Source organism: Sporobacter termitidis DSM 10068 (assembly GCF_900130065.1).
In the GTDB taxonomy this organism is placed as follows: domain Bacteria; phylum Bacillota; class Clostridia; order Oscillospirales; family Oscillospiraceae; genus Sporobacter; species Sporobacter termitidis.
Genome location: NZ_FQXV01000011.1, coordinates 1 through 115343, shown reverse-complemented (window position 1 = coordinate 115343; position 115343 = coordinate 1). Strand labels below are relative to the sequence as shown.

Annotated in this window: 109 protein-coding genes, 1 tRNA gene, 1 pseudogene and 1 riboswitch; of the genes and pseudogenes, 65 read left to right on the top strand and 46 right to left on the bottom strand. The window is 58.2% G+C overall.

The genetic code is table 11. From position 1 onward, the window contains the following. The first annotated feature begins 423 nt into the window (after positions 1–423). Together BUB60_RS14650 and BUB60_RS14645 are read left to right on the top strand one after the other, a co-directional pair. Positions 424–1110 (top strand): SanA/YdcF family protein, encoded by a 687-nt coding sequence (locus BUB60_RS14650; protein ID WP_073080532.1) that lies wholly within the window; start codon positions 424–426, stop codon positions 1108–1110. Positions 1111–1314: 204 nt separating this feature from the next. Beyond that, positions 1315–2976: a putative bifunctional diguanylate cyclase/phosphodiesterase gene (locus BUB60_RS14645; RefSeq protein WP_073080530.1), complete on the top strand. Its 1662-nt coding sequence runs from the start codon at positions 1315–1317 to the stop codon at positions 2974–2976. A 57-nt stretch (positions 2977–3033) separates the two neighbouring features. Here the strand turns inward: BUB60_RS14645 and BUB60_RS14640 are convergent, their stop codons facing one another. From BUB60_RS14640 to BUB60_RS14625, 4 genes are read right to left on the bottom strand one after another with little or no spacing between them, the layout of a single operon-like run. Beyond that, positions 3034–3918 carry an RluA family pseudouridine synthase gene (locus BUB60_RS14640; protein ID WP_242941217.1) on the bottom strand — a complete coding sequence of 295 codons (885 nt, stop codon included), beginning with the start codon at positions 3916–3918 and terminating at the stop codon, positions 3034–3036. A gap of 23 nt (positions 3919–3941) precedes the next feature. After that, positions 3942–4466, bottom strand: a complete 525-nt coding sequence (locus BUB60_RS14635; RefSeq protein WP_073080651.1) for a DUF421 domain-containing protein — start codon at positions 4464–4466, stop codon at positions 3942–3944. A gap of 44 nt (positions 4467–4510) precedes the next feature. Then, complete coding sequence (locus BUB60_RS14630; RefSeq protein WP_073080525.1) at positions 4511–5029, bottom strand: M48 family metallopeptidase; 519 nt, start codon at positions 5027–5029, stop codon at positions 4511–4513. A gap of 8 nt (positions 5030–5037) precedes the next feature. Then, the gene (locus tag BUB60_RS14625) at positions 5038–5271 is read right to left on the bottom strand and encodes a DUF1653 domain-containing protein (protein WP_073080522.1); all 234 of its coding nucleotides are present in this window, start codon (positions 5269–5271) and stop codon (positions 5038–5040) included. Positions 5272–5448: 177 nt separating this feature from the next. Between BUB60_RS14625 and ybaK the strand changes: the two genes are divergently transcribed. The 4 genes from ybaK to BUB60_RS14605 all read left to right on the top strand — a co-directional run bounded on the left by ybaK (position 5449) and on the right by BUB60_RS14605 (position 8258). After that, a complete protein-coding gene (gene ybaK / locus BUB60_RS14620) occupies positions 5449–5937 on the top strand; it encodes a Cys-tRNA(Pro) deacylase (protein ID WP_073080519.1) in 489 nt (162 codons plus the stop codon). 38 nt (positions 5938–5975) lie between these two features. Next, the gene (locus tag BUB60_RS14615) at positions 5976–6731 is read left to right on the top strand and encodes a YlmH/Sll1252 family protein (protein ID WP_073080517.1); all 756 of its coding nucleotides are present in this window, start codon (positions 5976–5978) and stop codon (positions 6729–6731) included. A 33-nt stretch (positions 6732–6764) separates the two neighbouring features. Next, entirely contained in the window at positions 6765–7442 is a 678-nt protein-coding gene (locus BUB60_RS14610) for a DinB family protein (protein ID WP_073080515.1), read from the top strand. A 129-nt stretch (positions 7443–7571) separates the two neighbouring features. Continuing rightward, positions 7572–8258 carry an HD domain-containing protein gene (locus tag BUB60_RS14605; protein WP_073080513.1) on the top strand — a complete coding sequence of 229 codons (687 nt, stop codon included), beginning with the start codon at positions 7572–7574 and terminating at the stop codon, positions 8256–8258. A 64-nt stretch (positions 8259–8322) separates the two neighbouring features. Here the strand turns inward: BUB60_RS14605 and BUB60_RS14600 are convergent, their stop codons facing one another. The 3 genes from BUB60_RS14600 to BUB60_RS14590 are packed head-to-tail and all read right to left on the bottom strand — an operon-like array spanning position 8323 to position 11477. After that, positions 8323–9501, bottom strand: a complete 1179-nt coding sequence (locus BUB60_RS14600) for an electron transfer flavoprotein subunit alpha (protein ID WP_073080511.1) — start codon at positions 9499–9501, stop codon at positions 8323–8325. Between the two features lie 19 nt (positions 9502–9520). After that, positions 9521–10312: an electron transfer flavoprotein subunit beta gene (etfB, locus tag BUB60_RS14595; RefSeq protein WP_073080509.1), complete on the bottom strand. Its 792-nt coding sequence runs from the start codon at positions 10310–10312 to the stop codon at positions 9521–9523. A 22-nt stretch (positions 10313–10334) separates the two neighbouring features. Next, complete coding sequence (locus tag BUB60_RS14590; protein ID WP_073080508.1) at positions 10335–11477, bottom strand: acyl-CoA dehydrogenase family protein; 1143 nt, start codon at positions 11475–11477, stop codon at positions 10335–10337. 297 nt (positions 11478–11774) lie between these two features. On the opposite strand from BUB60_RS14590, the gene BUB60_RS14585 reads away from it, so the two are divergent. Further along, positions 11775–12551, top strand: coding sequence for a helix-turn-helix transcriptional regulator (locus BUB60_RS14585; protein WP_073080507.1), 777 nt, complete (start codon positions 11775–11777; stop codon positions 12549–12551). A 365-nt stretch (positions 12552–12916) separates the two neighbouring features. Next, positions 12917–13768: a formate/nitrite transporter family protein gene (locus BUB60_RS14580; protein ID WP_073080506.1), complete on the top strand. Its 852-nt coding sequence runs from the start codon at positions 12917–12919 to the stop codon at positions 13766–13768. Positions 13769–14055: 287 nt separating this feature from the next. Here BUB60_RS14580 and crcB read toward each other — a convergent pair whose 3' ends face one another. The 4 genes from crcB to BUB60_RS14560 form a co-directional block, all read right to left on the bottom strand. Next, complete coding sequence (crcB, locus tag BUB60_RS14575; RefSeq protein ID WP_073080504.1) at positions 14056–14418, bottom strand: fluoride efflux transporter CrcB; 363 nt, start codon at positions 14416–14418, stop codon at positions 14056–14058. Continuing rightward, positions 14415–14864, bottom strand: coding sequence for a fluoride efflux transporter FluC (locus tag BUB60_RS14570; RefSeq protein ID WP_073080501.1), 450 nt, complete (start codon positions 14862–14864; stop codon positions 14415–14417). Before BUB60_RS14570 ends, crcB begins: the two co-directional genes overlap by 4 nt. Before the next feature lie 53 nt (positions 14865–14917). After that, positions 14918–14976: riboswitch (Fluoride riboswitch) on the bottom strand. Between the two features lie 82 nt (positions 14977–15058). Continuing rightward, a complete protein-coding gene (locus BUB60_RS14565) occupies positions 15059–15943 on the bottom strand; it encodes an OmpA/MotB family protein (protein ID WP_073080499.1) in 885 nt (294 codons plus the stop codon). A 25-nt stretch (positions 15944–15968) separates the two neighbouring features. Next, a complete protein-coding gene (locus BUB60_RS14560; RefSeq protein ID WP_073080497.1) occupies positions 15969–16766 on the bottom strand; it encodes a motility protein A in 798 nt (265 codons plus the stop codon). Between the two features lie 260 nt (positions 16767–17026). Between BUB60_RS14560 and BUB60_RS14555 the strand changes: the two genes are divergently transcribed. The 10 genes from BUB60_RS14555 to BUB60_RS14510 all read left to right on the top strand — a co-directional run bounded on the left by BUB60_RS14555 (position 17027) and on the right by BUB60_RS14510 (position 28385). Beyond that, positions 17027–17668, top strand: coding sequence for a GyrI-like domain-containing protein (locus tag BUB60_RS14555; RefSeq protein WP_073080494.1), 642 nt, complete (start codon positions 17027–17029; stop codon positions 17666–17668). A gap of 497 nt (positions 17669–18165) precedes the next feature. Then, positions 18166–19875: an efflux RND transporter periplasmic adaptor subunit gene (locus tag BUB60_RS14550; RefSeq protein ID WP_073080492.1), complete on the top strand. Its 1710-nt coding sequence runs from the start codon at positions 18166–18168 to the stop codon at positions 19873–19875. A gap of 1 nt (position 19876) precedes the next feature. Further along, positions 19877–20584, top strand: a complete 708-nt coding sequence (locus BUB60_RS14545; protein WP_073080491.1) for an ABC transporter ATP-binding protein — start codon at positions 19877–19879, stop codon at positions 20582–20584. Beyond that, positions 20581–21777 (top strand): ABC transporter permease, encoded by a 1197-nt coding sequence (locus BUB60_RS14540; protein WP_073080489.1) that lies wholly within the window; start codon positions 20581–20583, stop codon positions 21775–21777. The genes BUB60_RS14545 and BUB60_RS14540 overlap by 4 nt, the downstream gene beginning before the upstream one ends. A gap of 12 nt (positions 21778–21789) precedes the next feature. Further along, positions 21790–24033, top strand: a complete 2244-nt coding sequence (locus BUB60_RS14535) for an S-layer homology domain-containing protein (protein WP_073080487.1) — start codon at positions 21790–21792, stop codon at positions 24031–24033. A gap of 310 nt (positions 24034–24343) precedes the next feature. After that, positions 24344–24727 (top strand): VOC family protein, encoded by a 384-nt coding sequence (locus BUB60_RS14530; protein WP_073080484.1) that lies wholly within the window; start codon positions 24344–24346, stop codon positions 24725–24727. A gap of 366 nt (positions 24728–25093) precedes the next feature. Next, on the top strand, positions 25094–26086 hold the full coding sequence (locus BUB60_RS14525) for an SDR family NAD(P)-dependent oxidoreductase (RefSeq protein WP_073080482.1): 993 nt from the start codon (positions 25094–25096) through the stop codon (positions 26084–26086). A gap of 157 nt (positions 26087–26243) precedes the next feature. Continuing rightward, a complete protein-coding gene (locus BUB60_RS14520; RefSeq protein ID WP_073080648.1) occupies positions 26244–27089 on the top strand; it encodes a GNAT family N-acetyltransferase in 846 nt (281 codons plus the stop codon). A 35-nt stretch (positions 27090–27124) separates the two neighbouring features. Then, a complete protein-coding gene (locus BUB60_RS14515) occupies positions 27125–27913 on the top strand; it encodes a GNAT family N-acetyltransferase (protein ID WP_073080479.1) in 789 nt (262 codons plus the stop codon). A 160-nt stretch (positions 27914–28073) separates the two neighbouring features. After that, positions 28074–28385: a hypothetical protein gene (locus tag BUB60_RS14510; RefSeq protein ID WP_073080477.1), complete on the top strand. Its 312-nt coding sequence runs from the start codon at positions 28074–28076 to the stop codon at positions 28383–28385. Between the two features lie 52 nt (positions 28386–28437). Here BUB60_RS14510 and BUB60_RS14505 read toward each other — a convergent pair whose 3' ends face one another. The 4 genes from BUB60_RS14505 to BUB60_RS14490 all read right to left on the bottom strand — a co-directional run bounded on the left by BUB60_RS14505 (position 28438) and on the right by BUB60_RS14490 (position 31355). Beyond that, a complete protein-coding gene (locus tag BUB60_RS14505) occupies positions 28438–28743 on the bottom strand; it encodes a hypothetical protein (RefSeq protein ID WP_073080475.1) in 306 nt (101 codons plus the stop codon). Between the two features lie 25 nt (positions 28744–28768). Continuing rightward, the gene (locus tag BUB60_RS14500) at positions 28769–29182 is read right to left on the bottom strand and encodes a TM2 domain-containing protein (protein ID WP_073080472.1); all 414 of its coding nucleotides are present in this window, start codon (positions 29180–29182) and stop codon (positions 28769–28771) included. A gap of 174 nt (positions 29183–29356) precedes the next feature. After that, positions 29357–30922, bottom strand: a complete 1566-nt coding sequence (locus BUB60_RS14495; RefSeq protein WP_073080469.1) for a serine hydrolase domain-containing protein — start codon at positions 30920–30922, stop codon at positions 29357–29359. 118 nt (positions 30923–31040) lie between these two features. Then, the gene (locus tag BUB60_RS14490) at positions 31041–31355 is read right to left on the bottom strand and encodes a demethoxyubiquinone hydroxylase family protein (RefSeq protein WP_073080467.1); all 315 of its coding nucleotides are present in this window, start codon (positions 31353–31355) and stop codon (positions 31041–31043) included. Positions 31356–31691: 336 nt separating this feature from the next. Here BUB60_RS14490 and BUB60_RS14485 point away from each other — a divergent pair, with 336 nt between their 5' ends. The 3 genes from BUB60_RS14485 to BUB60_RS14475 are packed head-to-tail and all read left to right on the top strand — an operon-like array spanning position 31692 to position 35377. Then, complete coding sequence (locus tag BUB60_RS14485) at positions 31692–33467, top strand: HlyD family efflux transporter periplasmic adaptor subunit (protein ID WP_073080464.1); 1776 nt, start codon at positions 31692–31694, stop codon at positions 33465–33467. Then, positions 33464–34183: an ABC transporter ATP-binding protein gene (locus tag BUB60_RS14480; protein ID WP_073080463.1), complete on the top strand. Its 720-nt coding sequence runs from the start codon at positions 33464–33466 to the stop codon at positions 34181–34183. Before BUB60_RS14485 ends, BUB60_RS14480 begins: the two co-directional genes overlap by 4 nt. Then, positions 34184–35377 (top strand): ABC transporter permease, encoded by a 1194-nt coding sequence (locus BUB60_RS14475; protein WP_073080460.1) that lies wholly within the window; start codon positions 34184–34186, stop codon positions 35375–35377. It begins immediately after the preceding gene. A gap of 152 nt (positions 35378–35529) precedes the next feature. Here the strand turns inward: BUB60_RS14475 and BUB60_RS14470 are convergent, their stop codons facing one another. Then, complete coding sequence (locus BUB60_RS14470; RefSeq protein ID WP_073080457.1) at positions 35530–37254, bottom strand: M56 family metallopeptidase; 1725 nt, start codon at positions 37252–37254, stop codon at positions 35530–35532. Further along, positions 37251–37628 (bottom strand): BlaI/MecI/CopY family transcriptional regulator, encoded by a 378-nt coding sequence (locus BUB60_RS14465; protein ID WP_073080454.1) that lies wholly within the window; start codon positions 37626–37628, stop codon positions 37251–37253. The genes BUB60_RS14470 and BUB60_RS14465 overlap by 4 nt, the downstream gene beginning before the upstream one ends. 194 nt (positions 37629–37822) lie before the next feature. Here BUB60_RS14465 and BUB60_RS14460 point away from each other — a divergent pair, with 194 nt between their 5' ends. The 3 genes from BUB60_RS14460 to BUB60_RS14450 all read left to right on the top strand — a co-directional run bounded on the left by BUB60_RS14460 (position 37823) and on the right by BUB60_RS14450 (position 40901). Beyond that, the gene (locus BUB60_RS14460) at positions 37823–38254 is read left to right on the top strand and encodes a Fur family transcriptional regulator (protein ID WP_073080451.1); all 432 of its coding nucleotides are present in this window, start codon (positions 37823–37825) and stop codon (positions 38252–38254) included. Positions 38255–38267: 13 nt separating this feature from the next. Further along, positions 38268–40463: a catalase/peroxidase HPI gene (gene katG / locus BUB60_RS14455; RefSeq protein ID WP_073080449.1), complete on the top strand. Its 2196-nt coding sequence runs from the start codon at positions 38268–38270 to the stop codon at positions 40461–40463. Between the two features lie 114 nt (positions 40464–40577). Further along, on the top strand, positions 40578–40901 hold the full coding sequence (locus BUB60_RS14450; RefSeq protein WP_073080447.1) for a DUF4491 family protein: 324 nt from the start codon (positions 40578–40580) through the stop codon (positions 40899–40901). 81 nt (positions 40902–40982) lie between these two features. Here the strand turns inward: BUB60_RS14450 and BUB60_RS14445 are convergent, their stop codons facing one another. From BUB60_RS14445 to BUB60_RS14435, 3 genes and pseudogenes are all read right to left on the bottom strand, one after another. Continuing rightward, entirely contained in the window at positions 40983–41909 is a 927-nt protein-coding gene (locus BUB60_RS14445) for an AraC family transcriptional regulator (protein ID WP_073080445.1), read from the bottom strand. A gap of 99 nt (positions 41910–42008) precedes the next feature. Beyond that, positions 42009–42119 (bottom strand): annotated as a pseudogene (locus BUB60_RS14440) (LUD domain-containing protein); the annotation flags it as partial. A 5-nt stretch (positions 42120–42124) separates the two neighbouring features. Further along, on the bottom strand, positions 42125–43636 hold the full coding sequence (locus tag BUB60_RS14435) for a hypothetical protein (protein WP_073080442.1): 1512 nt from the start codon (positions 43634–43636) through the stop codon (positions 42125–42127). A 180-nt stretch (positions 43637–43816) separates the two neighbouring features. On the opposite strand from BUB60_RS14435, the gene BUB60_RS14430 reads away from it, so the two are divergent. Both BUB60_RS14430 and BUB60_RS14420 read left to right on the top strand, forming a co-directional pair. Further along, positions 43817–45262 carry an IS1182 family transposase gene (locus BUB60_RS14430; RefSeq protein ID WP_143162370.1) on the top strand — a complete coding sequence of 482 codons (1446 nt, stop codon included), beginning with the start codon at positions 43817–43819 and terminating at the stop codon, positions 45260–45262. A 1025-nt stretch (positions 45263–46287) separates the two neighbouring features. Continuing rightward, positions 46288–46506 carry a helix-turn-helix domain-containing protein gene (locus tag BUB60_RS14420; RefSeq protein WP_073080440.1) on the top strand — a complete coding sequence of 73 codons (219 nt, stop codon included), beginning with the start codon at positions 46288–46290 and terminating at the stop codon, positions 46504–46506. A 400-nt stretch (positions 46507–46906) separates the two neighbouring features. Here the strand turns inward: BUB60_RS14420 and BUB60_RS14415 are convergent, their stop codons facing one another. Both BUB60_RS14415 and BUB60_RS14410 read right to left on the bottom strand, forming a co-directional pair. Further along, positions 46907–47749 carry a S1 family peptidase gene (locus BUB60_RS14415; RefSeq protein WP_207650774.1) on the bottom strand — a complete coding sequence of 281 codons (843 nt, stop codon included), beginning with the start codon at positions 47747–47749 and terminating at the stop codon, positions 46907–46909. A 159-nt stretch (positions 47750–47908) separates the two neighbouring features. Further along, positions 47909–47995: transfer RNA gene (locus BUB60_RS14410), tRNA-Leu, on the bottom strand. A 203-nt stretch (positions 47996–48198) separates the two neighbouring features. On the opposite strand from BUB60_RS14410, the gene BUB60_RS14405 reads away from it, so the two are divergent. Further along, positions 48199–49983: a methyl-accepting chemotaxis protein gene (locus BUB60_RS14405; RefSeq protein WP_073080436.1), complete on the top strand. Its 1785-nt coding sequence runs from the start codon at positions 48199–48201 to the stop codon at positions 49981–49983. A 110-nt stretch (positions 49984–50093) separates the two neighbouring features. On the opposite strand, the gene BUB60_RS14400 is transcribed toward BUB60_RS14405, so the two are convergent. Continuing rightward, positions 50094–51191: an NAD(P)-dependent alcohol dehydrogenase gene (locus BUB60_RS14400; protein WP_073080433.1), complete on the bottom strand. Its 1098-nt coding sequence runs from the start codon at positions 51189–51191 to the stop codon at positions 50094–50096. A 209-nt stretch (positions 51192–51400) separates the two neighbouring features. Here BUB60_RS14400 and BUB60_RS14395 point away from each other — a divergent pair, with 209 nt between their 5' ends. From BUB60_RS14395 to BUB60_RS14340, 12 genes are all read left to right on the top strand, one after another. Next, a complete protein-coding gene (locus tag BUB60_RS14395) occupies positions 51401–52756 on the top strand; it encodes an FG-GAP repeat domain-containing protein (RefSeq protein ID WP_143162369.1) in 1356 nt (451 codons plus the stop codon). Positions 52757–52825: 69 nt separating this feature from the next. Beyond that, entirely contained in the window at positions 52826–53512 is a 687-nt protein-coding gene (locus tag BUB60_RS14390; RefSeq protein WP_073080431.1) for a response regulator transcription factor, read from the top strand. Positions 53513–53772: 260 nt separating this feature from the next. After that, positions 53773–55206 carry a sensor histidine kinase gene (locus BUB60_RS14385; protein ID WP_073080430.1) on the top strand — a complete coding sequence of 478 codons (1434 nt, stop codon included), beginning with the start codon at positions 53773–53775 and terminating at the stop codon, positions 55204–55206. 68 nt (positions 55207–55274) lie between these two features. After that, complete coding sequence (locus BUB60_RS14380; protein ID WP_073080429.1) at positions 55275–56222, top strand: DUF1385 domain-containing protein; 948 nt, start codon at positions 55275–55277, stop codon at positions 56220–56222. Positions 56223–56776: 554 nt separating this feature from the next. Next, complete coding sequence (gene prmC / locus BUB60_RS14375) at positions 56777–57676, top strand: peptide chain release factor N(5)-glutamine methyltransferase (protein WP_341444230.1); 900 nt, start codon at positions 56777–56779, stop codon at positions 57674–57676. Between the two features lie 7 nt (positions 57677–57683). Further along, positions 57684–58784 carry a recombinase RecA gene (recA, locus tag BUB60_RS14370; RefSeq protein ID WP_073080427.1) on the top strand — a complete coding sequence of 367 codons (1101 nt, stop codon included), beginning with the start codon at positions 57684–57686 and terminating at the stop codon, positions 58782–58784. 44 nt (positions 58785–58828) lie between these two features. Continuing rightward, entirely contained in the window at positions 58829–59461 is a 633-nt protein-coding gene (locus tag BUB60_RS14365) for a regulatory protein RecX (protein WP_073080426.1), read from the top strand. Continuing rightward, positions 59451–60767, top strand: a complete 1317-nt coding sequence (rimO, locus tag BUB60_RS14360) for a 30S ribosomal protein S12 methylthiotransferase RimO (protein WP_073080425.1) — start codon at positions 59451–59453, stop codon at positions 60765–60767. The genes BUB60_RS14365 and rimO overlap by 11 nt, the downstream gene beginning before the upstream one ends. Before the next feature lie 22 nt (positions 60768–60789). Next, complete coding sequence (gene pgsA, locus BUB60_RS14355; RefSeq protein WP_073080423.1) at positions 60790–61314, top strand: CDP-diacylglycerol--glycerol-3-phosphate 3-phosphatidyltransferase; 525 nt, start codon at positions 60790–60792, stop codon at positions 61312–61314. Between the two features lie 12 nt (positions 61315–61326). Then, positions 61327–62214: a DUF2156 domain-containing protein gene (locus BUB60_RS14350; RefSeq protein ID WP_073080422.1), complete on the top strand. Its 888-nt coding sequence runs from the start codon at positions 61327–61329 to the stop codon at positions 62212–62214. Between the two features lie 399 nt (positions 62215–62613). Next, a complete protein-coding gene (locus BUB60_RS14345) occupies positions 62614–63651 on the top strand; it encodes a S66 family peptidase (protein ID WP_073080421.1) in 1038 nt (345 codons plus the stop codon). Positions 63652–63780: 129 nt separating this feature from the next. Next, entirely contained in the window at positions 63781–64419 is a 639-nt protein-coding gene (locus tag BUB60_RS14340; protein WP_073080415.1) for a hypothetical protein, read from the top strand. Positions 64420–64481: 62 nt separating this feature from the next. Here the strand turns inward: BUB60_RS14340 and BUB60_RS14335 are convergent, their stop codons facing one another. Beyond that, positions 64482–65780, bottom strand: a complete 1299-nt coding sequence (locus BUB60_RS14335; RefSeq protein ID WP_073080411.1) for a M23 family metallopeptidase — start codon at positions 65778–65780, stop codon at positions 64482–64484. A gap of 193 nt (positions 65781–65973) precedes the next feature. Here BUB60_RS14335 and BUB60_RS14330 point away from each other — a divergent pair, with 193 nt between their 5' ends. From BUB60_RS14330 to scfB, 8 genes are all read left to right on the top strand, one after another. After that, on the top strand, positions 65974–66294 hold the full coding sequence (locus BUB60_RS14330; protein WP_073080408.1) for a PadR family transcriptional regulator: 321 nt from the start codon (positions 65974–65976) through the stop codon (positions 66292–66294). Next, positions 66291–67007 (top strand): HAAS signaling domain-containing protein, encoded by a 717-nt coding sequence (locus tag BUB60_RS14325; RefSeq protein WP_073080406.1) that lies wholly within the window; start codon positions 66291–66293, stop codon positions 67005–67007. The genes BUB60_RS14330 and BUB60_RS14325 overlap by 4 nt, the downstream gene beginning before the upstream one ends. 77 nt (positions 67008–67084) lie before the next feature. Then, a complete protein-coding gene (locus tag BUB60_RS14320) occupies positions 67085–67948 on the top strand; it encodes an SDR family NAD(P)-dependent oxidoreductase (RefSeq protein ID WP_073080403.1) in 864 nt (287 codons plus the stop codon). Beyond that, the gene (locus tag BUB60_RS14315; protein ID WP_084726510.1) at positions 67936–68727 is read left to right on the top strand and encodes an SDR family NAD(P)-dependent oxidoreductase; all 792 of its coding nucleotides are present in this window, start codon (positions 67936–67938) and stop codon (positions 68725–68727) included. The genes BUB60_RS14320 and BUB60_RS14315 overlap by 13 nt, the downstream gene beginning before the upstream one ends. 71 nt (positions 68728–68798) lie before the next feature. Then, positions 68799–69701 carry an AraC family transcriptional regulator gene (locus BUB60_RS14310; RefSeq protein WP_073080401.1) on the top strand — a complete coding sequence of 301 codons (903 nt, stop codon included), beginning with the start codon at positions 68799–68801 and terminating at the stop codon, positions 69699–69701. A 59-nt stretch (positions 69702–69760) separates the two neighbouring features. Next, positions 69761–71203: an aminotransferase class I/II-fold pyridoxal phosphate-dependent enzyme gene (locus BUB60_RS14305; RefSeq protein ID WP_073080399.1), complete on the top strand. Its 1443-nt coding sequence runs from the start codon at positions 69761–69763 to the stop codon at positions 71201–71203. Positions 71204–71383: 180 nt separating this feature from the next. Continuing rightward, entirely contained in the window at positions 71384–71539 is a 156-nt protein-coding gene (gene scfA / locus BUB60_RS14300) for a six-cysteine ranthipeptide SCIFF (protein ID WP_073080396.1), read from the top strand. A gap of 81 nt (positions 71540–71620) precedes the next feature. Beyond that, entirely contained in the window at positions 71621–73018 is a 1398-nt protein-coding gene (gene scfB, locus BUB60_RS14295; protein WP_073080393.1) for a thioether cross-link-forming SCIFF peptide maturase, read from the top strand. A gap of 332 nt (positions 73019–73350) precedes the next feature. Here the strand turns inward: scfB and BUB60_RS14290 are convergent, their stop codons facing one another. Further along, on the bottom strand, positions 73351–74790 hold the full coding sequence (locus tag BUB60_RS14290) for an amino acid permease (RefSeq protein ID WP_073080391.1): 1440 nt from the start codon (positions 74788–74790) through the stop codon (positions 73351–73353). Positions 74791–74893: 103 nt separating this feature from the next. On the opposite strand from BUB60_RS14290, the gene BUB60_RS14285 reads away from it, so the two are divergent. Next, on the top strand, positions 74894–75958 hold the full coding sequence (locus BUB60_RS14285) for a GerMN domain-containing protein (RefSeq protein WP_073080389.1): 1065 nt from the start codon (positions 74894–74896) through the stop codon (positions 75956–75958). Between the two features lie 244 nt (positions 75959–76202). Here BUB60_RS14285 and BUB60_RS14280 read toward each other — a convergent pair whose 3' ends face one another. The 8 genes from BUB60_RS14280 to BUB60_RS14245 all read right to left on the bottom strand — a co-directional run bounded on the left by BUB60_RS14280 (position 76203) and on the right by BUB60_RS14245 (position 84759). Beyond that, positions 76203–77177, bottom strand: a complete 975-nt coding sequence (locus BUB60_RS14280) for a DUF4349 domain-containing protein (protein ID WP_073080386.1) — start codon at positions 77175–77177, stop codon at positions 76203–76205. Positions 77178–77312: 135 nt separating this feature from the next. After that, positions 77313–78056, bottom strand: a complete 744-nt coding sequence (locus BUB60_RS14275; protein ID WP_073080383.1) for an amino acid ABC transporter ATP-binding protein — start codon at positions 78054–78056, stop codon at positions 77313–77315. Further along, the gene (locus BUB60_RS14270; protein ID WP_084726526.1) at positions 78046–78702 is read right to left on the bottom strand and encodes an amino acid ABC transporter permease; all 657 of its coding nucleotides are present in this window, start codon (positions 78700–78702) and stop codon (positions 78046–78048) included. Before BUB60_RS14270 ends, BUB60_RS14275 begins: the two co-directional genes overlap by 11 nt. 154 nt (positions 78703–78856) lie before the next feature. Beyond that, the gene (locus BUB60_RS20675; protein ID WP_073080379.1) at positions 78857–79681 is read right to left on the bottom strand and encodes a transporter substrate-binding domain-containing protein; all 825 of its coding nucleotides are present in this window, start codon (positions 79679–79681) and stop codon (positions 78857–78859) included. 169 nt (positions 79682–79850) lie between these two features. Further along, positions 79851–81134, bottom strand: a complete 1284-nt coding sequence (eno, locus tag BUB60_RS14260) for a phosphopyruvate hydratase (RefSeq protein WP_073080376.1) — start codon at positions 81132–81134, stop codon at positions 79851–79853. Positions 81135–81193: 59 nt separating this feature from the next. Beyond that, positions 81194–82720: a 2,3-bisphosphoglycerate-independent phosphoglycerate mutase gene (gene gpmI / locus BUB60_RS14255; protein WP_073080374.1), complete on the bottom strand. Its 1527-nt coding sequence runs from the start codon at positions 82718–82720 to the stop codon at positions 81194–81196. A gap of 26 nt (positions 82721–82746) precedes the next feature. Next, positions 82747–83526 (bottom strand): triose-phosphate isomerase, encoded by a 780-nt coding sequence (gene tpiA, locus BUB60_RS14250; protein WP_073080371.1) that lies wholly within the window; start codon positions 83524–83526, stop codon positions 82747–82749. 39 nt (positions 83527–83565) lie between these two features. Next, positions 83566–84759 carry a phosphoglycerate kinase gene (locus BUB60_RS14245; RefSeq protein ID WP_073080368.1) on the bottom strand — a complete coding sequence of 398 codons (1194 nt, stop codon included), beginning with the start codon at positions 84757–84759 and terminating at the stop codon, positions 83566–83568. Between the two features lie 349 nt (positions 84760–85108). Here BUB60_RS14245 and BUB60_RS14240 point away from each other — a divergent pair, with 349 nt between their 5' ends. The 5 genes from BUB60_RS14240 to BUB60_RS14220 all read left to right on the top strand — a co-directional run bounded on the left by BUB60_RS14240 (position 85109) and on the right by BUB60_RS14220 (position 91093). Further along, on the top strand, positions 85109–86068 hold the full coding sequence (locus BUB60_RS14240; protein ID WP_073080366.1) for a glycosyltransferase family 2 protein: 960 nt from the start codon (positions 85109–85111) through the stop codon (positions 86066–86068). Positions 86069–86191: 123 nt separating this feature from the next. Beyond that, positions 86192–87055 carry a 16S rRNA (adenine(1518)-N(6)/adenine(1519)-N(6))-dimethyltransferase RsmA gene (rsmA, locus tag BUB60_RS14235; protein ID WP_073080363.1) on the top strand — a complete coding sequence of 288 codons (864 nt, stop codon included), beginning with the start codon at positions 86192–86194 and terminating at the stop codon, positions 87053–87055. After that, positions 87052–87636, top strand: coding sequence for a DNA-3-methyladenine glycosylase (locus BUB60_RS14230; RefSeq protein WP_073080361.1), 585 nt, complete (start codon positions 87052–87054; stop codon positions 87634–87636). Before rsmA ends, BUB60_RS14230 begins: the two co-directional genes overlap by 4 nt. Before the next feature lie 116 nt (positions 87637–87752). Further along, a complete protein-coding gene (locus BUB60_RS19850; RefSeq protein WP_073080359.1) occupies positions 87753–88442 on the top strand; it encodes an Ig-like domain-containing protein in 690 nt (229 codons plus the stop codon). Between the two features lie 161 nt (positions 88443–88603). Then, entirely contained in the window at positions 88604–91093 is a 2490-nt protein-coding gene (locus BUB60_RS14220; RefSeq protein ID WP_073080356.1) for a diguanylate cyclase domain-containing protein, read from the top strand. Here the strand turns inward: BUB60_RS14220 and BUB60_RS14215 are convergent. Both BUB60_RS14215 and BUB60_RS14210 read right to left on the bottom strand, forming a co-directional pair. Next, positions 91086–91607, bottom strand: coding sequence for a spore maturation protein (locus tag BUB60_RS14215; protein ID WP_073080354.1), 522 nt, complete (start codon positions 91605–91607; stop codon positions 91086–91088). The genes BUB60_RS14220 and BUB60_RS14215 overlap by 8 nt on opposite strands. A 1-nt stretch (position 91608) precedes the next feature. Next, a complete protein-coding gene (locus tag BUB60_RS14210; RefSeq protein WP_073080351.1) occupies positions 91609–92190 on the bottom strand; it encodes a spore maturation protein A in 582 nt (193 codons plus the stop codon). Between the two features lie 206 nt (positions 92191–92396). Here BUB60_RS14210 and BUB60_RS14205 point away from each other — a divergent pair, with 206 nt between their 5' ends. Next, a complete protein-coding gene (locus BUB60_RS14205) occupies positions 92397–92642 on the top strand; it encodes an AbrB/MazE/SpoVT family DNA-binding domain-containing protein (protein WP_073080348.1) in 246 nt (81 codons plus the stop codon). A 128-nt stretch (positions 92643–92770) separates the two neighbouring features. Here the strand turns inward: BUB60_RS14205 and rsmI are convergent, their stop codons facing one another. The 3 genes from rsmI to BUB60_RS14190 form a co-directional block, all read right to left on the bottom strand. Next, entirely contained in the window at positions 92771–93601 is an 831-nt protein-coding gene (gene rsmI, locus BUB60_RS14200; protein ID WP_073080345.1) for a 16S rRNA (cytidine(1402)-2'-O)-methyltransferase, read from the bottom strand. Positions 93602–94550: 949 nt separating this feature from the next. Beyond that, the gene (locus BUB60_RS14195; protein WP_073080343.1) at positions 94551–95267 is read right to left on the bottom strand and encodes a tRNA1(Val) (adenine(37)-N6)-methyltransferase; all 717 of its coding nucleotides are present in this window, start codon (positions 95265–95267) and stop codon (positions 94551–94553) included. Between the two features lie 131 nt (positions 95268–95398). After that, positions 95399–95566 carry a DUF362 domain-containing protein gene (locus BUB60_RS14190; protein WP_073080340.1) on the bottom strand — a complete coding sequence of 56 codons (168 nt, stop codon included), beginning with the start codon at positions 95564–95566 and terminating at the stop codon, positions 95399–95401. 195 nt (positions 95567–95761) lie between these two features. Between BUB60_RS14190 and BUB60_RS20205 the strand changes: the two genes are divergently transcribed. The 7 genes from BUB60_RS20205 (at position 95762) to BUB60_RS14160 (ending at position 103641) form a co-directional block, all read left to right on the top strand. Further along, positions 95762–95935, top strand: a complete 174-nt coding sequence (locus BUB60_RS20205; RefSeq protein WP_159435431.1) for a hypothetical protein — start codon at positions 95762–95764, stop codon at positions 95933–95935. Between the two features lie 143 nt (positions 95936–96078). Further along, on the top strand, positions 96079–96528 hold the full coding sequence (locus tag BUB60_RS14185; RefSeq protein WP_073080337.1) for a CtsR family transcriptional regulator: 450 nt from the start codon (positions 96079–96081) through the stop codon (positions 96526–96528). Between the two features lie 42 nt (positions 96529–96570). Next, on the top strand, positions 96571–97032 hold the full coding sequence (locus BUB60_RS14180) for a UvrB/UvrC motif-containing protein (RefSeq protein ID WP_073080335.1): 462 nt from the start codon (positions 96571–96573) through the stop codon (positions 97030–97032). 97 nt (positions 97033–97129) lie between these two features. After that, complete coding sequence (locus BUB60_RS14175; protein ID WP_073080333.1) at positions 97130–99610, top strand: ATP-dependent Clp protease ATP-binding subunit; 2481 nt, start codon at positions 97130–97132, stop codon at positions 99608–99610. A gap of 155 nt (positions 99611–99765) precedes the next feature. After that, positions 99766–101499 (top strand): leucine-rich repeat domain-containing protein, encoded by a 1734-nt coding sequence (locus tag BUB60_RS14170; protein ID WP_073080331.1) that lies wholly within the window; start codon positions 99766–99768, stop codon positions 101497–101499. Positions 101500–101822: 323 nt separating this feature from the next. Further along, positions 101823–102155: a DUF3870 domain-containing protein gene (locus BUB60_RS14165; protein WP_073080329.1), complete on the top strand. Its 333-nt coding sequence runs from the start codon at positions 101823–101825 to the stop codon at positions 102153–102155. Positions 102156–102288: 133 nt separating this feature from the next. Next, complete coding sequence (locus tag BUB60_RS14160; protein WP_073080326.1) at positions 102289–103641, top strand: hypothetical protein; 1353 nt, start codon at positions 102289–102291, stop codon at positions 103639–103641. 49 nt (positions 103642–103690) lie between these two features. Here the strand turns inward: BUB60_RS14160 and spoVAE are convergent, their stop codons facing one another. Together spoVAE and spoVAD are read right to left on the bottom strand one after the other, a co-directional pair. Further along, complete coding sequence (spoVAE, locus tag BUB60_RS14155) at positions 103691–104059, bottom strand: stage V sporulation protein AE (RefSeq protein WP_073080324.1); 369 nt, start codon at positions 104057–104059, stop codon at positions 103691–103693. Between the two features lie 16 nt (positions 104060–104075). Further along, positions 104076–105038 carry a stage V sporulation protein AD gene (gene spoVAD, locus BUB60_RS14150; protein ID WP_242941220.1) on the bottom strand — a complete coding sequence of 321 codons (963 nt, stop codon included), beginning with the start codon at positions 105036–105038 and terminating at the stop codon, positions 104076–104078. Between the two features lie 194 nt (positions 105039–105232). Here spoVAD and galE point away from each other — a divergent pair, with 194 nt between their 5' ends. Beyond that, complete coding sequence (galE, locus tag BUB60_RS14145) at positions 105233–106255, top strand: UDP-glucose 4-epimerase GalE (protein ID WP_073080322.1); 1023 nt, start codon at positions 105233–105235, stop codon at positions 106253–106255. A gap of 216 nt (positions 106256–106471) precedes the next feature. Next, complete coding sequence (locus tag BUB60_RS14140) at positions 106472–107143, top strand: epoxyqueuosine reductase (RefSeq protein ID WP_073080319.1); 672 nt, start codon at positions 106472–106474, stop codon at positions 107141–107143. Positions 107144–107206: 63 nt separating this feature from the next. Here BUB60_RS14140 and BUB60_RS14135 read toward each other — a convergent pair whose 3' ends face one another. From BUB60_RS14135 to glpK, 3 genes are all read right to left on the bottom strand, one after another. Continuing rightward, the gene (locus BUB60_RS14135) at positions 107207–108814 is read right to left on the bottom strand and encodes a type 1 periplasmic-binding domain-containing protein (RefSeq protein ID WP_073080317.1); all 1608 of its coding nucleotides are present in this window, start codon (positions 108812–108814) and stop codon (positions 107207–107209) included. Positions 108815–108955: 141 nt separating this feature from the next. Next, on the bottom strand, positions 108956–109801 hold the full coding sequence (locus tag BUB60_RS14130) for a DegV family protein (protein ID WP_073080315.1): 846 nt from the start codon (positions 109799–109801) through the stop codon (positions 108956–108958). Between the two features lie 134 nt (positions 109802–109935). Next, positions 109936–111420 carry a glycerol kinase GlpK gene (gene glpK, locus BUB60_RS14125; RefSeq protein ID WP_073080313.1) on the bottom strand — a complete coding sequence of 495 codons (1485 nt, stop codon included), beginning with the start codon at positions 111418–111420 and terminating at the stop codon, positions 109936–109938. A gap of 138 nt (positions 111421–111558) precedes the next feature. Between glpK and BUB60_RS14120 the strand changes: the two genes are divergently transcribed. Beyond that, positions 111559–111756, top strand: a complete 198-nt coding sequence (locus tag BUB60_RS14120) for a hypothetical protein (RefSeq protein ID WP_073080310.1) — start codon at positions 111559–111561, stop codon at positions 111754–111756. A gap of 37 nt (positions 111757–111793) precedes the next feature. Next, on the top strand, positions 111794–114193 hold the full coding sequence (secA2, locus tag BUB60_RS14115; protein ID WP_278277519.1) for an accessory Sec system translocase SecA2: 2400 nt from the start codon (positions 111794–111796) through the stop codon (positions 114191–114193). 57 nt (positions 114194–114250) lie between these two features. On the opposite strand, the gene rpmA is transcribed toward secA2, so the two are convergent. The 3 genes from rpmA to BUB60_RS14100 all read right to left on the bottom strand — a co-directional run. Further along, entirely contained in the window at positions 114251–114514 is a 264-nt protein-coding gene (rpmA, locus tag BUB60_RS14110) for a 50S ribosomal protein L27 (protein ID WP_073080296.1), read from the bottom strand. A gap of 41 nt (positions 114515–114555) precedes the next feature. Then, a complete protein-coding gene (gene rplU, locus BUB60_RS14105) occupies positions 114556–114870 on the bottom strand; it encodes a 50S ribosomal protein L21 (protein ID WP_073080294.1) in 315 nt (104 codons plus the stop codon). Positions 114871–115038: 168 nt separating this feature from the next. Continuing rightward, the coding region (locus tag BUB60_RS14100; RefSeq protein WP_143162368.1) for an integrase core domain-containing protein at positions 115039–115343 on the bottom strand (305 nt) is incomplete at its 5' end.

Here is a 115343-nt window from a genome sequence, read left to right as displayed (position 1 = left end):
TCTTTTCAAGACATTGTTTAGTTTGCGAGAAATAATGTCTGTCTGCTTAGCTTCTTGCCTATGGTACGTCAATCACTGCGCGTATCAATATTGGCCATCCGACGTAATTCAACTTAATCATCTCCCAGTGTTCGACTAAACCTTGCTTGATGATATTCATTTTATGACACCCGATCCTCCGTATGGAGAATACTGAAGTGTCCATTCATAGTATGAGCGCCGGCGGCCGGTTTATGCGCGCGCCGGTTCCGGGCAAATCTTGTCAGTTAAGGCCGGATCTGACAATAAAATGATTTGAATAATCGGTGCGGTTATGTTAAAGTTGAGCATAAGAACACGGCAAACAACAGGCGCTTTCGCCCCTGGGAGAAGGCGCCTGGCTTTGATAAAGCGGCGGCGCCGATTTCGCGGAGGCTTAAGGAGATGAAAAACCGTCAAAAACACGCCGGGACCATAAGGACCGTCCTTTCCGCCGTCGTCCTGCTGGCTGTGGCGGGGGCTATTCTGCTGGCCCTGCTGAACAGACAGGTCGTCGACACCGGCGGGCGGTGGATCGTCTCGGAGGACGAGGCGTCAAAGCTCGGCGGCGTGGATTGCATCCTTGTTCTGGGCGCCGCGGTGTACGCCAACAAATACCCCAGCGAGATGCTGGAGGACCGCCTTGCCGAGGGCGTCCGGCTGTACCATCTGGGCGTTTCCGACAGGCTCCTCATGAGTGGGGACAACGGCAAGGTGAGCTATAACGAGGTCAAGGTGATGAAGGACTACGCCGTCCGGTACGGCGTACCGTCGTCCCATATATTCCAGGACCACGCCGGCTTTTCGACATATGAGAGCATGTACCGCGCGCGCGACGTCTTCGTGGCAAAAAAGATCGTTATCGTCACGCAGCGGTATCACCTGTACCGGGCCGTGTATATCGCCCGCGCCCTGGGGCTCGACGCCTACGGCGTGGCCTCCGACCCGAGGCCGTATGCCGGTCAGGCTCTCCGGGAAATGCGGGAGATTCTGGCGCGCCCGAAGGATGTTTTTAACTGTATTTTCAAGCCGCGGCCCACGTATCTGGGGGACGTTATTCCGGTGGGCGGTAACGGCGACATCACCGACTGAGCGCGCGCATCCCGCGCAATCGGACGGCCCTGAAAAACAACGAATTCCCGGTTGCCGCCGGGTGACGGAGCACTCCGCCATCCGGCGGTTTTTTTGTCGCCGTACAAGAAAATCTTTGTAAATTACTAATATTATGGAAATTTATATCGATAAAGAGCTATACGCAATAATGCGCGAATTTTGTCGAAAAGTGAGGATCAGAATTTGCAGAATAAAAAACGCACATTCACGATCATCATCCTTCTGACGGCCGCTTCGGCGGCGCTTTCCGCCTGCGTGATTATACTGCGCGGGGGAGCGCCGGGCGCCGCTGTGACGCTGCTGAGCGCGGCCGCCGCCGGCGCGTGCCTTCTCGCCGCCGACGTCAAAAGCGCAAAATATGTTAGAATCGCCAGGGAAAACCAGGCGCTCTGCCAAGAGCAATACGATATCAACGAGGAACTGGAGAAAAGGCTGGCGGAGCAGCTGGAAGCAATGTCGGCGTTGGCGGACAGGGACGCGGTCACAAGGCTCTATAACAGGAACTATTTTTTCCGCTGCATCGAGGAGGCGGCGCGGTCGCTGGAGGCCGGCGACAAGCTCGCCGTCCTCCAGTTTGACGTGGACAGGTTCAAAACCATCAACGTCAGCTACGGCCACGACGTGGGCGACAAGGCGATCGCCGCGATCGCGGACAGGCTCATGGCGTGGAACACGCACGGCGCGGTGCTCGCGCGCCTCGGCGGCGACGAATTTGCCGTCATGCGCCGCGGCCGTATGAGCCGCGAGGAGCTGGACGCCTGCTGCAGGGAGCTCATCGACATCTGCTCGGCGCCGATTTTTGTGGGAGATCAGGTCCTGTACGTCACCATCAGCGTCGGTGTCGCCGTCTGCCCGGACGACGCCGGAGACGGCGTGACGCTGCTGAAAAATTCCGATATTTCCATGTACAAGGCAAAGACGGAGGGCTTCAATAAATACGTGTTTTACAGCCCGCTTTACAAAGAGAACATCACGCGGAAAAACGAGATCGAGGCGCTCCTGCGCAAAGCTGACTTTTCCAAGGACTTTGAGCTGGTCTTCCAGCCGCAGTTCGAGCTGCCGGGAGAAAGGCTGATCGGCGCCGAGGCGCTCCTGCGCTGGAAAAGCGCGGAGCACGGGTATATCCCGCCGAGCGTTTTCGTGCCGGTGGCCGAGGAGATCGACTTTATCAGCAGAATCGGCAAATGGGTGCTCGTGCAGGCTGTCGAGCAGATCGTTTTGTGGAACAAAACGTATGGTACACAGCTGAAAATGGGCGTCAACATCTCGCCCCGCCAGCTTTCGGAGGACGACTTTTTCATGACGCTGAAAACGCTCATCACCGACAGCCGCGTCAACACGGCCTGGATCGACGCCGAGATCACCGAAAATCTGATGATCGAGGAAAATTCAAAGGTCAAGCCGATTTTCGATCTGCTGGAGGAGCTCAATATCTCCGTGTCGATCGACGATTTCGGCTCGGGGTACTCGTCCCTGGGCTACCTGAACAAATACCGCTTCGACAGGATCAAGATCGACAAATCCCTCGTCGACAATCTGCTCCTGCCGGGCGGCAGCGGCGTCGAGGTCGTCAGGGCCATTATCAGGCTGGCCGAAGCCGTGGGGAAAACAACGATCGCCGAGGGCGTGGAATCCCACGAGCAGCTCCGAATACTCAACAAGCTCGGCTGCCGGCAGGTACAGGGCTTTCTGCTGGGCAAGCCTGTCCGGGCCGAGGACTTTGCCCGGAACTTCATTGAAAGGGACCTGGAAGCCGCGGCGCAAAAAGCGCTGCGGACAGCCGGCCGGTGTCCGCCCGGCGCGGCGCAATACGACCCGCTTACCAGGACGACAACGCTTTGCTGAACAGAAAAGCAGCCTCCATCAACATCGGATGGAGGCTGCTTTTTTATCATGCAAAATTTAAAACAGCGCCAAAAAGTCTTTTGGCGTGTCGCTTTGGAAGACCAGGAGCCTTTCGGAGAAGGGGTGCCGTATCTCCAAAAGGCCGGCGTGCAGGCACAGCCGCCCCAGCGGGTCCGTCCGGGCGCCGTACTTTTTGTCGCCGGCCACGGGATGCCCAAGGTCGCTCATATGGACCCTGATCTGATTTTTGCGACCGGTCCCCAGCGTGATCCCGAGCAGGGAGTACGCCGCTGATTCCCGGATGACCTCATAGCTCGTCACGGCCTCCCGTCCGTCGCCGGGCCGGCTGCCGGAGTAGACAAAGTGTGTTTTCGTCTCCTTCAGCCAGGACGTCACGGTGCCGCTTTTCTCCCGGAAGACGCCTTCCGACACGGCGGTGTAGCCCCGCGTCTGTACCAGCGTGTTCCACTGGTCTTGCAGCGCCAGCTTTATGCGCTCGTTTTTTGCCGCGATCATGACGCCCGAGGTGTCCTTGTCCAGACGGTGGACCACGAAGAGGCGGCTTTTATTGTTCTCCCGCCGGACATGCTCGGTGAGGAGATGGTAGGCCGTCTCCGTCTTCTCCCGGTCCGTGGCAATCGCCAGCAGGCCCGCCGGCTTGTCGATGGCGATCAGCTCCTCGTCCTCGTAGATGATCCGCAGATGCTTGGCGATATCGATATGCCGAGGATCGTCCGGCGGCGCCACAGACACCGTCACGCCCGGCAGCAGCGGGGTATCGTGCTTTGTTGCCGTCTTGCCGCCGACAGACACGGCGCCCCGGGTCAAAAGCGATTTTACGCTGTTTCTGGACATGCCGGTCATCGTCCTCAGCAGGAACTCCAGAAGTCCCGCCGGCTTATCGACGGTGTACTCCTGCGGGCAGTTTTTCGGTGGCTTCAAAATGATCACGTCCTCCGGAGCGGTTACCCCTGATTTTGGGACAGAGACTGGCGCGACTTCCGCTGGCGCCGCGTCCTGGTCTTGTAGTCGTCCGACAGGACGCTGATGTTGCCGTCGATTTCCAGGACGGCAAGGTTGACGTCTTCAACGCGGGACACGCCGTGCTCCCGGAGCGCCTCCATGATCTCGTCCATCGTCAGGCGCGCCCGCGTGACGTTTCTTTTGTTGAGCCTGCCCTCGTAGATGAGCATCAGCGCCTCGCCCTGAAGCAGGCGGCCGATCCTCGGAAAACGGTATAAGACCTGCTTGAAGACGAAATTCGTCACGAACAGGGCGCCGGCGGCCACGAGACCGCCCGCCAGCGTCGTGTTGGGGCCGACCATCGCGTTCTGGACGGCGTTGGAAATGAGCAGGATAAAGACGAGGTCCACCACGGAAAGCTGCGAGAATTCCTTTTTCCCGAAAACGCGGACGGCAATAACGATAAACAGGTAGACCACAACCGAGCTGAACGCGATCTGCACGTAGCCGTTGCTGAAAAAATTCATGATACCCATCCCTTCAGATGCTCCCATCCGGTTATGTACGCATCTCAGCCTTTCAGCAGCTTTTGCCGTGCCTTATGGTCGGGCAGCACCGACGCGATGAGCGCGTGGAACGCCTTGCCGTGATTTTTATGCCGGATGTGGGCCAGCTCGTGGACCACCACGTAGTCGACGGCGGCCTCCGGATAGCGCATGAGGCGCCAGGAGAAGCAGAGGCGGTTTTTCGGGCTGCAGCTGCCGAACCGCTTCTCAGCCCCGGTGATGGTGATGCCTGTGGGGTAAAGCCCCATCAGCGCGGCGTAATGGGCGACCTTCGGCGGGAGCTCCGCTTTGGCGCGCTCTTTATATAGCGCCGCGTCCTGCGCGGTGAGCTCGGGCATGGCCGCGTTGCGCTGGCGCTGGCGTTCCAGATGCGTCGCGATCCACGCCGCGTGCTCCGAGAGCATCTGCTCGATGCGCCGCCCCGGCGTGCGCATCGGCGCCCGGACAAGAATCCGCAGGTCTTTGGTGATCTCCAGCGCCAGGGTCTTGCGCTTTGAATAAATGACGGAATATTCGTATGTCATAGCCGTACTTACGTCACCTTCCCGCCATCGTCTTCGACGTACGTAAAGCGCCGGACGACGGCGCCCTGGTGCGTGACCGCCTGGAGCCACATCGACGCCGGGCGGACCCAGACGCCGCCCTCGCCGTAAAGCGCCCGGTACACCACCATCGGCTCCAGCGTCTCCGAATGGCGCGCCAGATACAGCACCTCGTAGTCGTTGCCCTTGAAGTGGCGCCAGCGGCCCGGCCTGATTTCTTCCATATGCGTTCTGCGGCTGCCGCCGTCCTTTCGATACGTATTATACCGGGATTCCCGGCATTGGAGACAGTGTAGCACAAGGTTGGGCATGAAGTAAAGACGCAGTTCTGCGGCCGCCTTGACCGATGCCGCCCCGGATGATAATATCGAGGAAACGATTAAAAGCCATTGGGAGCGGTTATGGAAAAAACAAACGTCATGCGCATTCTGGACCAGAAGAAGATCCCCTATATACCGCACACGTACGACCCGTCGCTGGTGGACGGGATTTCCGTCGCCCTACAGCTCGGCGAAAGGACCGAACGCGTGTTCAAAACGCTGGTAACAGCTGCAAATACGGGGAATTACTATGTTTTTGTCATCCCGGTCGATAAAAGCCTCGATCTGAAAAAGGCGGCGAAGGCCGTCGGCGTCAAGTCTGTGGCCATGATCAGACAGAAGGAGCTGCTGCCGCTGACGGGCTACATCCACGGCGGGTGCTCGCCGGTGGGAATGAAAAAATTATTCCGGACGGTGATCGACGAAACGGCGGCGCTGTTTGACGCGATCTTTGTCAGCGCGGGGAAGGTCGGATTCCAGGTGGCGCTGGACCCGAAGCTGCTCGCCGGGCTGACCGGCGCGGAATTCGCGGACTTGACGGAGCCGGAACCGGCCGGCGCGGCCATATGACACCACGCAGTTAAAATTTGAAATGAGAGAAGCACAAAATGCAGGACGAAACAGAACTTCTTAAAAAGCGCCTTCTGGAGCTTACGCACCGGGCCTTTTCGCAGCAGCGCTACACCTACTCCGAATTTCTCACGCTTGCCGAGCAGGACGCGCTGCTCGGCATGAAATTCGACGCCGGCGCGGCGCCGCTGACGCTGCTGGGCGGCTATGACGGCGCCGAGCGCCAAATCGCCCGCTTTGGCGACGCGGCGCTGTGCGGCTATGAGGAGGCCCCGCCGTTAAGCTATATCGCCGTCACGCCGCTGTCGCAGAAATTTGCCGACGCGCTGACCCACCGGGATTTCCTTGGCGCGCTGATGGCGCTGGGCGTGCGCCGGAGCGTTCTGGGAGATATCCTCCTCCAGGACAACAGCGCCTGCCTCGTCTGCCTGGAGTCCATCTCCGGCTTTATCGTCGGAGAATTCAGCCAGGTGAAGCGCACCTCGGTCCGCTGCCAGGTCCTTGACGCGCTGCCGGACATCGCCGTCAGGGAGCCGGAGGCCCGCAGCGTCAACGTCGCCTCCCAGCGGCTCGACGCTCTCGTCGCCGCCGTCTACAAGCTGTCCCGGAGCGAAAGCCAGGCGCTCATTGTCCAGGGCAAGGTCCATGTGAACAGCCGCCTGACGGAAAACGCCAGCCACGAGCCCGGCCCCGGCGACATCGTCTCCGTCCGAGGCCTTGGCCGTTTTGTCTATGACGGGGCCGGCAGAGAGACGAAAAAGGGCCGGCTGTTCGTGGACGTGAGAGTCTATTGAAGCTTGCCGGATGCGGCAGGGGAGGGAAAGCACATGCATATCGCGCCGGATTGGAACGAAAGGCAGGCACGGCTGAGAGAGATCATCCGGAAGCCGGAATTTTATAACGAGGCTCAAGCGCTTTTCCTGTCGATGCACCGCGCCGTGCATTTTTCGGCGGACGGCGCGGCGCCGACGTATATGGACACGGTATGGGACGGCCTGGCGCCCGCGGATATCGCCGTAATGCCGACGGCCAAGGACGTCACCATCGCCTGGAATATCTGGCATATCACGCGCATCGAGGATTTAACGGTGAATATCCTGATCGATTGTGCCAATCAGCTTTTGAATCATAGCTGGCTGGCGCGCCTGAACACGGCGGTGACCGACACCGGCAACGCCATGACGGACGACGAGATCGTCGATTTCAGCAGGAATATCGATATGGAGGCTTTAAAGCGGTACAGGCTGGCGGTGGGGGAGAACACCCAAAAGGTGCTTCAGGCCCTGTCCTGTGACGACATGAAACGGAAGGTCCGCCCGGAGGGACTGGAGAAGATCCGCGGAGAAGGCGGCGTGACGGCGCACCCCGATTCGGAATGGCTCTTGGATTTCTGGGGCAGAAAGGACGTCGCCGGCATCATCCTCATGCCGGTCACACGGCACCAGATCGGGCATCTGAACGACAGCGCCGCCCTGAAAAACGCGATCCGCCGTAAAAATGCGTGAGTGCAGTTTGTTTTCGCCGGGCGCCGTCCATAACAATAGGGCGGCCTCAGTCGGCCGGATTGATCGTGAACTTTAAAGCGGGCGGCGCAATAGTATAACTATACATACCCTATTTTCGAGGTGACCGCTATGACCGACGAACAATTCCGGTATATCGAGGATTATATGCTCCTGTGCATGAAGGACAGCGCCCACGACAGGGACCATATCTACCGCGTGCTGTACGTGGCGCTCGATATCGCTTCGTATGAAGAGCATGTCGATTACGACGTGCTGATCGCCGCCTGCCTGCTGCACGACATCGGCAGGGAAGAGCAGTTTTTGGACCCGGCGGTGGATCACGCGCTGGCCGGCGGAGAAAAGGCTTACGACTTTCTCAGGTTCAACGGCTGGGAGGAGGCGCCGGCCCAGCATGTGAAAGCCTGTATCGAGACCCATCGTTACCGCACCGACCGGCTCCCCCAGTCATTGGAGGCGAAGATCGTCTACGACGCCGACAAGATCGACGCCACCGGGACGCTGGGCATCGCCAGGACGATCTCGTACAGAGCCGACAGGGCCGAGCCGCTCTACACCCTCGCCCCGGACGGCACCGTCTCCGACGGCAGCGCCGACAGCGCCCCGTCCTTCCTGCAGGAATACAAATTCAAGCTCGAAAAGCTCTACGGCAAGTTCTACACAAAACGCGCCGCGGCGCTCATGGTACCCCGGCAGAAATCTGCCGCCGACTTCTACCGCAGCATGCTGGCGGAAATCAAATCGTCCTACGACCCGGGAAGAAGCTTGCTGCGGGAGGTTTTGGAGGCTGGCCCATGAATAAGGATATTAAAAAGCAGCCGGTACGGGATTCCGTACCGGCTGTTTTAATGTTGTGTTCGAATCAGCCCAGGGCGTCGAGGATGGCGGGGATGACCTTGTAGAGGTCGCCCACGATGCCGTAGTCGGCGACTTCGAAGATGGGGGCGTTCTCGTTCTTGTTGATGGCGACGATCGTCTTGGAGGTCTGCATGCCGGCCAGGTGCTGGATAGCACCGGAGATGCCGCAGGCGATGTAGAGCTCCGGCTTAACGGTCGTACCTGTCTGTCCGACCTGATGGGAGTGATCGATCCAGCCGGCGTCAACAGCCGCGCGGGAGGAACCGACCACGCCGCCGAGGCGGTCGGCCAGCTGCTTGATGAGCTTGAAGCCTTCGGGATTGCCGAGTCCGGCGCCGCCGGAGACAATGACCTTGGCGTCCGTCAGGGAGACCTTCTCGGTGAGGCCCTTGACGACCTCAAGCACCTTCGCGCGGATATCGCCCTCTTTGAACTCCACGTTCAGCTTGATGAGCTCGCCCTTCTTGCCGGCCTCGCGCTTGGGTTTCTCCATAACGCCGGGACGGACGGTGGACATCTGCGGCCTGTGGTTCGGGCAGAGGATGGTGGCCATGAGGTTGCCGCCGAAGGCCGGACGCGTCTGCATGAGCTTCTTGTCGGTGGGATCGATGTCGAGCTTTGTGCAGTCGGCGGTGAGGCCGGTACCGCAATGCACGGCCAGGCAGGGGCCCAGATCGCGGCCGACATGCGTGGCGCCGAGAAGAACGACCTCGGGCTTGTATTTGACAATCGCCTTGTAGACGACCTTGGTGTAAGGATCGGTGTTGTAGGTCTTCAGCTCGGGATCGTTCGCGTAATAGACCTTGTCGGCGCCGTACTCAAACAGCTCGTCAACAAGATTGTCGACGTTCTCGCCGCACAGGATGGCGCAGAGCTTGCAGCCGATTTCGTTGGCCAGCTTTTTGCCTTCGCCCATCAGCTCGACGGAGACGCCCATGAGCTTGCCTTCGCGCTGCTCGGCGAAGACCCAGACGTCGTGATACTGGGTGACGTCGACGCCCTTCTTGCCTTCCTCCAGTTTTTCAATGGCTCCGAACGGGCAAACGTCAACGCAGGTGCCGCAGTTTGTGCAGGCCGGGCCGATGTCGGCGATCTTCTCCTGCATGGTAATCGCATCAAAGGGACATGCCTTAACGCATTTCTGGCAGCCCTTGCATTTTTCTTCGATAACTTTAACAGCCATTTATCTCACATCCCTTCCCTTATTTAATCACGTGCTTCTCGGTCAGCTTGGCGATGAGCGCCGCCGCCATTTCGGGTACGGTACCCTGAAGCATCTCGCCCTTGCCCTTCGGGGGCGGCGTGAAGCTCTTGAACACCTGCGTCGGGCTGGCCTTCAGGCCGCAGTCCTCGGGGGCAAGGTTCACGTCGACCTCGCTCCAGGTGGCGATGGGCTTCTTATAAGCCTCTTCGATCTGGCCGACCGTCATGTAGCGGGGCTCGTTGAGCTCCTTGATGGCGGTGAGGAGGCAGGGGGTCTTGACCTCGATGACTTCATAGCCGTCTTCAAGCGCTCTTTCGACGACGACGGAGCCCTTTTTGATTTCACGGATCTTCTGAACATATGTCACGGAGGGGATGCCGAGGCGCTGCGCCGTCTGCGGGCCGACCTGGGCGGTGTCGCCGTCGATGGCCTGGCGGCCGGCGAAGATGATGTCATATTTGCCGATCTTGCGGATGCCGGCGGCAATCGTGGTGGAGGTGGCGCAGGTATCCGCTCCGCCGAACGCGCGGCTGGAAAGGAGGTATGCGTCGTCGGCGCCCATGGCAAGGCATTCTCTGAGCATGTAGTTTGCCTGCGGGGGGCCCATGGAGACGATAGTGACCGTCGTATCGGGATATTTGTCCTTGATCTCCAGCGCGGCTTCCAGCGCGTTGGCGTCGTCGGGGTTTAAGATGGAGGGAACGCCGTCACGGATCAGCGTGCCCTTGACGGGGTCGATCTTGACCTCGTTTGTATCCGGAACCTGTTTTGCACAGACAATAATTTTCATAAGACGAACAATCTCCTTTTCCTTACTTCAGCAGGTTGCCGGCGATAACCATCTGCTGGACCTGAGACGTACCTTCGAAGATGGTGAAGACGCGGCAGTCGCGGTAAATACGCTCGACCTTGTACTCCCTGATATAGCCGTAGCCGCCGTGGATCTGAACGGCCTTGGCCGCGATCTCGTTGCAGGTCTCGGTGGCGTAGTACTTGGCCATGGACGCGGCCGTGCCGGCCTCGGGGCTGTTTGTATCCTTCAGCTGGGCGGCTCTGTAAACCAGCTCCTTGGCGGCCTGCAGCTTCGTGGCCATGTCGGCGATCATGAAGCTGATGGCCTGGAAATCGGCGAGACGGCGGCCGAACTGTTTTCTCTCCTTGGCGTACCTGATGGACTCGTCCAGCGCGCCCTGGGCCACGCCGATGGACATGGAGGCCACGCCGATACGGCCGATGTCGAGGGTCTTCATCGCGTTGGAGAAGCCTTTGCCCTCTTCGCCGAGCATATCGTCTTTATGTACGCGGACGTCTTCCATGATGATATCGGAAGTGGGACAGCCGATGATGCCCATCTTGTGCTCGGACTTACCGACGGAAACACCGGGCAGCTTCATGTCCATGATAAAGGCCGAGATGCCTCTGGAGCCCTTCTGGGTGCGGTCCGTCTTGGCGTAGATGATGCACCAGTCGGCCACGGGAGCCGTCGTGATAAAGGTTTTGCGGCCGTTTAAAATCCAATAGTCGCCGTCGCGGACAGCGGTAGACGTCGTGCCGCCGGCGTCGGAACCGGCGTTGGGCTCGGTCAGGCCGAAAGCCATGATTTTTTCACCCGTCGCCACGGGGGTCAGGTACTTTTCAAGCTGCTCGGGCGTGCCGGCCAGCATCAGCGGGCCGCCGCCGAGGGAATTCGGTGCCGAAACCCAGATCGTGGTCACCGCGCTGGCGCGGGCCAGCTCTTCCATGACAAGGACGTAAGACAGCATATCGGAACCTTGTCCGCCGTATTTCAACGGCGTCTTGATACCGAAAAAGCCTGCCTTGCCCAGCTTTTCAAGCAGCTCCTTCGGATATTCGCCTGTTTCTTCGATCTGATCGAGAATGTCTTTCGTCAGCTCTTTCTCAGCGAAGTCGCGGGCCAGTTTCCGAACAAGCTCATGCTTTTCAGAAAAAATCATTATTCTTCCTCCTATTGCTTAAAAAAATATGTAGTTTAAGGCCGAGCCGTTCCCTTTTTTAATGCGAAATATACAGTCGGCACAGGGCTTTTGGCAGCAACTTGAACATATCAATTATAAATGTTCTCTAAAAATATTGTATTATTTTGTTTAATACTTTTTCTTGAATAAGTTCATGTTTTATGCTAAATTGGTGCCATCGGATACATAATTATAAGTATGTTTCACGGCGGCAGGCCGCACTTGCGGCGTGGCGGAAGACGGTGGAGCAGGGGTTACGGCGAAAGGATGTTCTCAATGAGCTCGACACTGTTTGATTATGAATGGCAGTTTCTGCTGCAGATGGTTTCGCGGATCAATTACAGCGAGACCTACACGGAAACCTGTGATACGATACTCCAGCAGATGAGGACGCTCATTCCGTTCCAAACCGGCATCATCTTTCAGGCCGGCAGGGAGAACGGGCGCGTCCTTCTGACCAATCCCGTGTCCACCGAGACGGTGGACGACCGCTCCGATCATGCTTTTTTCACCGAGGGCAACTACCCCCACTGGAACGAGTTCATCATGGCGCCCTACAGCATCGTCTTCCGGCAGTCGGACATCATATCGCCGGCGAAAATGGAGAAGACCAGGGTCTACCGCGAGATATGGCAGCAGAGAAACGTTTACTGGGGCCTTTTCATCTCGATCGTCTATAAGGATTGTCCGCTGGCCGTGATCGGCCTCATGCGCAATAAAAACGACGAGGATTTCTCCGCCCGCGACATCTATATCATGAACACCCTGAAGGACCCCCTGGAGCGCAAGCTCTACAGCCTGCTCGAAGGGAAGCTGCGGCGCGGCGGGAATATGACGCATCCCGAGCGGATCGCCAAAACGGCTTCCCGCTACGGGCTGACAAAGAGGGAGACGGAAATCGTCGCTCTTGTCTGCAGCAGCAAAAGCAGCGAGGACATGTGCCAGCAGCTTTACATCACCCACGCCACCCTGTCGAAGCATCTGTCAAACATATACTCCAAGACGAAGGTGCGCAACAGGACACAGCTTTTCGGGCTGTTCAACGATGCATAAAAAATGCATAAAACCGCATCGCCGGCGCCCATAATGAAAACCGCGCCCGCCCAAAACGCGCGTTTTGTCGTCCCAGGCGATTTTCCGCCGCTATCTATTAATTCTATAGAAAACCAGCGGATATTGCAACGAGCAAATATTTGAATATTCAACGAACTTTTTATACTTTAGCGCGGAGAAATTTGTTAAAAATAAAACAAGGCGCTTGCGTTAAACGATTATCCAAAAATCAGAAAAATTTTATATAAATTCAGCGGGCGCTTGCGCGTCAATCCGTCGGAGCGGTATGATAAATAAAAGCGTTTTACGGCGGTTCGGGTCGGCAGACTGCCGGGCTTTTGTCCGGGCATTTGGGAGGGACGGCAATGAATTCACCCAAGGAAGTCGCACAGAACTACATTGCGCTCGGCGCGGCGAAAACGACGTATTCCATCGGCAGGATGTTCTGGCTCGGCGTTCTGGCGGGCATGTTCATTGCTCTGGCGGGCACCACCTCGACGATTTCGTCGGCCACGCTCACAGGCTCCGCCGCCAGGATCGCCGCCGCCGTCGTCTTCCCCGGAGGGCTGGCCATGGTGCTCATCGCCGGCAGCGAGCTTTTTACCGGCAACACGATGATCCTGATTTCCGTCCTCGAGAAGCAGGCCACCTGGGGCGGCATGCTTAAAAACTGGCTGGTCGTCTATATCGGCAACCTGGCCGGCAGTGTTTTGATCGCGGCGCTCGTCGTCTTCGGGCATACCTTTGCAAAGATCGTACCCGACGGCATGGCCGGCGTGATGGCGATTCATACGGCCGTGGCAAAGGTCAACATGACCTTCCTCGACGCGTTTTACCGCGGTATCCTCTGCAACTTCCTGGTCTGCATCGCCGTGTGGATGTCGCTGGCGGCCAAGGACGCCGGCGGCAAGATCATCGCGCTTTTCTTCCCGATTATGTTCTTTGTTCTCAACGGATGGGAGCACAGCGTGGCCAATATGTACTACATTTCGGCGGGGCTTTTCGCCAGCGGCACCGGGGCCTTTACCGACGCCGTGGCAAAAGCGTTCCCGGGCGACCGGCTCGATACGCTCACCTGGGGCGCTTTCTTTGTCAAAAACCAGCTCCCGGTGACGCTGGGCAATATCGCCGGCGGGGCGGTCCTGGTGGCGCTCATCTACTGGTTCGTCTATCTCCGCGCCGATAAAAAGTCCGGCGCGCCGTCCGGCGGGAAATGACAGAATAACCATTAAATTGCCTGGCAAGCGGGCTCCTGTTCAGGGAGCCCGCTTCAGCTTGTCGAAAAACTCATATGCAGCAAAAAAGCTTCGCAGAATTCCCGCCGCGCACGGCGGGAACAAGATGGAATCCGTCATTTCCGGCGGCGTGTACGTCGGAAATGGCACTTATCGTGTAGGCCACGGCTGAGTGGCCTGCACGTTGCCTTTTGTCGGATAAAGCCCGGAGGGCTTTATCGACAGTCTGAAGCGGGCTCCTGTTCCGGGAGTTCGCTTGTACTTTGCATTTACGGCAGGGTCCGCGCCGCGGCCATGCCGGCCGTATAGAAAAGGACGCCGAGGGCCACGGAGCCGAGGATATATACCGCCGCGTTGAGACGCTTTTTATCGTGAAAAAGGGAGAAGCCCTCGTACATAAACGTCGAGAAGGTGGTGTACGCGCCCAGAAACCCGTCCGCCAGCAGGCACAGCAGATTGCCGCTCAAGCCCACGCTGTTCACAAAACCCAGCAGCAGGGCGCCGGTAATATTGATGAGCATTGTGCCAAACGGAAACGAACGGTGCGTTTTATCGGCGAGCACTTTCCCGAGAATGTAACGCACCAGACTGCCGCAGATACCGGCGGCACCGACTAACAAATATCTGGTCAATGTTCAGAATCTCCCGTCGTCTCATCGCGGGCCTTGCCGTCCGAAAGGTCCGGTGCCTTCAGCAGCTTGAGCACACGGGACCTGACGAGCACAGCGCCGCCCCATACAGCCAGCAGGCCGCCGCCCAGGGACGCGGCGATATAGACGAGCATCTCCGCCGTCCGGCCGCTCTGGACAAGCGTCACGGCGTCCCTGCAGAGCGTGGCAAAGGTCGTAAAGGTGCCCAGAAAACCGGCGGTGAGGCCAAGCCTCAGATTGTGGTCGACCTTGCCGGTCTCGGCGGCAAAGGTGACAATAAACGAAAACAAAAAGCTGCCGAGCATGTTAATTAGGAATGTGTTGATAGGAAAATACTGAAAAATGGCCGAGAAGTCGATTTGCTTGACGGCAAACCGCGCGATTGCCCCAAGAAATCCGAAAGCGCCGATGTAAACATATTTTTTCATATTAAAGTTCCTGTTCCGTGCATAAAAAATACTCCTACAAACGCAATAAATTACCGTTTGTAGGAGTCATCAGCCAGAAGCATTTAAAGCGAACTCCATCGCTTGTCGTTTTTTTATATTAACATACCCGGGATGTCTTTGCAATATGAAAAACCGGCAGGAAGCCTTCGCGGCAGTCCGGGCCCCTAGGCCGACTATCCCCCCGCGGCTGCGCCCGCGGCGATATCCGGCGACGGATTGATGGTGATCTGCGGGGCCGCGCCCGCGGAGCCTGTGACGATCTGGTCGGGGCCCGTGATCTGGTTGTGCATGATCGTAATGACGACGCGCCTGTTTTTCGCCTTGTTTTCCACCGTGTCGTTGGCAGCGACCGGCCTGTACTCGCCATAGCCGATCGACGCCATCTTGGTGGGCGGCAGCCCGATTTTGACAAGCTCGCGCCAGACATTGCCGGCCCGCTGTGTGCTCAAATCCATGTTGTCGGCGTATCGCGAGGTATGTATCGGATCGGTGTCCGTGTGGCCCTCCACCAGAATGTAAGAGAAGTCCAGGTCTTTCAAAAGACTGCCGATGCTGTCGATCAGTGAGACGGAATTTGGCCCCAGGTCCGCGCTGCCGCTTTTGAAGAGCACGTTGTCCTTAAATGAAATGACGACGCCCGTGTCGTCCAGCGTCACGTCGACCATGTCCTCGAGGTTGTTTTGCCTGAGCAGCTGGATGACCTCGTTGTAGAGATTTTTGAAAGCGTTCCACTGCTGCTGCGTCCAGTAGGTGCTGGTGCCGTCGCCCGTGTTGATGTCGGACAAATTGCCGGCGGGCGACGTATCCGTCCCGTCCGGCGTGAAATCGGCCCCGTACAGGCCGGACCCTTCGCCGTCCTGCGCGCCGGTGCCCCCGTTTTCAACGTATCCGAAGCCGCTCCGGATATCCGCGGCGACCTTTTCGGCCTTTGCCTTGTCGACCTGGCTTATGGAATAGAAGATAATGAACAGAATGAGCAGCAGGTTCATCAGGTCCGAGTAAGTCAGCAGCCACCGCTCTGTATTGTCCTTTTCAGGTTCTTTTGGTTTCCTGGCCATACGATACTCCAATCACGATACGGCGTTACGCGCTTTTTTCCTCTGATCTCGAGGAGGGCCTCCGCCCTTTGTCGTCGAGCCCGCCGATGACGGCAATCAGGTTGTCGCGCATCCTGGCGGGGTACTCGCCCTCAAGAATGCTGAGCAGACCCGTGACGATGAGCTCCATGTATTCGGCGTCCTCCCGGGCACAGTTCTTGACGTGGCCGCCCAACGGGAGCCAGAGAAGGTTTGCCGAGCCGACGCCGTACATCGTGGCGATGAACGCGGTGGAGATCTTGTGGCCGAGCTCGGCCGTGTCGCCGCCCATGTCGCGCAGGATGCCGACCATGCCCATGACGGTGCCCAGCACGCCCATGGCCGGTGCCACGCCGCCCGCGCCTTCCAGACATTTGGCAGCGTGCTCATATTCATTCGATTTCGCCTCGATTTCGTTTTCGAGGACTTCTTTCAGAAATTCGGGTTCCACGCCGTCGGCGACGTAAAGCAGGCCTTTTTTAATGAACGGGTCGGATACCTTTTCCGCCTCGGCTTCCATCGCCAGGATGCCGTCGCGCCGCGCGACGTTGGCCAGATTGTACAGCAGGTCGATGACCTGGCCGTAATTTTTCTTCTTCCGGAAGAAAATCATCTTGAGCGCCTTGGGGATCTGTTTCAGATAAGAGAGCGGGAACGACATCAGCAAAAATCCAAAGGTGCCGCCGAAAACGATGCTGGCAGCCGTCGGCCTGATCAGAGCGGAAAGAACGCCCTCGTCTCCCACATAGCCGTAGATAACACCGCCAAAGCCGATTAATAAACCGATAAGCAAGAAAATGTTCATGTGATGCTCTCCCAAATATGATCTTGAGAAATGAAGAATCAATCATATTTAGTTATCGAAACTTTTTGAATAAAATGAATAGAAAAAAGAAAAGCTTCCAATATTTTTTTGCCGGCCGCCCCGGCGTTCCCATATTTTTCAGTGCCGCGCCGGGCCGTGTTTCCAATAGGGAACGCATATTTTGGGCTTGCATAACGCCGTGCAAAATGTGATAATTCTTACAATATATGAGAACCGGATAAATGGAAGGAGATAAAGATATGGACAAGCTCGACTTTAAGAAAGCGGACAAGGCGCTTTATATGCCCGGGACGTCGCCGTCAGCGGTCACCGTACCGGAGATGACGTTTATCATGGTCGACGGCCGGGGCGACCCCAACGCGCCGGACGGGGAATATTCAAAAGCCGTCGAGCTGCTGTATGCGCTGACCTACGCGATCAAGATGAGCAAGCTGGGAGGCCGTGCGCCGGCGGGATATTTTGAGTATGTGGTGCCGCCCCTGGAGGGGCTCTGGTGGTATGACGACGGCGGGGCGTTCCGATTCGGCGCCAAGGAGCATTTTTGCTGGACCGCCATGATCCGGCAGCCCGGGTTCGTGACACCGGAGGTCTTTGAGCGGGCTGTCCTGGAAACCGCCGGGAAAAAGCCGGCGCTCAACACCGGCGGCGCCAGGCTCTCCCGATACGAGGAAGGGCTTTGCGTCCAGTGCATGCACGTCGGGCCTTACGACGCCGAGCCCGCCACGGTGGCGCGGATGGACGCGTTTATGCGCGCCGGCGGCCTTGCCCCCGACTTTTCCGAGACGCGCCGCCATCACGAGATATATCTCGGCGACCCCAGGAAAACAGACCCCGCCAAGCTCAAAACGGTGATCCGCCATCCGGTAAAACCGGCGGAATGATTATATTTAATTTAAATGCATGCAAAGGCGCCCCCCGTTTTTGGCGGGGCGCCCTTTTGCCTGTATCCCGATGACCCGGGATGGGGTTGCGCCCAGTCCGCCGCGTTGTCATTCCCGCGAAGGCGGGAATCCAGGCCTTCCCCAGGGGAAGGCGGCGCGCAGCGCCGGATGAGGGATTCCTGTGACGCGCCGGCAAGTATTTCGCCAGCCGCCTCCGCAACAGTAAGGACCGACGGGGCGTGGGCATCGCCCCATACGGAGATTCGACAAAACCTGAGTTTGATAAAAGGCAAGTTTCTACATTTTTCACCCATATTTTACAACAAGTACCCAATTATTACCGGATTGTAACTCATTGTTGCCTGAAACAGGTTTATTCATAATGGCACAAGCTCTATAATATTTTTTGGGCACTTCGCCGGACCGAAATAAAGGAACATTTTTCCTTAAAATTCGTCAATTACTAAATAAGTGTTATTACCTGGGGAGGAAGATAAATGGACGAACAGACAAGCGCGGCGGTTCTCGAGGAGAAACCGGCCGCCGAAGCGCCGAAGCCGGCGGCGGAACCGCCGAAAAAGAAGCGCAGAAAAAAGAAAAAAGCAGTAAAGGTTATCATAACCGTCGCCGTTATCCTGGTCGTGCTGGGCGGCGTCGCCTTTGGCATGTACGCGCTTTTCCACAAGGATAAGACGGAAAATAAGGTCATGACGGATACCGTCATGCGGGGCTCCATACAGAGCACCGTTACCGGCAGCGGCGTGACGAAAGCGAAGGACTCGGCGACGATCACGCTGTCCTCCGGCGGCACGGTGCTGGATGTCTACGTCAAGGACGGCGACATGGTCATGGAGGGCGATCCGCTTTATTCCATCGACAGCACGGAGGCCCTGGCGGCGGTGGACACCGCGCAGAAAACCGTCGACAACTATCAAAAGCAGCTGAAAGGTCTGAACAACGCCTATCAGTATCTCACGGTAACGGCCGACTTTTCGGGGACGCTCATCGATACGACGAAAATCAAGGTCGGCGACGCCGTCGCTTCCGGCACGAAAATCGCCACCCTGGTGGACGACAGCAAAATGAAGCTCGTGCTTTATTTCAGCTACGCCTACCAAAACGACATCAAAAAGGGCCAGACGGCCGCCGTGTCCGTGCCGTCCACGATGAATCAGCTGAACGGCACCGTTTCGGAGATCAATTATGTCAAGAAGGTGACCGCCGAGGGCTCAAAGCTCTTCCAGGTCGTCATCACGGTGGACAACCCCGGCGCGCTCACCGCCGATATGGGCGCTTCGGCCACGCTGGCCGGCGCGAACGGCGAGACGATTTACCCCTACGAGGCGGGCAAGCTCGAATGGAACCGCTCCAGCGATATCGTCACCAAGGCCGGCGGGGACGCCAACCTTGTGCATCTGCTGGACTACGACCAGGTGAGCGCCGGCGAGACGCTTTTGAGAATGGACGCCGAGGACAACGACGACCAGGTCGCCTCCCTTGAAAACCAGCTGAAAAGCGCGCAGGACGCGCTGCAGAAGGCGCAGGATAACCTGAAAAACTTCAACGCCGTATCACCCATGAGCGGCACGGTGCTGTCCTGTTCTCTGGTGCCCGGCGAGAAGGTGGAGTCCGGGCGTGTGGCCATCAGCATTGCCGACACGTCCATCATGACCGTGGAGGCGCAGATCGACGAGATCAACGTGTCCTATGTCAAGACCGGCATGCCCGTGATGATCAACCAGTGGAGCAAGAACGGGCAGGAGTCGTTTACCGGCATCGTGGAGTCGGTGAGCCTGGAGGGCAAATTTGAAAACGGCGTCTCGTTTTTCCCGGCGATCGTCAGGGTCGACAATATGGACGGGCGGCTGCTCACCGGCATGTATGTGGATTACAGCCTCGTTGCCTCCCAGTCGGACAATACGCTGATGGTGCCGGTACAGGCGGTCAGATACACGGAGAGCGGCGCCTGCCTGTTTATCCAGGCGGATCAGAAGCCGGACAACGCCCTCGACACCTCCACGCTGGGGATCGAAGTGCCCGAAGGCTTCTATGCCGTGCCCGTCACGGTCGGCCTGTCGGACAACAGCTCCGCCGAGATCATAAGCGGCGTTGAGGAGGGGGCGGTTATCTTCACCCAGTTTATGACCGACAACGGCAACTCCAGTATGATGAATGGCGGCACCAGCATCGCCATTGCCAGGGGTTAGGATGGTCGGCGTGAATCTGATCGATTTGAAGGACGTCTTTAAAATTTATAACGAGGGCTATGAAAACGAGGTGCGCGCGCTGAACGGCGTGTCGCTGACCGTGGAGAGAGGGGAGTTTGTCAGCATCATCGGCGCTTCCGGCTCCGGGAAGTCGACGCTGATGAACATCCTCGGCTGCCTGGACATTCCCACCTACGGTACATATCTGCTGGACAGCCAGGATGTCGGCGAGCTCACGGACAACGAGCTGTCCAAAATACGCAACAGGGAAGTCGGCTTTATCTTTCAGGGCTTCAACCTGATCGAGGCGCTGAACGCCTATGAAAACGTGGAGCTGCCGCTCATTTACCAGGGGGTCGGGGCCTCCCAGCGCCGGGAGATGACGCTGGAGGCGCTGGAGCGCGTCGGCCTCGGCGAGCGCGTGCACCACAAGCCGTCGGAAATGTCGGGCGGCCAGCAGCAGCGCGTGGCCATCGCCCGGGCCATTTCCACGCACCCGCCGATCATTATGGCGGACGAGCCGACCGGCGCGCTGGACACGAAAACGGGCGAGCATGTCCTGGAAATTTTGAAAGGCCTGAACAGGGAGGGGACCACCGTTATCCTGATCACCCATAATTCCGACATCGCCGAATCCTCACGCCGCATCATCCGGATATCCGACGGCGTGATCGTCGAGGATGTCTGCAGGGAGGTGACCGCGCCATGAACATCCGGCAGAGCTTCAAGATGGCGTTCAAGTCCATCTTCTCCAACAAGGTCCGGTCGTTTCTGACGATGCTGGGCATCATCATCGGCGTGGCCGCCGTCGTGATCATGGTTTCGATCGTCCAGGGCCAGAACAAGGAAATGAAAGAGTATTACGAGAGCATGGGGACAAACAAAATCTCCGTTTACGTCTATAAATTCAACGGGGAGGACGTGACGCAGGACCTCTACGACTATTGTCTGGGCCTCAAGAATCTCGTCCTGGGAGTCACGCCCAGCAGCAGCTTCGGCGGCCCCGTCAAATACATGACCAAGTCGACGGACCAGAACCAGCAGTACGGCATGCCCCCCGTCTATCTGGGGAGCGATCTTTACTCCATGTGCAATAACTATAAGCTTCAGGAAGGCCGGGACCTCTGCTGGCTCGACGTCAAGAATTACAATCAGGTCGTCGTCATCGGCGCGAAGCTGAAGGAATTCCTGTTCGACTACAAGGACCCCATCGGCGAGAAGATACAGATCGGCGGGCAGAAGTTCGAGGTGATCGGCGTCTACGAGGCCAAGGGCTCGGAACAGAACTGGTTTATGGACTACATGGCCGTGGTGCCCTATTCCATGAGTCGAATCCTCACCAAGACGAGCATGATGGGCGAATTCACCGTCAAGGCCAAAAGCGCCGAAGCCACCACCGAGGCCATCACGCGCCTGACCGGTTTCCTGTCGGGCCGGATCAGCGATAAGGACGGATATTTCAACGTCTACACGGACAACACCTGGATGCAGCAAAACGACGAGCAGAACAAGATGATGAGCCTGGTGCTGGGCGGCATCGCCGGAATTTCGCTTCTGGTGGGCGGCATCGGCATCATGAACATCATGCTCGTCACAGTGCGCGAGCGCACCCGCGAGATCGGCATCCGAAAGGCGATCGGCGGCGCCAGAAAGTCGATCCTCATCCAGTTTCTCATCGAGGCCGGCGTCATTTGCGGTACGGGCGGCATCTTCGGCATTATCCTGGGGTATCTCGGTACGCTGGTGGCCGGAAAGCTCATTCTCAACATTGTGCTGCTGCCCAGCGCCCCCATGACGATCGGTGCTTTCGCGTTTTCGGTAATCCTCGGCATCAGCTTCGGCATGTACCCGGCTGTCAAGGCCTCCGGGCTGCAGCCTGTGGTCGCGCTGCGCGCAGAATAAAGGAGTGAAGATATGAAGAAATTTACTGCCGCCGTCATGGCGCTCGTCCTGCTGTTCGCGCTGTGCATCAGCGCTGGCGCAAAATCGGCGTCATTTCCGGATATCACCGACCCCGCCCTTTTGCGGGACGTGGCCGTCCTCCAGATGCTCGGCGTCGTGAGCGGCGACGACAACGGCAACTTTATGCCGAACGGCACGCTGACGCGGGCGGCGTTCTGCAAAATGGCCGTCACCGTCATGGGGCGCGGGGACGAGGAGTCCATCTACAGAAGCCGCACCATTTTCCCCGACGTCCGCGCGGGCTACTGGGCGGCCGGGTATATCAACCTCGCCGTCTCAGGCGATAAGAAGATCATCCTCGGCAACAGCGACGGGACGTTCCGGCCCGACGATCCTGTCACGGTGGCGCAGGCGATCACCATCCTGATGCGCGTGCTCGGGTATGCCGACGCCGACGCCGGCATGCTCTGGCCGGACGGCTACATCACCCTGGCGAAGGACGCGGGCCTTCTGGAAGGCATCGGCGTGTCGTCCCCGGGCAGCTCCATGACGCGCGCCCAGGCCGCGCACCTGTTCGCCAACCTGCTCGGCACGAATGTCAAGGGCGCCGGGAGCTATATCTCAACGCTGGGCACAGCCACGCCCGACGCCGTCATCATGCAGCTGAATGTTTCGGCGCAGGACGGGTCCGCCGGCGCCGTCCGGACGTCGGACGGCATCCTCAAAACGGCAAACGGCGTCCTCCCGCCGGCGATCCTCGGCCTGCGCGGGACGCTTTTGAAGGACAGCCTCGGCAGGCTCCTCACGTTCCTGCCCGAGTCAAACAGGCAGCAGGACGTGACGGTGCAGACCGTGGACGCCGGCTGGCTGAAGGATATGTCCGGCGCCACGTACACCATCCCCGCCACGGCGGCCGCGTACACGGCCACGGAGGTCACCACCTACGTCAAGGCGTTTATGGACATCGCCGCCGGTATGCATGTGACGCTCTATTATTCCGCCGACGGCAAGATCGACGGGGTCTATATCAACACGTCTAAAACAGAATCGGCCGTCGTTGTCGGCTCGACCGGCTCCGTCGGCGCGCTGACCGGCGGCGATACGGGCTATACGGTCATCAGGAATGGCGCCCCGGCCTCGTCGTCCGACATCCGGCCTTATGACGTGGCCACGTATGACGCCTCGGCAAAAATCCTGTATGTTTCGGATTTCAGGCTCTCCGGCTGCTATGAAAACGCCTGGCCCAGCCTGTCATCCCCGTCGAAGCTCACGCTGATGGGGCATGAGTTCCCGGTGCTGCCGTCCGCCGCCGCCACCCTGGCCGGCTATAAGCTCGGCCAGACCATCACGCTTTTGTTCACGAGCGACCTGCAGGTGGCCGGCGCCGTGACCAGCGGCGTCTCGGGCTCCACGGCCGTCGGCGTCGTCCAGTCCGGCGCCACCGGGTCCAGCGCCTCCGTCAAGCTCTTTAACGGCCTTGTCCTGTCGGGGGACCCGTCGATGGCCGACAGCGCCGCCGCGCAGCTCAGCGGCGAGCTTGTCACGGTATTCTCCGCCGGCGCCGGTAAAATATCGATGAGCAGGATGTACAGCTCCGGCGTCGCGGGCAGCCTCGACCTGACGAAAAAAACCGTCGGCGCCGTGGCCCTCAGCCCGGCTGTCAAGGTGTACGAGCGGGTCGGCACGGGTCCGGTCGCGCAGATTTCGCTGAATGACCTCGTGCAGACGACCATCAGCGCCTCGAAGATACTGTACGCCGGCACAGACGCCACAAGCCGCGTCGATACGCTGCTGCTTGACGATGTGACCGGAGACAGGTATACGTACGGCATCCTCAAGGCTGATACAACCACGGAATCATCTGGTGGGTTCGACGCAACAAACCGTACGGTTTCCGTCACGAACAGCGACAACAAGACGGGAACGGCGGCTGTGGTGACCGGTCTTGCCATCACCAACGGCGCGCCCGGCGGCGTCGCGTTCAGCGCTGACGGCGCAGCGGTGGTGAATATCGTGACGCTGACGGCGATAAAAAACGTGTCCCGTTCCGCGTTCTATACGAGAAACGACGTCACGTACCTGACGGTGAACGGCGCGGAATTCCCGGTGGCGGCCAACGTCGAATGCTACAACAGCATGGGGAAGACCTGGTTTGAATCGCTGACCGATGCCCGGGCGTTCTCGGCAACGCTGACGGTCTATTACGACCGCGCCGCGGCCGAGGGCGGCAAAATCCGCATGGTCATTGTTGAATAAATAAATATATAGGGGTGCGCCACATATCCGCTGAGGACGGCCGACGGCCGTCCTCGCGGCATATCGTGAGGCTTTGCGTTGGGGCGAGTGATTGCGCGGCGCGCAACGGGGAACGGGCCGCCGAAGGCGGCGGCCCCTACGGGTACAAATACGTCGCGTAGCCGCATAGAGCGCGGCTTCACAGACGCGCCTGTAGCGCCACGAAGGAGAACCGACGGCGGGCCGGGTCGTCCCGGCTACGGAGGCGCCGTTGAATTATTGCGCGTTGGGCATTTATACAAATGCGCTTTTACAGGGAGGAAAAGTAATTATGGAAAAACATCTTTACTCATTGCTTGCAGTATTTCCTACGCCGAATATCGAAGAAACCGCCAAGTATTATAACGAAATTATGGGGTTTAGAATTGTTAGGTATTTAGACGTAAAAGAACCCCACATATGCCTTTACCGGGACAGCACGGAAATAGTACTGACACAGGCAAATAGTAAAAAAGTATTCCCGAATAGAGAACTTTACGGCTATGGGGAAGATGCATATTTTATTACGGATAATCAAGAAGCGTTGCAGAATGAGTTTGAAAGTAACGGTGCTAAAATTGTGCGTCCACTCCATAAAACAGATTATAATAATCGGGAATTTGTGTTAGAAGATATAGATGGACGATGGATTGCGTTTGGAATGAAACAAAAATAACAATTTCCCCAATAAGCATAGCACGAAGATGACAAATTCATAAATTAATCAGCCTGACACAGAATCTGCATAATATGTCAGGCTGACTTCTGCAATTACAGGACGTAGGGCGGGGGCTTGCTCCCGCCGCGCTTGCCGGCGCGGCTTGTTGCCCGGCAAGGCCCTGCGGCATTCGGTGGACTGTGCCGCAGGGATATGGAATTAACCCTGTGGCGTAATCCGATAAAAAGGGTATCGTACGGTCTCTTTTTTTACAAATTAATGCGCATTTTGCCCATTTGTTTTCACGTAGTACTTGAATATCGGCGCCGATTTTTATATAGTAGTTAACAAACAAGGCAAGTAAAATTTGGAGGTATAGGTATCATGGGCAATCATTTGAGCGGCAAAGTGGCGCTGGTCACGGGCTCCGGACAGGGCATCGGGCGGGCCATCGCCCTGGCGCTGGCGGCCGAGGGCGCGAAGGTCATCACCAACAACAGGAGCCCGGTTAAGGTAAACGTCACCAATCAGCTGGACGAGGCAAGGCTTGCGCGCCTGACGCCCGAGCAGCTGGACTGGTACAACAAGGAGATCGAAAAGTATTCCGGCGACGCCGAGACGACGGCCGCCGCCATCAGAGCCGCCGGCGGGGAGGCCACCGCCTTTTTCGGCGATCTTTCCGATTTCAATATGGCGAAAAAGATGGTGGACTTCACTGTTGACACATACGGCTCGATCGATATCATCGTCAACGTGGCCGGCGCTTTCGGCTTTGCCCCGGTTGAAAAAATCACCGAGGAGCTCTGGGATAGGGTGACAACAGTCAAGCCGAAGGGCTTTTTCAACATCATCCACCACGCCGTGCCCTACATGAAGAAAAAGGGCTGGGGCCGCATCATCAACTGCGCCTCCCCCGCCTGGACAGGCGGCGACCTGCGCCAGTGCGAATACTGCGCGGCAAACGCCGGGGTCGTGGGCATGACGTGGGGCTTGGCCACGGAGCTGGCCGAAAACAACATCACCTGCAACGTCTTCGCGCCCGCGGCTAAAACGCGCGCCTCCATCGACATGGAGCTGTTCGACAAGGTCGTTGAAGCGGACGAGCACGCGACAAAATCAGGCAAGCCGTTTTTGAAGTACGACGATACGCAGCCGCCGGAGCCCTTTGCGCCCTTCATCGCGTATCTCGCCTCCGACGCGGCCGCGCATGTGACGGGCTCCGTGTTCATGACCATGGGCGGCTTCATCGGCAGATGGGCCAACCCCGCCTTTGAGGCCACGATGTTCAACGCCGACGGCTGGACGGTGGACAAGGTCATCGAGACGGCGCCCACGACCTTATTCAAGGATTACAAGAATATCAATCAGAAAGACTGATCGCTTTTGTGTGTCATCGGCACGCGTTCGCGGCGCCGCAAGCGGGGGACTCCCTTGCTTGCGGCGCCGCAATTTTATACGCAGGGCAGCCAAACGCTTGAAACGTGCGCCGGATTCCCCTATAATGATAACATTCTTTACGTATTCAGGTGATATATTGGACAGAGCTTTTTATTCAAAGGGACTAAGCGACGTCATCCGCGCCCAGATTCGCGATCTGGACCGCGTCTGCGGCAAAAACGAGCCGCTGTGCATGAAGCTCAACTGGGATATGCTCGAAGTCCGCCCGGCGGACGAGGTCAACGACCTTCTCTGGTATGTGGACGGGCAGCTTGCGGCCTTTTTGGGGCTCTACGGCTTCGGCGCGCAGCCGGAGGAGATCGAAATCACCGGCATGGTCCACCCGGACTTCCGGCGGCAGGGTATTTTTACAAAGCTGTTCCGTGAAGCCGTATCCATTTGCCGGTCGCGCGGCGCGGGGCGGCTCCTCCTGATTGCCGAGCGGCAATCCCTCTCCGGCGCCGCCTTTGCCCGAAACGCCGGGCTGACGTACGATTTCTCCGAATACAGGATGATCTGCAACGGGTACAGCCCGCCCCGGGCGCGTACCGGCGGCCTTTCGCTGCGGCCGGCAGCGGACCGCGACACGGCGTTTCTCATGAAGCTTGACGCGGCGTGCTTCGGCAGCACGTTCCCCGGCGGCTACGGCAGGGAGCTGACGCATATTTATGTGGCCGCGCTGGACGGCCGGGACATCGGGAAAATCGGGCTCTGCGATGAAAACGGCCTGGGCTACGTCTTCGGCGTTTGCATCCTGCCGGAATTCCAGGGCCGCGGATACGGGCGGGCCATGCTCGACGCCATCCTTCAAAAGCACTTTGACGCCAGCGGCGCGGCGGCGATCCTGGAGGTCGCCGTCAAAAACGGCGGCGCGCTGAGCCTGTACAAAGCCTGCGGCTTTTCCGAGCTCACCATCTACGATTATTTCGAGCTGAAGCTCTGACGGTTCAGGGCAAATACGCATAGGGAGTGTTTTCAATGAGGCAGCTGACGGAGCAGGACAGGGAAAGAATCCTTGAGTACATCGCCCGGGAGCCGGAGGTCAATATCTTTATTCGCGGCGACATCGAGAATTTCGGCGTCCAATGCCGGGAGGTGAGCGTCTGGGTCAACGAAGCGGGCGGGGCGTGGGACAGCGTGGCGCTGCGCTTTTTTGACGACTTTGTGGTTTACAGCCAGACCCCGGGGTACGACGCCGCCGCTGTCGCGGCGCTATTAAAAGCGCAGAATGCGCAGATGATCTCCGGGAAAGCGGCCGTTGTCGCCCGCTTGGAGGAATATTTCCCCGAGCGGCGCCTGCGCTCTATGGTGCTGACGAAATGTACCACCGTCAAAGAGGCTTTCGCTGTCTCCGGCGATATCACGCTCCGGAAGCTGGCGCCCGACGACGCCGAGGACATCGTCGACCTGATGATGCAGATCGACGAGTTCAGGCAGTCCTACGGGGACAGGGCCGTCTCTATCGCCAAGACCAGAACAAACCTCTCCCGCGGGGGGACGTACTTTGGCGCCTATACAGGCGGCACGCTCGTCTCCTCCGCCTCCACGGGCGCCGAGAATTCCATGAGCGCCATGGTCGTGGGCGTGGCCACGCGCCCAGGCTTCCGCGGGCGGGGGTACGCGTCCGCCGTCGTGTCAAAGCTCTGCGAGGCGGCCTTTCAGGCGGGCAAAGAGTTTTTGTGCCTTTTCTACGACAATCCGCAGGCCGGGCGTATCTACAACAGGATCGGCTTCGACCCCTGCGAAGAGTACGCCCTGTTCAAGTAAACCAGCAAAAAAAGTCACCGTAATCGGTGACTTTTTATTTTGTTTCAGGGGAAAATATAACAGACTTTTAACGGTGATTTGATTGACGGCGGGGCGGCGCTATTTTAAATTAAAACTGATGTCGGATACGATGCGAAGGTGCTGTTTCAAAGGGGCGCGTATGAGAAAAATCGTTAACGGAAAAACGTATAACACCACGGCCGCGCGGCTTGTCGGCGAGTGGCGCAGCATGTCCAGCGCCCGGAATTCCGACTGGTGCCACGAAATGCTGTTTCAGACGGACGGCGGCGAATATTTCCTGTGGGGCTGTGGTGGGACGCTGAGCGCATATAAAACGGCGGGTGCCGTGACGCGGAGCTCAAGAGCCGGGATCACGCCGCTGAGCCTGGAGAAGGCCATGGCGTGGGCAAGGGTGCACCTGAAGCACGCGACCTATATCAAAGAATTCAGAAAATACGAGCAGGTTGCCTGACGGTATTATAAAAGTGGCTGCCTCAGAATTGATATTCTGAGGCAGCCACTTTTTAATTCTCTGTTTTTGCGCTGAGGTCGGATATCTCCAGCCGGATGTTCTGGGACTGCGCCGCCTCTTTTAAGAGCTGTACCACCTGATCCTTATTGGTGTTGATGAGATCGGCCGTCAGCTGGTCCTTCGTCGCCGGCGGGAGCTTTTTCAGGATCATTTTTGCCATGGAGGCCGGCATGCCGTTGGACAGGAGCATCGCCACCGGGTTGTCGGACTGGCGCAGCCGCTCCGTCATGACGGGCAGGAACTGCTCGATCAGGCTGTCGTAGTCGATATCCTTCAGTTCAATTTCGATTTTGATCATATAACCAGCTTTCCTTCGATGCGTCTCAGTCCCTCAGCGGGACGCCCTTGCCGTCGACGGCGATGCTGCCGGTGAGGATCAGAATACCCTCGACGAGGCCCCAGATGCCGGTGATAACGGTGCCGAACCCCAGGGTCAGGACCGTGATCAGCAGCTGTGCCACGGCCTTGCCGGTGTAGCCGAGATAAAAGTTATGTATACCAAGGCTGCCGAGAAAAATGCCAAGCAGGCCGGCGGCAAGCTTTGACTTCTGCTCGGGCCCGTAATACGCGTACTGAGGCGGCAGCGCGATACCGCAGCGCGTGCAGGCGTATGCGCCCGGCACGGTCTCCGCGCCGCAATTGGGGCAGAAGCGCTCGCCCGTGCCGTTCTGATAGCCGCATTTGACGCAGACGGCGGCGTTCGGGTCGATCTGGTTCCCGCAATTTCTGCAATACATCGTCTTTCCTCCTGTAATTCGTCAAAGCCAGATTAACATCCCGCGGCGGCCCTGTCAAGTTCATAAACCTTCCTCAGACTTAGCTTTTCGGGAAGGCCGGAGAAGTGGTCTATTTTAATTATATATAACGGCTGCAATAAAAATGTTCCTTATGGTTGGAAAAGACGGCGGTATTTATGAACGGTGCCGCAACGGCCTTAAAAGCACGTTAAGATATGTCAGCCCGACAAGAACGCACAACGAGATGAGCGCATACCTGCCCGATACCGGATACCATACAAACAAATAGCGCCATGTTACCCCGCCGAATGCCAGGCTGGGCAACTCATACAGCGCCGCGCCAATCGCCAGGAAGAGCGCGGTGAAGAAAATGATTTTTGCCGTGTGCCTTTCGCCGGGCTGTTTCGCGGCAATATCCCCCCGGAAGCTCCGGAGCCTGCGTATAAGGCGCTCAAAGCTTATCAGGTCAGCGCATACCGCAGCGAACAGGACGAAAACGCAAATCGTATCCACCATCCCGTAAAAATCGCCGACGCCGGCCGGCGCGGCCCGATGCGCCAGCAGCGCCATGACAGACTGCGCGATGTCGGCCGTATACGCGGAATTCATGTTGCACAGCACCGCCACGCCCAGCTTCTCGGATGGGCGAAAATCGATAAAAGACGAAAAATTCGGATTCGATCCGCTGTGGAGAATCTCCGTTCCGTCCCGGTCACACACAATCCAGCCGGCGGCATAGGACATATTTTCGCCAAAAGGCGGAACGCTCAGGTCCGGCGTATGGGACGCATTGATAAGATCAGGGCTGAGCGCCGCCGCCGGCAAGGTTCCGAGCTGGAGCTTCAGCCATAGGGCCATATCGTCCGCGCTTGAAACGATGTAACCGGCGGGTTTGTTACCTTCATAGGCCGGCGCTTTATCGTACAGCGGCGAGAAAAATCCGATTTTATATCCGGCGGCCGTTTCTTCAGGCTTCAGTTGGCTTTGGTACAGATATGTATGATGAAGCCCCGCAGGCTCGAGGACGTATTTCTGGATATAGTCCTCGTAACGCATGCCCGAGGCATACTCTATCAAAAGGCCGAGGATATCGTAGTTGATTGTGGCGTATTCGTATTTTTCGCCCGGAGGACTGTCAAGCTCCGACCCGGAAAACGTTTTGACCGTGCTTTCTATCGCGCCGCCGCTCTCGTCGTCCGATTCGGGGATTCGCGCAATCGTTCGCGCGGGGATTCCGCTCGTATGGTGCAAAAGCTCCCCGACGGTAACGTCCGCTTCCTTCCCCCCATCATAAAATTTGAGCCAGGGGATATAGGACGCGATGCTGTCGCCGAGGTCAATGACACCGTCCTTTTGCAGCTTCAGAACACCCAAGGCCGTAAAGGCCTTACTGTCCGAGCCAAGCTGAAACAGCGTCCCGCTCGTGGCCGGCGACCCGATGCCAATGTCGGCATAACCGTATCCGGCCTTGAACAGCGTTTCGCCGCCGCTGACGGCCACGACGGATAATCCGGGTATTTTGCCCCTGGTCATTCCGTCAGTGATCACCTTTTCGATCTCCCGGACAAGCGGGGGCACGCCCCCGTCTAAACTGTCGGCAATCTGGCCGTCATTGGCGCTGATAAGCTTCTTATGGACAAAAAAGATATCGGATTTGAACAGCAGCAGTAAAAAAGATGCGAGGCACGTCAGAAAAATACATAAAATAATATAAATTTTTCTCGCGGTTGAGCTTTTCATAGACTGTCCCCCGTCATTTTGTAAGATCGGCTTTATTGTACCGGCGGCATCGACGGCATGCCATCGATGCATCTTACAATATGGCGGGGGATCATTACATTTTTGTTAGCCGAGGCTGTTATTGCATCGCCGGCTGAAAATTCTGCTGCTGCTGTGTAATGATTTCCTGCCGCCCTTTTTCCGTCTGTTCCATCTCTTTCGGGCTCAGGATATACAGCAGTTGCTGCAGCTCGCCCACATGCTGCCGTTCCTCGTCGGCAATGTGGTTGAGCACTTTTTTGACGCGCTCGTCGTTCGTGCTCATGGCGTGCGCCTCGTAGCCGATGATCGCCTCCAGCTCTCCGGCCAGATCGACGCGGATGGCCTGCGCCAGCTCCTCGGGGGTCAGCTGCTTCGGCGAATTGCCGACAAAGGGGTTTCCAAGCAGTGCCACAACTATCACTCCTTTCCTTTTTTTATAGCATCTGCCGGCAGACGGAAAATATGTATGCGCCCGGATACCGGCCGGGCGCAATAATTTTTGAAAATTAACGCGATACCGTAGAATAATAATCCTTGTTGACATTTGGTATGAATCGTGTATCATTGTATTAATCATATAATACAATAGGCGGCCGAGGGCGTCCTGGCGCTGCCGCCTGCCTCTAGCCGCGCGCCTCTATTTTAACAGTAATTTAATATTTGCCGCATCCGCGTTCCATTCACAAAGCACAATAACTATGTTACAATCAATTGAACAAGCGATCAATGAAAGGTTTGGTTTACCTCCATGGGCGATAAAGACGAGAAAAAGAAAAAGCATAAGGACAACGAATTTGGTGCCGGCGGGACTCTGTCGACATTGGAACCCGGCGAAATGAGCGATACCGAAGCAAGCGCCGGGGCCGGACTGCCGGACCCCGGGTTCCCGGAGGCCCCGCGGAAAAAGCGGCGGCGGGGCTGGATCATCGCCGGCGCCGTCGTTCTGGTACTGGCGCTTTTAATCGTTCTGCCCCGGCTGCTCGGGCTCGGGCGGAATATGACATCCGCCGGCGGGCCGGAGACGTACACCGTCCAGCGCGGCGACATCACCGTGACCCTCAGCGGCAGCGGAACGCTGGAGCCGGCCGACTCCTATACGGTGACGTCCCTCATCACCGGCGATATACTCACCGCCCCCTTCGAGGAGGGCGACGTTGTCGAAAAGGACCAGGTCCTCTACACCGTGGACAGCTCCGACATCAATAACGGCATCCAGCAGGCCCAAAACAGTGTCAGCGACAGCCAGTACAAGTACGACAGCGCCTTAAAGCAGGCGGACAGCCTGCGGCTGAAAGCCGGCGGGGCGGGCACGGTGACCACGGTGAACGTGCAGCCCGGCGACACGGTCCAGGCCGGGCAGGCGGTCGCCGTCATCCAGGACAGCGCCACCATGCGCCTGAAGGTCCTCTTCCAGAGAGATGTCGCCAGGAGCTTTGCCGTGGGCGCGCGCGCCGACGTGACGCTCGACAGCAGCAACGAGACGTACGCCGGCACCATCGCGGAGATCGGCGGCGTCGATCAGGTGCTCACCGGGAACGTCATCGCCCGGGAGGTGACGGTCACGCTGGCAAACCCCGGCGCCATCGCGCCCGGCCAGACCGCCTACGTGTCCGTCGGTGGGAAGTACGGGCTGCAGAACGGCACCTTTGAATACAATTATGAGGGCAGCGTCACCTCGACGATATCCGGTACCGTTGCGTCGGTCAGCGCGAAAGCCGGCAGCCGCGTGACAAAGGATCAGGTCGTCGTCACACTGCGGAGCGACACGGTGGACCAGCAGGTGCAGAGCGCGAAAAGCGCGCTGGAAAACGCGCAGCTCTCCCTTGAAAGCCAGACCAACAAGCTCTCAAATTACACCATTAAGTCCCCGATCGCCGGCACGATCGTCGAAAAGGACGTCAAGGCGGGCGACACGCTGAACACCGGCGTCGTCCTGTGCACGGTGTTCGACCTGTCGCATCTCACGCTGACGCTGAATGTGGACGAACTGGACATCAAAAAGGTTCAGCCGGGCCAGGCTGTGACGCTCACCGCCGGCGCCGCGGCGGGGACGGAATATACCGGCACCGTGACCAAAATCAACATTAAGGGGACGACGAAAAACGGCGTTACCTCTTATCCCGTCACCATCCAGATCGATAAGGCGGAGGGGCTTCTGCCGGGCATGAACGTGGACGCCAAAATCGTCGTCAGCTCCATGAAGGACGTGCTCACGGTCCCGGTCGGCGCCGTGCTGCGCAACAATTTCGTCCTGCTGAAAACAGGCGACAGCCAGAAATCGACGGAGCCGGGCGTCCCGGCGGGCTACAGCTATACGGAGGTCACACTGGGGCCGTCCAACGACACCGACATCGTGATCACCTCCGGGCTGCAGGAGGGCGACGTCGTGGCCCTTATGGACAACACGCCCACGTCCTACGACTACAATCCCTTCGAGCCGGCCAGGGGCCAGTCGGCGGGCAGCGCTGAAACCGGCGGGAGCCAGGATCAGGCCCCGCAGAGTGCGGCAGGTGTGGCCGGATGACGCCGCTGATCGAGTTTCGCAATCTCTATAAGATCTACAGGATGGGGGACAACATCGTCCGCGCCGTGGACGGGATCAGCCTCGGGATTTATCCGGGGGAGTTCGTCGCGATCGTCGGGCAGTCCGGCTCCGGCAAATCCACTTGCATGAACATCATCGGCTGCCTGGACGTGCCGACCTCAGGCGAGTACCTCCTGAACGGGCAGAATGTGGGCCGGATGGACGACAACGCCCTGGCGGAGGTCCGCGGCCGGATGATCGGCTTCATCTTCCAGCAGTATAATCTGCTGCCGAAGCTGAACGTTCAGGAAAACGTCGAGGTCTCGATGATGTACGCCGGCCTGCCCAGAAAGGTCCGCGCCGAGCGCGCCCGGGAGGCGCTTGCCCGGGTGGGCCTCGCCGACAAGCTGCAAAACCGCCCCAACCAGCTTTCCGGCGGCCAGCAGCAGCGCGTGTCGATCGCGCGGGCCCTGGTGGGGCGGCCGTCCGTCATCCTCGCCGACGAGCCCACCGGCGCGCTGGACTCGAAAACAGGCCGGGAGGTCCTCAGCCTGCTGCAGCAGCTGCACCGCGAGGGCAACACCATCGTGCTCATCACCCATGACCCCTCCATTGCCGCCGAGGCGCCGCGCGTTATCCGCCTGGCCGACGGCAGGGTGGTGTCCGACGGGCCGGCGGAAGAATCGCCCACCGGCAGCGTGAAGGGGGGCGAGTAGATGCGTCTCTACCAGTCTTTTCTCCTGGCGCTGAAAAACATCCTCACCAGCAAGGTCCGCGCCATGCTGACCATGCTCGGCATCATCATCGGCGTTTCCGGCGTCATGGTGATCATCGGCATGGGCAATGGCATGGAAAACTACATGAAGAGCAGCTTTAAAAGCCTGGGGACGGACCTTTTAAACGTCACCATCATCGGCACCGGCACCTCTAAAAACGTCGGTGTGGACGACATGTATCAGCTCGTCTATGACAATCCCGCGTACCTCAAGGACATCACGCCCTCCGTTATGGTCCCCGGCAGCGTCAAGATCGGCAGCGCGTCGCTGGATTCAACGTCCGTGAGCGGCGTCTCGGAGACCTACGCGGCAATGAAGAAATATGGGCTGGCCGGCGGGCGCTTTCTGCGGTACGCGGACGTCGAAAGCCGCAGCAGCGTCTGCGTCGTCGGCAGCTATATCACGAAAATGTGGTTCAACGGCGACGCCGTCGGGAAAACGATCCGGCTGAACGGCACGGCCTTCACCATCGTCGGCGCGCTGGAAGAGCAGTCGGAGAGCGAGGAGGGCGGCAGCGACGACGCCGTTTATATCCCATACTCCACCGCCGCCAGAATGACGTCCACCGGCACGATCACAAGCTACAGCTTTCAGATCGTATCGGAGGACGACGTGGCACAGTCGAAGAAGATCGTCGGCGACGCGCTGTATAAGGTGTACGGCACGAAGGACGCTTATTCCATCATCAGCATGTCCGAAATGCTCTCCATGATGACGACGATGCTGAACGTGCTGGTCACGGTCCTGGCGGCCATCGCCGCCATCTCGCTGGTCGTCGGCGGCATTGGCATCATGAACATCATGCTCGTCTCCGTCTCGGAGCGGACGCGGGAGATCGGCATCCGCAAGGCGCTGGGCGCCAAGCAGCGCCACATCATGCAGCAGTTCGTCATCGAGGCGGCCACCCTGAGCGCCCTCGGCGGCCTCGTGGGCATCGGCTTCGGCTATCTCCTCTCGGCGCTGGCCACCGTCATCCTGAAGCAGGTCCTGGACCCGAATCTGGCCGTCGTGCCGTCGCTGCCCTCGATCCTCATCGCCTTCGGCATCTCCGCCGCTATCGGCATCCTGTTCGGCTACCTGCCTGCCAGAAAAGCCGCGCGCCTGAATCCCATCGACGCCCTGCGGTACGAGTAAAATATGCGACCTAACGGCCGCGAAAACAGACAAGAAAAGCCTCCGGGCTTAAAATGCTATGCTGCCCCCAGACTGAACAGTGTTTTTTGTTTCACTGTCCTATCTGGGGGCAGCATAGCATCAGCCGGAGGTTTTGGCGATGCCTTTTAAGTTTAAGAGGCTCTCGAGAGCTCAAAATACGTGCCGCCGGCGGCAAGGATCACCGTGTTTTTGTCCTTGACCAGCAGCGTGCAGCCACCGGCGCCCTGCGGGCCGCCCACGTCGACGGCGTCCACCGAATCGGCCGTGATTCCCAGCTTGTCAAACGTCATCCGGTAGCTTGTCATAAAGTCCTCGGCGGACAGGGTCGATTCCGTATAGTCCGGGTCGCTGGCCGTTACGACGCCGGCGGACGGCGTGTCGTTATAATAGCTGGCCTTGTCGGACGAGAAGCTCACGCTTTTTCCGACGAGCTTCTCGGCGTCGTCCTTGCTGTACGTTCCGATCCCGTAGGCCAGCACGCTCTTAACCGTCCACTCACCATAATAAGCCTTTTGCGCGGCCGCGGGCACCGGCCTGATGGAGGGCTCCAGCCCTGCCGTGGGCGCCGGGGCGGTTGAGGGGGCCACGTTGCCCGGACCGTCCGTGGGCGCCGGCGCTGCGGACGTCGGCGCGGACGGGCTTTCGGGGCTGACGTCGGCGCCGGTGCCATCGGCGGAAGGGGAGGGCGGGGCGCTCGGCGATTCCGAGGGGGTTCCCGCGCTGTCGGAGGACGGGCTCGGCGCCGGCGCGCCGGTGTTTGTGCTGCAGCCGGTGAGTCCGGCAAGGCCGACAACGGCGATAAGGAGAATGGCCAGGACCGTTCCCGTCCATTTACTCCGCTTGAAATTACTGATCATAGTAAGCCTCCTTTTTGTGCTTGACTTGTTTTTTGATATTCCGGCGGTCACCGGGACGAAATTCGATTCGGAAAGCAGCCGCACGAGCTTGAGGATCGTGCCGCCGTAGAGCAGGCGCTCCTCGGGGCGCAGGTATTTCAAGACCTCCGCGTCGCAGGAGATTTCACAGTCCTCGTGGATTTTGTGAAAGGCGTACCACACGAGCGGGTTAAAGAAGTACACGGCCTGCAAAGCCGTCAGCAGCCAATTGACCGCAATGTCCCCGCGCTTGAAGTGCGACAGCTCGTGGAGAAAGATGTACCTGACCTCGTCGTCGCCCAGCGTGCTCAGATAAGTGCCGGAGACGAGTATTTTCGGCCGCAGCAGGCCGTACAGCGACGGGGTCCGCTTTTCCCCCGACGTCAGCAGGGGAATGCGGCGCCGGATGTTCAGGGCGGCCCGGCAGGACTCCAGAATCCGGTCGATCCGCTTATCCCGCAGCGGCCTGTAGCGCCTCCGCACGTTTCCGGCAAAGGCAATGTTGACGACGGCGGTATAAAGCACCAACAGGCTCACGCCGGACAGCCACAGCAGCGCGGCGATTTTTATGACAGGAACGTCTCCGGCCGTCTCGGCGCCTTGCGAGGGCGTGCCGCCGCCCTCGGCCGGCGTCTGGCCAGACAGGCTGCCGGGCTGCGCGTTGACATCCGCCGTGCCGCCCGTGGGGGCCGGGGGCGCCGTTTCGTTAATCAGCGGGTTTTGAAGCGCGCCTACCGTTTCCGGCATGGGGAGGTTTATACTGGAGGCCGCGCCGTAAATCAGGCTGTAAACGCTCATCGGGCTTTGCACCTGAAAGGGTACGAGAAGGCGGATGAGCAATAAAGCCCATATGTAGTACTGCCATTTTGGGCTGAGCCCTCTCCGGAAGAGCCTTTTGACCGCCAGCAGGAGGACAATAAGCAAGCTCGCCGTGGCCCCGAGATAAAGCACGTCCTTAAACAGCCAGATCACGAAATTCATTCCGGCCTCCTTTTCTTTTGCGCGTCAAGGAACGCCTGCAGCGCGTCGATGTCCTTTTCGGTCAGGCTGTCGTTGCCGATAAAGTTTTTCAGCAGCAGATTGACCGAGCCGTTAAAGCATTTTTCCAGAAAGGACGCCGTCTCCTCCCTGACGCACTCCTGCTCGGATACGGCCGCGTAGTACGCATAATACGTCTTTTCCTTTTTTGCCGTCACCGCCCCTTTGGCCACCAGACGGCGCAGCAGGGTGTGTATCGTTTTCGGGTTCCAGTCCGTCTCCCGCTCGAGCCTTTCGGCAATCTCGCCGCCCGACATGGGGGAGCGGTCCCACAGCACCCGCATGACCTTCCATTCGGCATCAGATATATTGTTCATCGCATCCTGCCTCCTCGTATTACATATGTACTACGTGATGATATTACAGGTGTAATACGGATTTGTCAATAGCCAATTGCAAAAAGTTATTGCAGATACTATCCTCAACGTATATAATAAAAATTGTAATCGTTACAATTTTTTGATTCTTAATTCACTTCTAAATACAATATATAAGATAGGCAGCGATTCAAATGGACCAAACTTTTGATATCCTGATCAATGAATTGAGAAGGAAAAATATTCGGCTCTCACACCGCAGGTTAAAGGTTTTAGAGTTTTTGTACCAGAATCGGCAGCATCCGACCGTCGACCAGATTTTTGTCGGCATACAGAAAGAAGTGCCTAATTTATCTAAAACGACCGTCTACAACATACTCCATACCCTGGTAGGTGCCGGGGTGGTCAGAATAATAAATATTGAAGACAATGAAACCCGCTATGATATCAAAACTGGCGATCATGGGCACTTTAAGTGCGAAAAATGCGGCGCGATTTTCGATTTCAATATAGATACCGATGCTCTTGCAACCGATAAATTGGCCGGTTTTAAGGTAACTGACAGAAGCGTATATTTCAAAGGCGTTTGCCAAAAGTGCCTTGTAAATATAAATAACAACGACTAAGGAGGGAAACTTTGTGCAAGAAGAAGGAAAATGCCCTGTGACAGGCATGTCGCGGCATGCCGTCGCGGGCGGGGGCACGTCCAACCGTGACTGGTGGCCAAACCAGGTGAATCTCAAGATTCTGCACCAGAACTCAGATTTAAGCAATCCCATGGGGACGGACTTTAACTACGCGGAAGAATTCAAGAAGCTCGACCTGGGCGCTTTGAAGAAAGACTTATATGCGCTTATGACGGACTCGCAGGATTGGTGGCCTGCCGATTATGGCCACTACGGCCCCCTGTTCATCCGCATGGCGTGGCATAGCGCAGGTACATACCGCATGGGCGACGGCCGCGGCGGCGCAGGCCGCGGCACCCAGCGGCTGGCACCCCTCAACAGCTGGCCGGACAACGTGAATCTTGACAAAGCGCGCCGTTTGCTTTGGCCGATCAAGCAGAAATACGGCAGGAAGATATCCTGGGCCGACCTCATGGTCCTCGCCGGCAACTGCGCGCTGGAGTCTATGGGACTCAAGACCTTCGGCTTCGGCGGCGGCCGTGAGGACGTTTGGGAGCCGCAGGAGGACGTTTACTGGGGGGCCGAAACCGAATGGCTCGGCGATAAGCGCTATTCCGGCAAAAGGGACCTCGAGAACCCGCTGGCCGCCGTGCAGATGGGCCTGATCTATGTGAATCCGGAAGGGCCCAACGGCAAACCCGATCCGGTCGCCTCCGGCATCGATGTCCGGGAGACCTTTGCCCGTATGGCCATGAACGATGAAGAGACCGTCGCGCTTATTGCCGGCGGGCACACCTTTGGCAAGACACACGGTGCCGGCCCTGCGGCCCATGTCGGTCCGGAACCCGAGGCCGCCCCCATCGAGGAACAGGGGCTCGGCTGGAAAAGCAGCTTTAAGAGCGGCAAAGGCGGCGATACGATCGGCAGCGGCCTCGAGGGCGCCTGGAAACCACACCCGACAAGATGGGATATGGGCTATCTGAACACGCTGTTCAAATACGAGTGGGAGCTGGTCAAGAGCCCGGCAGGCGCCAATCAGTGGCTGGCCAAGGACGTGGGGGAAGAGGACATGGTGGTTGACGCCCATGACCCGTCGAAGAAGCATCGGCCCATGATGACAACGGCGGACCTCGCCCTGCGCTACGATCCTGTTTACGCGCCGATCGCCCGGCGTTATCAGCAGAACCCCGGCGAATTTCAGGATGCCTTTGCCCGGGCGTGGTTCAAGCTGACCCACCGCGACATGGGGCCGCGTTCGCGTTATCTCGGCCCTGAGGTACCGGCGGAGGAACTGATCTGGCAGGACCCGGTGCCCGCTGTCGATCATGAATTGATCGACCAAAAGGATATCGACAATCTCAAGGGTAAAATCCTGGCTTCGGGCCTGTCCGTGGCCCAGCTCGTTTCAACCGCCTGGGCGTCGGCCGCCACCTTCCGCGGCTCCGACAGGCGCGGCGGGGCGAACGGGGCGCGCATACGTTTGGCGCCGCAGAAGGATTGGGAAGTCAACGAGCCGGCGAAGTTAAATACGGTGCTGCAGGTCTTCGAAAAGATCAGGGATGAGTTTAACGGCGCCCAGACAGGCAAAAAGAAGGTTTCGCTGGCCGACCTGATCGTTCTCGGCGGCTGCGCCGGTATTGAGCAGGCTGCCAGGAATGCGGGCTGTGATATCGCCGTGCCTTTCGTGCCGGGACGCACGGATGCATCCCAGGAGCAGACCGACGTGCAGTCGTTCGCGGTGCTTGAGCCGAAAGCGGACGGGTTCCGCAACTATACCCGAATTAAAACCTCCGTCTCGGCGGAGGAGATGCTTGTTGACCGCGCACAGCTGCTGACCCTGACCGCTCCGGAGATGACGGTCCTGCTTGGCGGACTGCGCGTCCTGAATGCCAATTACGGCCAGTCGCGGCACGGCGTCTTTACCAAAAAACCGGAAACACTGACGAACGACTTCTTCGTCAATCTTCTCGATATGCGCACGGCGTGGAAGCCGACGCCTGAGGACAAGGATGTGTTCGAGGGGCGTGACCGCGCCACGGGCGAGCGCAAGTGGACCGCGACGCGTGTCGACCTCATTTTCGGCTCCAACTCCCAGCTTCGGGCTGTCGCGGAGGTCTACGCCTCCGGGGACTCTCAGGATAAGTTTGTCCGGGACTTTGTCTCGGCCTGGAATAAAGTGATGAACGCCGACCGTTTTGAGCTCGCCTGAATCGTGTTGAGGCGATACTGAGCTTTGAGAAAAGGGGCAGTGACAGCTGCCCCTTCGTTCTAAGTGGAATGCTGCGGGAAAATGCTATTCATAAATCTTCGGAGGTTTGATGCCATGGTGTTTACAGGCTTGATCATCGGGATCGCCGCTTTTTTGATCATTGGGGTATTCCATCCAATAATTATAAAATGTGAATATTACTTTACGGATAAGGTCTGGCCCGTATTCCTTGCAATTGGTATTATCGCGGTTGCGGCGTCCTGTTTCGTTCATTTGATTATCGTGTCGGCAATTTTGGCAATCTTCGGCTGCACCTGTCTGTGGTCCATCATAGAATTGAAAGAACAAAGAGAACGTGTAAAAAAAGGGTGGTTTCCCGCAAATCCAAAACGCCGCCCCCGCAGCTTGAATAAGGATACGTCGTCATGTTGTAAATAAAATTTCACGCCGCTAATAGATCCAGCCGGGCGTATAAGCATGAGGCTGCTCCGCAATGCAGAGCAGCCTCTAGTAAATTCGCTATACCTTTTTCTTTACCGCATACCACAATTCAACATAGCCCATGTCGGAGTCCCCGCTGTATACCTCGAGGTTTATACCGTTCGCCTGCTCGTATTCGGCGGTAGGAAGCCATTCAGAATAAAAGCGCTTATTCAAGTTATCGACGACTTCGACAACCTTGCCCCATTTAAATTTTTTAGACGGGAATATAACCCACGTGTACGCCGGGATATCTGTGACGGTATATCCGTCAATCCTGCTGTTTTTGCTCCTGAAAGCACACTGCATATACACGAATGTACCGGGTTGTGTTTGTTTATAATCGCATACCCCGTGTATCCTGCATAAGTCGGGGCTGACAAACGGCGGCAAATCGCCGGCATCCGCTGCGAGCTTTTCATATGCACCGTTTGCGTGATTTTGGTTCCACATCTCATGCGGATTACTCTGATGCACAGCGTTATCATGCAGAATATCTGCCTTCAGGCCGCTGCCGTCTGTTTTAAATATGCCTTCATAACCAAAAACCTGAAATGCCTCTTTGCTTTCAATGCGATAATCCATTTCTTTCTCTCCTTTGATTGAAATTTGGAAAGAAATTCTTGGATATGCCTTTAGCGTTACACTGCCGGCGCGCGCTTCCGTCGGCGTAACTCCATGGAGTGTCTGGAATGCCCGCGAAAATGAAACAGGCGAATCGTAACCATATTTTAAGGCCAGATCAATCACCTTGACATTGCTGCTTTGCAATTCGATTGCCGCCAGTGTCAACCGTCTTCTGCGGATGTATTCGGTGAGCGAAATATCAGTAATGAACGAAAACATCCGATAAAAGTTGTAAGACGAACAGCAGGCAATCCGCGCCAGCGCCTCTTGATCGATCTCGCCTGTCAGGTTATCTTCCACATATGCCAGCGCCAGACTCATACGGGTTAATAAATCCAAGAATCTCCCTCCCTTCAAAAAAAGTATAGACGGGAGACAAATCGTTGTCGCAACATTTTAAGCCGGGTTTTGTATGGCCTCATATTATTATCATAATGTCAGTTTGGTGCAGGGCGTGTCTTTCCCAAGACGCTTTGCGTCTAAAGGAGCGGCGGTCTGACGTGCGCGCAGGAGGGCCTCGTCAACGGAGTGCACGATCTTATTGGTCCCTTGGTTTATAGCAGCTCCGCCATAATATCCCGGCGTGTCTTTTCATAAAATATCATGCGCCACTCCACATCCTTCGCCGGCTCAAAATGCAGCGCAGAGCAGGCAGCCCGGAGCTTACCCTGATTGCCGTTTCCGAGAACGATGGCGGCCGCCGCATCCGCGCTGCCGATGATACCGATGCAGCAAACGTCACCGGTTGCCTGCGGCGCCCTTGGGTCGGTGTGCTTTTGCCGGGGCCGGTCGCCCGGCGCGCAATCCTCGACCGTAAAGGCTTGATCCGGGAGGTCGGGCGAGAGCGTGTAGCTCATCATGATAAGGTGCCTTGGGAACTCCAGATCGGGGTCGTTGAAATGCTCGGCGGACAGCTCCCGCCGTTCATATTCCCGCACGGTCAGGAGGAGACTCTCCCCCGTGGACGGATGTATAAGCGCCATTTGCGCACCGGGCAGCGATACCCGGAAACGCGGCCCCGGTATGGATACAGGCTCTCGCGCCAACCTCACGCCGAGCGTTTTGATTTGCGGCCTGCGCTTCGTTTTCCAGGGGAAAGCGCCGCGCCAAACGACATAGCCTTGCCCGAGGTCAAGCCCATAGTGCCGCATGACGCTCCACGCCTCAAGGCCGTTGCCCTCCGGCAGGCAGGGGTTCCAGCAGAGGCCGCAGCCATGCGAGCTGGAAAGCTCGGCGCCGTTCAGCACAACCGTCGGATTTATATTGACAGCCAGCGGGTTTTCCGCGTCGATTCGCATCCGCCGCTCAACGGTAAGCCCGGCGCCGCCGCCGTCGGCGGAGAGGTTCCATTGCTCCGGAAAGGCGCGGATTCGCTCCGCTGGAACCTGCAAGCAGAAATCGACAATCAAGCCTTTTCCACAGGCGTAAATCGCCGGAACCGTCCAGACCTCATCCTCCCAGGCGATTTGCCTGTTCAGGGAGATTTCCGTTCCCGCCCTTTCGCGGCCATGATGCCCCCAAAAGCTCCCGTCAAAGTAAACCTTCCATTCCGGTATGGGGGAGTCGGCGTGAACGGCGTCATAGTAGTCCTCCGTATAGGGGATGGTGCGGTAATCAAACCCGTCCTGCAGGGCTTTGATGTAGGCAAACGGCTGCGCCATGGGCGTAAGGGACATCTTTTCCCGGAGGATATGAAGCGCTGCCGATTGCTCGTCCGCAGGGGCGTTTTTCCTCAGGAATTCATCAAACTGCTCCTGCTCCCAGCACCACGCCTGTTCCAGCGCCGCGGTATGGCCGCAAGCCAGCAAAAGCCTCAGAAAATCCTTGAAATCCCGTGCCAGCGGATGCACATAGCTGCCGCCGGGTGCGTTCATTGGGCTGACGGCAAATACCATCTCTCCAAAGCCGCGCACAAAGCAAAAATGAATACCGTCAACACCGGCCCAGCCTATGATGCCTGCACCCTCGGGAGTACAGAAATAGTTGTTTTCGTCCGCTCCCCGCTCCAGGCCGATAAGGGAACCGTCAATATTCAGTTTTAGATATTCTTGATAAATCGTTTCCATTACCGCCGTCCATTCTGCTTCTATGTATTTTTTGATTAATTGAAATTTACCGCGATTCAGGATTACATCATCGAAACTTCCCGTTACTACAGAGGCTGTGTGAAAACGTCTCGAATTCTTCAATATGCAGGAATATTATGGTATAATATAGGTGACAACAACGACAGGGGGCTGATCACCTTGGAGCGGTACAAATGCAGTGAAAACCGGAATCAAATCAACATGCTGCCAATGTGTTTGGATGATATGCTCACAGGAGACGCCGAAGTAAGAGCATTAGATGTGATCGTCGAAAAAATGGATATCCCGTCGATGGGCTTTACTCATTCAGAGACAAAAGAGACTGGCAGAAAGCCATATAGCCCAGTCGATATGTTTAAGCTGTACGCATACGGCTATTTCAATGGAATTCGCTCAACTAGAAAGGTCGAACGTGAATGCTATCGAAATATTGAAGTCATGTGGTTAATCAATGGCTTAAAACCAGACTTCAAAACTATTGCAGATTTCCGGAAGAACAATAAAGGGCCAATAAAGCAAGCTTTTCACAAATTCAGTATGATCTGCGATGAACTAGGCTTGATTGGGAAAGAAATGATTGCTGTTGACGGCAGTAAATTCAGAGCCAGTAACAGCCGATTTTCCTATCACAGCGAGAAAAAGCTTCAAAAGAAAATAGAGCATTACAATAAAGTAGCTGAAGGTTATCTGCTATTACTGGATCAATATGATGAGCAGGAAAACGATTGTGTGACACCCAAACTGAATCGGTCTGAAATTGACGAAAAGATAAAAGGTGTCTACAAACGGTTGGACGAGCTCAGGGAATTGGAACAGACGGTAAAAATAAGCGGTACGATTTATGAGACGGACCCCGATTCCAGAATGATGCAAACCAATAACAAAGGCTGTGACATATGCCATAATGTACAAATTGCAGTTGATGATAAGAATCATATGGTCGTGGCCGTGGATGTGACGAGTGAGCCAGTTGATAAAGAGCAATTACACAACATGTCATTACATGCTAAAGAAGAACTTGGCGTTGAAACAATTACAGTAATTGCGGATAAAGGATATTATTCGGCACAGCAGTTTGCGATGTGCAAGGAAGACAACATCATTCCGATTGTCGCAAAGGCCGATCGTTCCTTTATGGCTGCGACGAAAGAGTACGAGAAGTCTAAATTCAATTATGATGAAAACCAGGATGGATATATTTGTCCACAGGGCCACCTACTAAGGCCATATCAGCACAGGAAAAAATACACGCAGGAAACGGACTTCAAGCGGTATCAAAACTTTGAAGCGTGCTCAAATTGCCCGGTAAAGGAAAATTGCAGTAATAATGAAAAGGGCAGGACGATACAGGACAGGCCATTTCAGCGAATAGCTGATGAAGTAGACCGAAGGACTGAACAGTTTGCGGATATGTACAAAGTCCGGAAGCAAACTGTAGAACATCCTTGGGGAACAATTAAAAGAGCTATGGGGTTCTCATATTTTCTGACCAGAAGGACAGAGAATGTTAGAACAGAGTCATTGCTGTCTTTTATAGCGTATAACATGAGAAGAACAATAAATATCATTGGAACCAAGCAATTGATAAGGATATTGCAGGGGTAATTCCACCCTTTCAGCATCTCATTTTGAATTTTTCGCCAGTTAGTCGGAATTATATGATGCTTAAGGCTGGTTTGTGTAGGGTTTTCACACAGGCTCTACAATAAGCTGAAGTTGAAATACGCCATTGTAAGTATAACATAAAATTAGGCTAAAACAGATACAATTTTCCATCTGTTTTAGCCTGATAAACCATGGAAAAGCACTGCAAATAAACTTTCATGCGAGCGGGAGCGAGCCGCGCGGAGTCGCGCGTCAAATTCGGAGCGCAGCGGAGAATTTCCGCAGAGCGAATTTACTTCGCCCGAGAATGTTAAATCAATCGGGTGGAGCCGCCGCAGGCGGCGGAACCCAGAAAGAAGAGGCAAAAAGATTTTATCTTTTTGCCTCTTCTTTCTGGTGCCGGTGTTCTACGGAATTTAATCAAAAAATCCAGTAAAATCAATGGCCTATGGGCAGGCAATGAGCAGTATTTACGACCGAAAACTTATAAGCTAATAGCGTTTTATCACTGTCCTGTTCCTTGATAGACTAGGATTTCAAGAAATGAGGACAACAGGGAACCGTTCGTTACCAGTTCAAAACGGGGCCCTGGCCCTGCCCCGTCTCGGTCAATTCTGAGTGCCTGCAAAACCGCCATCTTACAATGCCGCTCCGGCTGCATCTTCACGTCGTACTCCACGCCGTTGACTGTCATACCACGGTGTAGCTCGCGTCCAAAGGCTCTGCATGGGCGTTTTGCATCAGGTAATCGTGAAGCTGCTCATATTGCTGTGCTTTTAACTGCCGTATAATCATAAAACGCATCCTTTCATTGACGTTCTCCGACATTGCTTGAAAGGTCCCGCGGCGCATGACGCTACATTATTTGCCCTCGGGCATCTGTCGGGCGGGGAAGCGGCGTATGCTTTGGTTGGTGGCCACCACTTCCTTTTATAGTACCCATGAGTACTATAAAAATCATAATACTATAGAATTGTGATAAAGTCAATAGTATCAAAAGGTACTATTGAAAGGAATTAATACACATGTATTTTCCTAGACTAAAGGATCTGAGAAGCGATAAGGATTTATTGCAGAAGGATATTGCCAAAATACTTGATATAAGTCAGACTGTTTACTCCAGATACGAAAGAGGATTCCAGACCATACCAGTTGAACATTTGATAACTTTGGCAGATTTCTATGATACTTCTACAGATTACGTTCTGGGCAGAACAAACCAAACGAGGCCATATAAAAAATAAGAAATTGAAAATTAAATTGGTTTTGTGATTATTTGGATATTTTTCAATTTACCTGTCGTTTTGCAGCGTCGCTCAGTTTTACGTTGGAGTGGAAATAGGGCTTGCTGCCCACAAACCATCATGAATGCAGGTATAGTAGGAGATCGCTGACAAATGCCACAGTCTTTTTGATGGAGCAATAGTGGGAAAAAATGTCCGGCAAATACACGCCGCGAGTGTGGGTCGCAAGTGTTTTGGCCTTAGGCCAAAACCTTGCCATAGGCGGAATTCACTTCCGCTGAGGATGTCAAATTAAACAGGTGGAGCCGCCGCAGGCGGCGGAACCCAAAAAGAAGAGGCAAAAAAATTTGCTTTTGTTCTAAACATGCTCATAATCTTATTACTCCATAATAGACAACTGTTACTTTTTACTTGAATACCAAGTTGTTATGAAATCATTTATCTCATTTGCGGGCATTACCAAAGAATATCTGAAATTATCAAAGATATCACGGCCACCGCCTAAAACAATCCCCGCCATTTCTGATTGCTTATTTAATAAAACACTTCCACTACTACCGAAATTATCATAGGCGGATGTTTTGATTACTAATCGCTGATTCTCTCCGTTTGCATCGCCAAATTTGACTGGTTTTTTTGAAATAATCGTACCATAAGTGATTTCATTTCTTCCTTCATTCAATGGACTGCTAATAATCGCAACTTGATCTTTAAAAGCCGGGGTGTTTGAGGCAATATTTAATATTCCAAAAGAATCGCTGCAACTAAATCTAAGGATAGCAAGATCATACTCCTCATCAGAATAAACCACTTCTGCTATAGGTAAAGTCTTATAATAGTCTCTTAACCCTATATGTTGTTCTTGCTGTGCAATGCGTTCATTATATGTTAAATCATCATAAGGGAGAACATATAGGTGTGTTGGATTGTTGTCTACGGCGTGCAGAGCCGTAAGTGCATAATATACTCCATCGGCCTCAGAAAAAACCACGCCACCAAATCCAGCGCCATAGCTAAATGATTCGGCGTCTCCTGATATTGTTGCAGTTTCACTAACAATATACAAGGTTGAGGATTTCACCTCATGATTAATTATTTCTTCGAAATCTACATTCTTTCTTGTACGACATATGTAATCATATAAAAAAGAACTTCCTATAATGGAGATACATACAACAGCACTAATTACAATGCTTACAATGCTTATTGTCTTTTTGCTTTTCCTTGATAATCTTTTTTCCACAGCTACTTTCGCTCCCTCCTTGCATTGCATATTATCCGCATTATATAAATAATCAGCAGCTTGCCTTTTGCCGGGTATTAAGCGGTTTTAAGGTTATAATACCATGTTTTCTGATATAAGAAAGACATACCTTCCCCTTGGCGGAAAGGTATGTCTTTCTGGTGCCGGTGGCCGGACTCGAACCGGCATGCTGTTGCCAGCGGCGGATTTTGAGTCCGCTACGTCTACCGATTTCATCACACCGGCGCGATGAGTGCACACATTATACATCACGGCGGTGCGAAATTCAAGATGCTGTTGCACAATCGAAAATAAATCATGTCTTTGGAATAAATGGAGAAAAATGTAACGAACTATACAAAATCTACAAATAAAACTGGCGATTTTCTATTCAACTTGGTGCGGAAAGAGACGATAAACCCTATAAAGTGACTTAAAGGAGTAATCGAATGAAGACGTGGTTTGCCAATTTAAAAATCGCGCGGAAGCTCATGCTGGGATTTCTCATGGTGACGATACTCGGGATCATTGTCGGCGTCGTCGGCATTATCAATGTCTCGTCGCTCTCTCAAAGCCAGCAGGCGACATACAACGAATGCACGATGGGCATTTTGTATTCGGAGCAGGCGAAAAGCGCCTTCCTCGATATCCGTGTGGCGATCAGGGACATGTACATCAACTATGGCCTGGATAAGACGCAGTATTACGACAGGATAGCGGCGGACCAGAAAACGATCGACGACCTGCTGTCGCAATACGGACAGGGGCTTTCGACAGACGAGGACCGGCAGATTTTCGGCACGATGCAGACGTCGTACGAGGCCTATAAGGGCGTCATTGACGAGCTGGTCGATACCGCCAAATCGGACAAGCCGGGGATGATCTTCCTGAGGACGCTGGAAAATTCCCAGGAGGTCGCCAACAGCGCTTCCGAAGGCTTTGAAGCCGTGGCCCAATACAACCAGCGGATGGCCAGCGAGCAGATCGCCCGGGATATGGCCTCGGCAAGGCTCGCCACGTACGTGCTGATCGGCGTGCTTGTCGCATCCGCCGCCCTGGCACTGGTGATAAGCACCGTCATATCGGGCGGCATCAGCCGGCCGATGCAGAAGTTTGCCGCGTTTGCAAAGCTGCTGGCGGACGGCGATATGGAAGTGGACAAGGTGATCGGCGAAAAGGAGAAGCTGCTTTATTTGAGAAAAGACGAGGTCGGGGTTCTCGCCGCCTCGTTTGACAAGGTGATCGCCAGTACGCTCGAGCTGACAGAAAAAACGAAAGCGGTGGCCGAAGGGGACCTGACGGTGGAAATGACGGTCCGCTCGGAAGCCGATGTCCTCGGAATGGCGCTGACAGACCTTGTGGAAAAGTTCCATATGCTCACCTCATCCATCATCACGGCGGCGGATCAGGTGGCCTCGGGCGCGGAGCTGGTTTCAAATTCCAGCCTGGAGCTGTCACAGGGCGCCACGGAGCAGGCCAGCTCCGTCCAGCAGCTGACGGCGTCCCTGGAGCAGGTGGCTTCCCAGACGCAGATGAACGCCCGCAGCGCCGAGGAGGCCAACGGCTATTCAAAAGAGGCCAAGAAAGAGGCCGAAAGCGGCAACAGGCAGATGGCGGACATGCTCCGCGCCATGGACGAGATCAACATCTCGTCAAGCAGCATCAATAAAATCATCAAGGTCATCGACGATATCGCTTTCCAGACAAATATCCTGGCGCTGAACGCCGCCGTCGAGGCCGCGCGGGCCGGACAGTACGGCAAGGGCTTTGCCGTCGTGGCCGAGGAGGTCAGGACGCTGGCGGCAAAATCGGCCCAGGCGGCGAAGGAAACGACCGATTTGATCGAAGGCTCCATCCATAAGGTGGAGACCGGCACAAAAATCGCCAACGAGACGGCGGACGTGCTGGCCAGGATCGTCGCGCAGGTATCGAAGGTGGCGGACCTGATCGAGGGGATCACCGCGGCGTCCGATGAGCAGGCGGCGGCCATCGAGCAGATCAATCAGGGCGTCCAGCAGGTGTCGCAGGTGGTGCAGAGCAACGCCGCCACGTCGGAGGAGAGCGCGGCGGCCAGCGAAGAGCTGTCCAGCCAGGCCGCCGCCCTGAAAGAAAGCGTCAGCGTGTTCAAGATCCGGCTGGGTCACAGCGCGCCGCCGGCGGACGATGAGGACGCGGCGATTCCCGTGAGGCTCGCGGCTGTCTCTGCGGGCGGGACCGAATTCGGAAAATATTGATCTAATAACAAACACCGGGGCTTCATTAAGAAGCCCCGGTGTTTTCGCGCGGTAAAACGAAAGGCGGACGTTTGTCCGCCTTTCCGCATATGTCATTGTCTCGGGGCGCGTCAGAAAACGATGACGGGCTTCAGCACGCCGCCGGTGTGGCTGTCCTCAAACGCTTTTTCGATCTCTTCGAACTTATAGTACTTGCACATCTTGTCGACGGGCAGCTTGCCCTCTTTGTAAAATTTCACGAGCTCGGGAATGAAAACCTTCGGATTGCTGTGGCCCTCGACGCAGCCCGCGAAGGTGACGCTCGGGTTCATGATCTGCGGCTCGAGCTTGATCGGCACTTCCGCGTTGGCGGTGACGCTGACGGTGACCGCCAGACCCTCCTTCGCCATGGAGTCCAGCATCGAAACGGCGAGCGGCGGCTGACCCGAGGATTCCAGCGCGTAGTTGACGCCCTTGCCGCCCGTGATCTCCTTGATTCTCGCGACGGTGTCCTCCTTGCGGCCGTTGATTGTGTGGGTCGCGCCGAACGCGAGCGCTTCCTCGCGGCCTTTCGAGCCGTGAATGGCGATAATCGTGGAACAACCCGCGATCTTCGCGGCCATGATCCCGGCCAGTCCGACAGCGCCGCAGCCGAATACCGCGATGCTTGAGCCCGGGCGGGGCTTCATGCGGTTGAGAACCGCGCCGGCGCCGGTCTGTACGCCGCAGCCCAGCGAGCAGAGCGCTTTGAGCTCGTCGGTGTCCACGTCGACCTTGATGGCGTTGTCCTGGTTGGCGACCGCGTAGGTGGCGAAGGAGCTCTGCCCGAACAGCACGCCGATTTCGGTGCCGTGGGCGTCGGTCATACGCTTTGTGCCGTCGCGGTAGTTGCCGCCGAAAAACATATTGAAGTTATCGTCGCAGGAGTAGGGGTGGCCTTCCTGGCAATGCTCGCACACGCCGCAGGAGGGGAACGTCAGGATGACGCGGTCGCCCGGCTTCAGCGCCGATACGCCCGGCCCGACCTTTTCGATGACGCCGACGCCCTCGTGTCCCGCCACCATCGGGAAGACGACCGGCAGATACTGCTCGATGACCGCCGTATCCGTGTGGCAGATGCCGCTTGCGACCAACTTGACCAGGACTTCGCCGGCCTTGGGTTCAGCGAGTTCTACCGTTTCAATTTCGAATTTGCCTTTTTCGCGCGTGACAGCTGCTTGAACCTTCATTCTGTTGTTTCCTCCGTATTATGTAAATTTTCTGTTAACGTAATACAAATTAGGGCGCGCATCCGCCCTCAGACATGACAATTATACAAATAATTCTAAGTAATTTCAATCTCAATTGCAAAGAAAATATAATACTACCAATCTCGTTGTAAATATGCTAAAATATATCGATATATTATATCTATATTTCTAAGGAGGAGGCAGGCGCGATGCATCGTTTCGGAAGATATGCGGCGGCAGTATTGTGCCTGCTTTTTGCCGTCGTCGCTCTGTCGGGCTGCTTCAGCATTACGGCCAACGAGCTGTACAGCCTGCCTCAGCCGTCGAAGGAATTTCTCAAGCTCCAGGAGCAGATCAATACGGTGCTGTCGACAGGCGCCGAGTATTCGCCGCCGACGGCCGGCCCGAACCGTCAGTCCGTGCAGCTGAAGGACCTCAACAGTGACGGACAGAACGAGGCCATCGCGTTTTTCAGGACGACGGGGGACAAGCCCCTTAAAATTTATATTCTCCAGCAGTCGGGCGCGACCTATAAGACCGCCGACGTGATCGAAGGCGACGGTACGGGGATCGAGAGCATCCGCTACGCCGACCTGGACGGCGACGGCACCATGGAGCTCATTGTCGGCTGGCAGATGGGCGCGTCGCTGACGCACATGAACATTTATTCCATCAAGGGCGGCCAGCATGTCTCCCTGGCGGACGACGACTATACGCAGCTTTCTGTCAGCGACATGGACAACGACGGCAATCCGGACGTTATGGCCGTTCGGCTGCCCTCCTCCGAGCAGCCCGGGCAGGCGGATATGTATTCCCTCCGGGCCGACGGCGAGGTTGACGCCAAAACGGCCCAGCTGTCAAAAGGCATCGAGTCCATTTCCTACGTCATAAAGGGCAGGCTCCTGGACGAATCGCCGGCCCTTTTCATTGAAAGCAGCGGCAGCGGCAAAACCGTCGTCACGGATATCCTGACCTGGGTCAACGGCGGCCTGTATAACATCACCGCCGACACATCCGGCGGCGTCAGCAAGGACACCCTGCGCAGCTACGCGGCATACAGCACCGACATCAACAACGACAAAGTGACGGAGGTCCCCTTCCCCAGGCTGCTGGGGTCTTCCGCGGATACGAAATATTACGTTATCGACTGGTATGCCTACAACAAGTACGGGTACCGGAGCAAGGTCTTTACGACATACCACGATTTTTCCGACGGCTGGTATCTCATCCTGCCGGACGACTGGAAAAGCGCGGACGACTGGAAAAACATCTCCGTCCGGCGCGACGATTCCGTCGCTGGCGAGAGGACGCTGATTTTCTCGTATATTTCCGCCCCGGGCGAGACGCCGATAGAGTTCCTGAAAATTTACACGCTCTCCGGCGACAACAGGTTCGACAGGGCGGCAATGGCCGGGAGATTCAGGCTGGAGGAGCACGGGGACGGGGATATGGTTTACGCCGCCGAGATTCTGGCGTCGGTCACAGGCATCACCGCGGACAAAACGCAGATCATAAACGGCTTCCGGCTCCTTTACTCGGACTGGGCAACGGGCATCATTTCCTGAAAACTCTTAAACAAATTATAAAAATTTCATCGATACGGCATTTATTATGGCGGACAAAGGAGGATATGCATGAAAAAAGTCCTTGTACTTGAGGATGAGACAAGCATACGCAGTTTTGTGGTCATCAACCTGAAGCGGGCGGGGTATGAGGCCATCGAGGCCGGTACCGGCGCGGAGGCCTTCGAACAGCTGAAGGCCAATCCCGACATCAAGGTTGCCATATTGGATATCATGCTCCCGGACATAGACGGGTTTGAGGTGTGCCGCAAAATCAGGGCCTCCGATCCCCACATCGGCATCATCATGCTGACGGCCAGGACCCAGGAGATGGACAAGGTCACCGGCCTCATGACGGGTGCCGACGACTATGTGACAAAGCCCTTTTCCCCCGCCGAGCTCACCGCGCGCATCGACGCCTTGTACAGGCGTACAGGCGGCACGGAGCAGTACGACACCGGGGAGATCGTCCAGGGCCCCTTCCGTCTGAACACGCGGAACAGGACGCTGGAAAAAAGCGGCGTCCGCATCAAGCTGACGCAGGTGGAATACGCCATTATGAAAATGTTCATGGACAACCCCGGCAAGGCCCTCTCCCGGGAGGACATTCTCAACACGGTCTGGGGGCGCGATTACTTCGGCGAGCTGAAGATCGCCGACGTCAACATCAGGCGGCTGCGCATCAAGATCGAGGACGACCCGACGAATCCGAGCTTTATTACCACGGTGTGGGGCTACGGCTACAAGTGGGGATTATAAACAACCCACCCACCCGCCCAATATCAAGGTATAGGGGCCTGCGGCCCCTATGACCCCGCAATGGGGCAAAGCCCCAAACCCCTTCGGGGCTTTGCCCCGGACCCCGTTTAAGAGGCCGTAGGGCTCGTCCAGACCCGCCGGGCCCACCTCGCGTTGTCATTCCCGTGAAGGCGGGAATCCACGCCCCCGCGTCGGGGCCGCTCCCGCCGTTCCACTGTCCCGTACGGGGAACGTCAGAAACACTGAAAGGTGGTGAGAACATGAGGAAAAATGAAAAACGGCATTCCAGCGGGCTGCGGCAGCGGTGGATCAGGAGCAGCGTCCTCATTGTTCTCATTACGGTGCTGGTGGTCATTCTGGCTTTTTCGCTGTTCATTTACTCCAATTATTATTCGACGGTGCAGACGGGGCTTGAGACAAAGGCCAAAACGGCCACGGACTTCTTTTCAAACTACGTGGTCAAATCGAATGCCGACTATTACGACGGCGCGTACAGGTATACGGAATCGTTTGACGACAGCGACAGGCTGGAGCTGCAGTTTATCGATACGGACGGCCGGGTCATGAGGTCGACATACGGCATTTCGGCCGGGTCGTCGCCCGGCACGCCGGACATCAGCAGGGCGATATCGACGGGCCAGATTTCCTCCTGGAGCGGCACGGCGCCGTCCACAGGGGAGCGGATCATGTCCGTTTCGGCGCCCATGCGGTTTTCGGGCAATCAGGTTATCGGCGTCATGCGGTATGTCACGAGCCTGAAGCTCGTGGACAGGCAGGTCATTTTCAGCATCCTGGCCGTCGTCGCCCTCGGGGGCGTCATCATGCTGCTGGTCGTGTTCATCAACCTTGTCTTTATCCGCTCGGTCATCGAGCCGGTCAGCGAGATCACAAAAATGTCCAAGCGCATCGCCCAGGGCAGCTATGGGATACAGATCAAAAAGGACTACCATGACGAGATCGGCGAAATGGTGGACTCCATCAATGAGATGTCGCTGAAGATCGCCCAGTCGGAAAAGGTGCAGACGGAATTCATCTCCTCCATTTCCCACGAGCTCCGCACGCCGCTCACCGCCATCACCGGCTGGGGCGAGACGCTCATTTACAACGAGCACATGGACGGCGAGACGAAGAAGGGCATCGCCATCATCCTGAAGGAGGCCCGGCGCCTGACGAAGATGGTCGAGGAGCTTCTGGAGTTCACGCGCATGGAGGACGGGCGCTTCACGCTCAATATCGAGATGATCGATATCGTCGCCGAGCTGGAGGACTCGATCTTTACCTACAGGGAGCTTTTGCATCAGGACGAGCTGGAGCTCGTCTATGAGCCGTACATGGAGGAAATGCCCCTCATCCCCGGCGACCCGAGCCGCCTCAAGCAGGTGTTTTTAAACCTTTTCGACAACGCCGCCAAATACGGGCGCGAGGGGAAGCGGATCGAGGTCTCCGTGGATATGGACAGCGCCTTTGTCTATATCAAGATCCGGGACTTTGGCCCGGGCATCCCGGAGGACGAGCTCGACCACGTCAAAATGAAGTTTTACAAGGGCTCAAACGCCAAGGAGCGCGGCAGCGGGATCGGCCTCGCCGTCTGCGACGAGATCATCCGGTTCCACGGCGGGACCCTGCTTCTGGAGAACGCCGAGGGCGGCGGCCTGTGCGTGACCATCAAGCTGCCGGTCAGCAGCTCCATTTAGAGAGCTTATAACGCCGGCGCCGCGCGCCGCGCGTATCCATAAGGCTTAAGGAGAATAAAATAAACATAATGTCTGAGAAGAAAGAAAATACCAATTTCCGCACCTCGATCGGCGGACAGGCGCTCATCGAAGGCGTCCTGATGCGCGGGCCGAAAAAGCAGGCGATCGTCGTGCGCACGGAAGACGGACTCGTCACCAAGGTCGAGGATATCAAGCTCTTGAAGGACAAATATCCCATCGTCGGCTGGCCGATCATCCGCGGCGTCGTCAACTTCGGCGCGTCCATGGGCAACGGCGTCCGGGCGCTGATGTTCTCGGCCGAGCAGATGCCGGAGGACCAGCGCGAGGAGCCGTCAAAGCTCGACAAGTGGATCGAAAAGCATGTCGGGGGAGAAAAGGCGGACAAGCTCATCATCACGCTCGCCGTCGTCATCGGCATCGCCTTTTCCATCGGGCTGTTCATCCTGCTGCCGACGTTTCTGGCCGGCTTTCTGGACGACTTCATCAAGAGCTCCATCCTCCGCAACCTCGCCGAGGGCGTCCTGCGTATCCTTATTTTCCTTGCCTATCTGTGGCTGGCCACAAAGGCGAAGGATATCCAGCGCGTCTGGGCCTACCACGGCGCGGAGCACAAATCGATCTTCACCTACGAAAAAGGGCTGGAGCTCACCGTGGAGAACGCGCGCGGGCAGTCGCGGCTCCATCCCAGGTGCGGCACAAGCTTCATGTTTATCGTCATGATCGTCAGCATCCTCGTTTTCTCGCTGGCCACCTGGTCCAGCGCCGCCGTGCGCATGCTGCTCCGGCTGCTGCTCCTGCCCGTCGTCGTCGGGCTCAGCTATGAGCTGCTAAAGCTCGCCGGGCGGTACGACAACCTCTTTACCAGAATACTCTCCGCGCCCGGCAAGGCCCTCCAGAAGCTCACCACCGCGGAGCCGGACGACGACATGCTGGCCGTGGCGCTTGAGTCTCTGAAGCTCGTCATCCCCGAAAAGCAAGGCGAGGCCGAATGGTAATTTACCCACCCGATTTCCCCACGCGGCAGGCCGCGCGGGGGGCCCCGGATGATTTAATCTGCCGGGCGGAAATGAATTCCGCCTTGGCATAAATCTCGCTAGCGCTCAATTTTACGCGCCACCCGGCGCGGTTCGCTCATGCTCGCTGGGGCTGCCGCCCCTATGACCCTGCTTATTGGGGCTTCGCCCCGGACCCCTTTGGGGCTACACAGCTCCGCCTTGTCATTCCCGCGAAGGCGGGAATCCACATCCCCCGCGTCGGGGCTTCGCCCCGGACCACGGTTCGGACGGCCAATGGCCGTCCCTATGGAAACCCTTATGGCTTACGTAGGGGCGATTATCAATCGCCCGCCGTTCCTCTTTCCCCGGCTCCCTCAGACGAGGGAGCTGTCGCCCGCAGGCGACTGAAGGAGGGAACTCGTAACGCGCCGCAGAAGACTCCGCGGGTGCAGGGGGAATATCGTAAGGGCGATTCACGAATCGCCCGCCGCGCGCACCTGGAAACGGGCGATTCGTGAATCGCCCCTACGGCCGGAAACCGGCGGTTTGCTTATATATCTAAACAACGTACGTCCTTTGGAGGGATAACGATCAACACCTATAACGACATATTCCTCACGGCAAGAAAAAAACTGCGCGACGCGGACATTGAGGCGTACGATATGGAGTCGCGCCTGATCGTCATCACCGCATCCGGCAAGACAAAGGAACAGTTCATGCGGGACAGGCACCTTTATGTCACCGAGGTCGGTTTTGAAAACGACGTGGAGGCGATGGTGCGCCGGCGCGTTGCCGGGGAGCCGATCGCCTATATTCTGAGCGAGTGGGAGTTCTACGGCATGCCGCTCACGGTGAGCCGGGACGTTTTGATCCCACGGGTCGACACCGAGGTCCTCGTTGACGTCGTCGTCGCGCTGTACAAAGACAATTTAAACGGGACGCGGGTCCTGGATATGTGCGCCGGCAGCGGCTGCATCGGGCTTGCCATTGCGGCCAACGTGCCGTTCTGCCGTGTGCTGCTGGCGGACAAGTCCCAGGAGGCGCTGAAGATCTGCCGGGCCAATACCATACGCAATAACCTGACGCGCAGCGTCACCAGCATCGAGCTGGACGCGCTGGAGGGGCCGCCCATGCTCATGGGGCTCTTTGATCTGATCGTCTGCAATCCGCCGTATATCCCCACGGGGGACATTCCCGGCCTGGACGTTTCCGTCAGGGATTTTGAGCCGCGCGAGGCGCTGGACGGCGGGGAAGACGGCCTTCAGTTTTACCGCGGCGTTTCATCCAAGTGGAAATCCGTTCTGAAGGACGACGGGCGCATTGTCTTCGAGTGCGGCGTCGGCCAGGCCGAGGGCGTGCGCGCCATTCTGGAGGAAAACGGCTTTACGGATATCGCTACATATAAAGACTCTCTGAACATCGACAGGGTCGTTACCGGAATATTAAACAATTAGGGAGGATATGAACTTGGCGGAGAAGAAAAGAACGGAGGCAGCAGCGCCTGCCGACGACAAAAAGAAAGCGCTTGAAACGGCAATTTCACAGATAGAGAAAAATTACGGCAAGGGGTCGATCATGCGCTTCGGCGACAATATGGCGGTAAACGTGGAGGCCATCCCCACGGGCTCCCTGTCGCTGGACCTGGCGCTGGGCATCGGCGGCGTGCCGAAGGGGCGCATCATCGAGATCTACGGGCCCGAGTCCTCGGGTAAAACGACGCTGGCCCTGCACATCATCGCCTCCGCCCAGAAGAAGGGCGGCGAGGTGGCGTTTATCGACGCCGAGCACGCCCTGGAGCCGGCGTACGCCCGCGCCCTCGGCGTGGATATCGAGAGCCTCCTCATCTCCCAGCCGGACACCGGCGAGGACGCACTGGCCATCACCGAAACGCTCGTCCGCTCCGGCGCCGTCGACGTTGTCGTGGTGGACTCGGTGGCGGCCCTGGTGCCGCGCAGCGAGATCGAGGGCGAGATGGGAGACTCCAGCGTGGGCGTCGTGGCGCGGCTCATGTCGCAGGCGCTCCGCAAGCTGGCCGGCTCCATTTCCAAGACGAACTGCATCGTCATCTTCATCAACCAGCTGCGCGAAAAGATCGGCGTCATGTACGGCAGCCCTGAGACGACGCCGGGCGGCCGCGCGCTCAAATATTTCTCCAGCGTCCGCATCGACGTCCGGCGTATCGAGTCCCTGAAAAACGGGACGGAGGTCATCGGCAACCGGACGAAGGCGAAGATCGTCAAAAATAAGGTCGCGCCGCCCTTTAAAGAGGCGGAGTTCGACATCATGTACGGCGAGGGCATCTCCAAAACGGGTGAGCTCATCGACCTGGGCGTCAAGCTGGGCCTCATCGAAAAGGGCGGCGCCTGGTTCACCGTCGGCGAAACGCGGCTACAGGGCCGCGACAACGTCAAGGATTATCTGAAAACGAATCCCGCCGTGGCCGACGACCTGGAGGCGAGGATCCGCCGCGACGCGGCCAAGCTCATGACGCCCCAGGAAAAGATCGCGGCAAAGGCGGCCGGCCGCGCCGTGGACGTCACGGCCGACGATTTTGAGGGGTAGTTTTATTCAGTGTGGAGTGTTAAGAGTGGAGTGTGGAGCGTTAAGTGAGGCTCACGAAGCTGACACAATCGGCAAAAAGTCACGATAAATATTTTGCGGAATTTGAGGATGGCGAAACGCTTGCCGTCACCGTGGCGCTGATCGCCGACTACAGCCTTTTTACGGGGCGGGAGCTGAGCGGCGACGAATATGCGGCGCTCCGGTCGGACGCCGCGGGGGCCAAGGCCAAGGCCCGCGCCCTGCGCATTTTAGGCAAGCGCAGCATGTCCCGCCGGGAGATCACCGACCGGCTCGTCCAGAAGGGCGAGAGCGAGGAGACGGCGGAGGAGACGGCCGACTGGCTCCAAAAGATCGGCGCCGTCAACGACGGGGAGTACGCCGCGCTGATCGTGCGGCACTATGCCGGGAACGGCTACGGGAAAATGCGCATCCGGGACGAGCTGCGCCGCCGCGGCATCGACCGCGCCCTCTGGGAAGATGCGCTCGCCGGGCTGCCGGAAACGGAGGACAAGGTCTATGCCGTTTTGCGCGCAAAGCTTGGGGGAAAAAACCCCGATAAGGCGGCGCTGAAGCGGGCGACCGACGCCCTGTACAGGCGGGGCTTTTCCTGGGACGAAATCAAAACGGCCGTGGAGAGATACATAAACGAAGTAAAGGATTTAGCGGATGATGAATAAAGTGGGACTCATATCTCTCGGCTGCGCAAAGAATCTGGTGAACAGCGAACAAATGCTCTTCCTCCTGCGGGAGGCGGGCTTTGAGATAACAGGGGAGACGGAGGGGGCGGACGCCGTCGTCGTCAACACCTGCGGCTTTATCGAAAGCGCCAAGATGGAGGCCATCGAGACCATCCTGGAGCTGGGGCAGGCCAAAAAGGAAGGCCGGATCAGGAAGATCGTCGTGGCCGGCTGCCTGTCCGAGCGGTATAAGGACGAGATGCTCAAAGAGCTGCCGGAGATCGACGCCCTCGTGGGCGTGGGCAGCTACGGCGACATCGTCGCCGCCGTCAAAACGGCGCTGAGCGGAAAAATATATACGAAATTTGCCTTAAACAGCCTGCCGGACCCGGAGGTGGAGCGCGTCATCACCACGCCGGGCGCCTGGGCATATCTTAAAATCGCCGAGGGCTGCGACAACCACTGCGCCTACTGCGTCATCCCCGACATCCGCGGTCCCTTCCGGAGCCGGCCGATGGAAAACATTCTGCGTGAGGCCGAGGCGCTGGCCGCCCGCGGGATCAAGGAGCTCATCATCGTCGCCCAGGACACGACGCGGTACGGCCTGGACCTTTACGGGGAGCGGCGCCTGCCCGAGCTCCTGCGGAAGCTGTGCGCCATCGAGGGGTTCAAATGGCTCAGGCTCCATTATCTCTACCCCGACGAGATCGACGACAGCCTCATCGACGTCGTCGCCGAAAACGACAAAATCCTCAAGTATCTCGATATCCCCGTCCAGCACATCAGCAACGATATCCTGAAAAAGATGTGCCGGCGCGGGACGGGCCGTGATATCCGCGCGCTCTTTAAAAAGCTGCGGGACAGGATTCCCGGCCTCGTTCTCAGGACGAGCCTCATCACCGGGCTCCCCGGCGAGGGGGAAAAGGAGTTTGAAGAGCTGTACGCTTTTCTTCAGGAGGCTAAAATCGAGCGGGCCGGCGTTTTTCCCTATTCTCCCGAGGAGGGGACGCCCGCGTCCAAAATGGCGTATCCCGATAACGACGTGGCCGTTGCCCGGGCCGAAAAGCTCATGGCGCTGCAGTCGGATATCCTGGAGCGTTACGCCCAAAGCCGCGTCGGCAGCGTGACGGAGGTCCTGGCAGAGGGGTTCGACGGCCAGAGCTTTTACGGGCGCAGCTGCGCCGAATCGCCGGACGTGGACGGCCTGATCCATTTTACAGGCGACAGCGTCGAGCCCGGCACGTTTGTTTCCGTGCGCATCACCGGGGCGCTGGACGGGGAACCGATCGGCGTTCAGGTCACATAGAAACCTTTTATTGGAGGAATAAATGAATACGGCAAATAAGCTCACAATGCTGCGCGTTATCATGATTCCGGTGCTGCTCGCCGTCCTGTATTGGGGTTTCCCGGGCAGCCGGTACGTCGGCTTGGTCATTTTCGCCCTTGCCAGCCTGACGGATTTTGTCGACGGCCATATCGCCAGGAGCCGCGGCCAGGTCACGGATTTCGGCAAATTCATGGACCCCCTGGCCGACAAGGTGCTTGTGATGGCCGCGCTCGTCTGGTTTACGGAGCAGGGCCTGATGCCCGCGTGGGCGACGCTCATTGTGATCGTGCGCGAATTTGCCGTCACCGGCCTGCGCCTCGTGGCTGCGGACGGGGGCCGCGTCATTGCCGCCGGCACGTCCGGCAAGGTCAAAACGGCGTCGACGATGATCTGCATCATTCTGATGTTTCTGCCGATACCTGCCGCCGCCGTCTATGCCTGCACCGGCGTGATCGTGCTGGTCACGCTGTATTCGGGCGTGGAATATTTCATAAAAAATAAAGAATCACTGAACTGGACGAAATAGTGAGGGACAATCTTGGACTTTAAAACGCTGAGCCTCAGCCATATAGATCTGCTCAGGCCCTATTTTTCTAGCAATTTATGCCGCATCTGCGACTGCACGATCGGCGGCACGTTTATCTGGCGCGACCTGTTCAACACGGAATTTGCCATTGTCGACAGAGTCCTGTATCTCAAGGTCAGGTACCTGACGGGCGACATCGCCTTCACCCCGCCCCGGGGCGAGATAGGCGCCGAAAAGGAGACGTATGACCGTATCATCTCCTTTAGCCGTGAAATTGGCTGCCCGCCGCGCCTGTGCGCCGTTTCGTCGCACAGGCTGGAGAGGATCAAGGAGTATTACCCCAACGCCAAGGCGTATACCGACAGGGCCTGGACGGATTACCTGTACCTGAGCGAGGACATCAGGGACCTTTCCGGGCGGCGCTACAGCGGGCAGCGCAACCACATCAACAAATTCCTGCGGGAATATCCCGACTGGACCTTTGAGCAGCTCGGCAGCGGAAATCTCAGGGACGTCCGCGATTTCTTTGAAAGCTATGCCAAGGAGCATATCAAGGATTACGCGGCCTACGACGAGGGCAATATCAAAACGCTGGAAGTCCTGGACAATCTGGAGCATTACGGCATGTTCGGCGGCGTGCTCAAGGCCCGCGGACAGGTTGTCGGGGCCTCGCTGGGCGAGACCGTGGGCGACACGCTGTTTGTCCATATCGAAAAATCCCTCACGGAATATAACGGCTCCTATCCGATGCTCGTCAATCAGTTCGCCAAAATGTTCGCCGTCGGGGACGTCGCGCATATCAACAGGGAAGAGGACGACGGCGTGGAAGGCCTCCGCACCTCGAAGCTGTCGTATCATCCCACGGCCCTGCTGGACAAATACGTCGTAGAATTAGAATAGTAGAAGCCCACCCACCCGCCCAATAAAGGTATAGGGGCTGCGCCCCTATGACCACATTAATTCGGGGCTGCGCCCCGGACCCCCCGGCTCCCTCTTCGGGGGTTCTGTCACAAAGGCGCCGTTCTTTACAATGCTAAAATCTCACAGGTGCATGTAGGGGCGATTATCAATCGCCGCGCCGTCTCCTATCCCAGGGCTCCCTCAGACGAGGGAGCTGTCGCCCGCAGGCGACTGAAGGAGGGATACGGCGCACCAGAGCTGTCGGCACAGCCGACTGAGGATTGTCTCCTGTATCGCGCCGCGGAGTGCCTGCTTGTACGCAAGGACTCCGGAATTACATGTAGGGGCGATTATCAATCGCCCGCCGTCCCCAACTGCCGGACAATGGAGGTGCCGCGTATGCTGAACCTTATAAAACCGAAAAGGCTGTCGCCCGGCGATACGGTGGCTGCCGTCAGCCTTTCGTGGGGCGGCGCGGGAAACCCGCGGCTTCGATGGCGCTACGAGCTGGCGAAAAAGCGGCTTTTTGAGCAGTTTGGGCTGCGTCTTGTGGAAATGGAAAACACCCTGAAGGGGGCCAAATATCTCTACGAGCACCCGGAGAAGCGGGCGGAGGACCTGCTGCGCGCCTTCGCCGACCCGGAGATCAAGGGCGTCTTCTCCTGTATCGGCGGCGAGGAGAGCGTCCGGATGCTGCCGTATATCGATTTTGAGGTTATCCGGAGCAATCCGAAAATCTTTCTCGGCTATTCTGATTCAACGATTGCGCACCTCATCTGCCTGAAGGCCGGGGTGTCCAGCTTTTACGGTCCGTCGCTGCTGGCCGAGTTTGCCGAAAACGTCAAAATTTTTGACTATACCGCGGACTGGTTCAAAAAGGTGCTTTTCGACGATGCCGTCATCGGCGATATTCCGGCCAGCGCCTCCTGGACAGGCGAGCGTGTCGAATGGACCCCTGAAAACGCGGAGATCATGAAGCAGCTGCTCCCGAACATGGGCTATGAATTCCTGCAGGGCGCGGGCAAGGTCGCGGGCCGGCTGATCGGCGGTTGCGCTGAGGTGCTCGAGATGGCGAAGGGCACCCAGCTCTGGCCGGACAGCGCGGGGTTCGATGGCGCGATTTTGTTTCTTGAAACGAGTGAGGAGATGCCGCCGCCGAACAGCTTGGAGTACTGGCTCAGAAATTACGCCACGCAGGGGCTGCTGCAAAAGCTCGGCGGCATCGTTTTCGGCAAGCCATATCAGGAAACGCATTATGACGCCTATAAGGAAAAGCTCCTGAAGGTCCTGCGGGAGGAGCATCTGGAACGGCTGCCGGTCGTTTACAATATGTCCATCGGCCATAACGCGCCGATGTGTACGCTGCCGTACGGCGCCCTGGCCGAGATTGACTGTAGCCGGGGGACCTTCTCCATATTGGAGTCCGGCGTGATATGAGTCCGGCGGCGTACAGACGCCCCTGTCGCCAATCGTCCATTGGGCCATAGAATAAAGCAGGTTTGTCGAAAACACGCTGCCGTCCTGCCGGACCGTTTTATTTCAGCTGTTTTCCCATGAGGTTTCGCTATGATTAACGCATCGATTAAAAACTTAAAGCTGTTCGAGGTGATCGACGAGACGTCCACGGACACTTTTTACGGCGGCTGGCAGGAGTGGTACAGCGCCTGGTGGAAGCGGCTGTCCGGCTGCGGCCCGACGACGGTGTCCAATATCATGTCCTATATAAACCGCAGCTGCGACAGGGCCGACCTTGCCTGCGCGCCGTTTACGAAGAGCGATTTCCAGCGGCTCATGGAGGACGTCTGGGAATATGTCACGCCCAGCGTGCGCGGCATACCGACGACGGCGGCGCTCAAAAAGGGCGCGGCGGGATATATCGCGGCCAAGAACCTGAATCTTACCATGGAGGAGCTCGATATCCCGAAAAGCAGGCTGCTCCGGCCGGATTTTATAAAGCTGCTGGAATTTATCCGCCAGTCGCTAGAAAACGACGTCCCGCTGGCGTTTCTCAGCCTCGACAAGGGGCAGGAGGAACTGCTGGACTCCTGGCACTGGGTCACGCTGGTGGCGCTGGAGTACGCCGAGGATGGCACCGCGGCCTTTGCCGACGTGGCCGACGAAGGCAAGCTTCTGCACGTCGACCTCAAGAAATGGTTCGATACGACCGGGCTTGGGGGCGGCTTCGTCCGATTTGTGCGCCAATAAAGAAACAGATAACAATGCCCCCGGGCCGCGGCCCGGGGGCATTGTTGCGTTTATCGCTGACACTATATCCTCTTTTCAGGATTGACCTTTCGAAACTCGTTGTTGACCTTTTCCGTCTGCTGCGGCTTGTTGTACAGCTCCGAGTACGATTCCGCTTCGCTCACCGATGCGGGCGGGGTCGGCTCGAGTCCTGTACATTCGGTCGCGGCGGCAACCTGCTGGATGCCGCCCAGCTCATCTTCCGTGTAAACCGGATAGCCGCTCTGTTTCTTATCTTCCATGCTGTTTCCTTCCTTTCGGATATTTGGTAAGGCGCTCCCTGTGTCCGGCGATTTGTCGCGGATATCGTAGAGCCTGTAGTAATCCTTCGTCTCGAGGTCCTTTTTCACTTCGCACCGCTTGTTGTCCAGAAGCCGTACGATCTCATATACGTCGATCCAAATCTCATTGTTGCATTCCTTCTGCGATTCGTCGAAAACGAGCTGCATGCCGAAGTGCAGATGGGAGGTTTTGATGTTGTTGACGTTTTCCTTCCGGCTGTATCCCGTCCGGCCGAGGTATCCGATGACGTCGCCGCTTTTGACGACAGAGCCGACGGCCAGGTCCTTCCTGTAGGGATGATCCTTGCGCAGGTGCGCGTAATAATAATATCGCTTTGTATCGAAGGAGCGGATGCCGATGCGCCAGCCGCCGTACTGGTTCCAGCCGAGCGCTTCAACGGTGCCGCCCTCCACGGCGACGATGGGCGTCCCTACCTGTCCCATCAGGTCGTTGCCGAGATGCGGCCTTGAAAACCCGTAGGAGCGCTGATTGCCGAAATCGTCATAGTGATTGTACGGATAGTTTTTGGCGATCGGCGAAAAGACCTTGATGCCGTAGCGCGTCTCCCAGTGCTTGCCGGTCCCCTCCTTGTTCGGGACCTCCAGCTCATAGTCGCCGACAAAGCCCGAAAGGATGGCGTTGAACGATTCGAGATAATAGCCGTAATGCTTTAAGTCCCGGGTCAGCTCCGATATCGTCGTGCCGGACGTCAGCTTTTGCGCCAGCGCGTCCAGCTGGCTGTCCTTGTAACGGGAAAAATTATTGCCGTTTTTAGCCGCGAGACAGGCCAGCAGCTCGATCCAGTTGAGCTTTATGTCCTTATCGTGGGTCAAAATGTCCAGCGCGATGGCTTTCTTCATCGCCTCGCAGGGGACGTTGAAGTCGACCCATCGGATGAGCTTTTTCGGTGTCTCGGCCGCGTCGCTCTCCGGGTCCAGGCCCGCCGAGCTCCTGACGAGCAGGGGGGACTCCGCAAGAAATACAAAGGATAAAAGAATGCAAAGGATAACCGCAAGCTTTTTTCCCGCCGTGCCCCGCACGTTTAACCACGCCCTCTGTCTGTAAGAATGCCGCGAAAAGCGGATAATGTTATTATGACATGTTCGTTTTCCGCTATGCCTTCTATATTTTGACACCCGCGCACAATTGTATTAAAACTACTATTGACAAATGACTACTATTAGATTATATATAATAGTGAAGTCAATCATACCGTCCGTAAGGGGAGAGCGCATGAACAGTCAATATAAAAAGGGCGTTTTGGAGCTGTGCGTCCTGTCGCTCCTGTACAGGCAGGACTGCTACGGCTACGACGTGTCGGAATACCTGTCGAAGCATATCGAGATCGCCGACGGCACCGTGTATCCGATCCTGCGGAAGCTGAAGAGCGACGGCTTCGTCACGACGTATTTGTCCGAGGAGAGCGGCGGCCCGCCCCGAAAATACTATTCGCTGACGAAGACGGGGAAAGAGGAATACTTGAAGCAAAAAGTCGAATGGCTGGCGTTTACGCAGGCCATCGGGCATCTCTTGGAAGGGGAAGATCAGGCATGAACAAGCACAGTTACCTGAATGAGCTGAAAAATCAGCTGAAAGCAAGAAACGTCGAGGATATTGATGAGCTCCTGGCGGAATACGACGAGCATTTTACCCGCAAAATGGCGGACGGCTATACCGAGGAGGAGATCGCCGCCAAGCTGGGGAAGCCGGCGGAGATCGCCCTGCAGTTTGCGTCCGTCGGGACAAAGGCGGAGGGCAAAGGCGCCGGGAAGCTCGTAGTGGGGATTGGGCTCGCGTTTGCCGATATTTTTGTCGCGTCGTTCTTTATCGTGCTCTCCGCTTGGGTGCTCGTGCTGGGCGCGGCGGCGGTGGCTTCGGCGCTCTGCGGCGTCTGCCTGCTGTTAGGGCCGCTGCTGCCCCAGGGCATCGTTTTCATTCCGCCGATGCCGTATTTCGGCGCGGTGTTCCTGGCCGTGGCGCTCATCGCCTTCGGCGTGCTCCTGGCTGTGGCGGCGGTCTACAGCTGGGCGCTGGCGGTGCAGCTGTGCAGGGCTTACAGGAGATGGCACAAGAACATGCTGTCGGGCGGCAAATACCCGCCGCTGGCCAAACACCCGATGCTGAAGGACGTCCCGCGCCGGCGTCTGCGTTCCGCCGCGCTGATCGCGCTGGTCGCCTTCGGCGTGAGCTTTGTCATTGGCTACATCGTCCTGTCCATCGGCGCCGGCGCGTTGGAGTTCTGGCACGTCTGGCACTGGTTCCAGTAGAGGCAATAGACAAAACCTCCCTTGCGCGGGAGGAATTTACCAGGGTTATGCGCTGCAGCGCATGGGAGGTTTCATTCATGAAAACAGTTGTTGTGACGGGCGCCACGTCCGGCATCGGCTTTGAGGTCTGCGCCGCGCTCCTTAAAAGCGGCTGCCGCGTCATCGGGCTGGGCCGCAGCGCGGAAAACGCCCGGGCGGCGGAAGAGAAGCTGCGCGGTTGCGTCCCGGCCGGCGATATCACCTTTTTCCACGGCGATTTGATGCTGCCGTCGGAGGTCCGCGCTCTGGCGGTGAAAATAAAGGAGGAGCTGGAGAAGACGAGCGGCGGGCGGCTCCATGCTCTGGTGAATAACGCCGGCTGTGTGCGCAACTGGTATATGACGACCCCAGAGGGCTACGAGCACCAGCTCGCACTCAACCACCTGGCGGGCTTTCTCCTGACGCATGAGCTGCTGCCGAACCTGCTGGAAGGCGGCCGGGTGGTGATGACGTCCAGCGGCTCCCACAGGATGATGCGAATGCACTGGCAGGACGTCATGTATGAAAGGCGCTACAGGCCGCTCATGGCCTACAAGCAGTCCAAGCTCTGCAACATGCTGTTCGCTTACGGCCTCAACGACCGTTACGCCGGCCTGGGGCTCCGGGCCTACGGCGTCGACCCCGGACTTGTCCGGACGGAGATCGGCAGCAAGAACACCGGCGGGCTCGTGGGCTTCGTCTGGGCGCGGCGGAAAAAGCACGGCGTCGACCCGTCCGTCCCGGCTGAGATCTACGCGCGGCTGATCGGCGCCGAAACGGCGCCGGACGGCCTGTGCCATGACATCCGGGGCCCCAGGGCGGCCAGCCGCCAGGTCGGCCGGAGGAACGCCGAGAGGCTTTTTGAGCTCAGCGAAAAGCTGTGCGGCATCAAATTTGGGGGGATCGAATCATGTATGTCCTGATCACAGGGGCCGCCGGCGGCCTGGGGAGAGCCTTTGCCAACGAGTGCGCCAAACGCGGCTACGATCTGTACCTGACGGATATCAGCGGCCCCGGCCTCGAGCGCATCGGGCACGGCATCACGCGCCGGTACGGCGTTAGGGTACTGACGCGGCAGTGCGACCTGACGCGGGACGACGACGTGGCCGGCCTGTTTGATGACGCCGCGGAAAACGGCGTGAAGTTCGGCATGCTGCTCAACGTGGCCGGCGTCGACTTCGAGGGCGGCTTTCGGGAGCGGCGCGCCGACGAGCTTTTGAAAATCGTCCGTCTCAATGTGGAGGCCACCCTGCGCATGACCCATAAGGTGCTCAATTACCGGGCGGAGGGGCCGTTCTATCTCGTCTTCGTCTCCAGCCTCGCCTCGTTCTATCCGATGCCGCTCAAGGCGACCTACGCCGCGTCAAAGAGCTTCCTCCGGGAGTTTGCCTGCGCCCTGGGCGAGGAGCTGCGGCCCCTCGGCGTCCGGGTGCTGACGCTGTGCCCCGGCGGCCTGCCGACGAATGACGACGCGATTTCCGGCATCACGGCCCAGGGCTTCTGGGGCGATGTGACGACAAATTCCTTGGAAAAGGTGACGCGCCGGACCATCTCCCGTGTTTTAAAGGGATATTCCATTTATATCCCGGGGCTTGTAAACTGGCTGTTCCGCCTCGCCGGCGCTCTCGTCCCAAGGCCGCTCCTGGCAAGACTCCTGTACGCGCGCTGGTCCGGCGCCCAAAAGGAATGGCTGACGGTCTAGCGCGAACATCGCAACCGGCGTCAAGAAAAGGCGGCGGCGACGATGTATACTCTTCCCGGAAGGTGAAAATCATGAGCAGTCTGGAGGCGGCGCGGGCGGCGACCGCGATGCAGGAATATATCGAGGAAAGAATGACCGAGCCGATCACGCTCCGGGAGCTGGCCGACACGGCGGGGTACTCCCCATGGCATGCCGCGCGGCTTTTCAAGGAGGCAACGGGCCTTAGTCCCTTCGACTATATCCGGGCGCGCCGGCTGACGAAGGCGGCGCTCGCCCTCCGCGACGGCGGAGACCGGATTCTGGATGTGGCGCTGGACTTCGTCTTCGGCTCCCACGAGGGCTTTACCCGCGCCTTTTCAAAGGCATTTGGCATTTCTCCGAAAAAGTACAGCCTGCAGACGCCGCCGATCAAGCTGTTCATGCCCAATCGGGCGATTGAAACCTTCCGCTATTATTTTAAGGAGGAGAAGCAAATGAGCGACACGGCCGTCAAGGCGATATTCGTCCAGGTGATCGAGCGCCCGGCCAGGAAATGTCTCCTGCTGCGCGGGAAAACTGCGGAGGATTATTTTGAATACTGCGAAGAAGTGGGCTGCGATGTGTGGAGCGTTCTGACGAGCGTTAAGGAGGCGTTGTACGAGCCGATCGGCATGTGGCTGCCGAAAGCCCTCGTAACGCCGGGGACATCCCTGTACGTTCAGGGTGTGGAGGTCCCTCAGGATTACTCAAACCTCGTGCCGGACGGGTATGAACTCGTCGACCTGCCGCCCTGCACGATGATGGTGTTTCAGGGCGAGCCGTATGACGACGAGGCCTTCGAGCAGGCCATCGGCGAGGTATGGGAGCACGTCAAAAAGTTCGACCCGAGGCTGTACGGCTACGACTGGGCGCCCGAGGCGGCGCCGCGCTTTCAGCTGGCGCCGATGGGCTACAGGGGCTATATCGAAGCGTACCCCGTGAAAGAGCTGAACTGAAAATAATTTGACATCTCCGCCGGAATTCACTATCCTGATTCCAATAAGGAGGCGCGGCGATGCTGATTGACAGGCTCGTGGATTACAATAAAAGCGGCGTTCTGCCCATGCACATGCCCGGCCATAAACGAAACGCGGCGCTGCTGGGGGACGCGCTGCCCTACGGCATCGATATCACCGAGATCGACGGCTTTGACGACCTGCACGACGCTCACGGCGTTTTAAAGGACACCGCCGACCTGGCCGCGTGCCTGTACGGGTGCCAAAGGGCGTTCCCGCTGGTGAACGGCGCCACCGGCGGCATACTTGCCGCCGTATACGCCGTCTGCCGGCCCGGCGACACGGTGATCCTGGCGCGCAACTGCCATAAGTCCGTTTACAACGCCGTTTTGACGAGCGGCCTGAGGCCCGTCTATCTGCTCCCCGAGGCCGACGCCTTGTCGGGTGTCGCCGGGAGCGTCACACCGGAGTCGGTCGCCCGGGCGATTGAGGCAAACCCCGGCGCAAAGCTCGTTGTCGTCACCTCGCCCACGTACGAGGGCGTCGTCAGCGATATTAAAGGCGTCTGCGGCGCGACGCACCGGCACGGCATCCCGGTGCTTGTGGACGCCGCCCACGGCGCGCATCTCGGCTTTTCCGAGGCCTTTCCGCCGGACGCTGCCCGCTGCGGCGCCGACATCGTCGTTACGAGCCTGCACAAAACGCTGCCGGCGCTGACGCAGTGCGCGCTGGCGCTTTTAAACCCCGGCCGCGTCGACGAAGGCCGCTTTCGGGCCGCGCTGTCGATTTTTCAGACCAGCAGCCCGTCCTACGTGCTTCTGGCGTCGATCGACACGTGCCTCCGGCTGCTCTCGGATGACGGCGCCCGGCTTTTCGCGGCGTATGCGGGCAATCTCGCGGCGTTCGACGGCCGGGCCGCGGCGCTCAAAAGGCTTCGCGTTCTCTGTCACGGCGCGGATTCCCTGCCGGCGCACCCGGGCTTTTTCGGCTTCGATCCCGGCAAGCTCGTCGTCGAAACACGGGGGACGGCTTTAACCGGCCCGGCGCTGCTGGCGCTGCTGAGATCAAAATACAAGATCGAGCTGGAGATGGCGTATACCGATTACGCCGTCGCTATGACGAGCCTCTGCGACGGCCCGGACGCATTCCGCCGCCTGTCGGACGCGCTGTGCCAAATCGACAGAGACGCCGGGAGCCCCGCCGGCGCCGAAAGGCCCCGCCCCACGCTGAAGGCCCTGCCGCATCAGGCGATGACGCCGTATGAGGCCGCCGCGCTGGCGGGGGAGAGCCGGCCCCTGACGCAAGCGGAAGGGTTTATAGCGCTGGAGTATGCCTGGGCGTATCCCCCGGGTATTCCGTTTCTCGTGCCGGGAGAGGTGATCGGCGGCGGGACGCTCGCGCTCATTCGGGAGCTCCAGGCCGCGGGCCTTCAGCTGAAAAGTACCACAGGCGCGCTGCCGTCGGGGATTTACTGCGCGGCGCCTGCCAGAACTTACCTTTGACAAGGCTGTCGAATTTTGCTATATTATGCGTGCATAGTAAATGTTGCTATCTTCATTTTTGGGCTCTGCTTGTTTAGCGGAGTCTCTTTTTTTGCCGGCAAACCCCGGCCCGGACATTGACAAACTGCCGAGATTATGGTAGCTTTGTTGGAGAATAACGATCAGGGAGATAAGTGGATTATGAAAAGAATCATCACCATCGAAACGCGCGATCTCGTTGGGAGCGTTGAAAACGGCGGCTGCGGCGAATGTCAGACCTCCTGCCAGTCGGCCTGCAAAACCTCCTGCAGCCTCGTCAACCAGCAGTGCGAAAAGTGCGTCAGCGAAAATAAATAATTGCAGATTAAATAAAAACAATTGCCGTTTTTCGCCTTTTGGAGATAAACGGCATTCTGTTTTTTTCACGGAGATATTTTTATGGTACATGCGTATAAGTTAAACGGCTATAATATCGTCCTGGACGTGGCCAGCGGCGCGGTGCACGTGGTCGACGACCTGGTTTTCGACATCGTCGGGATGTACGAGGATAAGGGCAGGGAAGAGCTCATTGCCGCCCTGCTCGATAAATACGCCGCCGTCCCCCAGGTCACCCGGGAAGAGATTATCGAGGCGCTGGACGATATCGAGGCGCTGAAAGCGTCGGGCAAGCTGTTTTCCAAGGACAGGTTCGTCAGCCTCGCGCCCCGGCGGGGCGGCGAGATCAAGGCGCTCTGCCTGCACGTCTCCCACGCCTGCAACCTCACCTGCGGCTACTGCTTTGCCGGAGAGGGGCGGTATCACGGCAACGAGGCGCTCATGTCCCTCCCGGTGGCGAAAAGAGCCATCGATTTCCTGATCGAAAGCTCCGGGGGACGCCGGAATCTCGAGGTGGATTTTTTCGGCGGCGAGCCGCTCCTGAACTGGGACGTGGTCAAGGAGACCGTGAAATACGCCAGGAGCGTGGAAAAAGGGCACGGCAAGAACTTCCGCTTCACGCTGACGACGAACGGCGTCCTCATTGACGACGACGTTATCGACTTTGCAAACCGCGAGATGACAAACGTCGTTCTCAGCCTCGACGGCCGTCGTGAGGTCAATGACCGCCTGCGGAAAACGCCGGGCGGGGGCGGCAGCTACGACCGCATCGTTCCGAAATTCAAGGAGCTGGTGGACAGGCGCGGCGGCAAAAACTATTACATCCGTGGGACGTTCACCCATCACAATACCGATTTTACAAGCGACCTTCTCCACATGGCGGCGCTGGGCTTTACGGAGCTCTCCATGGAGCCCGTCGTGTCAAAGCCGGGCGAGCCCTACGCGCTGACGGAGGAGGACCTGCCCGCGCTCATGGATCAGTATGAGCTCTTGGCGCGTGAAATGCTTCAAAGGAAAAAAGAGGGCCGGGGCTTTACGTTTTATCACTTTATGCTCGATCTCAGCGGCGGCCCCTGCATCTATAAGCGTATCGCCGGCTGCGGCTCCGGCACGGAGTATCTGGCCGTCACGCCGTCGGGTGAGCTCTACCCGTGCCATCAATTCGTCGGCGACAGGGACTATCTCATGGGCAACCTCTGGGACGGCGTGACGAATATGGAAAAACGCGACGCGTTTTCCCGCTGCAACGCCTATTCCAGGAGCGAATGCCGGGACTGCTGGGCGCGCCTCTACTGCGCCGGCGGCTGCGCGGCCAACGCCTACCATGCCACCGGCGATATCGGCGGCGTCTACGACTACGGCTGCCGCCTGTTCAAAAAGCGCATCGAATGTGCCGTCATGATGAAAGCGGCGGAAGCATTGGAAACCCAACCCACCCGTATTCCCCACCCGGCGCACTAATGCCCGCGGGGCTGTCGCTCCCTGACCCCTTAATGGGGCCGTACCCCATACCCCGCATTGTGATTCCGCGAAGGCGGGAATACCAAGTCTTCCCCTTGGGGAAGGTGGCGCGCAGCGCCGGATGAGGGCCTCCTGTGCCGCGCCGCTGTGCATCAGCCCCTGTAGGGGTGATGCACGAATGCCCGCCATTCCCATTCCCCGGCTCCCTCAGACGAGAGAGCCGTCGCCCGCCGGCGACTGAAGGAGGGAACTCCTCCCGGCGCGGCACCCCACAACAAGCGCACGCACAAAGGGGCGGGTTGTCTAACCCGCCCCTTACGGCATGTCCTGTGTTACTCCTCTTTGCCTTTATCCTCCGTATCCCGCTTGTCCGTATCGGTCAGCTCCTTCGAAAATTCCGGGGCCAGGCCGGCGTTTCGGAGGGGGCGGATGATGGCGTCGCCCCTGTGGCGGCGCCTGTAATATTTCAGGAAGGAAAAGGCGGCCTCAAAAAACACCACTAGGACGAGCCCGGCGACGAGGCCGGCGCCCTGCCCCTTGACAAAGGGCATGCTCACGATGGCGACGATGAGCGAGACCAGGACGAAGCCCGAGGTGTACGGATACCCGCGCATCTGGCATTTTCCCTCCGGCGGGCAGCCGTATTTTTTTCTCAGGCGCAGATGGGAGGCCATCATCACGGCGTAGGTGAACAGTATCGCGAAGCCGCCGGAGCTGAGCAGGAAGAGGTAGACCCGCGGAAGCAGGAGCCCGAAGCCCAGGGCTGCCAGCATCCCCACGCCGGAGGCAAGGATACCCCGGTACGGCACGTCCGTCTTCTCCTTGAGCCAGCGCGGCGCCTGACCTTCATCGGCCAGCGAGCGCATCATCCTGCCCAGGCCGAACATGGTGGCGAGCATCGTCGAGAGGATGGCCGACACGACGACGACGCTGATGACCGTGCCCACCCAGCCGATGCCGTACCGTGTCAGAGAGGCCGCGATGGCGCTGGTGTTTTCGTTCAGCTCGGCCGTCGGCACAAGCGGCAGCAGAAAGGCGATATACAGGATGAAAAGGCTGACGAGACTGAGGACGGTGTAACGGATCGCCCGGGGTATCGTCACGCCCGGGTCCTTGACCTCGGAGGCCGCCAGCGCGATGATCTCAAAGCCGCAGTAGGAAAACATGACGATCAGCATGCTGCCCAGCAGCCCCCCGAGCCCGCCGGGCGCAAACGCCTCTCTTGCCACCTCGCCGAGCCCGACGGCGGGGCGCCCGCCGAACAGGCCGACCACCAGCGACACGGCGATGAGGATAAACCCCGCCACTGTAAACACCTTGATCCCGGCAAGGCCGCTTTCCAGCCTCGAGAGCCTGACCGCGCCCAGCAGATTGATAAGCGTGACGCCGGCGATGATCGCGGTGCCCATGAGCGCCAGCGAGATGTTTGGGAACCACTGCCGCAGCAAAATCGACGCGGCCGTGGCCTCGCTGGACATGCCCAGCGCCATGCCGACCCAGTAGATCCAGCCGACGACAAAGCCCGTCCGCTCGCCGAAGGCTTTTGTGGCGTACGTCCTGAAGCCGCCGTAATCGGGATTGGCGACTGTCATTTCAGACATCGCATAGAGAATATAATAAACAAGTACGCCGCCGAAAACATAGGCGATGATGATCGACGGTCCCGCGGCGTTGATCGCCACGGACGACCCGAGGAAGAAGGAACCGCCGATGACGGTTCCCAGCGCCAGCATCGTCAGATGACCGGCGGTAATGCCCTTTTTCTTTTCCATAGTGCCCTCTTCACGTAAAAATTGCCGGTATTATTTTGCCACGATAATAATCGGACATTCCCGGAGCAAAATTTTACAAAAATCACATTTCGGAGGCATTCCTATGAAAAAGCCCGTCGCCGTTTTACTCATGGCCGCCGTTCTCCTGCTGTCGGGGTGCGGCCTGCCCGGCGGATCAAGCAGCGTGCCGCCGCCGCCGGAGAGCACCGGCGAAAAAAGCGTCGCGGACTATTTCCCGGTCAGGGCCGATACCCGTATGACCTACAAAGGCTTCGGCAGCGAATACGCCGGCTTCGTATCGACTGTGGACTATATCGGCGCCGGCACCGCCCAGCTGCGCACGCATAGCGGCGGCGCCGAATCCGTCGCCGTCTATACGGTCGGCACCGACACCGTAACAAAGGTCTTTACAAAGGATGCGCTCAATTACAGATACGATTTCACCGACCAGCGCGCGCTGGTCGACGTGCTTGTCATGGCGCCCCTCGCCGTCGGCACGGCCTGGAAATCCGGCGCCGGGGAGGAGCGGAGCATCACAGCCCTGGACGCCGCCGTCTCGGTGCCGTACGGGTCCTTCAAGGCGCTGGAGGTGACGACGGCCTCGCTGGTCAGCGGCACCGTCAAGGAGTATTACGCCCCCGGCGTCGGGCTCGTTAAGCGGGTCTGTATCCCGGCCGGCGACCCGGCCTCGCCGGTCACCAGCGAGCTTGAAAAATTCGAGGACGGCAGCCCGCTTAAGGAGGACACCCGGTTTTACTACCCCGATATCATCAACGACAGGGTGGCATATATCGACAAAACCGTTACCTTTCACACCGGGGATACCGCAGCCTCAAGGCTCGAAGCAGAATTTAAAAACCCACCGCAGGGCAGCGGCCTGACGCCCGTAATGACAGCGGGCGCCGCGCTCAACGGTATCACCGTCGACGCCGGCAGCGGCGCCGTGACCGCCGATCTCTCAAAATCCTTCGTCACGGAGATGAACGCCGGGACGGCGCTGGAAGCCTTGATACTTGCCAGCCTGGCCGACACGCTGGGCAATTACTTCCACACCGACAAGGTCGCCGTCACCATCGACGGCGGCCCGTACGAATCCACGCATCTGCTCTTCAACCTCGGCGACTTCCTGCCCGTGCATCCGGAAAAAGCCGTATCATATCAAAAGTAGCCCGCACAATAAAGGTATAGGGGGACCCCGGATGGGGCTGCGCCCCTCTCTGCCTCCCTCAGACGAGGGAGGTGGCATTTGCGGCGCAAATGACGGAAGGAGAGATACACCGCACTTATGGCGCGCGTCTCACACGCAATCGACTGAAGAGCAACCCCCTTGTGCCACGCCGCTGGGAGGTTGCCCCTGCACGACGGAATAACAAAGCGGCTGCCTATAGGCAGCCGCTCACTGTATGTTGCCGTTATTCCTTTTTGTCAATATCCTGACTTGCTTTTGCCCGCTTTTTCCGGACTGTGCGGTAAATAACCAGCGCGGCCGCGGCGAGGACGGCGAGAATGATCAGGACGGGGAGGGCGACGACGATGGCCATGAACAGGCTCTTGAAGAAGGTGCCGATGCCGTTCAGCGTGCCGGAGATACCGTCCCGCATCCGCTCCCAGTAGGTGCGCTGCGCCGATACCTGTTCCTTGATCTCCGCAACCTCGCTGATGTGGAGCGCCACGGTGGAGAAATCCACCTGGTTTTGCCAGTTCTGCAGCGTGGAGGTCAGCGATTCAATCTGATACCGCACATCCGACAGTCTGGATTCGATCGTGATCATGTCCTGCACCGTCGTCGTCTTATCCAGCATGGCGAGAAGGCGGCTTTCCTCCGTCTTGTAGGCGTCCAGCCGCGACTGTGTGTCGATAAACTGCGCGGTGATGTTCTGGGATGTCGTGCTCGCCTTTGAGACGTTGCCCAGGAGCGGCAGCGCATCCGTCATGCCCTTGAAGCTGCCGACCGGGACACGGATGGTGTATTCCGCGGAGCGGAAGGTGGTGTTGCCGTAGCTGTTGCCGCTGACGTAGGAGTTTTCGACGAAGGCGCCGAACCCGGCGAGCAGCGCGTCGAGGTTTTTCAGGGTGTCGTCAAACGCCGTCGTTTCCACCTGGGCGCTGAAGTTGTAGATGATCTTGTCGCCGTTCAAAGACGCGCCGATAACGCCCGAGGTGAGGGCGCTGCCGCTTGTCAGGGCGGCCAGGTCGCCGTTTCCGGTCTGACTGTCCGTTTTCCCCTTCCCGTCCGAATACGCCGGCGCGGCCTCCGGCGCCACGGCGTCGTATGCGCCGCCGCTGCCGGAATTGACAGAAGCCGTGCTGGGGGTCTGTCCGCCGCAGGAAGCGAGCAGCGCCGTGATGAGGAGCAGGGCAAGAACGGCCGAAATTATCTTTCTCATTTTATCCTCCTTATCTGATCAGCGGGGGGATGCAAATGGGCTGCTTTCCATCGTGGGTCTGAGATTAAGACGGCCGTCGTTCCTTAAAGTTCCATAAGATGCACAAAGGCGGGCCCGTGAGGGCCCGCCTGAGGCTTATAATACTTTTGCCAGAAAGCTCTGGAGACGCTCGCTCCGCGGGTGGCTGAAAAGCTCCTCGGGCGTGTTCTCCTCGATGATTTTTCCGTAATCCATGAAGATGACCCTGGAGCCGACCTCCCTGGCAAAGCCCATCTCGTGGGTGACGACGACCATCGTCATGCCCTCGTGGGCCAGCTGCTTCATGACCTCCAGCACCTCGCCGACCATCTCGGGGTCGAGGGCGCTGGTCGGCTCGTCAAAGAGCATGACGTCCGGGTCCATGCAGAGCGCGCGGACGATGGCGATGCGCTGCTTCTGGCCGCCGGAGAGCTGGCTGGGATAGGCATTGGCCCTGTCCTCGAGCCCCACGCGCTTCAGTAGCGCCATGGCCTTTTCCTCGGCCTCGGCCTTTGATTTGTGCAAAAGGTTCATCGGCGCGATGGTCAGGTTCTTCATAACGGTCATGTGCGGGAAGAGGTTGAACAGCTGGAAGACCATGCCCATCTTCTGGCGGTGCTTGTTGATGTCCGTTTTCGGGTCGGTGATATCGACGCCCTCAAACTCAATGGTGCCCCCCGTGGGGTGCTCCAGGAGGTTTAAGCAGCGCAGAAACGTCGATTTCCCGCTGCCGGACGGACCGATGACGACGACGACCTCGCCGTGCCTGACCTCGGCGTTGATGCCGTCGAGGGCTTTGATCTGGCCGCCTTTAAAATGCTTTTGAAGTCCGGAGACCTTGATAAGCGTGTCAGTGGTCACTGTTTCTGAGCCTCCTTTCCACCATGCTGAAGATCCATTCCAGGAATTTGACGAGGATGAAATAAATGAGCGCCAGCCCGATCAGCGGCATAAAGGCGGAGTAGGTGATGCCGCGGATGGACATCGCCGCCTTGGCCAGGTCCTTGACGGCCACATAGCCGGCGATCGACGTTTCCTTCAAAAGGGTGATGAACTCGTTGGCCAGGGCGGGCAGCACGTTCTTGAACGCCTGCGGGATGATGATGAACCGCATCGTCTGGATGTAGTTGAAGCCGAGGCTGCGCCCGGCCTCCATCTGGCCGGCGTCGATGGACATGATGCCGCTGCGGATGATCTCGGAGACATACGCCCCGGAATTGATGCCGAAGGTCAGCATCGCGATCAGGACACCGTTGCTGGCGGAGACGAAAATGACGAAATAGAAGATGAGCAGCTGCACAAATACCGGCGTCCCCCGGATGATGGACAGGTAGATTCTGCAGATCGTGTTGAAGAAACGCAGCAGCACTTTTCCAGGGCCGGGGCGCATCGTATCGATTGTTTTATCGTATGTGGAACGTATGATGGATATCAGGATGCCGATGATAATGCCGATGACGAGCGCGCCCAGGGTGATCCTGAGCGTGACGCCGAGGCCGTTCAGCATAAGCCGCCATCTGTCGTCCTCAATGAAATTCTGGTAGAAGTCCGCCTGTACCTTGTCAAACCACGCAGACAAATCCTCACCCTCTCTCTGAATAACACCGAATAGGGGCGGTCTTCGCCGCCCCTATTCGGTGTGAAGAACAGTAGTCGCTTTTTTAGCTGTTTGCCGCGACGAAGGCCTTGGCGGGCTCGTTGTCGATGATAACGCAGTCGATCTTTCCGGTCAGCAGGGCCTGGACGGCGTCCGCGCCGTTGTTGAACTGCTGGACGCGGTCCGTGCCGAATTCGTCGCTGGCGTAAATGTCGCCGGTGGTGTTCTGCTGCACGCCGATGGTATACGTCGCGCCCTCGGCCGAGAGATCGTCGATGGACGTGATCTTGGAGTCGCCGGGCACGATGATGGACTGGATGCCCGTAGCGTAGCTGGCGGAGAAATCTACGTTCTGCTGGCGTTCCGGCGTGACCGTCATGCCGGCCATGCCCATGTCGACCTTGCCGCTGGAAACGGCGGCGATGACGGAGTCAAAGTCCATGTCGCTGATGACGAGCTTCATGCTCAGCTTGTCGGCGATGGCGGCGGCGATGTCGGCGTCAATGCCGACGATTTTGTCGCCCTGGAGAAATTCATAGGGCGGGAAGGCCGCGTTGGTGCCCATCTTCAGCTCGGGGAGGCCGTCCGTCTTCTGCTGGAACGTCAGGTCGTAGGGGACGTTGTTGATATAATTGTCGACGATCTTTTTGACGGTCCCGTCGTCGATGAGGCCTTTCAGGGCCGTGTTGATCTTATCCAGCAGCTCGGTGCTGCCCTTCTTGACGCAAATGGCGTAATCCTCCTGCGCGTAAGCCGTATCGAGGATTTTGAGCTTCGGCGCGCCGGCGCTCGGGCTGGCGGCCGGGGCCTTCTGGCCGGAACAGGCGCTGACGCCAAAAATCATAACCAGCGTCAAAAGCGCCGCTATGACCTTCCAGGTTTTTTTCATTATTATCCACTCCATATTCACAAAATTATAATGAATTATACTACCCTGCCCGTTGTTTTTCAATTTATTTTTGGCTTATTTACGCGATTTGCGAAAATAATGCAAAAACCACCGTATTATTTCTTTAAAATACGGCGGTTATGTTATTCACTTTTTGGTGAATATTCATTTAGAGGCTGAAGAAGGCGGCCTTCCCCGGATAATACGCCGCGCTGCCGAGCTCTTCCTCGATGCGCAGGAGCTGGTTGTACTTGGCCACGCGGTCGGTCCGGCTCGGCGCGCCCGTCTTGATCTGCCCGGCGTTCAGGGCCACGGAGACGTCGGCGATGGTCGTGTCCTCCGTCTCGCCGGAGCGGTGGGAGATGATGGCCGTGTAGCCGGCGCGGTGGGCCGTTTTGACGGCGTCAAAGGTCTCGGTGAGCGAGCCGATCTGGTTGAGCTTTATAAGGATCGAATTCGTGACGCCCAGAGATATGCCCTTGTTGAGGCGCTCCGTGTTCGTGACGAACAGGTCGTCGCCCACGAGCTGGATCTTTTTGCCCAGCGCGTCGGTCATAAGCTTCCAGCCGTCCCAGTCCTCCTCGGCCATGCCGTCCTCAATGGAGATGATGGGGTACTTGGACACGAAGTCCGCCCACATGGAGACCATCTCCTGGCGCGTCATGGTGGTTTTGCGCTTGGGCAGGTGATAGCAGCCGTCCTTTTCGTCGAACCACTCGGAGACGGCGGGGTCCATGGCGATATAGAAGTCCTCGCCGGGCTTGTAGCCGGCCTTGTCGATGGCCGCCATGAGCGCGCGCAGGGCGTCCTCGTCGGTGTCGAGGTTCGGTGCGTAACCGCCCTCGTCGCCCACGCCGGTGGAGGGGACAACCTTCTTTAAGGTATGAAAGACCTCCGCGCACATGCGTAAGCCCTCGCGGAAGCTGGGCGCCGAGACGGGCATGATCATGAATTCCTGGATGTCGACGCTGTTGGACGCGTGTGCGCCGCCGTTCAGGACGTTCATCATGGGCACCGGCAGCGTGTTGGCGCCCGTGCCGCCCAGATAGCGGTAGAAGGGTATACCCAGGGAGAGCGCGGCCGCCCTGGCGCAGGCCAGCGACACGCCGAGGATGGCGTTGGCGCCCAGGCGGGACTTGTTGGGCGTGCCGTCCAGCCCGATGAGCAGGCGGTCGATGAGCGTCTGGTCCAGCGCGTCGCGGCCGGCGAGCAGCTGGGCGATCTCGGTGTTGACGCCGGTCACGGCCTTGAGGACGCCCTTGCCGAGATAGCGGTCCTTGTCGCCGTCCCGCAGCTCGCAGGCCTCGAACTGGCCTGTCGACGCCCCGGAGGGCACAGCCGCGCGGCCGACGGTGCCGTCGCTTAAGGTGATCTCGGCCTCGACGGTCGGGTTGCCTCTGGAATCGAGTATTTCGCGGCCCTTGACGCCGGTGATTTGCAGATACCGTTTCATAAAGATGCCTCCGTTTTATGTCAGGGCGGATTCAATATCCGTCCCGTTGTTCATCAAAATTACCGTTTGACGATGAGGGATTCGCCCGTCATCTCGTCGGGCTTCTCCAGACCCATCAGCTCGAGGATGGTCGGGGCGATGTCGGCCAGCCGGCCCTGTCGGAGCGTGACGTCTGCGCCCACAAGGATCAGCGGGACGGGATTGGTGGTATGGGCCGTCTGGGGGGTGGTGCCGTCGCTGTCGATCATATCCTCGGCGTTGCCGTGATCCGCCGTCACGAGGGAGACGCCGCCCATCTGGGCCGTGGCGTTGACGACCTCGCCGACGCATTCGTCCACGATTTCCACAGCCTTGACCGCGGCGTCGAAGACGCCCGTATGGCCGACCATGTCACAGTTGGCGTAATTTAAAATGATGACGTCATAAATGCCGCTCTCGATCCTCTTGACGACCTCGCGCGTCAGCTCCCGCGCGCTCATTTCGGGGATCAGGTCGTAGGTGGGGAACTGCTTCGGCGAGGGGACGAGAAGCCGGTCCTCGCCCTTGCTGACGGCTTCCGTGCCGCCGTTGAAGAAAAACGTCACGTGGGCGTACTTTTCCGTTTCCGCGGCGCGCAGCTGCGTCAGGCCAAGGGCGCTGATCGTCTCGCCGAAGGTGTTCGTGATCGTTTCGGACGGATAGGCGACGGTGACGTTGGGCATTTTTTCGTCGTATTGCGTGGTGCAGACGTAGCGGAGCGGAAAATAGCCGTTCCGCCGGGGGAACCCGTTAAAATCCCGGTCCACGAAGGCTCTGGTGATTTCCCTGGCCCTGTCCGGGCGGAAGTTTAAGAATATGACGGAATCGCCGGATTTGATCAGGCCCGTCCTGTCGCACACGACCGGCTTGATAAACTCGTCGGTGACCCCGGCGTCATAGGAATTCTGGATCGCGCGCAGCGGGTCGTCGTCCAGGATGCCCTCGCCGCAGACCATGGCGTCGTACGCGGCCTCCACGCGGTCCCAGCGGTTGTCCCGGTCCATGGCGTAAAAGCGCCCCATCATGGTGGCGATTTTGCCGACGCCGAGCTCCCCGCATTTTGTAAGGATATCTTCGATAACGGCCTTGCCGGAACAGGGGAGCGTATCCCGCCCGTCCATAAAGCAGTGCAGGTAGACGGCGGAAAGCCCGCGGCGCCTGGCCATTTCCAGAAACGCCCACAGGTGATCGATGTGGCTGTGGACGCCCCCGGGCGACATGAGGCCCAAAAGGTGGAGCGAGGCGCTGCCGGCCTTGGCTGCGTCCATCGCCTCGGTATAGGCTTTGTTCTCAAAAAAACCGCCGGAGGCGATATCCCGCGTGATCCTGGTGAGGTCCTGGTAGACGATTCTGCCCGCGCCGATATTCGTGTGGCCGACCTCGCTGTTGCCGATCTGCCCGGCCGGGAGCCCGACGTCCTGCCCGGACGCGGCCAGCGTCGTGTTCGGGCACGTGGCAAAAAGCCCGTCAAGGACCGGCGTGTACGCGGCGGAGACGGCGTTGCCGCTGTCCTGTGCCGTCAGTCCGTAACCGTCCATGATGATGAGTGTCGTGGGAATTCTCATAATGTCCTCTCTTTTAACGTCGCCGGCGGCTATATGGCGTCCTGGTTGGCCGCGTTAATGATGGCGGCAAAATCCGCCGGCACCAGCGAAGCGCCGCCAATCAGCCCGCCGTCGACGTCGGGCTGGCTCAGCAGCTCAAAAGCGTTTTTGGCATTCATTGAACCGCCGTACAGGATGGAGATCGCCCTGGCCGTCCTGGCCCCGTACAGGCCCCGGATGACGGCGCGGATGGAAGCCGCCACGGCTTCGGCGTCCGCGGCTGTGGCGGTATTGCCGGTCCCGATGGCCCAGATCGGCTCGTACGCGACGACGATGCGGCGCATTTTTGTCGCCGGGACGCCGGCCAGCGCCGCCTTGAGCTGCAGCGTGACGAGCTCCTCCGTGACGTTCATCTCCCGCTGCTGCGCCGTTTCGCCCACGCAGACGATGGGGCGGAGATTGGCCTGCAGCGCGGCGTGGACCTTCTTGTTGACGGTGATATCGGTCTCGCCGAAGAGCTGGCGCCGTTCGCTGTGGCCGATAATAACGTAGTGGGCGCCCAGGTCGGACAGCTGCTCGGAGGAAACCTCGCCCGTGTAGGCGCCGGATTCGTTTTCGTTCAGATTCTGCGCGCCGATGGAGATCCTGCTGTCGCGAAACGCTTTCTGGGCCGCCGGGATCATCACGAAGGGCGGGCAAATAACGATATCGCACCATTTTGCCGGCGCGGCCAGCGGCTTAAGCTCCTCTGCATAGGCTTTGATTTTCGAGGGGAGCATATTCATTTTCCAGTTTGCGGCGATGACTGTATTGCGGTATTTTCTGTTCATTCTAAAGGTACTTCCTATATGTTAATTATTTTAATATGCTTATTTATCCAAAAGGCACGCGATGCCCGGCAACTCCTTGCCCTCCATGAATTCAAGCGTCGCGCCGCCGCCGGTGGAAACGTGGGTGATCCTGCCGTCCAGCCCGTACTGGCGGATGGCCGCGGCGCTGTCCCCGCCGCCGACGATGGAAATGGCGCTTGATTCGGCCAGGGCCTCCGCGACCCGCCGCGTGCCCTCGGCGAATTTGGGAAATTCAAAAACGCCCATCGGCCCGTTCCAGATGACGGTGGCCGCCCTGCCGATCTCGCCGGCAAATTCCCGCGCCGTTTTGGGGCCGATGTCGAGGCCCATCAGGTTTTCGGGGATCGCCGCGCTGTCCACGACGACAGGCTCGGCGTCGTTGGAGAATTCCGGGGCCGCCACGGCGTCGGCGGGCAGCAGGATGCGCACGCCGAGCTTTTCCGCCTTGCCGAGAACGTCCAGGGCGTAATCGAGCTTATCCTCCTCGCAGATCGATTTGCCGATGGCGCCGCCCCGGGCCTTGATGAACGTAAAGGCCATACCGCCGCCGATGAGCAGCGCGTCGACCTTGCCGAGAAGATTGACGATCACGCCCAGCTTGTCTGACACCTTGGAGCCGCCGAGAATGGCCACAAACGGGCGCTTCGGACTGTCCAGGGCGCCGCCGATCTGCCGGAGCTCGGCGTCAATTAAAAATCCGCCCACGGCGGGCAGATAGTGGGACACGCCCTCCGTCGACGCGTGGGCGCGGTGCGCGGTGCCGAAGGCGTCGTCCACATAAATGTCGGCCAGCTGCGCCAGGGCTTTGGCGAAAGCCGGGTCGTTCTTTTCCTCTTCCTTATGGAAACGGACATTTTCAAGCAGCATGAGCTCGCCGGGCCGGAGCGCGGCGGCGCGCTTTTTGGCGTCCTCGCCGATCACATCCTTGGCCATGATGACGTCGTGCCCTAAAAGCTCCGACAGCCGGCCGGCGACCACCTTCAGCGACAGCTTCGGGTTAAATTCGCCGTCCGGCCGGCTAAGATGCGAGCAGACGATGACGGCGGCGCCTTCCCCGAGCAGATACCGGATGGTGGGCAACGAGGCGGTGATGCGGCCTTCATCGGTGATCGCGCCCGTTTTCTTATCGAGCGGGACGTTGAAATCACAGCGGAGGAGAATTTTCTTCCCTTTGACGTCGATATCCCTGACAGATTTTTTGTTGGTGTTCATTACGTCCTCCGATTTTTATTTCATACAGGAGAGGTTTTTTGCCGGCTTAACCGGTTGACTTTCGCGGGAAATGTAATAATATTGGCATTGCATATCATTGTATTCCTGTCTTCAGGACTTTTCAACATATTTTTTAGTACAATTTTACTGTACATCACAACATAAATGCCCTGATACGACAAAAGTTATGCACAAATTGGGCCGTGTGGGCGCATCGCGACAAAATATTTGCAACGGCCTCCCGATTTGATATACTCTGTTTTGTAATTTGTGCCTGCCCATTACCGCGGACAGGCCCGGAAACCGGAACGTCAGGTGTGTGTGTGTGTACGGAAAGAAGAGAATTGAATTGAACAATACGCTCTATATCGTCGTGCCCTGCTATAACGAGGAGGAGGTCCTCCGGGAGACGGCCTCGCGGCTGAGGGGGAAAATGCGCGCGCTGATTTCCGCCGGCAAAATCTCCGGCGGCAGCCGCGTCCTGTTTGTCAATGACGGCTCCCGGGACAAAACGTGGGAGATGATCCGGGCCCTGAGTGCGGAAGACGCCCTGTTTACCGGCGTGGCCTTAAGCCGCAACCGCGGCCACCAGAACGCGCTCCTGGCCGGCCTCATGACGGCGCGCGGCCGGGCCGACATGGTCGTCTCGATGGACGCCGACCTGCAGGACGACGTCGACGCCGTGGACAGGATGGTGGACGAGTACCTTTCCGGGGCCGATGTCGTCTACGGTGTGCGCAATAAAAGGGAGAAGGACGCGTTCCTCAAAAGATTCACGGCGGAGGGCTATTACAAGCTGCTGGACGCCATGGGCGTCGAGGTCGTTTTCAACCACGCCGACTACAGGCTCCTCTCCGCCCGCGCCCTGGACGCGCTCAGCCAGTACGGCGAGCGGAACATGTTCATCCGGGGCATCATCCCGATGCTGGGCTATAAAACGGCCACGGTCACCTACGAGCGCGGCGAGCGCTTTGCCGGCGAGAGCAAATATCCGCTGAAAAAAATGCTGGCGCTGGCCTCCGACGGCGTCTATTCCCTGAGCATGAAGCCGCTGCGGTTCATCACCGGCCTCGGCGTGACGCTCCTCGTCCTTGCCGCGGCGCTCCTCATTTACGCCATCGTCCGCCTGTGCATGGGATATACGATCCTGGACTGGAAGATCGTCACCATCTCCGTCTGGGGCGTCGGCGGCCTGATCCTCCTGGCGTTGGGGATCATCGGCGAATACGTGGGCCGGGCCTACATGGAGCTGAAGGGACGACCGCGCTACCACATCGGCGAGACGGTGGGGCTGGATCGAAAATTGTGATTTCCAGGAGCGGAAAGGCGATCACAGATCGCCCCGACGCTGTACCCCGTAGGGGCGATCTGTGATCGCCTTAGTTCCGATTGACAGAGACAAGCTTTACAGACTTTACAAGGAGGCGGGCGCTTGGAGCTTACCAGTGAACGCGGAATAAAGGAGCTGCTGAACAGCCACGGCTTCCGCTTTTCAAAATCGATGGGCCAGAACTTCCTGGTGGACGCCGGCGTACCGGAGAACATCGCCGCCGGCTCCGGCGTTGACGGGAGCTTCGGCGTTCTGGAGATCGGGCCGGGCATCGGCGCGCTGACGGCGGCGCTTTCCCGGCGCGCGGCGCGTGTTGTGGCCGTGGAGCTGGACAACAAGCTCCTGCCGATCCTCAGCGATACGCTGGCGGACTGCGGTAACGTCAAGGTCATCCCCGGCGATATCCTGAAGCTGGATATCGCCAGAACGGTGCGGGAGGAGATGCCGGGGCTCCGGTACGCCGTCTGCGCCAATCTGCCGTATAACATCACCACGCCCGTCCTGACGGCCCTGGTGGAAGCCCGCGTTTTCGAGACGATCACGGTCATGGTGCAGCGGGAGGTGGCGCGCCGCATGTGCGCGGCCCCGGGCACGTCCGACTACGGCGCTTTTTCCGTTTTCGTCCAGTATCATGCGTCGCCCGGGATTTTGTTCGACGTGCCGCCGTCGTCGTTCCTCCCGCCGCCGAAGGTGACGTCCTCCGTCGTCACAATGGCGCTGCGCCGGGAAAAGCCGGCGGAGGTGGCCGATGAGGCGATGTTTTTCCGCGTCGTCCGCGCCGCCTTCGCCCAGCGCCGCAAGACCCTCGTCAACAGTCTGGAGTCCGTCTTCGGCGGGCGGCTGAATAAAGACGCGCTGAAGGAGCTCGTTGTAGGCTGCGGCCTTGACGCGCTGGCGCGGGGCGAGACGCTGGGCATCCCGGAGTTTGCCGCCCTGGCGCGCAAGCTGGGGGACAGGCTGAAATGATACTGCCCAGAGAGTTTTATGAGCGCGATACGCTGACCGTGGCCCGGGAGCTCCTGGGGCAGGTCCTCGTCCGGGAGACGCCGGAGGGGACCGTCCGGGGGAGCATCGTCGAGACGGAAGCCTACCTTGGCCCCAGGGACGACGCGGCCCACAGCTACAAGGGCAAAAGCGAACGCGTCCGCGTCCAGTACGGGCCGGCGGGCTGCGCCTATATCTACATGATCTACGGCATGCACTACTGCCTGAACATCACCTCCGGCCCGCCCGGCGTGCCGGAAGTCGTCCTCATCCGTGCCCTTGAGCCGCTGTCCGGCTTTGAGCTCATGGAAAAAAGGCGCGGCACCGGCAAGCTTCTAAACCTCTGCAGCGGGCCGGGCAAGCTCTGCCGGGCGTTCGATATCGGGGCGGACCTTTACGGGGTGGATTTGTGCCGGCCGGGCTCTTTATATCTCGAAGGCGGGAACAAACCGGAAAGTATATCGTCTTCAAAAAGGATCGGCATCGATTACGCGGTTATGACCCGGGACATGCCCTGGCGCTTCACCGCTGCGGGCAATAAGTTCCTGTCGAGGCCCGGATGACCAAAAAATCCAAAAACTTCATTCTCAGTTAAAATTATTGACGAAAGCTTTAAAATGATGTAAACTTTTATGTTGTCTGAACCAAGACTGAACAAAGGCTGAAACGGGGTGTTTATGTGGCCGTCATTTCAGAAGTTAAGTGCGGAAGATGCGATCGCCGGTACAGCGGCTTCCGCAGCAGATGTCCTTATTGCGGCGCCCGCAGAAACAAGCGCGGAAAACATGCCGACGATACGGAAAACGCGAAAGCGAAGGTTATCATCGGCGTATTGCTGCTCGTTGTGCTGATCGCGGCGGCGATGATTCTCATTTTGAGCCTGCCCGGCAAAACCGATCCCGACGCCCAGGGGGCAGAGTCCCCTACATACTCGGATGATGGTAACAATACGTCCGCCAGTCCCGGCGGCGACGCCAATACGTCCGACGACGCCAATGCCGGCGCGTCCACTTCGCCTTCCGACGACGCCAATGCCGGCGCGTCCACTTCGCCCTCCGACGACGCCAATGCCGGCGCGTCCACTTCGCCCCCCATCGACCCCAACGCGAAGGTCCAGTCCGTCAGCATTATGTATGGCGGCGAAGCGAAAGTGGATGTGACGATGAAGGTCGGCGAAACCCTCCCGTTAAAAGTTAAGATGACACCGGAGATAGAGGGAAAAGTGGCGCAATGGGACACCAGTGACGCGACTGTGGCCACGGTGACGATGGACGGCGTGGTCAAAGCAATAAGCAAGGGCAAAACGACACTGACGTTAACGATCGACGGCGTCAAGGCAGAATGTACGGTCCGCGTCAGGGACAAATAAGCTTCACGGCGATAAGCGGTATGCAGAAAATTCTGCATACCGCCTTTTTTTGTCAATAATTATAGCGGATTTTTGTCTGGCGCTCAGCAGAACGGGAAAAATGACGATAAATATTACCGTTATCAGGATCACCGCCCCAAAAATGCCTGTGGAGTGAATGTATGAAGAAAAGTTATGGCTGGCTGCGCTACGGCGTACAGACGGCTTTGATTATTATCGCCGCGGCTGCTCTTGCCGCTTCGCATCGGTCCTTCGCCGGGCCGGTTGCTTTTTCCGGCGAGGCGCACCTGGCGCTCGTTATCCTTATCGTCTTCGGTGCCGTCACCGTTATCCTGAACATCCTCTTTGACAGAAGGGACTTCCGGCTGATCCGGCACGAGCGGGAGGAGGATATCCTGGCGCTGCAGGAGAAGGCGCAGACCGACGCCCTCACGGGCCTCCTCAACAGGGAGGCGGCCATCGAGCAGATCACGCAGTTCCTGAAGGCCGAGGGGCGGCTCCACAGCCACACGCTGCTCATCGTCGATCTCGACAATTTCAAAAGCATCAACGACAGCTTCGGCCATTTCGAGGGCGACAAGGTCCTCAAGACGCTGGCGGCCAAAATCAGGGACGTCTTCCGGAGCGGGGATATCGTCGGCCGGCTGGGCGGCGACGAGTTCATCATCCTGATGAAGCGCACGGTGCCGGGTACCGCCGTTTGCGGCAAGGCCCGCCAGCTGCAGGCGGCGCTGGAGTATATCACGAGCGGCGGCGGCGTGTCGGTCACGGTGACCGGCAGCATCGGCATCGCCTTCTATAACGGCGACGGGAAAGCCTTTGAGACGCTGTACAAGGAGGCCGACGAAGCGCTCTATAAGGCAAAGCTGAGCGGGAAGAACAGGTACCGCTGCTACGGGGGGGCCGAAGAGGCACACCCCGGGGGGGACCAGCCGGACCCGGCGCTCTGCGAGAGCAGCGCCACCATCCAGCTGCAGGCCCTGATCGACAATATCGACGGCGGCATCATGCTGCTGGAAGCCGGCAGCGAGCTCCGCGCCATTTTTTTGAGCCACAGCTTCGTCAACCAGATGAACCTGAGCTACAGCGGCATAAAGCAGGCCGACAACAGGATATTTGATTTAATCCATCAGGACGACATCGCCCCGGTGGAAGCGCAGCTGCGGCAGGGCGCCGCCTCCTGGAAGCCGGTGGAGGCCGTGTTCCGGCGGCAGAAGGATAACGGCAGGATCAGCTGGTATCACCTGCGCGCCGTCCGCATCCAGTATGAAAGCAGCCCGTATCCCGTCCTGCTGGCCATCGTGACCGACGTGACCAATCTGAAGGAGACGGCGCTGAACTATCAGGCCCAGAAGAAGCAGCTGGAGACGGTCCTGAGAATCAGCCGGGTGGTGACGTTCGAGGTCGACATCGCCAGCCGCACGCTGACCGTCACGGACCCGACCGTCGTCAAATACGGCATCGATACGCACGTCATCGAGAATATGCCGGAGGCGCTGATCGCGGGCGGCGCGATTCATCCCGACTCCGTGGACGAGTGCCGGAGGATGTACGAGGAGATTTATGCCGGCGTTCCCGAGGGCAGCGCCGTTATCCGAACGCTGAAGCGGGACGGGCAGTATACGATCGAGCGGTTTACCTATTTTATGGTTTTTGACGAAAGCGGCCGGCCCGTCAAGGCCGTCGGTGTGGACGAGAGCCTGGAAATGCGCTCGGATACAAGGATGCGCGTGGAGCTTTTGGAGCGCCAGTTCCGCTTCCATTCGGACAGCATGCTCCTGGTCGTCAAGGTCACGCTGCGGGACGACAGCTACACGCTGCTCAAGGCCGACGCTTCGGGCCTGGAGGAGGCCGCAAAGGCGCGGACGTTTACGGAGTTTCTGGAGCTTGTCCTCGGCAAAGTCGTCGGCGGCGATGTCCGCGGCTACCTGAGGCGGACTTATGGCGTTAGCGGCCTGCAAAAGAGCTTTAACGAGGGCAAGGCCATTCTCAGCGACGAATATTTCGTCGGCGGCCCGGCCGGCGCGATTTACTGCCACGCCATCACCGCCGGGCAGTACGTCAGCCAGATGGACGGCGACGTGTATGCCTTTATCCGCGTCCGGGACGTGACCCGCCGGAAACAGCTGGAGGAGGAGCTGCAGGTGACGCCGGAGCGCGATCCGAAAACGCTGCTGTATTATCCGGAAGCCCTGCGCCGTATGGCGGACGCGCTGGCGCTCAAGGAGGACAGGGCGCTGCCGTACGCCGTCGTGCTGCTCTCCATGGACAATTATGAGACGATGCTGGAGCTGTACGGCAGCCTGATGATGAACGAGCTCCTGGTGGGTTTTTACGGAAAAATCAAAATGATCGTCTACAGCGAGCATTTTGTCAGCCACGACGGGAAGGGGACGATGCTCATCCTGATCCCCGAGGTCTACTCCGGCGCCTGGCTGCGCCAGCTGATGGAAAAGACGATCAGGCTGCTGAAAAATCCGGCCTTTTTCCAGCGCCACGAGGAGCAGTTTGCCGAATACCGGTGCGGCGTCGCCGTCTCCGGCGACGGAGCGGTTCCCTTCGACAGGCTTTCCGCCGGAGCGCTGGAGGCGCTCCACGCCGCCGACGGCGTGAACGACATTAAATTCTGGAAGGCTGACGCGCCTATTTGAAAAAGAGCCGGACGGAGAGCGAGGCCATGATGAATCCCGCCAGGTCGGCGCACAGGGCGGCCGGGATGGCGTAGCGCGTCTTTTTGATCTTGGCGGCGCCGAAATAGACGGCGATGATGTAAAAGGTCGTTTCCGTCGAGCCCAGCATAACGGCGGCGGTGCGGCCGATGAGGGAATCGGGGCCGTATCTGCCGATGATCTCGCTGCCGACGGCCAGTGCCCCGCTGCCGCTGATCGGGCGGATCATAAACAGCGCGGCCGTCTCCGGCGGAATCCCCAGCAGCGAAAAAAACGGCCGGCAGAGGCTCGTCAGCGCGTCGAGGGCGCCGGACGCGCGCAGCATATACACGCCCGTCAGGAGCGCCACCAGCGCCGGGAGGATATTCATCATGACCTTAAGGCCATCAAAGGCACCCGTGGTCAGCGCGTCGAAGACGTCCACCTTTCGGGCCAGCGCAAAGACGGCGACCGAGCCGAGAATGGCGGGGACGACGAGGGAAAAGACGAAGTCCATGTCACTTCCCCCAGAATCTTTTCAGGATTTTGGCGGCAATGATGCCCGCGGCGACAGAGCACACGGACGAGACCCACACGGCGGGCAGGATATCGAAAGGCTTTGCCGACCCGGCGGCGGCCCGGAGCGCGGCCACCGTGGCCGGGATCAGCTGGATGGACGCCGTGTTGATGACCACCAGCATGCACAGATCGTCGGTGGCCACGCCGCCCTCCGCCTTCCTGGCCATCTCCGTGGCGGCCTTGATCCCCAGCGGTGTGGCGGCGTTGCCAAGCCCGAGCAGATTTGCCGAGACGTTGGCGGAAACGGCCTCCATGGCGTCCTTATTGTTGGAGGAATCAGGGAAGAGCCGCCGGAGCAGCGGGAGGAAAAGCGTCTTCAGGCCGCCTGCCAGGCCGCTCCGCCGCATGACCTCCATCACGCCCGTCCACAGGCAGGTGACCCCGCAGATCCCGATGCAGAGCTTGACGGCCGCCCCCGCGCCGTCCAGCGCCGCTTTTCCAACGGCGTCGATGTTGCCGCTTAAAAGACCGAAGACAACCGAAAAAGCGACCATGATTGTCCAAATCCAAGCCAGAGCCATATGACGCCTCCATTCCCACTTCAGGATGAGTATATATAAAAATATATCGTATTTTGAGGTAGAAAATGATAAAATGTGCCAGAATTTATTAAACCATTTAAAACGACAGCGATTGACAATTACGGACATATGTGGTATTGTAAAACCACCAATTTTGGTATAGGTAGGAGAAAATTGAGTATTAACGAAGAAAGGAAGCGGTTGCATTGAAGTCAACAGGTATCGTGAGGAAAGTCGATGAGCTCGGGCGCATCGTCTTACCAATCGAACTGCGCCGCACATTGGACATTGCTGAGAAGGATTCACTAGAAATCTATGTAGATGAATCGGCAATAGTACTTAAAAAGTACGAGCCCGCATGTATCTTTTGCAGCAACGTGAAAGGCGTGACCAACTACAAGGGCAAGAACATTTGCGCTGCATGCATGAAGGAACTCAAGAAAAAGGCATAATAAGCAAAAGGTCCAGTTAATTTTTTTGCCCCTGTCCGTCAGGACAGGGGCGTTTTTTTGTATATATTCCGATTGTTCGGGCCTCAAAGGCCGCGTTGATAGATAAACGGATATTCGGGACCAGGGCGTCAATCGTCCCGGAGCGCCGCTTCGTATAAGGTGTTTTTCGGAAATCCGATCTCGGCGGCGCTTTTTTTGACGGCGTCCTTCAGGGACAGGCCGTCCCGGCGGTATCCGCGCACGGCGTCCAGCGCGTCCTCCAATGTGGCCCGGGCGCTGTCCGAAGCCGGCGCGCCCTCGATAACGAGAACGAACTCGCCTCTCGGCGGCGTGGCCTCGAAATGGGCGACGGCCGACTGGAGCGTCAGCCGGAGCGTCTCCTCGTGGATTTTCGTCATTTCCCTGGAAATGGAGATCCGCCGGTCGCCGAAGGTTTCCAGCATGTCCCGCAGCGTTGGAAGGAGCTTGTGGGGGGCCTCGTAAAATATCATCGTCCGCTTTTCGTCCTTGAGGGACCGCAGGTGCTCAAAGCGGCTTTTCTTGGCGGTGGAGAGAAAGCCCTCGAAGGTGAAGCGTCCCGTCGGCAGGGCCGACAGCGCCAGCGCCGTGACGGCGGCGCACGCGCCCGGTATGGCCGTCACCGTGACGCCGCTGTCGGCGCACAGCCGGACCAGTTCCTCGCCGGGGTCGCTGATGGCGGGCATCCCCGCGTCCGTGACAAGCGCGCAGCTCTCGCCGGAGAGGATGCGTTCCACGATCCGCGCGCCGCTTTCGGTTTGGTTGTGGGCGTAATAGCTGACGAGCGGCTTTTTCAGGCCAAGGTGATTGAGGAGCTTCAGCGTGACGCGCGTGTCCTCGGCGGCGACGAAGTCCGTGCCCGCCAGCACGTCGGCGGCACGCCTCGTGATATCGCCCAAGTTCCCGATCGGCGTTGCGACAAGATAGAGTGTTCCGCTCATAAGTCACCTCATTAAAATTTTCCCGCCCACCCGCCCAATAAAGGTATAGGGGGCTGCGCCCCCTATGACCCCTTGCAGGGGCTCCGCCCCTGAAACCCCGTGCGGGGCTGCGCCCCGGGCCCGTGAGGGCTGCGCTTTGGGATTTTACAGCATAGCAAGACCGTACCGCAACAGGCCGCCGAAGGCCGGTGAAAGAGGCTTCGCCCTTTGAGGCTTAGGCCGGTGACAGGATAACGAAAGACCATTTTCACTATGCATAACGTTTTTGTGTCGGCGAGGAGGATACATAAGGGGGAGGCGGCTTTGTTAAAAGCCTCCCTCTTATGCGTGTCTTTTGGTTACTTTTCTGCACGAGCAGAAAAGTGACCCTGCGGAGCTTCCCCGTCCCTCCGCCCACAGGCGGTTGGCATCTTTTCTGCAAATAGCAAGACCGTACCGCAGCAGGCCGTCGAAGGCCGGTAAAAGAGGCTTCGCCCTTTGAAGCTTAGGCGAGTGGCAGGATAACGAAAGACTATTCTTACCATGCATAACGTTTTTGTGTCGGCGAGGAGGATACATAAGGGGGAGGCGGCTTTGTTAAAAGCCTCCCTCTTATGCGTGTCTTTTGGTTACTTTTCTGCACGAGCAGAAAAGTGACCCTGCGGAGCTTCCCCGTCCCTCCGCCCACAGGCGGTTGGCATCCTTTCTGCAAATAGCAAGACCGTACCGCAGCAGGCCGTCGAAGGCCGGTAAAAGAGGCTTCGCCCTTTGAAGCTTAGGCGAGTGGCAGGATAACGAAAGACTATTCTTACCATGCATAACGTTTTTGTGTCGGCGAGGAGGATACATAAGGGGGAGGCGGCTTTGTTAAAAGCCTCCCTCTTATGCGTGTCTTTTGGTTACTTTTCTGCACGAGCAGAAAAGTGACCCTGCGGAGCTTCCCCGTCCCCTCCGCCCTCAGGCGGCAGTACTATTCCCGATGGTATATCCTTTTGACCTCCTCCGTATCATTGCCGGCAGAGTCCGTCAGTATGAGCGGGGGTTCGACGGTGAGGGAGGGGTTGCCGCCGCGGCGGCTCTCGATGAGGACGAGATTCGGCGCGCTGTCATGCCGGTACTGGACGAACCGGAGCCGTTTGGGCTCCAGGCCTTTTTCCGACAGGGTACGGATGACCTCGGCCAGTCGTTCCGGCTTGTGGACGAGGGCGAACCGGCCGCCCCAGCGGGTCAGGTACGCGGCGGCGGCGGCAATGTCGGCGAGAGTGCTCTCGCGTTCCTCCCGGGCCTTGGCCCGGCTCTCCTCCGGCGCGGACTTGCCGCTGCCGAGGGCGTAGTAGGGCGGGTTGGCCACCACAAGGTCGTAGGCCCCGGCCTCGAGGAATTCCCGGTGGCGCCGCAGGTCGCCGTCAATGATCGTCACCCTGTCGTCAAGGCTGCAGAGCTTCAGGTTTTCCCGGGCGAGCGCGGTCCATTCCGGCTGGATCTCCACGCCGTCCACCGTGAGTGCGTCGTCCTGCCAGGCCATGATGAGAGAGATGACGCCTGTCCCGCAGCCAAGGTCGCAGGCACGTTTTACCGGCCCCCCGGCGGCGAACCACGCCAGCAGAATGGAATCGGTGCCGGGGCGAAAGGATGCCTCATCATGGACAAAGGTGGGGCCGCCAGGCCACATTATATTGTAGTTCATGCTTCAGACCTCCGAGCAAAAAGTCTATATGCGTATAAAATCCGCATGAAAAAATGCTGCCTTTTGGAAAACGGCTATGGCTTCCGCCGCACAGCGTTTTCTAAACGACAGCATTTTCGTATGTATTCGAATTACTGGGAAATTGCGCTCATCGGGCAAACTTCCGAGCAGGAGCCGCAGTCGATGCACTTGGCGGCGTCGATTTCATACTGGGTCTCGCCCTGGGAAATGGCCTCGACAGGGCAGTTGGGAGCGCAGGCTCCGCAGGAAACGCAATCGCTGCTGATTTTATAAGCCATGAAAAATACCTCCATTTTATGTATCGGGGCCTCATTGTGAGGCAAACAGTAATCATGTGTATTTTACCATGAATACACTAAAAATCAATAGCATATTTATACAGGCCCGATGTTTAATTGACCGCTTTCGTTGTACATACTACATTTATATCGTGCGAAGCGTCACGGTCAATATGACAGGGAAGGCGGACGAGGATGGACAGAAAGGCGGGGGCGCACTCCTGGGACTACCCGGGACTAGACGGCGTCCCGAAAAGCAGGGAACATGAGGAGCGGTTTGCAAAGCGCGGCAAGCCGGAAGGTCAGATGATCAAGGATACGTCTGCGGCGGCGCAAAACAGCGTTGACGGGAGCAATACTGCGAAATGAGAAGATAAATCGACATAACGCCGGATATAGGCGGTATTCAGCGTGACTGAGCGGATGCTGACCATTGCGGTCTAATTCCCGGTGATGTAATATGAATTAAGGTCAAAGATAGTCAAAGTCAGTTACGTTGGAGGTGATGCGCCATGGGAATGAGCGATATTATCGCCGGATTCATCCATGACGCCCTGAATGATACGAACGGCTGCGCGGAGCTCCAGAGATCGGAGCTGGCCAATCGGTTCAAGTGCGTACCTAGCCAGATCAATTATGTGATTTCAACGCGTTTTTCGCCGGAGCACGGCTACATTGTCGAGAGCAGGCGGGGCGGCGGCGGATTTATCCGAATCACCCGCGTCAACATGGAACCGGAAAGGCTCATCATGCATACGGTCAATACCATCGGCGATGAAATCGATCTGAACACGGCGGCGGCGCTGACGGCGAATCTGCTTCAGGGCGACGCCATTGAGGAAGGCCAGGCGCGGCTTTTATTGGCCGCCATCGGCAACAACGCCCTCCGGCCCGTGCCCGTACCCCTGCGGGACGCCGTCCGGGCAGGCATCTATAAACAGATGCTGATCAACATTATATAACATATGGGGCAGAAGCGCCATCAGACTGAAAGGAGAATTGCCATGAAATGCGACAACTGCGGTAAAGAAGAAGTGAATTTTCACTATACATCGAATATTAACGGAAACATCACCGAAAAGCATCTCTGTGCGGAATGTGCCGGCAAGCTGGGCTATACCGGCAGGTCGCCCCTGCAGCCGGACGCCTCGTTTGAGGACACCTTTGCGGAGTTGTTCGGCGTGAGGCCGTCCGGGCGGATGTTCGGCGGCTACGGCATGGTGTTCCCGACGTTTATTATTCCGACGGTGGGGATGCTCGTGCCGAAGACCGGCGGCGACGCCGCGCCGGACGCACCGGAGGCGGGCGCCGGGATCAAGGTCGATATCGACGACGAGATGAAAAAACGCCGCGAAGTCAATATCCTGCGGGAGCAGATGCATCAGGCGGCGAAAGCGGAAGACTTTGAGAAGGCCGCCAGCCTGCGCGACAGCATAAAACAGCTGGAAAGCGGCATGAACTCATAAAATTGCCGGATATCGGCAATAAATGAATACACGGACGATTGATAGTGGCCGGCGCAAAAAACCGGCCACTCGGTATAACGGACTGGGAGGTTAACTCATGAGATTTGAAGACAGATTTACGGAGCGGGCAAAGAACGTCCTCGATTTGGCGCAGGCAGCCGCGGCGGAGCTGGGCCACGGTTACGTCGGCAGCGAGCACATTCTTTTGGGCCTCTCGCGGGAGGGCGGCGGCGTCGCGGCAAAGGTGCTGCGGGAGTCCGGCCTGGAGAGCCGCCTGATCCTCGATTTAATAGAAAAGAACATCGGCCGGGGCGGCTCGGGCGAAATCCCGCCCCAGGGCCTGACCCCGCGCGCCAAGCGCATTATCGAGCTGGCCGTCGCCGAGGCCAACAGGCTCGGACACAACTACATCGGCACGGAGCATCTTTTGATGGGCATCCTCCGCGAATACGACAGCGTGGCGGCAAAGCTGATCCTGACCACGGGCGTCGATCTCAACAGGATGTATACGGAGATACTCAACATCTTCGGCAGCAGTGAATATAAGCCGCGCCAGACGGCGGCCGTCGGCAAGACGAAGCGGACCGAGACGAAGACCCTCGACCAGTTTTCCCGCGACCTGACGGATATGGCGCGCAGCGGGGCCCTGGACCCGGTGATCGGGCGCGAGAACGAGATTCAGCGCGTCATCCAGATCCTCTCCCGCCGCACGAAAAACAATCCCGTCCTGATCGGCGAGCCCGGCGTCGGCAAAACGGCCATCGCCGAGGGGCTTGCCCAGCGCGTCCTCGCCGGCGACGTGCCGGAAATGCTCAAGGACAAACGCGTCGTCTCCCTGGACCTGACCGGCATGGTGGCCGGCACAAAGTACAGGGGCGACTTTGAGGAGCGCATCAAGGCGGCCATCGACGAGGTCATCAAAGCCGGCGACGTCGTCCTGTTTATCGACGAGCTGCATACGATCATCGGCGCGGGCGCCGCGGAGGGTGCCATCGACGCGGCCAATATCATCAAGCCCGCCCTGGGGCGCGGTGAAATCCAGGTCATCGGCGCCACCACGCTGAACGAATACAGAAAGCACGTGGAGAAGGACGCGGCGCTGGAGCGGCGTTTCCAGCCGGTCACGGTCAACGAGCCGACGCCGGAGGAATCCGTCCTGATCCTGAAGGGGCTGCGCGATAAATATGAAGCGCACCATAAGCTGAAGATCACCGACGAGGCCATCGAGGCCGCCGTCCAGATGTCCAGCCGTTATATCAATGACAGGTACCTGCCCGACAAGGCCATCGACCTCATTGACGAGGCGTCGTCCCGCGTCCGCATGGAAAACCTGAAGCTGCCGCCCGATCTCAAGGAGCTCGAGGCGAAGAAAGAGACGCTGGCCACCGAAAAGGAGGCCGCCGTCAAGAGCCAGGACTTCGAGCGCGCCGCGGCGATCCGCGACAAGGAGCGCCAGCTGGACGAGGAGATCGAAAAGGCCCGCAAGAACTGGGAGAGCATCCGCAGCGGGGCGCGCGGCAGCGTCGGCCCCGAGGACATTGCCGCCGTCGTCTCCGGCTGGACGGGAATCCCCGTCACCAGCATCACCCAGGACGAGAGCGAAAGGCTCCTCAAAATGGAGTCCGTGCTCCACGAGCGCGTGGTCGGCCAGGAGGAGGCCGTCTCCGCCGTGGCAAAAGCGCTCCGGCGCGGCCGCGTGGGTCTCAAGGACCCCAAGCGTCCCATCGGCTCGTTCCTGTTCCTGGGCCCCACGGGCGTGGGCAAGACGGAGCTCTGCAAGGCGCTGGCCGAGGCCATGTTCGGCGACGAAAACGCCATGCTGCGGGTGGATATGTCCGAGTATATGGAAAAGCACACCGTCTCCAAGCTGATCGGTTCCCCTCCGGGCTACGTCGGCTATGACGAGGGCGGGCAGCTGACCGAGAAGGTCCGCCGCCGTCCGTACTCGGTGCTCCTGTTCGACGAGATCGAAAAGGCCCATGAGGACGTGTTCAACATCATGCTCCAGATCATGGAGGACGGCATCCTGACCGATTCCCAGGGCCGCCGCGTGGACTTCAAGAACACGATCATCGTCATGACGTCGAACGTCGGCGCGCGCAACATCACCGACAAGCAGAAGCGGCTCGGCTTCGCGATGATCGGCCAGGACGAGGAAGCGTCCAAGTTTGAAAACATCAAAAGCGCCGTCCTGGAGGAGCTCAAGAGGACCTTCAAGCCGGAATTCCTGAACAGGGTCGACGAGACGATCGTCTTCCATCAGCTCAGCCGCGAGAATATCCGTGAGATCAGCGCCAAAATGCTGGAGACGGTGAAAGCCCGCGTCAGGACGATGGGCATCGATATGGCCGCCGACGACAAGGCCATCGACCTTCTGTCCGAAAAGGGCTTCGATCCCATTTACGGCGCCCGGCCTCTGCGCCGCGCCATCCAGAACGCCGTCGAGGACGGCGTTGCCGAGAAGATTCTGGAGGGCAGCATCAAGGCCGGCGACACGGTGACCGTCACCGCCGCCGACGGAAAGATCGAGCTCATCACAGATTCCGACAAAAAAGTACCGGCCGCAGCCGGCGTGTAAAACGGCAAAATCCCCGGCCGCCTGAGCATTTGCTCAGGCGGCTTTTTTGTGCGCTTTAGCCAGCTGGGTGAAAACTCTTGACGAAATGTTTGGCGGACCGTATATTGGAGTTAATATAGATATCATGCCAGCACATTGGAAAGGGAGTACCAGATATGCCAGATTTAGGCCAGATGCCAGGCTTCAAGCGCGGCGAGACAAATAATCGGTGGCACTACTTTTTTATACGGATCAAAATAAAGCTGGGAATGAAAAACCCCTATGAGGACAAAAGGCCGGTATTCTCGCCGGAGCTTCTCGGGGAAAAGGCGCAGGAGATGCGCGCGAGCAGGAGCCGGTGCGACCATTATCTTCTGCAGATGCGGTACCTTGTGGGAGACCTGGAGGATGCGTGGCAAAACGACATCCAGTCCTCCTTTGTCGCGGAGCTTGGGAGCATCCAGAATTCCGTTATGGACTATAACGAGCTCATCGGCGAATACGCCGCCCTGCTGGATTATGCGGCCCGGGAGCTGGGGGCAAATCCCGCGGCGATGGCAAAGCCCGCCGCCCCGGAGGAAGGGAACGCCGCGCCCGTGCGGCTCGAGCTGCCGGACCTCCCGGAGCCGAAACGCTCCCGGGACGACCGCCCGGCGGACGCGCGCTTCGGCGTACCGGGTATGATCAGCGCGGCCCCGGACAAGGACTTTATGTATTACGCCGGCCGGCTGCTTTCAAAGCTTGGGATCGGGCGGCGGGGCGGCGCGTCAAAGACAGAGGCGCTGATCCAGAGGCTGAAAAGCAGGGCGCTGGAGATGCGCTCCGCCATCACCCAGTATAATTTCCACGTCCGAAAAATGCAGTACATGGTCGAGAACCTGGAGACGATGTGGCAAAGCGCCGCCCAAACGTCACTGATCGAAGAACTGGGGCAAATGGAGAGCGCCGTCACGGATTTCTCCAATATCGCCGAAGAGTACGCCACGCTGCTGGATATGGCGGTGGAGGAGCTTGAGACAAATGTGATCGACGTCGACAAAGCTTCCGTTTTTTCGGGCGGGGAGGACGGCGCGGTCACTGTCGCCCTGTCCAACATTCCGTATCTGAAAAGCTCGCGCATCAACCTGAAGGCCTACGACCCCTATTTCGAACGCACCCAGGAGGGCGTCTCGACGGTGGTCACGGCTTCCCGCAAAAATGCCGAATACCTTTATAATGTCTACGAGGAACACATCGAGCTCGTCAAGTACATCGGGATGAAGCGCGCCGTCGAGGTCCCGGCCGAGCTGGACGGCCTGCCGGTGACCCATATCGGGCTGGACTGCTTTGCCATGGCCTGGCGCGTCCGTTTCACCAGCATCACGCTCCCGGAGTCCGTCACGACGATCTACCACGGCGCCTTTCGCGGCTGCTCGTACATACGGGAGGTAAAGCTGCCAAGGAGCCTCAAATACATCGGCAACTACGCCTTCGCTTTCATCAGCGACCTGGAGCATATCGACATACCGGAGGGCGTTGTCGCCCTCGGCATGGGGGCGTTCCGGAACTGCGAGAATCTCAGAGAAATCGTCATCCCCGACGCAACGCTCCGCATCGGCAACGACTGCTTCTATACCTGCAAGAATCTCAGGAACGCGGTGATCGGCAGCGGCGTCGTCGATATCGACGACTGGGCCTTCCGCCTGTGCGAGCACCTGGAGCGCGTTTCGATCGGCGAAAACGTCGTCAATATCGGCGAGAGCGCGTTTTACGACGACGTTCTCCTGACGCGGCTCGATATTCCCCGTAAGGTCGAAAAAATCGGCGCGCACGCGTTTTATCACCGCCGCGGCATGACGCTGGGCGTCGTGGAGGGCTCGGCGGCCGAGAAATATGCCGGGGAATATGAACTGAAACACGTGCCTGTTTGAGCGAAAAACGGGCTTGAGACCGGAAAATATGCCTAATGTGACGGAACTTTGGCAGGGAAGGTTGTAAAATCAATAAATACGGCGGAAAAAACATGTGTGATTTCGTAATTAAAATATATTGCTTATTACACAAAATCGCATATAATTAACTAAAATGCGGCCATTAACCTTGTGCGGCTTGATTTTTTGCGGAGCGCCGGCAAAACCCTTTCAATATCCGCAAGGGACCTGCGGAGCGCTGTATCCGCATTTTAGCCCGCGATGTGCGCTTGCGCCGGTGTTTTTTCCCCGGCGCGTTTAAAATGTCAGGCGGGAGGCAGCAAATGGACAAAGCAGGGACCGACGTTATTCTGATTTCCGGCTATGCGAAGCTGCCGGCCAACACCACCTCGGAGGAAGTATACAAGACGCTCGTTCTCGTGGTGCTGGTCGACATGACGCGCGGGGAGGTCGTCAACGCCGAGTGCTCCGTGGTGACGGACGTGACGAAAAGCTTTGTGGCCGGGATGATCATCGGTTATAATTTGAACGATGGCCCGGAAAAGCTGATTGCCAGATTCGATAAGCTCTATTACGGGCACGCCAAAAGAGCCATCGAAACCTCGCTTAAAATGGTTTTCGCCAAGTTCAAGGAGATCATGGCCGAACGCCAATAATACTCAGACGCTGTTTTATTCGGAGTGGACTTCAAAAAAGCTCTGATATCCGAGTGGAAGCCGGCTTGCCGCATCGCCTGCGCGATGCGGTCTGCCGGCTTTTTTATATATAAGATCAGAAGGAGAGGGAAAAATGTCTAAGAAAATCAAAATGAAGATCCCGTTTGTCCACTATAAGCTCGAGTCGCCGGAAATACTTCAGGCCGTTCTGCTTATCGCCGTGGGGCTCTCGGCGCTGCCGATCCTGAAGGAGAACTTCGGGCTCACCGACCCGCAGGCCTACGCCGCCGTTTTCGTCGCCGAAGCGCTCGGACTCCTGCACGTCCTGTTCGCCGACCCCGTCGTCCCCGGATGGATCGCCTCCGCGCTCCCGCTTATCACCGTGTTCCTGAGCGGCTATGCCACCGTCGATGTCGACCCCACCGCGCGTCTTGAGGCGATGATCGCGCTCCAGATCCTCGTGTCGCTGGTCTTTCTGATCCTCGGCATCACGGGCCTGGCGCATAAGATCATGAAGATCATCCCCGGCTCGCTGAAGGCCGGTATCCTGTTCGGCGTTTCGATCGCGGCTGTCGCCAAGGTTTTTGGCAAGGGCGGTTACGTCGAGGGGGCGCCGATCACGATCATCGTCAGCTGCGTCGTGGCGCTGGTGGTCGTTTTCTCCGTCGCTTATAAAAACGCGAGCGCCAAGAGCAAGGTGCTCAGGCAAATCGGCAAATACGGCATGCTCTCGAGCCTTGTGGTGGCGATGATCGTCGGTTTTGCCACCGGCGAGGTCCAGCTGCCGGTATTCACAAGCCGCATCATCACCCCGTTCGATTTCGCGGGCCTGTTCAGAACGGCCAGCCCGTTCTCAATCGGCTTTCCGTCGCTCCAGACCTTCATAACGCTGATCCCGATGGCGCTTGCCGTTTACATCATCGCCTTCGGCGATATCATCACGGCGGAAGCCGTCCTGCAGGAGGCGAAGGAAGCGCGCCCGGATGAGAAGCTCGACTTCAACTCCAACCGCACAAACGTCATTTCCGGCGTCAGAAACCTGATTTTAGCGCTCTTCATGCCGTATCCCCCGATGGCAGGTCCGCTGTGGGCCGCCGTTACCGTTTCCGTCGGCGAGCGCTATAAGGCCGGCAAGGAATCCATGAAGACCATGTTCGGCGGCGCGGGCTCCTTCAAGCTCGCCACGACGATCTGCGTTTTGATTTTCCCGATCGTCACGCTTTTAGGCCCCGTCCTTCATGTGGCGCTGGCCTGTACCTATATCATCCAGGCGTTTGCGTGCTCCTATATCGCCATTGACCAGGTCAAGGGCGATAAGATCGCGGCAGGCGTTGCCGGGCTCACCGGCGGCATTATCTACATGCTGAATCTGAACTGGGGCCTTGCTGTGGGCATCTTCTGCTTCATCACCATGGAAAACGGCGTCGCCAAAATGCTCGCCAACAGAAAAAAGTCATTGGCAGAGAAGAACACGCCAAACGAATAAAGAATAAGTTGACAAAAGTGGCTGTCTTAAAAAAGACAGCCACTTTTTTTCAGCTTTTGTCGCCGGGCTTGAAGATCAGCGCGAAGAGGTATCCGAAAAAGATGGCCGCGCAGATGCCGGCGGCGGCCGCCGTGAAGCCGCCGGTGAAAATGCCGAGGACGCCTTTTTCGTCGACGGCCTTCCGCACGCCCTCGGCCAGGACATTGCCAAAGCCGGTGAGGGGTACCGTCGCGCCGGCGCCGGCCCAGTCGACGAGCGGCTGATAGATCCCCACCGCGCCGAGAATGACGCCGGCCACGACGTACGACGTCAGGATGCGCGCCGGCGTCAGCTTTGTTTTGTCGATCAGGATCTGCCCGATGAGGCAGAACGCGCCGCCCACCAGAAACGCCTTGAGATATTCAAAGACAACGCTCATGAATGTCCGTCCTTTCCTACTTTTGTGTTGAGATGGCAATGGCGCAGCAGATGCTGGGGATGCTTTCGCCCTGCTGCGTCGAGGTGGGCGAGAGGAGGGCGCCTGTCGGCGCGAATAAAATCTTTTTCCAGCGCCCGTCCCGCATGCCGTTCAGCAGGTGCCCGCACAGGACGCTGGCAGAGCAGCCGCAGCCGGAGCCCCCGGCGTGGACGTCCTGCTCCTGCCGGGAGAAGATCATGAGCCCGCAGTCGTTGTAATTGTGCGAGATATCGACGCCGTCGTTTTTAAAGAAATCCACCAGGATTTCGGCGCCCATCGCGCCAAGGTCTCCCGTGACGATCAGGTCGTAGTCGGACGGCCGCAGCGCCAGGTCGTTGAAATGCGCGCTGATGGTGCTGTAGGCGGCGGGCGCCATCGCGGCGCCCATGTTGTTGGCGTCCTTGATGCCGGCATCGACGATTTTGCCGCACGTTATATGCTTCACGTACGGCCCCGGGCCCTCGGCGGTCAGAATGACGGCGCCGGAGCCGGTCACCGTCCACTGGGCCGTGGGCGTGCGCTGGCCGCCGTATTCCAGCGGAAAGCGGAACTGCCGCTCCGCGGTGCAGAAATGGGAGGATGTGATGGCCGCGGCGGTGTCGGCAAAGCCGCCGTCGATGGCCATGGAGGCCAGGGCCAGGCTCTCCGCCATCGTCGAGCAGGCGCCGAACAGTCCGAAAAACGGAATGCCCATGTCCCGCATGGAGAAGGTCGAGCCGATGCACTGGTTTAAGAGGTCGCCGGCAAATATAAATTCCAGGGCGGTCGGCGGCAGGTTCGCTTTTTCGAGCGCCTTTTGGAGCGCCATTTTCTGCATGGTGCTCTCCGCTTTTTCCCATGTCTTTTCCCCGAAATACGAATCCTCTATGATCGTGTCGAAGCTGTCGCGCAGCGGCCCTTCGCCCTCCTTTTTGCCGACGATGCAGGCCGAGGCCGCGATGGACGGCGGATTCGGGAAGCTGACGCTCTGACTTCCGACATGCTTTTTGCTCGTATTAAATCACCTCACGTTTGAGTCTGGCTTTAGGATTGACCTTTTTGCCTGATTTATGACGCAGCCGCGAAAACAGACGATTGTCCGCGCCGATAAGCTGTGATATACTGTATAAAATTACCGCATATGGGGGCCTTTTCATGAAAGTACTTCTGACAGGCGGCGCGGGCTATATCGGCTCGCATACGGCCGTGGAGCTTTTAAACGCCGGGTACGAGGTCGTCATTGCCGACAATTTCTCCAACAGTTCGCCGGAGACCGTCGGCAGGATCGAGAAAATCACGGGCAAAAATGTCTCGGTGTATCATGTCGATGTTGCTGATAAAAAAGGCCTCCGTACTGTTTTTGAAAAGGAACGGATCGGCGGCGTGATTCATTTTGCGGGCTACAAGGCCGTCGGCGAATCGGTCAAGGTGCCGCTGCGCTATTATCGCAATAATCTGGACTGCACACTGACGCTCCTTGAAACGATGGAACAATTCGGCGTCAACATCATCATCTTCAGCTCCTCGGCGACTGTTTACGGTCCGCTGAACGCCATTCCCTACGTCGAGACGATGGCGGCCGGCCCCTGCTCGAATCCTTACGGCAGCACAAAGCTGATGATCGAGCAGATCATTAAGGATGCGTCAGCCGCCCGGGGCGAGCTTTCGGCGGTGCTGCTGCGTTATTTCAATCCCGTGGGCGCGCACAGCAGCGGCCTGATCGGGGAAATGCCCAACGGTATACCGAACAACCTGATGCCGTATATCTCGCAGGTGGCCGTCGGAAAGTTTGAAAAACTCAACGTCTTCGGCAACGATTATCCCACCAGGGACGGTACCGGCATTAGGGACTACATCCACGTTGTCGACCTAGCGAAGGGGCATGTGGCGGCCCTTAAATATGGCGCGGCGTACCGGGGCGTCGAAGTGTTCAACCTCGGCACCGGTGTCGGCTACAGCGTCCTGGACATTGTGGGCGCGTTTGAGCGTGCTAACAAGATCAAAATACCGTATGCCATCGCCCCCCGGCGTGAGGGTGATTTACCGGAATATTATTCGGATTCTGCAAAGGCCTGCCGGCTTATGGGCTGGAAGGCCGAGCGCACATTGGAGGACATGTGCCGCGATGCGTGGAACTGGCAGAAAAATTGCCCACCCGCCCGCCCGATAGAAGTATAGGGGGCTCCGCCCCCTATGATCCCGGGTGGGGCTCCGCCCAGACCCCGTCGGGGCCGCGCTCCGGTATGAAAATGATAACCGCGCAGATTTTTTACATACCCCGGTGTCTGCCGTCATAGACTTAAAAAATAGGCTTTTCCCGGCTTGACGAAAAGCCCTGAAAGCACAGCATCCCCCGCCGGAGCGGGGGATGCGTTATAGGAAGGAGCGCCGGCAATGAAGGAAGAGATCAGAAAATTATTCAAAAAGCTCGGCGCCGACGTCTGCGGCATTGCGAATATCGACAGGTTCGGCGGCGCGCCCGCCGGGTTCCATCCCCGCGACATTTATCCGGAATGTCAGTCGGTCGCCGTCTTCGGCGTCGCCATACCGAGGGGCCTCTACGAGGCCGGCCCGAGGGTTATTTACAACCGCTTCAGCGCCATCACGAAAATCGAGCTGGACAGGATCGCGTATAACGCGTCGTTGGAGCTCGAGCGCAATTACGGCGGCGCGGCGGTACCGCTCCCGTCGGACGGCCCCTATGAGTACTGGGACGCCGAGAAGCTGGAGGGGCGCGGCCTCATCTCCATGCGGCACGCCGCCGCGCTGGCGGGCCTCGGCGCCTTCGGCAAAAGCGCGCTGCTGCTCAACGGGAAATACGGCAATACGCTCAATTTCGGCGCCGTCCTTCTGGAACTTGACCTGCCGTCGGACGACGATGCCGAAAGCATCTGTCTCGACGGCTGCCGCCGCTGCCTGGAGAGCTGTCCCGTCGGCGCGCTGGACGGCACCGGCGCCAATCAGAAGCTCTGCCGGCCCAATACATACTTCGAGAACGCCCGCGGCTTTGAGATCACAAACTGCAACAGTTGCCGCGCCGTCTGCCCGATGCGGTTCGGGATATAAAATTATAGCAAAAAGGGCATATACGGATTTACCGTATATGCCCTTTATTATGGTGTCGCTTGCTTAACCGTGATATGAGGCGGGCGGCGTCGCCCTCAACGTAAACTGCGTTCCGTGATACGGGTAATTTGATTCGTTGAAGCCGGTATAGGAATCAACCCACTCAAGATATTCCTGATAATTGTCCTGTGTTATGACGGCGACGGGGGTCTGAATCGTGGCGTATTTATCCCCGGCATTTTTGTTGACCCAATCGGGCCATAATGTCTCGGGGGTCGCTGTCCCTTCCATCAGCGCATACAGACCGCCGACAATCGGCTCTGCGTAGAGCGCCTGCGATGCGAACACAGAAGCCTTCCAGCTGCTGTTTTCGCCATTATCCCAATTATTGACCAGCGCGGCGCCGCCGACATCGATGATAACGCATCGGTCGCTCATGCCGCTGGCTGCGGCGGCTTTGGCGGCGCCGCTGGCATAATCGTCAAAGAAAGCGCAAATCAGCCAATACTTGATATTGGGGTTCATGGCGAAAATCGCCTCGGCGAGATTGTAACCGGTATCAGAATCGAGCGTACCCACAACACCGTCCGCAATGAAAAAGTGCGCGCTCTGCTCCGGGTAATATTGCTTCCAGACGCTCTGCGCGCCCGTCGTGCGCGCGTGGATGACCGGAACTATCGAGAAGTCCATGGAGAGCATGCCGATTTCAGAGGCTGCGGCGTTCGGCCACGTCTTTTTGGCATAGTCGATGACCCAGGAAGCCATTTGAACGCCCATCCTGGCGTTGTCAAAAACAACGGTCGGGTGAATGAGAGCGCCGCTGTCGTCCTGCGGGGCTGCCATACCGCTCATCCAGGGGATATTCAGCTCCTTCGTGATTTCTTCGATTCGTGGATAAAGCGAGAGGTCCGCGTCAAGCAGGAAACCGTCGATACCCTGGATGGCATAGGTCTGAAGGGTTTCTATGTAAAGGTCTAAATCCGCGTTGGCCGTCCAGTCGGTGTAGTCGCAGTTCATCCTGTCAGCCCAGTTGTTATACGATTTGCTCATCGCGTCGTATAAAGTGCCGCTCGAAATCATCAGATACACAATTTTATATCTGGGATGCTTCGTATAGTCTACGGTAGGGTCGAAGAAGCCGGCATTTGAGGTTTCGGCGCTGTAGGCCGCCGAGGTGTCCACGTCGATCGCGTTTGTGCCGGGATGATAAGTGACACCAAAATTTATAGCGGCGCCGATATCGCGCAGCTTGAAATAGTTGTAACCCCCGATTTGATAGGCGGTGAGGCTGATCTGATTGCCGTTGAGATAAATTTTTGATGTCGACGCCGCTGCCGGTTGGTTACCGGGGACACCGGCCGACAGCTCCCCGCCAACGGGCGTATAGGCTTTTCCCGGCGTCAGGGTAATCGCGTTATTTGCGCCGTCATAGCCAACGTCAAACTGCTTTCCGGTTCCGGTCAGAGCCTTGGCAATGTCGCGGAGCTTGAAATAGTTATAGCCGTCTACAGTATAGGCCTGAAAAGAAACTGAGGTACCGTTTATAAAGACTGCCGAATTCGTCGGGCTGACGGTTTTAGGGCTCTCCGCGGCATAAGCCGCTCCGCCGATACAAGAGAGGAGGAAGACAAAAGATAGGATCGCTCCGGTGATCTTTCTAAGTTTTTTCATTATTTCAGCCCCTTTGTCTAATTCTAAAATAAGGGATGCATGTAAAATTAATCTAATTATATCATTTAATTGCTGCTTTTCAAGAAAAAACAAAACCGCCCTATAATGATCGGGCGGTTTCCAAAGCTATGCAGATAAGTACTATTTCCTGTAGAACAGAATCCCCAGGCAGACGGGGCCGCAGTGGTTGGAGATGGCGCAGCCGGCCTGAGACTCGATGATCTCCTCAAAGGGGCCGAAGGACCGCACCGCCTTGATGACGGCGTCGCAGACCTCTTTCGGCACGCCCGAGGGGTGCGTTACAAAAATGCGCCGGTAATCGACATCGTCCCGGTCCTTCAGCCGGTCCGCCACATACTGGAGGATGACCTTGTCGAAGTTGCCGCGATATTTTTTGCCCACGTCCATTTTCCCGCCGACGACCTCGATACACGGCTTGAGCTTCAGGACGTTGGCGCCCAGCGCGGCCACGCCGGAGCAGCGCCCGCCCTTGTATAGGTATTTCAGCGTGTCGATGACGAAGCTGGCCTCGACCTTCGGCGCCAGCGCGTTTATTTTTTCAACGATCTGCGCCGGCGCCGCGCCGTTTTGCGCCATGATGGCCGCGTCCAGCACCAGATGGCCGCTGCCGGTGGACAGATTGAGCGTGTCCACAACATAGATGTTGTCGAATTCCGAGGCGGCGAGCTGTGCGTTTTGCAGGCAGCTGGAGATGCCGCTGCTGAGCGTAAAGTGGATGACGGCGTCGTATTCGGACGCCAGCGGCCTGAAAGCCTCCTGATAATCGCCCACGTTGATGGCGGCCGTATGGCAGACGCCGGCGCCGCTTTCGACGTATTCGAAAATATCCTCCGGCGTGATATCCACCCCGTCCTTGAAAGAGACGTCGCCCTTGATAATAGGGAGCGGGATGATCGTGATATCGTATTTGGAGACGATTTCTTTCGTTAAGTCGCAGGTGCTGTCCGATGTGATTTTAATACGCATGCTGCTGTCCCCCCAAAGCAATAGCGCATAGATACGACGCGCGCTTGCGGCGCTATTTCAGATAGCGTTCGTATATGCGTGTGACAGTTAAGGCAATTATAACCTGCCTCCCGGTCAGATGCAAGCCCCAGCGCTTATTCGCGCCACCCCAGGCAGTGCCCGACCGCCCTGCGCCAGCCGTCAAGGAGGCCGGTGCGCCGCGCCTCGTCCATATTGGGCTCAAACCGGTGCTCCATGCTCCACAGGCGCTTTATTTCGTCCAGGCCGCGCCACATGCCGACGGCGAGCCCGGCGAGATAGGCCGCCCCCAGCGCCGTCGTTTCGTAAACGCGCGGCCGGAGGACGTCTCTTCCCAGGAGATCGGCCTGAAACTGCATGAGAAAGGAGTTCTGGGACGCCCCGCCGTCGACGCTCAGGGCGTTCAGCGGCGTGCCGGTGTCGCGCTCCATGGCCGCGACCAGATCGTACGACTGATAGGCGATGGACTCCAGCGCCGCCCGGATGATGTGCTCCCGCTTCGTGCCGCGGGTCAGGCCGACGACGATCCCGCGGGCATACATGTCCCAGTAGGGCGCGCCGAGGCCCGTGAAGGCCGGGACGAGGTAGACGCCGCCGGTATCCCTGACCTTGCAGGCCAGAAACTCGGCGTCGGCGCTGTCGGAGAAAAACCGCATCTCGTCGCGGAGCCACTGGACCACCGCGCCGCCGGTAAAAACGCTGCCCTCCAGGGCATAGGCGATCTTCTCGCTGGCGCCCGCCGCGATCGTCGTGATGAGCCCGTTTCGGCTCACCACCGGCGTATCCCCCGTGTTCATCAGGAGGAAGCAGCCGGTGCCGTAGGTGTTTTTCGCTTCGCCCTCGTAAAAGCACGTCTGCCCGAACAGGGCGGCCTGTTGATCTCCGGCAACGCCCGCGATAGGGACGATCACGCCCTGCAGGGGGACATAGCCGTAGATGTGGCTCGACGGGTGCACCTCCGGCAGCATGTCCCGGGGGATGCCCTGAAGCTCCAGGAGCCTGTCGTCCCAACTCAGCGTGTGGATGTTGTAGAGCATCGTCCGGCTGGCGTTTGTGTAATCGGTGGCGTGGACCTGGCCGTTCGTCAGCTTCCAGATGAGCCAGGTGTCCACCGTGCCGAAGAGGAGCTCGCTGCGGGCCGCCTTGTCCCCAGCGCCCTCGACATTGTCGAGAATCCACTTTATTTTCGGCCCGGAAAAATAGGCGTCGGGCACAAGGCCGGTGGCTTCTCGGATGTAATCCCCGTGACCGTCCCGGACGAGGGCCGCCACGAGGTCCGACGTGCGCCGGCACTGCCACACAATGGCGTTGTACACGGGGCGCCCGGTCGTCCTGTCCCAGACCACCGCCGTCTCGCGCTGGTTCGTGATGCCGATGGCGGCGATTTCCCGGATGTCGATGCCGCTTTTGGTGACGGCCTCCATCATCACCGCGTACTGGGAGGCGTAAATCTCCATCGGGTCCTGTTCGACCCAGCCCTCCTGCGGGAATATCTGCTGAAGCTCGCGCTGCGCCATGGCGATAATGCTCTGCCGCTTGTCAAAAATGATGGCCCGCGAGCTCGTCGTGCCCTGGTCCAGGGCGAGGATGTACCTGTTCATGCAATGCTCCTTTGACGGCAGAATACGGCGTTGAAAACATGTTATATCGCCGCCGGGGCGATGTCAACAGGGCGCGGTTTGACATCTGGGGCGGGCGTGATATAATTAATACAATCTCAGAGAAAGGCGGGCGGCGGGATGAGAGCGCGGAATATCAGCAGAGTCGTTATCATAACGACGGTTCTGGCAACCTTCGTTTTATATCTGTGCGCCAGCGTTTCTAAAATTCTGCCGTTTCTGCTTGTCGCCGGTCTCGTTGCTTTTCTGGCCATGTGCGCAGCCCCGCGGTTCCGGTCTTTCGCGGCGATCATCCGCCGCACGCAGAAAACCGAATAGACCTCCGTCCGATACAGCAGCGCGCCATGGCACAGCCGTGGTTTGCCTGCTGTTTTTGATTTTCCAAAAAATCAACGGAGGAAAGACAATGGTCAATTTAAAAAATATCGAGTACGATTTAAAGCCGCTCGGTCAAATCGTACAGAAAATAAAGACAAACGATTATTCCCTGGCCGACGACGCGGCGCTCCGGCGCGCGGCGGAGGCGCTCCGGGCGCGCGCGGCACAGGGCGGGGAAGAGGCGGCGCTTCTGCCCGAGGCGTTTGCCTTCGTGGGCGAGGCGGCAAAGCGCGCGCTGGGGTTAACGCCCCACGACGTCCAGCTGATGGCCGCCGCCGCCATGGCGCGGGGAGACATCGTGGAGCTGGCCACCGGCGAGGGCAAAACGCTGGCGGCGGTCTTTGTCGCCGCGCTGAAGGCGCTGTACGGCAAAGGCGTGCATGTCTTGACCTTCAACGACTATCTCGCCGCCAGGGACGCGGCGTGGATGGCGCCCGTTTACGCGCGCCTTGGGCTGACCGTGGGGCACATCGCCGAGAGCATGGATCGGCGGGCGCGTCAGGCGGCGTACGGCGCCGATGTCACGTACCTCACCGCCAAGGAGGCGGGCTTTGACTATCTGCGCGGCTTCCTCGCGTTTGAGGCGGACGACGTGGTCCTCCGCGACTTCCGCTTTGCCGTTATCGACGAGGCGGACTCGATTTTGATCGACGAGGCGCGGATACCGCTCGTCATCGCCGGGGACGAGCCGTCCCAGGTGGAGATCGGAAAAAAGCTGTACGCCGCCGTGGCGCGGCTGCGGAGAGGCCGCCATTTTGCCGCCGACGAGAATGACAGCAACATCTATCTGGAGGACGAGGGCATCGCGTTCCTGGAGGAGCAGCTCGGGCTGGGCGACCTGTACGATGAGAAGAATCTGGAGCTCCTGTCCAAGCTCAACGTGCTCCTGCAGGCGGAATACCTGCTGAAAAGAGACGTGGACTATATCGTCAGAAACGGCGAGATACTCCTGGTGGACGAGTTCACGGGGCGCGTGGCGAAAAACCGCCAGTGGTCCGACGGCCTGCACGCCGCCGTGGAGCTCAAGGAGGGGCTGGCGCAGAAGACGCAGGGCCGGATCATGAACAGCATCACGCTCCAGAGCTTCCTGCGTCTGTATCCGGGCTTTTGCGGTATGACGGGCACGGCCCGTCCGGCCGCCGCGGAGTTTTTAAAGTTCTACGACAAAAGCGTCACCGTCATCCCGCCCCACAGGACGTGCGTCCGCGCCGACCACCCGGACGTTATCTTTACGCACCGGGCGGCCAAATACCGGGCGGTCGCCGGGGAGGTCAAAAAGGCGCACCGTGCCGGAAGGCCGGTGCTCGTCGGTACGGGCAGCATTGAGGAATCAGAGCGCCTGGCCGGCGTACTGCGGCCCGACATTCCGGAAATTGCCGTCCTGAACGCCAAAAACGACGCGGAGGAGGCGCTGATCATCACCGATGCCGGCCGCCTCGGCGCCGTGACCATCTCCACGAACATGGCGGGCCGGGGCGTCGATATCCGGCTCGGCGGCAGCCGGGGCGAGGATTACGACAAGGTCTGCGCATTGGGCGGACTCTATGTGATCGGGACGAACAGGCATGAGAGCGTCCGGGTCGACGACCAGCTGCGAGGCCGGGCCGGCCGGCAGGGCGACCCCGGCGACAGCCGCTTTTTCGTCAGCCTGGAAGACGAGCTCGTCGTCAAATACGGCCTCATAGACCGCATCCCGGCGAAATACAAAAGCATAAAACAGGAGGAGCCGCTGGACAACCCCGCGTTCGCCAGGGCGATCCTCCGCACCCAGAAATATGTCGAGGCGCAGACGTTTGACGCCAAGACGACGCTGTTCAAGTATGCTCAGATCGTGGAGGACCAGCGGCGGCTCGTGCACAAAAAGCGCGACGACATCCTCTTCGGCCGCGCCGCGCTGTCGATCCTGGAGCGGGACGACCCCGACGGATACCGCCGGCTGCTCGCGCAGGTTTCCCCGGAGGAGTTCCGGCGCGCGCAGAAGCAGATCGCGCTCTACGCGGTGAACCAGTGCTGGTCCGACCATCTGCTGTACGTCGAAAGTCTCCGGGACGAGATATTCATGCTGGGCAAGGTGCGGGGAGACCCGCTGACGCATTATAATGAAAGGCTGATAGAGGGCTTCGAGCTGCTGGAGAAAAACATCCGCGCCGCCGTGCTCCGCGCTTTCGGGGCCGTCGCCGTCCGGGACGGCAGGATCGATCTTCTGGAGATGGGGATCAAGGGCCCCACCTCCACCAGGACCTATCTCGTGCACGACGGCACCGAGCAGATGAACCTCTTCGGCGCCGTCGGCGAGATCGCCGCTTCCGCCTGGTCGGCGCCGCTCTACCTGCTGAACATGCTGTTTGAAAGCTGGAAAAGAAAGCGCAAATCATAATCCCCCGAATAAACAAAAAATCCGCTCGGCACCGAGCGGATTTTTGTTTATGTTTTCTTACTGCGCCAGGTCCTCGTAGACCGAGACGCATTTGCGGTCTTTGCTCATGTGCTCGAAGCGGACCTTGCCGTCGATGAGAGCGAAGAGCGTATCGTCGCTGCCCTTGCCGACGTTTGTGCCGGGATGGATCTTTGTGCCGCGCTGGCGGACAAGGATGTTGCCGGCCAGGACGAACTGCCCGTCGGCGCGCTTCGGCCCGAGGCGCTTGGACGAACTGTCGCGGCCGTTCTTGGTGGAACCGACGCCTTTTTTATGTGCCATGACTTACACCTCCAGAAATAGTGTCTTTAAGTCAAGATCCCTTACACGGAGATCTTTTCAATCTGAACCTTAGTGTAGGGCTGTCTGTGGCCCTGCTTCCTGCGGTAGTTTTTCTTCGCGTGCATCTTGTAGACGATGATTTTCCTTGACCTGCCGTTTTTGACGATGCTGCCCGTGACGGTCGCACCGGCCACCGTCGGCGTGCCGAAGTTGGAAACCCCGTCGCCCACAACGGCGAGAACCTTGTCAAACGTGACCTTTTCCTGCGCCTCCTGGGGAAGCTTTTCGATAAAAATAACGTCGCCCTCGCTGACGCGGTACTGCTTGCCGCCCGTTTCGATAATTGCCTGTGTCATACTCTTTCACCTCTGACTGTAGAGACTCGCTCTCGGGGCGGAAACAATGTTTCACTTTGAGCCCGTTCAAAGCGGCCTGTTAAGTTTATCATCCTATAATAAGGATGTCAATAAGAATATACAATATGTACAAATAAAAGGTGTAGGATTGTCAAACATATTGGACAGTCAAGTAGACAAGAACTCAAGCGGAGATTTGTAATGAAGCGGGCGCATGGGGATAGAATTAGAGCGACGAAGATGGACAGCAAGTTGAGCGGAAAAATCTTGGAAAGAATAGAAGCTGTGGGATGAGTAGAAGCGCTTCTGATCCTCACGATGGCTGCGTTCGACCTTGCCGTTGTGACGTGGCGTATAGGGGCGGATGAGTTTGTGCCGGATGCCCAAGTCGGCAGCAGTTTTCTCAAAAAGGGTAGGAAGGTTTTTCTTAGTCTGAGAGAATCTATTGGTAAACTCGAATCCGTTATCCGTCT

Coding starts and splice junctions, on each gene's coding strand:
- BUB60_RS14650 (WP_073080532.1), top strand. CDS start 424: ATGAAAAACCGTCAAAAACACGCCGGGACCATAAGGACCGTCCTTTCC.
- BUB60_RS14635 (WP_073080651.1), bottom strand. CDS start 4,466: ATGAATTTTTTCAGCAACGGCTACGTGCAGATCGCGTTCAGCTCGGTT.
- BUB60_RS14630 (WP_073080525.1), bottom strand. CDS start 5,029: ATGACATACGAATATTCCGTCATTTATTCAAAGCGCAAGACCCTGGCG.
- BUB60_RS14625 (WP_073080522.1), bottom strand. CDS start 5,271: ATGGAAGAAATCAGGCCGGGCCGCTGGCGCCACTTCAAGGGCAACGAC.
- ybaK (WP_073080519.1), top strand. CDS start 5,449: ATGGAAAAAACAAACGTCATGCGCATTCTGGACCAGAAGAAGATCCCC.
- BUB60_RS14615 (WP_073080517.1), top strand. CDS start 5,976: ATGCAGGACGAAACAGAACTTCTTAAAAAGCGCCTTCTGGAGCTTACG.
- BUB60_RS14610 (WP_073080515.1), top strand. CDS start 6,765: ATGCATATCGCGCCGGATTGGAACGAAAGGCAGGCACGGCTGAGAGAG.
- BUB60_RS14605 (WP_073080513.1), top strand. CDS start 7,572: ATGACCGACGAACAATTCCGGTATATCGAGGATTATATGCTCCTGTGC.
- BUB60_RS14600 (WP_073080511.1), bottom strand. CDS start 9,501: ATGGCTGTTAAAGTTATCGAAGAAAAATGCAAGGGCTGCCAGAAATGC.
- etfB (WP_073080509.1), bottom strand. CDS start 10,312: ATGAAAATTATTGTCTGTGCAAAACAGGTTCCGGATACAAACGAGGTC.
- BUB60_RS14590 (WP_073080508.1), bottom strand. CDS start 11,477: ATGATTTTTTCTGAAAAGCATGAGCTTGTTCGGAAACTGGCCCGCGAC.
- BUB60_RS14585 (WP_073080507.1), top strand. CDS start 11,775: ATGAGCTCGACACTGTTTGATTATGAATGGCAGTTTCTGCTGCAGATG.
- BUB60_RS14580 (WP_073080506.1), top strand. CDS start 12,917: ATGAATTCACCCAAGGAAGTCGCACAGAACTACATTGCGCTCGGCGCG.
- BUB60_RS14570 (WP_073080501.1), bottom strand. CDS start 14,864: ATGAAAAAATATGTTTACATCGGCGCTTTCGGATTTCTTGGGGCAATC.
- BUB60_RS14565 (WP_073080499.1), bottom strand. CDS start 15,943: ATGGCCAGGAAACCAAAAGAACCTGAAAAGGACAATACAGAGCGGTGG.
- BUB60_RS14560 (WP_073080497.1), bottom strand. CDS start 16,766: ATGAACATTTTCTTGCTTATCGGTTTATTAATCGGCTTTGGCGGTGTT.
- BUB60_RS14555 (WP_073080494.1), top strand. CDS start 17,027: ATGGACAAGCTCGACTTTAAGAAAGCGGACAAGGCGCTTTATATGCCC.
- BUB60_RS14550 (WP_073080492.1), top strand. CDS start 18,166: ATGGACGAACAGACAAGCGCGGCGGTTCTCGAGGAGAAACCGGCCGCC.
- BUB60_RS14545 (WP_073080491.1), top strand. CDS start 19,877: ATGGTCGGCGTGAATCTGATCGATTTGAAGGACGTCTTTAAAATTTAT.
- BUB60_RS14540 (WP_073080489.1), top strand. CDS start 20,581: ATGAACATCCGGCAGAGCTTCAAGATGGCGTTCAAGTCCATCTTCTCC.
- BUB60_RS14535 (WP_073080487.1), top strand. CDS start 21,790: ATGAAGAAATTTACTGCCGCCGTCATGGCGCTCGTCCTGCTGTTCGCG.
- BUB60_RS14530 (WP_073080484.1), top strand. CDS start 24,344: ATGGAAAAACATCTTTACTCATTGCTTGCAGTATTTCCTACGCCGAAT.
- BUB60_RS14525 (WP_073080482.1), top strand. CDS start 25,094: ATGGGCAATCATTTGAGCGGCAAAGTGGCGCTGGTCACGGGCTCCGGA.
- BUB60_RS14515 (WP_073080479.1), top strand. CDS start 27,125: ATGAGGCAGCTGACGGAGCAGGACAGGGAAAGAATCCTTGAGTACATC.
- BUB60_RS14510 (WP_073080477.1), top strand. CDS start 28,074: ATGAGAAAAATCGTTAACGGAAAAACGTATAACACCACGGCCGCGCGG.
- BUB60_RS14505 (WP_073080475.1), bottom strand. CDS start 28,743: ATGATCAAAATCGAAATTGAACTGAAGGATATCGACTACGACAGCCTG.
- BUB60_RS14500 (WP_073080472.1), bottom strand. CDS start 29,182: ATGTATTGCAGAAATTGCGGGAACCAGATCGACCCGAACGCCGCCGTC.
- BUB60_RS14495 (WP_073080469.1), bottom strand. CDS start 30,922: ATGAAAAGCTCAACCGCGAGAAAAATTTATATTATTTTATGTATTTTT.
- BUB60_RS14485 (WP_073080464.1), top strand. CDS start 31,692: ATGGGCGATAAAGACGAGAAAAAGAAAAAGCATAAGGACAACGAATTT.
- BUB60_RS14480 (WP_073080463.1), top strand. CDS start 33,464: ATGACGCCGCTGATCGAGTTTCGCAATCTCTATAAGATCTACAGGATG.
- BUB60_RS14475 (WP_073080460.1), top strand. CDS start 34,184: ATGCGTCTCTACCAGTCTTTTCTCCTGGCGCTGAAAAACATCCTCACC.
- BUB60_RS14470 (WP_073080457.1), bottom strand. CDS start 37,254: ATGAATTTCGTGATCTGGCTGTTTAAGGACGTGCTTTATCTCGGGGCC.
- BUB60_RS14465 (WP_073080454.1), bottom strand. CDS start 37,628: ATGAACAATATATCTGATGCCGAATGGAAGGTCATGCGGGTGCTGTGG.
- BUB60_RS14460 (WP_073080451.1), top strand. CDS start 37,823: ATGGACCAAACTTTTGATATCCTGATCAATGAATTGAGAAGGAAAAAT.
- BUB60_RS14450 (WP_073080447.1), top strand. CDS start 40,578: ATGGTGTTTACAGGCTTGATCATCGGGATCGCCGCTTTTTTGATCATT.
- BUB60_RS14435 (WP_073080442.1), bottom strand. CDS start 43,636: ATGGAAACGATTTATCAAGAATATCTAAAACTGAATATTGACGGTTCC.
- BUB60_RS14420 (WP_073080440.1), top strand. CDS start 46,288: ATGTATTTTCCTAGACTAAAGGATCTGAGAAGCGATAAGGATTTATTG.
- BUB60_RS14405 (WP_073080436.1), top strand. CDS start 48,199: ATGAAGACGTGGTTTGCCAATTTAAAAATCGCGCGGAAGCTCATGCTG.
- BUB60_RS14400 (WP_073080433.1), bottom strand. CDS start 51,191: ATGAAGGTTCAAGCAGCTGTCACGCGCGAAAAAGGCAAATTCGAAATT.
- BUB60_RS14395 (WP_143162369.1), top strand. CDS start 51,401: ATGCATCGTTTCGGAAGATATGCGGCGGCAGTATTGTGCCTGCTTTTT.
- BUB60_RS14390 (WP_073080431.1), top strand. CDS start 52,826: ATGAAAAAAGTCCTTGTACTTGAGGATGAGACAAGCATACGCAGTTTT.
- BUB60_RS14385 (WP_073080430.1), top strand. CDS start 53,773: ATGAGGAAAAATGAAAAACGGCATTCCAGCGGGCTGCGGCAGCGGTGG.
- BUB60_RS14380 (WP_073080429.1), top strand. CDS start 55,275: ATGTCTGAGAAGAAAGAAAATACCAATTTCCGCACCTCGATCGGCGGA.
- recA (WP_073080427.1), top strand. CDS start 57,684: ATGAACTTGGCGGAGAAGAAAAGAACGGAGGCAGCAGCGCCTGCCGAC.
- rimO (WP_073080425.1), top strand. CDS start 59,451: ATGATGAATAAAGTGGGACTCATATCTCTCGGCTGCGCAAAGAATCTG.
- pgsA (WP_073080423.1), top strand. CDS start 60,790: ATGAATACGGCAAATAAGCTCACAATGCTGCGCGTTATCATGATTCCG.
- BUB60_RS14345 (WP_073080421.1), top strand. CDS start 62,614: ATGCTGAACCTTATAAAACCGAAAAGGCTGTCGCCCGGCGATACGGTG.
- BUB60_RS14340 (WP_073080415.1), top strand. CDS start 63,781: ATGATTAACGCATCGATTAAAAACTTAAAGCTGTTCGAGGTGATCGAC.
- BUB60_RS14330 (WP_073080408.1), top strand. CDS start 65,974: ATGAACAGTCAATATAAAAAGGGCGTTTTGGAGCTGTGCGTCCTGTCG.
- BUB60_RS14325 (WP_073080406.1), top strand. CDS start 66,291: ATGAACAAGCACAGTTACCTGAATGAGCTGAAAAATCAGCTGAAAGCA.
- BUB60_RS14320 (WP_073080403.1), top strand. CDS start 67,085: ATGAAAACAGTTGTTGTGACGGGCGCCACGTCCGGCATCGGCTTTGAG.
- BUB60_RS14315 (WP_084726510.1), top strand. CDS start 67,936: ATGTATGTCCTGATCACAGGGGCCGCCGGCGGCCTGGGGAGAGCCTTT.
- BUB60_RS14310 (WP_073080401.1), top strand. CDS start 68,799: ATGAGCAGTCTGGAGGCGGCGCGGGCGGCGACCGCGATGCAGGAATAT.
- BUB60_RS14305 (WP_073080399.1), top strand. CDS start 69,761: ATGCTGATTGACAGGCTCGTGGATTACAATAAAAGCGGCGTTCTGCCC.
- scfA (WP_073080396.1), top strand. CDS start 71,384: ATGAAAAGAATCATCACCATCGAAACGCGCGATCTCGTTGGGAGCGTT.
- scfB (WP_073080393.1), top strand. CDS start 71,621: ATGGTACATGCGTATAAGTTAAACGGCTATAATATCGTCCTGGACGTG.
- BUB60_RS14290 (WP_073080391.1), bottom strand. CDS start 74,790: ATGGAAAAGAAAAAGGGCATTACCGCCGGTCATCTGACGATGCTGGCG.
- BUB60_RS14285 (WP_073080389.1), top strand. CDS start 74,894: ATGAAAAAGCCCGTCGCCGTTTTACTCATGGCCGCCGTTCTCCTGCTG.
- BUB60_RS14280 (WP_073080386.1), bottom strand. CDS start 77,177: ATGAGAAAGATAATTTCGGCCGTTCTTGCCCTGCTCCTCATCACGGCG.
- BUB60_RS14270 (WP_084726526.1), bottom strand. CDS start 78,702: ATGCTGAACGGCCTCGGCGTCACGCTCAGGATCACCCTGGGCGCGCTC.
- BUB60_RS20675 (WP_073080379.1), bottom strand. CDS start 79,681: ATGAAAAAAACCTGGAAGGTCATAGCGGCGCTTTTGACGCTGGTTATG.
- eno (WP_073080376.1), bottom strand. CDS start 81,134: ATGAAACGGTATCTGCAAATCACCGGCGTCAAGGGCCGCGAAATACTC.
- tpiA (WP_073080371.1), bottom strand. CDS start 83,526: ATGAACAGAAAATACCGCAATACAGTCATCGCCGCAAACTGGAAAATG.
- BUB60_RS14245 (WP_073080368.1), bottom strand. CDS start 84,759: ATGAACACCAACAAAAAATCTGTCAGGGATATCGACGTCAAAGGGAAG.
- BUB60_RS14230 (WP_073080361.1), top strand. CDS start 87,052: ATGATACTGCCCAGAGAGTTTTATGAGCGCGATACGCTGACCGTGGCC.
- BUB60_RS14220 (WP_073080356.1), top strand. CDS start 88,604: ATGAAGAAAAGTTATGGCTGGCTGCGCTACGGCGTACAGACGGCTTTG.
- BUB60_RS14215 (WP_073080354.1), bottom strand. CDS start 91,607: ATGGACTTCGTCTTTTCCCTCGTCGTCCCCGCCATTCTCGGCTCGGTC.
- BUB60_RS14210 (WP_073080351.1), bottom strand. CDS start 92,190: ATGGCTCTGGCTTGGATTTGGACAATCATGGTCGCTTTTTCGGTTGTC.
- rsmI (WP_073080345.1), bottom strand. CDS start 93,601: ATGAGCGGAACACTCTATCTTGTCGCAACGCCGATCGGGAACTTGGGC.
- BUB60_RS14195 (WP_073080343.1), bottom strand. CDS start 95,267: ATGAACTACAATATAATGTGGCCTGGCGGCCCCACCTTTGTCCATGAT.
- BUB60_RS14190 (WP_073080340.1), bottom strand. CDS start 95,566: ATGGCTTATAAAATCAGCAGCGATTGCGTTTCCTGCGGAGCCTGCGCT.
- BUB60_RS20205 (WP_159435431.1), top strand. CDS start 95,762: ATGGACAGAAAGGCGGGGGCGCACTCCTGGGACTACCCGGGACTAGAC.
- BUB60_RS14185 (WP_073080337.1), top strand. CDS start 96,079: ATGGGAATGAGCGATATTATCGCCGGATTCATCCATGACGCCCTGAAT.
- BUB60_RS14180 (WP_073080335.1), top strand. CDS start 96,571: ATGAAATGCGACAACTGCGGTAAAGAAGAAGTGAATTTTCACTATACA.
- BUB60_RS14175 (WP_073080333.1), top strand. CDS start 97,130: ATGAGATTTGAAGACAGATTTACGGAGCGGGCAAAGAACGTCCTCGAT.
- BUB60_RS14170 (WP_073080331.1), top strand. CDS start 99,766: ATGCCAGATTTAGGCCAGATGCCAGGCTTCAAGCGCGGCGAGACAAAT.
- BUB60_RS14165 (WP_073080329.1), top strand. CDS start 101,823: ATGGACAAAGCAGGGACCGACGTTATTCTGATTTCCGGCTATGCGAAG.
- BUB60_RS14160 (WP_073080326.1), top strand. CDS start 102,289: ATGTCTAAGAAAATCAAAATGAAGATCCCGTTTGTCCACTATAAGCTC.
- spoVAE (WP_073080324.1), bottom strand. CDS start 104,059: ATGAGCGTTGTCTTTGAATATCTCAAGGCGTTTCTGGTGGGCGGCGCG.
- galE (WP_073080322.1), top strand. CDS start 105,233: ATGAAAGTACTTCTGACAGGCGGCGCGGGCTATATCGGCTCGCATACG.
- BUB60_RS14140 (WP_073080319.1), top strand. CDS start 106,472: ATGAAGGAAGAGATCAGAAAATTATTCAAAAAGCTCGGCGCCGACGTC.
- BUB60_RS14135 (WP_073080317.1), bottom strand. CDS start 108,814: ATGAAAAAACTTAGAAAGATCACCGGAGCGATCCTATCTTTTGTCTTC.
- BUB60_RS14130 (WP_073080315.1), bottom strand. CDS start 109,801: ATGCGTATTAAAATCACATCGGACAGCACCTGCGACTTAACGAAAGAA.
- glpK (WP_073080313.1), bottom strand. CDS start 111,420: ATGAACAGGTACATCCTCGCCCTGGACCAGGGCACGACGAGCTCGCGG.
- BUB60_RS14120 (WP_073080310.1), top strand. CDS start 111,559: ATGAGAGCGCGGAATATCAGCAGAGTCGTTATCATAACGACGGTTCTG.
- rpmA (WP_073080296.1), bottom strand. CDS start 114,514: ATGGCACATAAAAAAGGCGTCGGTTCCACCAAGAACGGCCGCGACAGT.
- rplU (WP_073080294.1), bottom strand. CDS start 114,870: ATGACACAGGCAATTATCGAAACGGGCGGCAAGCAGTACCGCGTCAGC.